This is a genomic window from Microbacterium sp. ABRD28 (assembly GCF_003850245.1).
Taxonomy (GTDB): Bacteria; Actinomycetota; Actinomycetes; order Actinomycetales; family Microbacteriaceae; genus Microbacterium.
Map to the genome: position 1 here is coordinate 1,526,318 of NZ_CP031015.1, position 115,343 is coordinate 1,641,660.

104 protein-coding genes, 1 tRNA gene and 1 other annotated feature (1 of these 106 cut by a window edge) are annotated in these 115,343 nt (G+C 69.1%); of the genes, 72 read left to right on the forward strand and 33 right to left on the reverse strand.

What is annotated here, in order from left to right; translation table 11 throughout:
* Positions 1-512 precede the first annotated feature (512 nt).
* Complete coding sequence (locus DT073_RS07390) at positions 513-1,190, forward strand: hypothetical protein (protein ID WP_124292807.1); 678 nt, start codon at positions 513-515, stop codon at positions 1,188-1,190.
* Here DT073_RS07390 and DT073_RS07395 read toward each other — a convergent pair.
* Positions 1,140-1,775 carry a hypothetical protein gene (locus tag DT073_RS07395; RefSeq protein ID WP_124292806.1) on the reverse strand — a complete coding sequence of 212 codons (636 nt, stop codon included), beginning with the start codon at positions 1,773-1,775 and terminating at the stop codon, positions 1,140-1,142. The two genes, DT073_RS07390 and DT073_RS07395, sit on opposite strands and share 51 nt — an antisense overlap.
* A gap of 567 nt (positions 1,776-2,342) precedes the next feature.
* On the opposite strand from DT073_RS07395, the gene DT073_RS07400 reads away from it, so the two are divergent.
* A complete protein-coding gene (locus DT073_RS07400; protein ID WP_124292807.1) occupies positions 2,343-3,020 on the forward strand; it encodes a hypothetical protein in 678 nt (225 codons plus the stop codon).
* Positions 3,021-3,036: 16 nt separating this feature from the next.
* Here the strand turns inward: DT073_RS07400 and DT073_RS07405 are convergent, their stop codons facing one another.
* Positions 3,037-3,606 carry a hypothetical protein gene (locus tag DT073_RS07405; RefSeq protein WP_124292808.1) on the reverse strand — a complete coding sequence of 190 codons (570 nt, stop codon included), beginning with the start codon at positions 3,604-3,606 and terminating at the stop codon, positions 3,037-3,039.
* Between the two features lie 292 nt (positions 3,607-3,898).
* Here DT073_RS07405 and DT073_RS07410 point away from each other — a divergent pair.
* The 5 genes from DT073_RS07410 to DT073_RS07430 all read left to right on the forward strand — a co-directional run bounded on the left by DT073_RS07410 (position 3,899) and on the right by DT073_RS07430 (position 8,353).
* A protein-coding gene (locus DT073_RS07410) for an IS3 family transposase (protein ID WP_240638678.1) occupies positions 3,899-5,163 on the forward strand; the annotation gives its coding sequence in 2 pieces (ribosomal slippage) (positions 3,899-4,190 and positions 4,190-5,163; 1,266 coding nt in all).
* Positions 4,183-4,311: a sequence feature (AL1L pseudoknot), on the forward strand. (Overlaps the previous gene by 129 nt.)
* Before the next feature lie 388 nt (positions 5,164-5,551).
* Positions 5,552-6,346: a class E sortase gene (locus tag DT073_RS07415; RefSeq protein WP_240638804.1), complete on the forward strand. Its 795-nt coding sequence runs from the start codon at positions 5,552-5,554 to the stop codon at positions 6,344-6,346.
* A 316-nt stretch (positions 6,347-6,662) separates the two neighbouring features.
* Entirely contained in the window at positions 6,663-7,016 is a 354-nt protein-coding gene (locus tag DT073_RS07420) for a hypothetical protein (protein ID WP_124292810.1), read from the forward strand.
* The gene (locus DT073_RS07425; protein WP_124292811.1) at positions 7,013-7,561 is read left to right on the forward strand and encodes an RNA polymerase sigma factor; all 549 of its coding nucleotides are present in this window, start codon (positions 7,013-7,015) and stop codon (positions 7,559-7,561) included. The genes DT073_RS07420 and DT073_RS07425 overlap by 4 nt, the downstream gene beginning before the upstream one ends.
* 333 nt (positions 7,562-7,894) lie before the next feature.
* A complete protein-coding gene (locus DT073_RS07430; RefSeq protein WP_124292812.1) occupies positions 7,895-8,353 on the forward strand; it encodes a hypothetical protein in 459 nt (152 codons plus the stop codon).
* A 148-nt stretch (positions 8,354-8,501) separates the two neighbouring features.
* Here the strand turns inward: DT073_RS07430 and DT073_RS07435 are convergent, their stop codons facing one another.
* The 6 genes from DT073_RS07435 to DT073_RS07460 form a co-directional block, all read right to left on the reverse strand.
* Complete coding sequence (locus DT073_RS07435) at positions 8,502-8,759, reverse strand: type II toxin-antitoxin system RelE family toxin (RefSeq protein WP_124292813.1); 258 nt, start codon at positions 8,757-8,759, stop codon at positions 8,502-8,504.
* On the reverse strand, positions 8,756-9,004 hold the full coding sequence (locus DT073_RS07440; RefSeq protein ID WP_124292814.1) for a type II toxin-antitoxin system Phd/YefM family antitoxin: 249 nt from the start codon (positions 9,002-9,004) through the stop codon (positions 8,756-8,758). The genes DT073_RS07435 and DT073_RS07440 overlap by 4 nt, the downstream gene beginning before the upstream one ends.
* A 300-nt stretch (positions 9,005-9,304) precedes the next feature.
* Entirely contained in the window at positions 9,305-9,793 is a 489-nt protein-coding gene (locus DT073_RS07445) for a PH domain-containing protein (RefSeq protein ID WP_124292815.1), read from the reverse strand.
* An 860-nt stretch (positions 9,794-10,653) separates the two neighbouring features.
* Positions 10,654-11,394: a hypothetical protein gene (locus DT073_RS07450; RefSeq protein ID WP_124292816.1), complete on the reverse strand. Its 741-nt coding sequence runs from the start codon at positions 11,392-11,394 to the stop codon at positions 10,654-10,656.
* A 190-nt stretch (positions 11,395-11,584) separates the two neighbouring features.
* The gene (locus DT073_RS07455; RefSeq protein WP_124292817.1) at positions 11,585-11,941 is read right to left on the reverse strand and encodes a GntR family transcriptional regulator; all 357 of its coding nucleotides are present in this window, start codon (positions 11,939-11,941) and stop codon (positions 11,585-11,587) included.
* Positions 11,931-12,854 (reverse strand): hypothetical protein, encoded by a 924-nt coding sequence (locus DT073_RS07460; protein WP_124292818.1) that lies wholly within the window; start codon positions 12,852-12,854, stop codon positions 11,931-11,933. The genes DT073_RS07455 and DT073_RS07460 overlap by 11 nt, the downstream gene beginning before the upstream one ends.
* 535 nt (positions 12,855-13,389) lie before the next feature.
* On the opposite strand from DT073_RS07460, the gene DT073_RS07465 reads away from it, so the two are divergent.
* Complete coding sequence (locus tag DT073_RS07465) at positions 13,390-14,202, forward strand: TspO-related membrane protein (protein WP_124292819.1); 813 nt, start codon at positions 13,390-13,392, stop codon at positions 14,200-14,202.
* Between the two features lie 192 nt (positions 14,203-14,394).
* Here DT073_RS07465 and DT073_RS07470 read toward each other — a convergent pair.
* Both DT073_RS07470 and DT073_RS07475 read right to left on the reverse strand, forming a co-directional pair.
* Positions 14,395-14,467: transfer RNA gene (locus tag DT073_RS07470), tRNA-Arg, on the reverse strand.
* 43 nt (positions 14,468-14,510) lie between these two features.
* The gene (locus tag DT073_RS07475) at positions 14,511-15,332 is read right to left on the reverse strand and encodes an SGNH/GDSL hydrolase family protein (RefSeq protein ID WP_164478166.1); all 822 of its coding nucleotides are present in this window, start codon (positions 15,330-15,332) and stop codon (positions 14,511-14,513) included.
* A 69-nt stretch (positions 15,333-15,401) separates the two neighbouring features.
* On the opposite strand from DT073_RS07475, the gene DT073_RS07480 reads away from it, so the two are divergent.
* From DT073_RS07480 to prfA, 9 genes are all read left to right on the forward strand, one after another.
* Positions 15,402-16,223, forward strand: coding sequence for a transglutaminase-like domain-containing protein (locus DT073_RS07480; protein ID WP_124292820.1), 822 nt, complete (start codon positions 15,402-15,404; stop codon positions 16,221-16,223).
* A gap of 48 nt (positions 16,224-16,271) precedes the next feature.
* Positions 16,272-17,936 carry an arginine--tRNA ligase gene (gene argS, locus DT073_RS07485; RefSeq protein WP_124292821.1) on the forward strand — a complete coding sequence of 555 codons (1,665 nt, stop codon included), beginning with the start codon at positions 16,272-16,274 and terminating at the stop codon, positions 17,934-17,936.
* A gap of 4 nt (positions 17,937-17,940) precedes the next feature.
* Positions 17,941-18,768: an LmeA family phospholipid-binding protein gene (locus DT073_RS07490; RefSeq protein ID WP_205783057.1), complete on the forward strand. Its 828-nt coding sequence runs from the start codon at positions 17,941-17,943 to the stop codon at positions 18,766-18,768.
* 204 nt (positions 18,769-18,972) lie between these two features.
* Positions 18,973-20,373 (forward strand): diaminopimelate decarboxylase, encoded by a 1,401-nt coding sequence (lysA, locus tag DT073_RS07495; protein WP_240638805.1) that lies wholly within the window; start codon positions 18,973-18,975, stop codon positions 20,371-20,373.
* Positions 20,366-21,706, forward strand: coding sequence for a homoserine dehydrogenase (locus DT073_RS07500; protein WP_124292823.1), 1,341 nt, complete (start codon positions 20,366-20,368; stop codon positions 21,704-21,706). The genes lysA and DT073_RS07500 overlap by 8 nt, the downstream gene beginning before the upstream one ends.
* A 1-nt stretch (position 21,707) precedes the next feature.
* Positions 21,708-22,796 carry a threonine synthase gene (gene thrC, locus DT073_RS07505; RefSeq protein ID WP_124292824.1) on the forward strand — a complete coding sequence of 363 codons (1,089 nt, stop codon included), beginning with the start codon at positions 21,708-21,710 and terminating at the stop codon, positions 22,794-22,796.
* On the forward strand, positions 22,793-23,731 hold the full coding sequence (thrB, locus tag DT073_RS07510; protein ID WP_124292825.1) for a homoserine kinase: 939 nt from the start codon (positions 22,793-22,795) through the stop codon (positions 23,729-23,731). The genes thrC and thrB overlap by 4 nt, the downstream gene beginning before the upstream one ends.
* Positions 23,732-23,909: 178 nt before the next feature.
* Positions 23,910-26,096: a transcription termination factor Rho gene (gene rho / locus DT073_RS07515; protein WP_124292826.1), complete on the forward strand. Its 2,187-nt coding sequence runs from the start codon at positions 23,910-23,912 to the stop codon at positions 26,094-26,096.
* A gap of 26 nt (positions 26,097-26,122) precedes the next feature.
* Positions 26,123-27,202 carry a peptide chain release factor 1 gene (gene prfA / locus DT073_RS07520; protein WP_124294411.1) on the forward strand — a complete coding sequence of 360 codons (1,080 nt, stop codon included), beginning with the start codon at positions 26,123-26,125 and terminating at the stop codon, positions 27,200-27,202.
* 42 nt (positions 27,203-27,244) lie between these two features.
* Here prfA and DT073_RS07525 read toward each other — a convergent pair whose 3' ends face one another.
* Positions 27,245-28,642: an amidase gene (locus tag DT073_RS07525; RefSeq protein ID WP_124292827.1), complete on the reverse strand. Its 1,398-nt coding sequence runs from the start codon at positions 28,640-28,642 to the stop codon at positions 27,245-27,247.
* 94 nt (positions 28,643-28,736) lie between these two features.
* On the opposite strand from DT073_RS07525, the gene DT073_RS07530 reads away from it, so the two are divergent.
* Entirely contained in the window at positions 28,737-29,168 is a 432-nt protein-coding gene (locus tag DT073_RS07530; protein ID WP_124292828.1) for a hypothetical protein, read from the forward strand.
* Between the two features lie 6 nt (positions 29,169-29,174).
* On the opposite strand, the gene epsC is transcribed toward DT073_RS07530, so the two are convergent.
* Genes epsC through cysK (DT073_RS07545) form a run of 3 tightly spaced genes read right to left on the reverse strand, consistent with a single transcriptional unit; the run spans position 29,175 to position 31,674 of the window.
* The gene (gene epsC / locus DT073_RS07535; RefSeq protein ID WP_124292829.1) at positions 29,175-29,753 is read right to left on the reverse strand and encodes a serine O-acetyltransferase EpsC; all 579 of its coding nucleotides are present in this window, start codon (positions 29,751-29,753) and stop codon (positions 29,175-29,177) included.
* Entirely contained in the window at positions 29,750-30,703 is a 954-nt protein-coding gene (gene cysK / locus DT073_RS07540; RefSeq protein ID WP_124292830.1) for a cysteine synthase A, read from the reverse strand. Before cysK (DT073_RS07540) ends, epsC begins: the two co-directional genes overlap by 4 nt.
* Before the next feature lie 32 nt (positions 30,704-30,735).
* Complete coding sequence (gene cysK, locus DT073_RS07545; RefSeq protein WP_124292831.1) at positions 30,736-31,674, reverse strand: cysteine synthase A; 939 nt, start codon at positions 31,672-31,674, stop codon at positions 30,736-30,738.
* An 87-nt stretch (positions 31,675-31,761) separates the two neighbouring features.
* Here cysK (DT073_RS07545) and prmC point away from each other — a divergent pair, with 87 nt between their 5' ends.
* The 13 genes from prmC (at position 31,762) to DT073_RS07610 (ending at position 42,964) form a co-directional block, all read left to right on the forward strand.
* Entirely contained in the window at positions 31,762-32,640 is an 879-nt protein-coding gene (gene prmC, locus DT073_RS07550) for a peptide chain release factor N(5)-glutamine methyltransferase (RefSeq protein ID WP_124292832.1), read from the forward strand.
* A gap of 71 nt (positions 32,641-32,711) precedes the next feature.
* Positions 32,712-33,407, forward strand: coding sequence for an L-threonylcarbamoyladenylate synthase (locus tag DT073_RS07555; protein WP_124292833.1), 696 nt, complete (start codon positions 32,712-32,714; stop codon positions 33,405-33,407).
* A gap of 16 nt (positions 33,408-33,423) precedes the next feature.
* Positions 33,424-34,584 (forward strand): MraY family glycosyltransferase, encoded by a 1,161-nt coding sequence (locus tag DT073_RS07560; RefSeq protein ID WP_124292834.1) that lies wholly within the window; start codon positions 33,424-33,426, stop codon positions 34,582-34,584.
* Positions 34,581-35,096, forward strand: coding sequence for a Cg1360 family ATP-synthase-associated protein (locus DT073_RS07565; protein WP_235014696.1), 516 nt, complete (start codon positions 34,581-34,583; stop codon positions 35,094-35,096). The genes DT073_RS07560 and DT073_RS07565 overlap by 4 nt, the downstream gene beginning before the upstream one ends.
* Before the next feature lie 135 nt (positions 35,097-35,231).
* Entirely contained in the window at positions 35,232-36,026 is a 795-nt protein-coding gene (atpB, locus tag DT073_RS07570) for a F0F1 ATP synthase subunit A (RefSeq protein ID WP_179559124.1), read from the forward strand.
* 46 nt (positions 36,027-36,072) lie between these two features.
* On the forward strand, positions 36,073-36,309 hold the full coding sequence (atpE, locus tag DT073_RS07575; RefSeq protein ID WP_124292836.1) for an ATP synthase F0 subunit C: 237 nt from the start codon (positions 36,073-36,075) through the stop codon (positions 36,307-36,309).
* 28 nt (positions 36,310-36,337) lie between these two features.
* Positions 36,338-36,916, forward strand: a complete 579-nt coding sequence (locus DT073_RS07580) for a F0F1 ATP synthase subunit B (RefSeq protein WP_124292837.1) — start codon at positions 36,338-36,340, stop codon at positions 36,914-36,916.
* On the forward strand, positions 36,916-37,707 hold the full coding sequence (locus tag DT073_RS07585) for a F0F1 ATP synthase subunit delta (protein ID WP_124292838.1): 792 nt from the start codon (positions 36,916-36,918) through the stop codon (positions 37,705-37,707). Before DT073_RS07580 ends, DT073_RS07585 begins: the two co-directional genes overlap by 1 nt.
* Before the next feature lie 84 nt (positions 37,708-37,791).
* Positions 37,792-39,429: a F0F1 ATP synthase subunit alpha gene (atpA, locus tag DT073_RS07590; protein ID WP_124292839.1), complete on the forward strand. Its 1,638-nt coding sequence runs from the start codon at positions 37,792-37,794 to the stop codon at positions 39,427-39,429.
* A gap of 19 nt (positions 39,430-39,448) precedes the next feature.
* Positions 39,449-40,345 carry a F0F1 ATP synthase subunit gamma gene (locus tag DT073_RS07595; RefSeq protein WP_124292840.1) on the forward strand — a complete coding sequence of 299 codons (897 nt, stop codon included), beginning with the start codon at positions 39,449-39,451 and terminating at the stop codon, positions 40,343-40,345.
* A gap of 23 nt (positions 40,346-40,368) precedes the next feature.
* A complete protein-coding gene (gene atpD / locus DT073_RS07600; protein ID WP_124292841.1) occupies positions 40,369-41,832 on the forward strand; it encodes a F0F1 ATP synthase subunit beta in 1,464 nt (487 codons plus the stop codon).
* Positions 41,833-41,834: 2 nt separating this feature from the next.
* Positions 41,835-42,095, forward strand: a complete 261-nt coding sequence (locus tag DT073_RS07605; protein ID WP_124292842.1) for a F0F1 ATP synthase subunit epsilon — start codon at positions 41,835-41,837, stop codon at positions 42,093-42,095.
* A 116-nt stretch (positions 42,096-42,211) separates the two neighbouring features.
* Entirely contained in the window at positions 42,212-42,964 is a 753-nt protein-coding gene (locus DT073_RS07610; RefSeq protein ID WP_124292843.1) for a YaaA family protein, read from the forward strand.
* Between the two features lie 6 nt (positions 42,965-42,970).
* Here the strand turns inward: DT073_RS07610 and DT073_RS07615 are convergent, their stop codons facing one another.
* Positions 42,971-43,435: a DUF4282 domain-containing protein gene (locus DT073_RS07615; RefSeq protein WP_124292844.1), complete on the reverse strand. Its 465-nt coding sequence runs from the start codon at positions 43,433-43,435 to the stop codon at positions 42,971-42,973.
* A 166-nt stretch (positions 43,436-43,601) separates the two neighbouring features.
* Between DT073_RS07615 and DT073_RS15835 the strand changes: the two genes are divergently transcribed.
* The 7 genes from DT073_RS15835 (at position 43,602) to DT073_RS07650 (ending at position 54,701) form a co-directional block, all read left to right on the forward strand.
* A complete protein-coding gene (locus tag DT073_RS15835; protein WP_164478167.1) occupies positions 43,602-44,360 on the forward strand; it encodes a large exoprotein in 759 nt (252 codons plus the stop codon).
* A gap of 68 nt (positions 44,361-44,428) precedes the next feature.
* A complete protein-coding gene (locus DT073_RS07625) occupies positions 44,429-45,412 on the forward strand; it encodes an aldo/keto reductase (RefSeq protein WP_124292845.1) in 984 nt (327 codons plus the stop codon).
* Between the two features lie 117 nt (positions 45,413-45,529).
* Positions 45,530-47,260: an ABC transporter ATP-binding protein gene (locus DT073_RS07630; RefSeq protein ID WP_124294412.1), complete on the forward strand. Its 1,731-nt coding sequence runs from the start codon at positions 45,530-45,532 to the stop codon at positions 47,258-47,260.
* Positions 47,257-49,242, forward strand: a complete 1,986-nt coding sequence (locus DT073_RS07635; RefSeq protein WP_124292846.1) for an ABC transporter ATP-binding protein — start codon at positions 47,257-47,259, stop codon at positions 49,240-49,242. Before DT073_RS07630 ends, DT073_RS07635 begins: the two co-directional genes overlap by 4 nt.
* A 68-nt stretch (positions 49,243-49,310) precedes the next feature.
* Positions 49,311-50,129, forward strand: a complete 819-nt coding sequence (locus DT073_RS07640) for a PP2C family protein-serine/threonine phosphatase (RefSeq protein ID WP_124292847.1) — start codon at positions 49,311-49,313, stop codon at positions 50,127-50,129.
* 67 nt (positions 50,130-50,196) lie between these two features.
* A complete protein-coding gene (locus tag DT073_RS07645; protein WP_124292848.1) occupies positions 50,197-53,127 on the forward strand; it encodes an FtsK/SpoIIIE domain-containing protein in 2,931 nt (976 codons plus the stop codon).
* Between the two features lie 32 nt (positions 53,128-53,159).
* Positions 53,160-54,701 carry an APC family permease gene (locus tag DT073_RS07650; RefSeq protein WP_124292849.1) on the forward strand — a complete coding sequence of 514 codons (1,542 nt, stop codon included), beginning with the start codon at positions 53,160-53,162 and terminating at the stop codon, positions 54,699-54,701.
* 9 nt (positions 54,702-54,710) lie between these two features.
* On the opposite strand, the gene ald is transcribed toward DT073_RS07650, so the two are convergent.
* Together ald and DT073_RS07660 are read right to left on the reverse strand one after the other, a co-directional pair.
* Complete coding sequence (gene ald, locus DT073_RS07655) at positions 54,711-55,826, reverse strand: alanine dehydrogenase (protein ID WP_124292850.1); 1,116 nt, start codon at positions 55,824-55,826, stop codon at positions 54,711-54,713.
* Positions 55,827-55,858: 32 nt separating this feature from the next.
* The gene (locus tag DT073_RS07660; RefSeq protein WP_124292851.1) at positions 55,859-56,848 is read right to left on the reverse strand and encodes an asparaginase; all 990 of its coding nucleotides are present in this window, start codon (positions 56,846-56,848) and stop codon (positions 55,859-55,861) included.
* Between the two features lie 59 nt (positions 56,849-56,907).
* Here DT073_RS07660 and DT073_RS07665 point away from each other — a divergent pair, with 59 nt between their 5' ends.
* Positions 56,908-57,423, forward strand: a complete 516-nt coding sequence (locus DT073_RS07665) for an OsmC family protein (protein WP_124292852.1) — start codon at positions 56,908-56,910, stop codon at positions 57,421-57,423.
* On the opposite strand, the gene DT073_RS07670 is transcribed toward DT073_RS07665, so the two are convergent.
* On the reverse strand, positions 57,392-58,102 hold the full coding sequence (locus DT073_RS07670) for a lysophospholipid acyltransferase family protein (protein WP_124294413.1): 711 nt from the start codon (positions 58,100-58,102) through the stop codon (positions 57,392-57,394). The genes DT073_RS07665 and DT073_RS07670 overlap by 32 nt on opposite strands.
* A gap of 216 nt (positions 58,103-58,318) precedes the next feature.
* On the opposite strand from DT073_RS07670, the gene DT073_RS07675 reads away from it, so the two are divergent.
* Positions 58,319-59,269 carry an FKBP-type peptidyl-prolyl cis-trans isomerase gene (locus tag DT073_RS07675; RefSeq protein ID WP_124292853.1) on the forward strand — a complete coding sequence of 317 codons (951 nt, stop codon included), beginning with the start codon at positions 58,319-58,321 and terminating at the stop codon, positions 59,267-59,269.
* A 37-nt stretch (positions 59,270-59,306) separates the two neighbouring features.
* Positions 59,307-60,395 carry a 1-deoxy-D-xylulose-5-phosphate reductoisomerase gene (dxr, locus tag DT073_RS07680; protein ID WP_124292854.1) on the forward strand — a complete coding sequence of 363 codons (1,089 nt, stop codon included), beginning with the start codon at positions 59,307-59,309 and terminating at the stop codon, positions 60,393-60,395.
* A gap of 20 nt (positions 60,396-60,415) precedes the next feature.
* On the opposite strand, the gene DT073_RS07685 is transcribed toward dxr, so the two are convergent.
* The 3 genes from DT073_RS07685 to DT073_RS07695 all read right to left on the reverse strand — a co-directional run bounded on the left by DT073_RS07685 (position 60,416) and on the right by DT073_RS07695 (position 63,505).
* A complete protein-coding gene (locus DT073_RS07685; RefSeq protein WP_205783066.1) occupies positions 60,416-62,071 on the reverse strand; it encodes a Mur ligase family protein in 1,656 nt (551 codons plus the stop codon).
* A 51-nt stretch (positions 62,072-62,122) separates the two neighbouring features.
* Positions 62,123-62,815 (reverse strand): DUF1775 domain-containing protein, encoded by a 693-nt coding sequence (locus tag DT073_RS07690; RefSeq protein ID WP_124292855.1) that lies wholly within the window; start codon positions 62,813-62,815, stop codon positions 62,123-62,125.
* A 102-nt stretch (positions 62,816-62,917) separates the two neighbouring features.
* A complete protein-coding gene (locus tag DT073_RS07695) occupies positions 62,918-63,505 on the reverse strand; it encodes a hypothetical protein (RefSeq protein WP_240638806.1) in 588 nt (195 codons plus the stop codon).
* A gap of 180 nt (positions 63,506-63,685) precedes the next feature.
* On the opposite strand from DT073_RS07695, the gene DT073_RS07700 reads away from it, so the two are divergent.
* Together DT073_RS07700 and DT073_RS07705 are read left to right on the forward strand one after the other, a co-directional pair.
* Positions 63,686-65,038: an HNH endonuclease signature motif containing protein gene (locus tag DT073_RS07700; RefSeq protein WP_164478168.1), complete on the forward strand. Its 1,353-nt coding sequence runs from the start codon at positions 63,686-63,688 to the stop codon at positions 65,036-65,038.
* A gap of 108 nt (positions 65,039-65,146) precedes the next feature.
* Positions 65,147-66,475, forward strand: coding sequence for a M50 family metallopeptidase (locus tag DT073_RS07705; protein ID WP_124292857.1), 1,329 nt, complete (start codon positions 65,147-65,149; stop codon positions 66,473-66,475).
* A 108-nt stretch (positions 66,476-66,583) separates the two neighbouring features.
* Here the strand turns inward: DT073_RS07705 and DT073_RS07710 are convergent, their stop codons facing one another.
* Entirely contained in the window at positions 66,584-68,554 is a 1,971-nt protein-coding gene (locus tag DT073_RS07710) for an anthranilate synthase family protein (protein WP_124292858.1), read from the reverse strand.
* A gap of 196 nt (positions 68,555-68,750) precedes the next feature.
* Here DT073_RS07710 and ispG point away from each other — a divergent pair, with 196 nt between their 5' ends.
* Positions 68,751-69,902, forward strand: a complete 1,152-nt coding sequence (ispG, locus tag DT073_RS07715) for a flavodoxin-dependent (E)-4-hydroxy-3-methylbut-2-enyl-diphosphate synthase (RefSeq protein WP_200829956.1) — start codon at positions 68,751-68,753, stop codon at positions 69,900-69,902.
* A 141-nt stretch (positions 69,903-70,043) separates the two neighbouring features.
* On the opposite strand, the gene DT073_RS07720 is transcribed toward ispG, so the two are convergent.
* On the reverse strand, positions 70,044-71,063 hold the full coding sequence (locus tag DT073_RS07720) for a 1-aminocyclopropane-1-carboxylate deaminase (protein WP_124292859.1): 1,020 nt from the start codon (positions 71,061-71,063) through the stop codon (positions 70,044-70,046).
* Positions 71,064-71,163: 100 nt separating this feature from the next.
* On the opposite strand from DT073_RS07720, the gene DT073_RS07725 reads away from it, so the two are divergent.
* The gene (locus DT073_RS07725) at positions 71,164-72,963 is read left to right on the forward strand and encodes a proline--tRNA ligase (RefSeq protein ID WP_124292860.1); all 1,800 of its coding nucleotides are present in this window, start codon (positions 71,164-71,166) and stop codon (positions 72,961-72,963) included.
* Here DT073_RS07725 and DT073_RS07730 read toward each other — a convergent pair.
* Complete coding sequence (locus DT073_RS07730) at positions 72,950-73,777, reverse strand: DUF1206 domain-containing protein (RefSeq protein ID WP_124292861.1); 828 nt, start codon at positions 73,775-73,777, stop codon at positions 72,950-72,952. The two genes, DT073_RS07725 and DT073_RS07730, sit on opposite strands and share 14 nt — an antisense overlap.
* A gap of 132 nt (positions 73,778-73,909) precedes the next feature.
* Between DT073_RS07730 and DT073_RS07735 the strand changes: the two genes are divergently transcribed.
* The gene (locus DT073_RS07735) at positions 73,910-75,982 is read left to right on the forward strand and encodes a PhoX family protein (protein WP_124292862.1); all 2,073 of its coding nucleotides are present in this window, start codon (positions 73,910-73,912) and stop codon (positions 75,980-75,982) included.
* A gap of 41 nt (positions 75,983-76,023) precedes the next feature.
* On the opposite strand, the gene DT073_RS07740 is transcribed toward DT073_RS07735, so the two are convergent.
* Positions 76,024-77,526, reverse strand: a complete 1,503-nt coding sequence (locus DT073_RS07740; RefSeq protein WP_124292863.1) for an alanine/glycine:cation symporter family protein — start codon at positions 77,524-77,526, stop codon at positions 76,024-76,026.
* 99 nt (positions 77,527-77,625) lie between these two features.
* Here DT073_RS07740 and DT073_RS07745 point away from each other — a divergent pair, with 99 nt between their 5' ends.
* From DT073_RS07745 to rbfA, 5 genes are all read left to right on the forward strand, one after another.
* The gene (locus DT073_RS07745) at positions 77,626-79,455 is read left to right on the forward strand and encodes a lipase family protein (protein WP_240638807.1); all 1,830 of its coding nucleotides are present in this window, start codon (positions 77,626-77,628) and stop codon (positions 79,453-79,455) included.
* 93 nt (positions 79,456-79,548) lie between these two features.
* Positions 79,549-80,538, forward strand: coding sequence for a transcription termination factor NusA (gene nusA / locus DT073_RS07750; protein ID WP_124292865.1), 990 nt, complete (start codon positions 79,549-79,551; stop codon positions 80,536-80,538).
* Positions 80,539-80,587: 49 nt separating this feature from the next.
* A complete protein-coding gene (locus DT073_RS07755) occupies positions 80,588-80,845 on the forward strand; it encodes a YlxR family protein (protein ID WP_257021357.1) in 258 nt (85 codons plus the stop codon).
* Positions 80,846-80,901: 56 nt separating this feature from the next.
* Positions 80,902-83,685, forward strand: coding sequence for a translation initiation factor IF-2 (infB, locus tag DT073_RS07760; protein WP_240638808.1), 2,784 nt, complete (start codon positions 80,902-80,904; stop codon positions 83,683-83,685).
* 129 nt (positions 83,686-83,814) lie between these two features.
* A complete protein-coding gene (rbfA, locus tag DT073_RS07765) occupies positions 83,815-84,246 on the forward strand; it encodes a 30S ribosome-binding factor RbfA (protein ID WP_124292867.1) in 432 nt (143 codons plus the stop codon).
* On the opposite strand, the gene DT073_RS07770 is transcribed toward rbfA, so the two are convergent.
* A complete protein-coding gene (locus DT073_RS07770) occupies positions 84,218-85,111 on the reverse strand; it encodes an HhH-GPD family protein (RefSeq protein WP_124292868.1) in 894 nt (297 codons plus the stop codon). The two genes, rbfA and DT073_RS07770, sit on opposite strands and share 29 nt — an antisense overlap.
* A 60-nt stretch (positions 85,112-85,171) precedes the next feature.
* Here DT073_RS07770 and DT073_RS07775 point away from each other — a divergent pair, with 60 nt between their 5' ends.
* The 8 genes from DT073_RS07775 to DT073_RS07810 are packed head-to-tail and all read left to right on the forward strand — an operon-like array spanning position 85,172 to position 91,980.
* Positions 85,172-85,858, forward strand: a complete 687-nt coding sequence (locus DT073_RS07775) for a nucleoside/nucleotide kinase family protein (RefSeq protein WP_124292869.1) — start codon at positions 85,172-85,174, stop codon at positions 85,856-85,858.
* On the forward strand, positions 85,858-86,739 hold the full coding sequence (gene truB, locus DT073_RS07780) for a tRNA pseudouridine(55) synthase TruB (RefSeq protein ID WP_124292870.1): 882 nt from the start codon (positions 85,858-85,860) through the stop codon (positions 86,737-86,739). Before DT073_RS07775 ends, truB begins: the two co-directional genes overlap by 1 nt.
* Positions 86,736-87,104, forward strand: coding sequence for a hypothetical protein (locus DT073_RS07785; protein ID WP_124292871.1), 369 nt, complete (start codon positions 86,736-86,738; stop codon positions 87,102-87,104). The genes truB and DT073_RS07785 overlap by 4 nt, the downstream gene beginning before the upstream one ends.
* Before the next feature lie 37 nt (positions 87,105-87,141).
* Complete coding sequence (locus DT073_RS07790; RefSeq protein ID WP_205783067.1) at positions 87,142-87,588, forward strand: phage tail family protein; 447 nt, start codon at positions 87,142-87,144, stop codon at positions 87,586-87,588.
* Positions 87,585-88,562: a bifunctional riboflavin kinase/FAD synthetase gene (locus tag DT073_RS07795; protein WP_124292873.1), complete on the forward strand. Its 978-nt coding sequence runs from the start codon at positions 87,585-87,587 to the stop codon at positions 88,560-88,562. Before DT073_RS07790 ends, DT073_RS07795 begins: the two co-directional genes overlap by 4 nt.
* A gap of 46 nt (positions 88,563-88,608) precedes the next feature.
* Complete coding sequence (gene deoC, locus DT073_RS07800) at positions 88,609-89,616, forward strand: deoxyribose-phosphate aldolase (RefSeq protein ID WP_124292874.1); 1,008 nt, start codon at positions 88,609-88,611, stop codon at positions 89,614-89,616.
* 43 nt (positions 89,617-89,659) lie between these two features.
* Positions 89,660-91,105, forward strand: coding sequence for an aldehyde dehydrogenase family protein (locus DT073_RS07805; RefSeq protein WP_205783109.1), 1,446 nt, complete (start codon positions 89,660-89,662; stop codon positions 91,103-91,105).
* Positions 91,106-91,116: 11 nt separating this feature from the next.
* Positions 91,117-91,980 carry an aldehyde dehydrogenase family protein gene (locus DT073_RS07810; protein WP_124292876.1) on the forward strand — a complete coding sequence of 288 codons (864 nt, stop codon included), beginning with the start codon at positions 91,117-91,119 and terminating at the stop codon, positions 91,978-91,980.
* Here DT073_RS07810 and DT073_RS07815 read toward each other — a convergent pair.
* Positions 91,973-93,355 (reverse strand): MFS transporter, encoded by a 1,383-nt coding sequence (locus tag DT073_RS07815; protein ID WP_240638809.1) that lies wholly within the window; start codon positions 93,353-93,355, stop codon positions 91,973-91,975. The genes DT073_RS07810 and DT073_RS07815 overlap by 8 nt on opposite strands.
* Before the next feature lie 70 nt (positions 93,356-93,425).
* Here DT073_RS07815 and DT073_RS07820 point away from each other — a divergent pair, with 70 nt between their 5' ends.
* From DT073_RS07820 to DT073_RS07830, 3 genes are all read left to right on the forward strand, one after another.
* Positions 93,426-94,067 carry a hypothetical protein gene (locus DT073_RS07820; RefSeq protein ID WP_124292877.1) on the forward strand — a complete coding sequence of 214 codons (642 nt, stop codon included), beginning with the start codon at positions 93,426-93,428 and terminating at the stop codon, positions 94,065-94,067.
* 232 nt (positions 94,068-94,299) lie between these two features.
* Entirely contained in the window at positions 94,300-96,483 is a 2,184-nt protein-coding gene (locus DT073_RS07825) for a DEAD/DEAH box helicase (RefSeq protein ID WP_124292878.1), read from the forward strand.
* A gap of 104 nt (positions 96,484-96,587) precedes the next feature.
* Positions 96,588-97,616: an ATP-dependent 6-phosphofructokinase gene (locus DT073_RS07830; RefSeq protein WP_124292879.1), complete on the forward strand. Its 1,029-nt coding sequence runs from the start codon at positions 96,588-96,590 to the stop codon at positions 97,614-97,616.
* A gap of 41 nt (positions 97,617-97,657) precedes the next feature.
* Here the strand turns inward: DT073_RS07830 and DT073_RS07835 are convergent, their stop codons facing one another.
* The gene (locus tag DT073_RS07835; protein WP_124292880.1) at positions 97,658-99,772 is read right to left on the reverse strand and encodes a S9 family peptidase; all 2,115 of its coding nucleotides are present in this window, start codon (positions 99,770-99,772) and stop codon (positions 97,658-97,660) included.
* Positions 99,773-99,813: 41 nt separating this feature from the next.
* On the reverse strand, positions 99,814-101,439 hold the full coding sequence (locus tag DT073_RS07840; RefSeq protein WP_124292881.1) for an MFS transporter: 1,626 nt from the start codon (positions 101,437-101,439) through the stop codon (positions 99,814-99,816).
* A 271-nt stretch (positions 101,440-101,710) separates the two neighbouring features.
* Here DT073_RS07840 and DT073_RS07845 point away from each other — a divergent pair, with 271 nt between their 5' ends.
* The 5 genes from DT073_RS07845 (at position 101,711) to DT073_RS07865 (ending at position 106,375) form a co-directional block, all read left to right on the forward strand.
* Positions 101,711-102,973 (forward strand): inorganic phosphate transporter, encoded by a 1,263-nt coding sequence (locus DT073_RS07845; protein WP_124292882.1) that lies wholly within the window; start codon positions 101,711-101,713, stop codon positions 102,971-102,973.
* Positions 102,970-103,302 (forward strand): peptidase, encoded by a 333-nt coding sequence (locus DT073_RS07850; protein WP_124292883.1) that lies wholly within the window; start codon positions 102,970-102,972, stop codon positions 103,300-103,302. The genes DT073_RS07845 and DT073_RS07850 overlap by 4 nt, the downstream gene beginning before the upstream one ends.
* Before the next feature lie 69 nt (positions 103,303-103,371).
* Positions 103,372-104,280, forward strand: a complete 909-nt coding sequence (locus DT073_RS07855) for a phosphodiesterase (RefSeq protein WP_124292884.1) — start codon at positions 103,372-103,374, stop codon at positions 104,278-104,280.
* Between the two features lie 124 nt (positions 104,281-104,404).
* Positions 104,405-105,877 carry an aspartate ammonia-lyase gene (locus DT073_RS07860; protein ID WP_124292885.1) on the forward strand — a complete coding sequence of 491 codons (1,473 nt, stop codon included), beginning with the start codon at positions 104,405-104,407 and terminating at the stop codon, positions 105,875-105,877.
* Positions 105,878-105,976: 99 nt separating this feature from the next.
* On the forward strand, positions 105,977-106,375 hold the full coding sequence (locus DT073_RS07865; protein WP_124292886.1) for a DUF4190 domain-containing protein: 399 nt from the start codon (positions 105,977-105,979) through the stop codon (positions 106,373-106,375).
* Between the two features lie 60 nt (positions 106,376-106,435).
* On the opposite strand, the gene DT073_RS07870 is transcribed toward DT073_RS07865, so the two are convergent.
* Positions 106,436-107,302 (reverse strand): fumarylacetoacetate hydrolase family protein, encoded by an 867-nt coding sequence (locus DT073_RS07870; RefSeq protein ID WP_124292887.1) that lies wholly within the window; start codon positions 107,300-107,302, stop codon positions 106,436-106,438.
* A 68-nt stretch (positions 107,303-107,370) separates the two neighbouring features.
* On the opposite strand from DT073_RS07870, the gene DT073_RS07875 reads away from it, so the two are divergent.
* Complete coding sequence (locus DT073_RS07875) at positions 107,371-108,606, forward strand: PrsW family intramembrane metalloprotease (RefSeq protein ID WP_124292888.1); 1,236 nt, start codon at positions 107,371-107,373, stop codon at positions 108,604-108,606.
* Between the two features lie 184 nt (positions 108,607-108,790).
* A complete protein-coding gene (locus DT073_RS07880) occupies positions 108,791-109,159 on the forward strand; it encodes an FKBP-type peptidyl-prolyl cis-trans isomerase (protein ID WP_124292889.1) in 369 nt (122 codons plus the stop codon).
* Here the strand turns inward: DT073_RS07880 and DT073_RS07885 are convergent.
* Positions 109,143-110,099 carry a DMT family transporter gene (locus DT073_RS07885; protein WP_240638396.1) on the reverse strand — a complete coding sequence of 319 codons (957 nt, stop codon included), beginning with the start codon at positions 110,097-110,099 and terminating at the stop codon, positions 109,143-109,145. The two genes, DT073_RS07880 and DT073_RS07885, sit on opposite strands and share 17 nt — an antisense overlap.
* A gap of 210 nt (positions 110,100-110,309) precedes the next feature.
* On the opposite strand from DT073_RS07885, the gene rpsO reads away from it, so the two are divergent.
* Both rpsO and DT073_RS07895 read left to right on the forward strand, forming a co-directional pair.
* Positions 110,310-110,579 (forward strand): 30S ribosomal protein S15, encoded by a 270-nt coding sequence (rpsO, locus tag DT073_RS07890; protein WP_017830938.1) that lies wholly within the window; start codon positions 110,310-110,312, stop codon positions 110,577-110,579.
* Positions 110,580-110,894: 315 nt separating this feature from the next.
* The gene (locus DT073_RS07895; RefSeq protein ID WP_240638405.1) at positions 110,895-112,409 is read left to right on the forward strand and encodes an asparaginase; all 1,515 of its coding nucleotides are present in this window, start codon (positions 110,895-110,897) and stop codon (positions 112,407-112,409) included.
* 140 nt (positions 112,410-112,549) lie between these two features.
* Here the strand turns inward: DT073_RS07895 and DT073_RS07900 are convergent, their stop codons facing one another.
* Both DT073_RS07900 and DT073_RS07905 read right to left on the reverse strand, forming a co-directional pair.
* Positions 112,550-113,566, reverse strand: a complete 1,017-nt coding sequence (locus DT073_RS07900) for an isopenicillin N synthase family dioxygenase (protein WP_124292890.1) — start codon at positions 113,564-113,566, stop codon at positions 112,550-112,552.
* A gap of 88 nt (positions 113,567-113,654) precedes the next feature.
* Positions 113,655-114,842, reverse strand: a complete 1,188-nt coding sequence (locus DT073_RS07905; RefSeq protein ID WP_124292891.1) for an acyltransferase family protein — start codon at positions 114,840-114,842, stop codon at positions 113,655-113,657.
* 209 nt (positions 114,843-115,051) lie between these two features.
* Here DT073_RS07905 and DT073_RS07910 point away from each other — a divergent pair, with 209 nt between their 5' ends.
* On the forward strand, positions 115,052-115,343 hold the 5' end (the start) of the coding sequence (locus DT073_RS07910) for an LLM class flavin-dependent oxidoreductase (RefSeq protein ID WP_124294420.1). It continues 896 nt past the right edge of the window; only the first 292 of its 1,188 coding nucleotides appear in the window; it begins with the start codon at positions 115,052-115,054; its stop codon lies beyond the right edge, outside the window.

Genomic DNA, 115,343 nt, shown 5'->3' on the forward strand with positions numbered 1-115,343 from the left:
GGCTTTGCGCACGCCAGCAAGTGCGCGGGGCACTGACGGTAAGGCCGGCGGGCGACTCAAGAAGCGCCAAGAACAGCGTTTGCGCGACAGCGGTGCCCCGATTGGCCCTGACCGATGAGACACAAGAACGATCGGTGGATGTCGAATCGGTTGAGGGGTTGAGCGATTCCGTCGCGCTGCCTTCCGCTCGCACGCGAGTGTGCTGGAAGCCGACTCCGAATCGGCCGCCGCGCTACTCCTATTCGAGCCGTGCGGCGAGATCTTTGTCAGCATCCTCAAACGAGCGCGTTTCGACGCCGCCGACGCGCTCCGAAACCGGCCAGCGCAGTCGATCGGAAGCGTTACGAGACAGGTGGCTCCGCCAGCGGCCCGCGCAAGGGGCGCTTTCCTGTCGGTGGAGGTTGGGGCGCTTTGGACTCAGGTTCCCGTTACTGACGGTCCAGGTGTGCCCATTGCTATGGTCGATGGTCACATCAGATGGACCCTTAGTCGTCCGAGGAAGGTGGCCGCAGGTGCCTGAGCCAATGACACGGACGGGTGCGAGGCGTCGGCTACTGTCTTGGGTTCCGATCTCGATCGTCGCGCTGATCTGTCTCGGTTTCGTCGTGGCGGTGGTTTCGATGGAGAACTCGTGGTGGGTCGACGAGGATCGACCGGCAACTGCGGATCAGGAGGCGTCGGACGGCATGTCCGTGTTCACCGAAGCAGGAGTGGACTACCTCACGCGCGAGGGCAGACTCCTTATGCGTGTGGGGTCGGGGTCACTGCCCAGCTCGGAGCTGGGACTCCAAGCAAATGAGACCCAAAGCTTTGAACCGATCGTTCCTATCGAGGCGGTCATTGTCGCGCCCGATGGTTCGTTCTACGTTGACCTGCTTCGATCCTTCACCATCACCACATCTCGGGGTGAGGTCGAGTCCGTACAGCTGGTGCGGGAGGCCAACGGCGCCTGGCTGACGGTATTTCCAAACTTGCAGCGCACGGCGAGGTTCTGGGGGTGGACAGACTCCGACCTTGAACAGCTGCAGCGCGATCTCACCGCCGCGTCTCACGAGGGGAACGGCAACCAGTACTCGGCTGAGCTTCCTGCGGTCGAGCACAATGGCGCACTGGTGTCCGCTCACGTCGATGTCGATCTGTCACAGTCGGAGATCACTGCAACCTTCCTCATCAGCCCGCTCGCTCAGTAAGCGTGAACTTGCCTTGTCAGAGCAAGGTCGACGAACGGCCCAGGCGATGAGTGTAAGGGTGAACGCGATCCCGGGCGCGTTCCATCGCTCGATGTAGTTGACGGGAACATTGCCGGCCCGAGCGCAGATGCTACTCAAGCGCGTCGCAGCACGATCAGAATCGGCGGCAAAGCCAGGCGCGAGCGTCTCCATCCGCACCACATTGACCCCACGGACGACACCCTGTCCGGCTTGCATCGTATTCACCACGCCGCCCGGTGAGATCAGCATGACCACCGGCCGCACTGAGCGAGACCCATACCGGACGCGAGGAACACCACTCCCGGAAACGCTGATCTGCGACGACGCGGTAAAGGACACCGAGCGAAGCGGGTTACGAATAACGAACTCACCGTTGCGATAGCTCATGCTTGGATACGCCCATAGGACCCAAATCACCCACAAGAGCAGCGCCGCCGGCGCAAGCACGGCACCGGGAGCCACGCGCGCCGGAAGCACAGCCGTCAACGCCGCGAGAAACCCAAAGCCCAACGGCAGCACAACGGCGAGTGACTCAGCGGCCGGAAGACGAAGCTCCCACTTCACTCATCTCTCCCATCCGTGCGCTGGCAATAGGTCGACCCTATGCGACCAACGCTTGAAGGGGCTTTGCGCACGCCAGCAAGTGCGCGGGGCACTGACGGTAAGGCCGGCGGGCGACTCAAGAAGCGCCAAGAACAGCGTTTGCGCGACAGCGGTGCCCCGATTGGCCCTGACCGATGAGACACAAGAACGATCGGTGGATGTCGAATCGGTTGAGGGGTTGAGCGATTCCGTCGCGCTGCCTTCCGCTCGCACGCGAGTGTGCTGGAAGCCGACTCCGAATCGGCCGCCGCGCTACTCCTATTCGAGCCGTGCGGCGAGATCTTTGTCAGCATCCTCAAACGAGCGCGTTTCGACGCCGCCGACGCGCTCCGAAACCGGCCAGCGCAGTCGATCGGAAGCGTTACGAGACAGGTGGCTCCGCCAGCGGCCCGCGCAAGGGGCGCTTTCCTGTCGGTGGAGGTTGGGGCGCTTTGGACTCAGGTTCCAGTGACGGCCCAGGTGTGCCCATTGCTATGGTCGATGGTCACATCAGATGGACCCTTAGTCGTCCGAGGAAGGTGGCCGCAGGTGCCTGAGCCAATGACACGGACGGGTGCGAGGCGTCGGCTACTGTCTTGGGTTCCGATCTCGATCGTCGCGCTGATCTGTCTCGGTTTCGTCGTGGCGGTGGTTTCGATGGAGAACTCGTGGTGGGTCGACGAGGATCGACCGGCAACTGCGGATCAGGAGGCGTCGGACGGCATGTCCGTGTTCACCGAAGCAGGAGTGGACTACCTCACGCGCGAGGGCAGACTCCTTATGCGTGTGGGGTCGGGGTCACTGCCCAGCTCGGAGCTGGGACTCCAAGCAAATGAGACCCAAAGCTTTGAACCGATCGTTCCTATCGAGGCGGTCATTGTCGCGCCCGATGGTTCGTTCTACGTTGACCTGCTTCGATCCTTCACCATCACCACATCTCGGGGTGAGGTCGAGTCCGTACAGCTGGTGCGGGAGGCCAACGGCGCCTGGCTGACGGTATTTCCAAACTTGCAGCGCACGGCGAGGTTCTGGGGGTGGACAGACTCCGACCTTGAACAGCTGCAGCGCGATCTCACCGCCGCGTCTCACGAGGGGAACGGCAACCAGTACTCGGCTGAGCTTCCTGCGGTCGAGCACAATGGCGCACTGGTGTCCGCTCACGTCGATGTCGATCTGTCACAGTCGGAGATCACTGCAACCTTCCTCATCAGCCCGCTCGCTCAGTAAGCGTGAACTTGCCTTGTCAGAGCAAGGTCGACGAAACGGCCCAGGCGATGAGTGTAAGGGTGAACGCGATCCCGGGCGCGTTCCATCGCTCGATGTAGTTGACGGGAACATTGCCGGCCCGAGCGCAGATGCTACTCAAGCGCGTCGCAGCACGATCAGAATCGGCGGCAAAGCCAGGCGCGAGCGTCTCCATCCGCACCACATTGACCCCACGGACGACACCCTGTCCGGCTTGCATCGTATTCACCACGCCGCCCGGTGAGATCAGCATGACCACCGGCCGCACTGAGCGAGACCCATACCGGACGCGAGGAACACCACTCCCGGAAACGCTGATCTGCGACGACGCGGTAAAGGACACCGAGCGAAGCGGGTTACGAATAACGAACTCACCGTTGCGATAGCTCATGCTTGGATACGCCCATAGGACCCAAATCACCCACAAGAGCAGCGCCGCCGGCGCAAGCACGGCACCGGGAGCCACGCGCGCCGGAAGCACAGCCGTCAACGCCGCGAGAAACCCAAAGCCCAACGGCAGCACAACGGCGAGTGACTCAGCGGCCGGAAGACGAAGCTCCCACTTCACTCATCTCTCCCATCCGTGCGCTGGCAATAGGTCGACCCTATGCGACCAACGCTTGAAGGGGCTTTGCGCACGCCAGCAAGTGCGCGGGGCACTGACGGTAAGGCCGGCGGGCGACTCAAGAAGCGCCAAGAACAGCGTTTGCGCGACAGCGGTGCCCCGATTGGCCCTGACCGATGAGACACAAGAACGATCGGTGGATGTCGAATCGGTTGAGGGGTTGAGCGATTCCGTCGCGCTGCCTGAATCGCCCCGGGTCTCGTGGAGGGTCTGATTCCCCGAGAGGATGATGACTATGCCAGCGCAGAGGAAGTATCCGCCGGAGCTTCGTGAGCGTGCGATGCGGCTTGTGGCTGAGGCCCGGAAGGAGGATCCGGAGCTGTCGCTGAATCAGGCAGTGGTCCGGATCGGGCAGCGTGTCGGGGTCAATTCCGACACGCTGCGGGGTTGGTGCAAGCAGGCCGCGATTGACGCGGGCGAGCGTCCCGGGACGACGACGAGTGATGCGGCTCGGATCAAGCAGCTCGAGGCGGAGAACCGGGAGTTGAAGAGGGCGAACGAGATTCTGTTGGCGGCCTCGTCGTTCTTCGCGCGGGAGCTCGACCCGCGACTGCCGTGGTAGTTCAGTTCATCGACGATCATCGTGACCGGTTCGGGGTCGAGCCGATCTGCCGGGTGCTCAGCGAGCATGCCGTGCCGATCGCTCCGTCCGGTTACTACGCGTTCAAAAAGCGGCCGCCGTCGGCGCGGGCGATCAGCGACGCGGAGATGATCGTGCAGATCGAGAAGGTGTTCTGGGACCGAAAGCTCGGCCGCGGGATCAGCGGCGCCCGGAAGGTCTGGCACCTGCTGCGACGGCAGGGCACCGTCGTGGCCCGTTGCACGGTCGAACGGCTCATGCGGCAGCAGGGGCTGCGCGGGATCCGCCGCGGCAAGCAGTTCATCACCACCAAAGCGGACGGGGCGGCATTCCGGCCGCCGGATCACGTGCAGCGCTGCTTCCGCGCGAACCGGCCGAACGAGCTCTGGGTGGTCGACTTCACCTATGTTCCGACGTGGTCGGGGATGGCGTTCACCGCGTTCGTCACCGACGTGTTCTCCCGCAGGATCGTGGGCTGGCGGACCATGAACCGGATGCCCACCGACCTCCCGTTGGATGCGCTCGAGATGGCTCTCTGGATCAGAGACCGCGCGGGCCAGGACGTCACCGGCGTCATCCAGCACTCGGATGCCGGATCGCAATACACCGCGATCCGCTACGCCGAGCGCCTCGCCGACGTCGGCGCGATCGCATCGATCGGAACGGTCGGCGACTCCTACGACAACGCCCTCGCCGAGACAGTTGTGGGTCTCTACAAGACCGAGTGCGTGAAGATCGACGGCCCGTTCCGCACAGCCGACGAACTCGAGCTCGCCACGCTGTCCTGGGTGCACTGGTTCAACGAGAATCGGCTGCACTCATCGATCGGATACCTCACACCGATCGAGAAGGAGAACCAGTACTACCGTGAGGTCAACCCCCAGAGCCAGCCGGCGCTGGGAGAACTCGCCCTCCACTAAACCCGGGGCGATTCAGCCTTCCGCTCGCACGCGAGTGTGCTGGAAGCCGACTCCGAATCGGCCGCCGCGCTACTCCTATTCGAGCCGTGCGGCGAGATCTTTGTCAGCATCCTCAAACGAGCGCGTTTCGACGCCGCCGACGCGCTCCGAAACCGGCCAGCGCAGTCGATCGGAAGGGATACGAGACAAACCGCGATCCGCAAGGTGCGGGCGCGTGACCCTTGCCGTGCGAATATCATCGGACGGGTCCTGCTCTGGAGTCGGATGGCGCGACGAGCTACCCACGGCCATGGACCACGTGAGCTACGGGCTTCGCGGCCCGATTCATCGCATTTTGATCGCCGTCGAAATCTAGCCCTGCGTGTGTACCTCTGTGAGTATCGAAAAGGTGAGCATTGCTGACAACCACCTGACGAGACGTCCTGGGCGGGTCTCGGTTGTTGGTGTGGTCGGGGAGATTCTCATCACGCTGGGTGTGGTTGCGCTGTTGTATGTGGCCTGGCAGACGTGGATCGGGGATGTCATCTACAGCGCCCAGGCTCGCGAGAAAGGTCAGGCTCTTTCCGAGCAGTGGGCACAGGAGTACACCGATTCGACGCTGATGCCGTCAGACGCCTCAAGCTCTCCAAGCTCTCCAAGCTCTGATGGATCGTCCGCGCCGGCGCCGGCGGTGGATCCGCCCGTCCTCGCGCAGCCCGCGGACGCGCAAACTTTCGCCACGATACGTATCCCTCGGTTTGGTCCCGACTACGTCCATGAAGTCGCCGGGGGCACGTCCCGCGAAACCACTCTCGATACCGCCCGTGTGGGTCACTATGACGACTCAGAAATGCCCGGGCAGGTCGGCAACTTCGCCCTCGCCGCGCACCGCACCACGTTCGGCGCCCTCTTCAACCGGATTCCATCCCTGAAAGTGGGAGACGCCATCGTCATCGAGACGGCTGACGGCTGGTACACGTATCGATTCCGTAATCACCAGTACGTCGTCCCCACCCAGGTCGACATCCTTCTTGACGTCCCACAGAAACCAGAGGTCGCCGCGAACGGCCGCTATCTCACAATGACAAGCTGCAGCCCTATCGGCTCCCTCGCCGAACGCATCGTCGGCTACAGCGTCTTCGAAAGCTACACACCCCGGTCCGAGGGTGAACCAGCCTCCCTCACCCCACCCACGGATTCGTAACCCGACAGCCGAGACCAGACGCAAAAGCGGGGGCTCGGACAATCACGCGTCGACTGGACATGTTTAGGTAAACGGACATGTGAGGCGGCGCGGGATGGACGATGTGCAATTCGACGTGATGCTGCGGGGAAGCGCGCCCGCAACCCGTCCGAGAGACGAGATAGCGGCGCACAGCAATCGCATGTTGAGTGAGGCCCGCGCCGGCCGACGTCGACGTCTCCAAACCTGGACCGCAGGAATTGGGCTGTCTGCCGTACTCATCGGTGGAGGGTCGGCCGCACTCGCGGGTAGCGGCGTGGAAACCCCATGGGGGTGGATGGCCGACAACGTCTTCTCCATCCCCCAGAACAACGGAGAGATCTGCTTCCAAGGGATGCGCATTTCGTTCGCAGGCGCCGACCAGGACGCACCGATCGTTGCCGACGCGCGAGAGATCCTCAGCGGGATCGACGTCGACGCGTTGGACACCACTCAAACCGAGGAAGACCTCGCATGGGAGGCCACCCGCTCGAAGAACAACCCGGACCCGCTCAATCCCGACGAACTCAAGCAAAGTGCTATCGGAACGATGGTCGCCCAGATCGTCTTCGATGAGCTCGCTGCCCGAGGCTATGACCTCAACCCCAGCCCAATCTCAGTCGAGACGCAAACCACGGACTGCTCGCAATGACCACTGACCAGAGCGGCGGCTCCTTCTTCGAGTCAGTGGTCAGCGCGAATGGGGCCGATGTCATGCGATACCTCGAAGGGCGCGTACACGACGGCGGTGACGCCGCGGAAGCGTACGGCGAGACGTTGCTGACGGCGTGGCGCGCGCGACGACGAATGCCGACCGATCCGGCGGAAGCCCGATTGTGGCTATTCGGAGTGGCACGCAAAGTGCTGCTGAACAACACACGTTCTCTCGCACGGCGGTCTGCGGCCACCCAGCGCCTGCGAGAGCGCATCACCGCTGCACCGCCGCCGCCGGCTTCAACCGACGCGGTGGAAGTTCGCGACGCCATCAAAGCCTTGCCGACTGAACTCGCAGACGTGATCCGCCTCACCTACTGGGACGGGTTCACATCACACGAGATCGCTGACTTCCTAGGCATACCTGCGTCGACAGTGAGGACACGAATCAGCACCGCACGCGAACTCCTCCGCACCGCCCTCGACCCCGCAGCCACGGCCAGGGATCAATCCACCGCACAGTCGCTATCATCCGAACCTTGACGCCTTCTACCAGCGCCCGCAAGCAGATCCCGAGTGCGACAGGGGTGTAACGCAAGGCAAGGGATACGAGACATATCGCCTTGGAAGATTGCGAGCAGGGGCGCGCTTCGTCGCGGCGCCTCCGCGGTCGCGTCCTCTGGAGATGCCGAATCGCGGTAGCACCGCGGCGATCGATGACGCGCGACGCGCCTTCCGCTCCGGTCCTTCAATCTCCACACGGAGCAACGCTCCGAGCGATGTAGTTGACTGACGAGGAATGGTGCACCGCCAGGGACCACGCCGGCATCAATTCGTGCAGTTGTTGAACCAACGGGAAGACCAGAACGGGCAGAGATGACATCGACACACGAGGACCGGGCCGAACGGGCCGCGCGTGAATTCGCTGACGCAGTGGTGGATTTGGTGGGAGCCGACGGTGAGTCGACGATCTCGACACCTGAGGCGGAGTTCGACGTTGTTGTGAAGATTTCCCCGCGAAGAGCGGACGCCGTTGCACTCGAGGTCATGATCTTCGGCACGGAGCAAGTCGTGGTCTATGCCCGCCGGCCGGCATTGGGTTGGTGGACGTTCGGCGGTACGACCGCCACGGCCGACGCTTGGGCTGTCATACAGCAGATAGTCGATCGGGGCGGACAGGTGATCGTGGAGAAGCGGGGGAACTTCCTTCGTCATGGCATCGTTCGACTCCATGACACAGACGGCGCGCTGATTCAGTCAATGGAAGACGGCGGGGCCGGGCCCTGGAAACGGATCACCACGTTTCCTCCTTACCGAGTGCCGTCGTCAGCGTAAGACGCTTCGATCCCCCGCACGGTGGCAGTCAAAGGTGGCGGAACCGACGAACCGAGTTGAGCCAGCTGACGTTTACGGCTGAAGCGTGCGCTCCCGATGGGATCCGCCAGAGGGACGCCGAGCAGCACCGCAAGGCAAGGGATACGAGTCAGCGGTCGTAGATGTCGCGGCGGTGTCCTAGGGTGACGACGACCACCACGAGGATGTCGTCCTGGACGGTGTAGATGATGCGGTAGTTTCCGACGCGCACCCTGAGGCCGTCCCGGCCCTGTAGTGCCTTGGCTCCGGGCGGCCGCGGATCCTGACCGAGCAGCGCGATGGCGCCGCGGATGCGGTCGCAGTCCTGGTGATCGATGCGCTTGAGCGCTCGAATAGCTGCCGGTCGGATTTCGATCCGGTAGCTCACTCCCAGCCCAGGTCCTTCTTGACCTGGTTCCAGGGGATGTTCTCGCCTTCTTCAGCCATCGCTTCATCGAAGGCAGCCGCGTCCTCGGCGTCCTCGAGAGCCTCGAGCATGCGCTCATACTGCTCCGGACTCACCACCACTGCTGCGCGCTGACCGCGCCGTTCGATGAAGACCGCTTCCTTCTGGGAACGAGCGATCACGTCCGACAGATGGCTGCGGGCGTCTGCGACGCTGACACTCGACATACCGCAAGTGTACATCTATAGCGCAGTGATGTACATCAGGTGCCTCACCCACATCACTCCCATTAGCACGCGGACCGATGCCGAGTGCGACAGCGGGCGTAGCGCGCGTGAAGGGATACGAGACACATCGTGCTGTTGTGGCCGGTGACGCGACCGGTGCCACGTGCTGGCCGGTCAGGTGCCATGGTTGAGGTTCAGGAGCCGTCGAGGGCGTAGCTCGCCGAGCGCGAAGCCGATCTGGTCCACCGGCTAGCGGTGCCGTCACCGCAAGGACAGCAAGCACCTCGCTGGCCCTGCCGATCACTCCCGGTCAGCGGCGGCGCCCTCGGCGAAGGAATCAAGGGCATCCTCTAAGCCTTCTACGTCAGCGACGTCGTAGAAGGCGATGGGTGATCCTGGCCCAATGGCGGCAAAGAAATCGAGCCCGGTATTCGCGTATGTCCGCAGGCTTGCCATCCCCGGCAGTCCAGCAGTCGGTCCGACTTCCGCTCCGAAGACGACGTCAATATGAGTCCGGTTCGGATGTATATAGGCAGTCCTCTCCGAGAGCGGTAGATCTATCTGTTGCACACCTGAGGGACCAACGATGATTGCTCGTCGGTCGGTTAGGAGGTAACGGGTCCGGCGCTTGCGTGCGGCCTTAACGAAGAATCGTCCGATGACGCCGTAGACGCCGAACGCGACGAACAGAAGGCCGAACAGCCACATCAGGCGAGGAGCGGTCGACGAACTTGCAACAGCCACTGTCCAGAGGATGCTTACGGCCAACCACACGACGCTGAATGGCACGAAGAATCCATCCGCCCGGGTGAAATGCACCTGGGCGTCCGGCTGTCCTCGCCAGCGAACTACTTCGCCTTTGAGCATTCGAGGTTCGTTCGTCACACTGCAACCGTGCCACACCCGCACCTGACGACCTCACCTATCCACACTGGAATTGCGATCCTTCGAGACCCTGCGATCTTCGAGTTGTCGAAAGGAATGTGCGATCGAGGACTGGCTTTGGTACGGCGGCAACACGGCTGTCTACAGCGTCGCGAAATGGAGTGGCGGGTGTGCGTCCCCAACCTAGGATTGCGACGTGCGACGAAGGAGCACGACTCAGCGGTGCCGAGGTGCGTGCCCTCGCAGGTATTCAGACCAGCGCAGCTTCTCGCCGACGGCTTGGCGTGGCGCCACGCGGAATGGGGAAATAGACACCATGACGGATGCGTCCTTGCCAGTTGATCCGAGCGCCGGACGGCACCACCGCCTCCCAATCTCTTGCCTCACCACAGGACGCCCTCCGGTGGCAGGAAGAGAACGCCGGCACCGTCCGCTACATCCCCGTCTACGAAGCAGACGGAACCACTCAGATTGGTCAATTCCGAGTCGGCGACAACTAGAGCGCACGCGGATGGTGAGACGGTGCCGATCCCCGGAGCAACATCCAGCTGCAGCAAAGGAAGGGATACGGGACAGGTCTAGCCCCGAATCGGGCCACATGTCGCTTCCGCGCTACGACTTCACCTGACGGCCCTACGAGAAACCCGATGACGGGGAGGCGCGGCCTGCTAACGAATTCCCGCATCGTTGGGCAGCGCGCGGTCCGCGACCCCGATGCGATCGTGTCCGAGAGGGTCACGCCTTAGCTCGTTGCTCAAATGGGCTTAGCCCAGCACTGTGTCTGCGTATACGTCCACGCTCGACCCGTTCTGAACGAACTGAAGCACTGTTCCGATGCGGTAGAAGTTCAGAACGGATGACGGGCTCGCTTCGTCGACGATGACGGTTGTAGCGGGCGGAAACGCCGCCGCTCCGCAGTTAGTAACAACGGCGCCGCGGCCTGGGTCGCGCTCGGCATTGTCTGGCGTGAGAACGCTGAGACAGTCCGTCCCGGCGGCTGTGTCGGTGGAGGTCGATTCGCGGAAGATGACTGTGTAGCCAAGGAAATCGGCGTATCGCTTGTCTGCGGGCTGCGGTTCGCCGAGCGAGGAGGGCCAGGTACTGCTGTCTTGGGCCGGCAGGCTGGTGACGTGTTGCACGTCCGCGTAGGGCGACTCCGCTCGAACGAGTGCAGCGGTGGTGGCTGATGTGATGGCGGCGAAGACCACCGCGGCGGCCAGCGTGAGAGCAACAACGATCGGTGCGGGTGTGCGAATCGCCCTCCGTGACTCGGCGGCGTTCATCGATGATGTGGACCGTTCGGTGTCGGTAGCTCTCGGACTGCGATCTGCTCCCAGATCGATCACGGGATGTATTCCGTCGCCCTGAAGCTCTTCGACCGTCGCGGCGTGACCTTCAAGTTGGCGAAGGCGTTGCTGCGCGGACGGATCGTTGCCGATGTCCGCGTGTGGTCCGTAGGCGCGCTCTCGTAGAAGCTTGAGCTCCTCGTCAGTGCGATCACTCATCGGGCCGGTCCCCCAGTGCCGTGGTCATGCAGAAGTTGTAGCGTCGCATCGTCGTCTCCATCACTGATCTGGATGTGCCGGTCGAACGCTGAGTTCACGCGGAATGCCACGCTGCAGTGAAAGGTGGTGGAGCCGTGACCGAAAACGCACAGCGGACGTACACCAGTTGTCCGTGCCGCCACGATGTCCATTAGGTCTGGGGGTCCCAGGTTGCGCGGAGAAGGCGGATGGCGTCGTCCAGTCCGACGTTGGCTGTTGCGCACTGGTGCGCGAGGGCTCTGGCGGCATCGAGGACGGCACGGTTCGTGGTCGAGGCTGATGGGCTGACGCGGGTGCTTCCGCCGGCCTTTGCGCGAAGGATGCCCTCGGACTCGAGTGCGCGGTATGCCTTCGCGACGGTTCCGGGGGCGACGGAAAGGTCGCGGGCGAGTTGGCGGACAGAGGGCAGCCGATCGTCCGCGGCGAGTTGGCCGGATGCGATCAGTCCGCGTAGTTGGTCGGCGATCTGATCCGAGGGCGGAGTAGATCCGGCCAGTTCAATGCGCATGAGACGCCGTCCGGGTTCGCGTGGCCGCCAGCTGCTCGATAAGTACTCGGAACCAGAAGACGAACCCAGTTGTGATCGCGCAGGCGCCGAGTATGAGAAGTGCGGGGGCGAGGAACGCGAAGGGTGGGAAGACTGGCACGAGCGCGCCGTCCAGCGGAATCCCGGTGTTGAGGGCTGCGGTGTAGGCGAAGAAGATCAGCACAGCACCTAAATGGATGAGGCCGGCGCCAGACGCTGTCATGAGGATCGTCCGACTTCGGAACCGCCGGATCTCGAGGTCGTCGGCGGATTCTTCGGCGACTGGTGGCCGTGCAATCACCGCGAGCCCCAGCACCGCTGTTGCTGCAAGCACGGCTATCAGGAGGAGGCTCGGGCCGGAGAATGCCCATCCGTAGATCAGGCGGCCGACGGTACCGACTCCGGCATCCTGCATCCACATCGAGTACGCACCGTCCTCGTCTGGTTGCGATGCCACACCACCCACCACAGCGAGCGCCACAGCACTGACGGCGATGACGATCGCGAACGCTAACCACCCCCGCGGCGCGAACGTGGCCGGCGTCCGGCGAGCAAGATCCGCCACTGCTCGTCTCGGTCGCGGTGTGGCCGGAATGCATTGCAGCCCCGTGGCGATGATGCCGCCGACCAGCGAAGCTGTGAACTGCCACTCGCCAGGAATCATCGACAACCACCCGAACGGGCTAGGGAGGGTGACGACCTGGAACGGCCAGTTACCGCTGCCCAGAACCACAACCGCAAGCGTCACCGCGATCGCGAGCCCAACCACGGCCCACACGCGAGCGCGCGCCGGCAGATCAGCCACCACCCGGGGCCAGAGCCTGGTCAGCAGCATCGCCAGCACCAACCCGATCACCGCCGGCGCGATCATCAACGCGGCATACGTCGCATACATCCGACACCACCATCCGTACCAAGTTATAAGTACGGTGAGTGTGTCACTGGCTTGATACAGAGTCAACGCCTGATCTCAACATTCACACGCGAATCCCGCTCACGCGATGACTCCAAGCGTTGCGCAAGGCCTTAGACGCAGGAACGATCGGCGGACGTCGAACCGGTTGAGGCATTGAGCGATTCAGCCGCGCTGCCTTCCGCTCGCACGCGGGTGTGCTGGACGTCGACTCCGAATCGGCCGCTGCGCTACTCCTATTTGAGCCGTGCGGCGAGATCTTTGTCAGCATCCTCAACGAGCGCGTTTCGACGCCCGCGACGCGCTCCAAAACTGGTCAGTGCAAACGAACGGAAAAGATACGAGACGGGTCGCGGTCGAAGATGTGCGGGAAGGGCAAAACCTGGCTCGCAAGCGATCACGCGCAGCCTTGTTCGCGTTTCCGTTCACGCGCACAAACCAGGGCTCCTCTACGCCCTGTTCTTCGTCCCGAGTCCCTCACGCGGGCGTAGCGTGGAACTCGTCGGAAGGGATCACGATGTCCGCTCTCACCGAAACCGGCCGCACCGCGGCATCCGTCGACCGGGTTCTCCTCGGGCGCGCGATCGTTCTCGTGCTCGCGCTCGGGCAGATCGTGTCGAACGTGGTGTTCGAGGTGTTCTCGCCGAACGACCTGCAGTCGGGCGTGGAGTTCTCGCCGATCGTGCCGCCGGGCCCGATGTTCGCGATCTGGGGAGTCATCATCACCGCGAGCATCCTGTGGTCGGTGCTGCAGGTGCGCCCCTCGGTGCGGGACTCTGCGGTGCGCGACCGGCTCGTCGTGCCACTCAGCTTCGTCTACGCGGGATTCGCGCTGTGGCTGGCCGCCGCGTCCCTGGGTCAGCAGTCGCCGCTCACACTCCTGGTGTTCGTGCTCATCGTCGGGGCCCACGCCGTCGCGTGGCGGCGGATCACCCAGGGGCGCGCCGAGATCGCCGGTTGGAAGCCCGTGGACCGCATCACGCTGTACGTCTCGCAAGGGATCTACGCGGGATGGACTTCGATGGCGTTCTTCGTCAACGTCGCCACGGTCGCCCAGGGGGCCGGCGCCCCGAATGACGGGGTGTGGGGCACGACGTGGCAGCTGTTCGTCATCGCCGCCGCGGCCGGCGTCGCTGTGGTGTTCGTGGTGCTGAGCGGCGGAAGTGCGTTCTACGCGCTCGCCGCGTCGTACGCGCTCGTGGGCGCGGGGATCTCGTCGAGCCTAGGCGGCTTCACCGTCCTCGCGGTCGCGCTGGGCGTGGGCGTGGCGATCGTCGTCGGCTCGACGGTGGTGGTGCGTGCGCTTCGCGCCCGCCGCGGCGTGGGCTGACGCTCGGAGCGGAGTAACGGGGTCTGCGGGCCGAGACCAGTGTGGGCCCCGCGGCGCCGGCTTCGGAGGTGGCGCGTGTGGCGGGATTGCGCATTGGAAGATCGCCGTTCGCGACCATCGATCGCGGTGGGCTCACCGAGCGCCGACATCGCGAATGCGCGCCGGGACGCCATTCACGCGATGAAGAAGGAGTGCCCCCGACAGGAATCGAACCTGCGACCTTTGGTACCGGAAACCAACGCTCTATCCCCTGAGCTACGGAGGCGTACCGGTCGAGATTACCACCCGGAAGGGGGCCTTCCCGACGGTCAGGGAGCGACGATGTCCTCGTTCAGCGGCGCGTCGGCGACGACATCCGCTCCCTCGCCGAGAGTGCGCACGGCCTCGGCGACGCGGTCGGCGAGGTAGGCATGACCGTCGGTTGACGGGTGGTCGCGGCCGATCCCGGTGTCGATCACCGCGTCGTAGTTGGTCTCGGTGATCCACTCCTCGTCGATCGGGGAGATGTACCACCAGCCGCGGCCGGCCGCGAGAGCAGCGAGGTCATCGTCGATCTGCGCGGTCGCCGCCTCCACCGGCAGCACCTGCGGCGCGGGGCCGAGGATCACGACCGAGGCCTCGGGGTAGGTCGCCGCGACCGCGTCCCAGACCGCCGTCACGGCCTCGGAGTACCCTGCGGGGTAGAGGCGGCGGTCGTTGATCGAGCCCTGCAGGATCACCAGGTCGGGATCCAGCGAAGGGTCCAGCGCCGCCACGCGCTCACCGAACGAACCGCCGTCCAAACCCGGCTTGAGGTAGCCGCTGCCACGAACACCGTTCACCGTGACCTCGGCGCCGAGGCGATCGGCCAAGAGGTACGCATAGCCGAGGGACGGGTCGCTGGCGGCCGAGCCGAAGGTCCACGAGTCGCCGAACACCAGGATGCGGGGGGTCTCGGGGAGCACGAGCGGTGCGGGCTGGATGACCGCGTCCTCCGGCGCCGCGACAGCCACCGGCGGGGCCGGGGGAGGCGTGAGCCAGTCCCGGATGACCGCCACGGCGGTCACCGCGCCGACGGCGACGGCGAGCGCCAGCACTGCCGCAATCAGGCGGCCACGCCACGACGGCCGGGGGGCGAGGGCACGGGTCACACGGGAAGGGTAAATCACTCTCGGCCCTGCACCGAATCCGACGCTCTCGGAGCGTGCGAGGATACTCCGGTGCCGCGTGTCGTGACCGCTGAAATGGACCTGGAGATCTGGTCTCCCGTCGACCTGATCCTCCAGGTCGCGGCGACCCGTCACACCCCCCTCGCCGAGGAGTCTCTGACGCTCCGTCAGGGCGATCGCGAGTACACGCCGACCGAGATCGTCGACCAGAACGGCAGCCGCCTGCACCGCATCACGGGCGAGGCGGGGGTGCTCGAGGTCCGCTACCGCGCGGTCGTCACCGGCCCCGCCGCGGCGACCGAACCCCGCGACCTCGAGACGATCACCTACCTCCGGCCGAGCCGGTACTGCCAGTCCGACGAGGTGTTCGCCCAGGCCCGCCGTCAGTTCCGGGGCTTGGAGGGTGCCGAGCTGCTGGCGGCGGTCGAGGACTTCGTCGCATCCAGCACGACCTACGCCCCCGGCCTCAGTCAGGGCACCGACAGCGCGGTCACGACGCTCATGACCGGGCAGGGCGTCTGTCGCGACTACGCGCACGTGGTCATCGCGCTGCTGCGGGCGATGGATGTGCCGGCGCGCTACACCGCCTGCTACGCCCCGGGGCTCACGCCCATGGACTTCCACGCCGTCGCCGAGGCCTACCTCGACGGAGCCTGGTACGTCATCGACGCGACACGGCTGGCCGACCGGCGCTCGCTCGTGCGCATCGCCACCGGGCGCGATGCCGCGGACTGCGCGTTCCTCAGCTACCACGGGGGTGCGGTCGGCCTGCAGCACCTCCGGGTCGACGCCGAATGGACGGCGGGGGAGGGCGTCGATCCGGATCTCCCGGGCGGCGCCGACGACCACCGCGCCCTCGTGCGGATCGGCTGACCCACGGCATCCGGCGGGTATACCCGCCACATCTAGACTGGTCGGGCTATGAATCCCGACACGCTCTCCGCCGCCCTGCTCGACGTCATCGCCCCGCTTGCCGAGGCCCGACGTCCGGGGGCGAGCGAGGGGCTGACGGCGGCCGACCTGGTGCTGGAACGGCCGAAGAACCGCGACCACGGCGACTGGGCCTCCAACGCCGCACTGAAGCTGTCGAAGGCGGTCGGGGCGAACCCGCGCGAGTTCGCGGGTGAGATCGCCGAGCGCCTCCGCGCCGTCGACGGCGTCGCCGAGGTCGAGGTGGCGGGACCCGGCTTCATCAACATCCGACTGGATGCCGCCGCTGCCGGCGCCCTGGCGAAGCAGATCGTCGATGCGGGGGAGGCCTACGGCACCGGCGACGCGCTGGCCGCCGAGGTGATCAATCTCGAGTTCGTCTCAGCCAACCCGACCGGCCCGATCCATCTGGGCGGCACCCGGTGGGCGGCGGTCGGCGACGCGCTAGCGCGCCTGCTGTCGTCGCAGGGCGCTCGGGTGACCCGGGAGTACTACTTCAACGACCACGGCGCGCAGATCGACCGATTCGCCCGCAGCCTGGTCGCCGCACACGAAGGGCGGCCGACCCCCGAGGACGGCTACGGCGGAGCGTACATCGGCGACATCGCCCGTCGCGTCGCTGTCGCCTACGAAGGCGACATCGATGCCCTCGACGCCGAGGCGAAGCAAGAGGCGTTCCGCGAACTCGGCGTCTCATTCATGTTCGATGAGATCAAGGCCAGCCTCCACGAGTTCGGTGTCGACTTCGACGTCTACTTCCACGAGAACGACCTCCACGACTCGGGCGCCGTCGAGCGCGCCGTCGCCCGGCTTCGCGAGCTCGGACACATCTACGAGGCCGACGGTGCGACGTGGCTGGAGACCACTCGGTTCGGGGACGACAAAGACCGGGTCGTCATCAAGTCCGACGGGCAGCCGGCGTACATCTCCGGCGATCTCGCCTACTACCTCGACAAGCGCGAGCGGGGCTTCACCCAGTGCATCATCATGCTCGGCGCCGACCACCACGGCTACGTGCGACGCATGATGGCGATGTGCGCCGCATTCGGTGACACGCCGAACGTGAACCTGCAGATCCTCATCGGCCAGCTGGTCAATCTCGTGAAGGACGGTCAGCCCGTCCGGATGTCCAAGCGGGCCGGGACAGTCGTGACCATGGAGGATCTCGTCGAGATCGTGGGAACGGACGCGGCGCGGTACGCCCTCACGCGCAGCTCGACCGACTCCAATCTCGACGTCGACCTCGACGTCCTTCAGAAGCGCACGAACGACAACCCCGTCTTCTACGTCCAGTACGCCCACGCCCGCACCCACAACGTCTCGCGCAACGCTGCGGACTCCGGGGTGGACCGGTCGGAGTTCGCACCCGAGCTGCTCACCCACGAGACGGAGTCGGCGCTGCTCGGAGCCCTGCAGGAGTTCCCCCGGATCGTGGCGTTCGCCGCCGAGGTGCGCGAGCCGCACCGGGTCGCACGCTACCTCGAGGAGCTCGCCGGGCTCTACCACCGCTGGTACGACAACTGCCGCGTCATCCCGCTGGGGGACCAGCCCATCGAACCGGTGCACCGCACCCGCCTGTGGCTGAACGATGCCACCGGCCAGGTGCTCCGTAACGGCCTGACGCTCCTCGGCGTCTCGGCACCTGAGCGGATGTAGCACGGTGAACCCGGGGGACACCCAGCCGACGCAGCCGCTCCCCGAGTGGGCGATCGCCACCGCGCCGCCCCCGCGCCGGCGTCGCCGGGTCTGGCCGTGGCTGCTGGCCTTCTTCATGGTGGCGGGCCTGGCGGTCGTGGCGTGGTTCGTCGGTGAGGCCGTCGCGCGAGACCTCGTCATCCGCACCGTCCGCGAGCAGGTGATCACCAATCTCGCGCTCCCGGCCGATCAGCAGATCGACGTCGAGGTTTCCGGTGCCGTCCTCCCGCAGCTGATCCGCGGGAGCCTCGACGACCTCGCGATCTCATCGGACGATGTCACGATCGGGCCGCTGACCGGCGACATCGATGTCCGCGTCCAGGGGGTTCCGATCAGAGGGGATGCCGACCTGGAGGCCGGGTCGGGATCTGTCACCCTCGACACGGCGCAACTGCAGGCCCTCCTCGGCAGCCTCGAGGGCTTTCCGGACGGTGCCGAGGTCGCGCTCGACGCTCCGGACGTGCGCCTCTCCACCGCTTTCCCGGTGTTCGGGGTCGAGGTGCCGGTGACGATCGCGGTCGTCCCCCAGGCGGTGGAGGGCGACCTCGCCCTCACCCCCTCCGCGGTGTCGGTGGCGGGGGCGGAGCTCACCGCCGATGGCGTGCGCGACCAGTTCGGCGGGCTCGCCGACGGCGTGCTCCAGACCTGGACCGTCTGCATCGCCGGCGACCTGCCGGCGGGGGTCACCCTGACCGACCTCGTCGTCGAGGGCGACCGGCTGACCGGATCGTTCGATGTCGACCCCGCCATCGTCCGCGATGTCTCGCTGCAGGAGAACGGCACGTGTGCATGACGGGTCGGACGAGGCCGGACGTCACGCGACCGGTGGGCAGTGGGGCTCTGCCCTAGACTGCAAGGACTGCCCGACGCGTGAGTCCTCCGGTCGAGGCAGCCCGTCACACCGGCGATCCCGGTCGACGTCGCGCCGAAGCATCCACTGATTGGTCTCCCACCCGTGTCCGCCGCCCCATCGCCCGGCTCGTCTCCCGCTCGAGACGTGCCCGCCGATCCCAACGCCCTCGTCGCTGCCGTGTGGCCCGCGCGTGCGCATCGAGACGACGGCGGAGAGCTCGTGCTCGGGGGAGTCGCGGCGACGGCGCTGGCCGCCCGATTCGGCACCCCGCTGTACGTGATGGACGAGTCCGAGGTGCGCGAGCACGCCCGGCGCGTGCGCGACGCCTTCGAGGGCGCCGCCGCCGCGCACGGCACCACGGCCCGCGTCTACTACGCGGGGAAGGCGTTCCTGTCCACCGAGATCGTGCGGTGGGTGACCGCGGAGGGCCTGGGCGTCGACGTCGCCAGCGGCGGGGAACTCGCCATCGCGATCGCGGGTGGAGCGGATGCCGCGGCTGTGGGATTCCACGGCAACAACAAGAGCGTCGCCGAGCTCGAGCGAGCGATCGACGTGGGCGTCGGCTCCATCGTCGTCGACAGCCACATCGAGATCGAGCGTCTGGCTGCTCTGACAGCGCGCGCCGACGCGCCGCGCACCGGCCCTCAGACCGTCTTCGTCCGTGTCAACAGCGGCGTGCACGCCGAGACCCACTCGTTCCTCGCCACCGCTCACGAGGACCAGAAGTTCGGCTTCGCCCTGCACGATGCTCCCGCCGCGGTGGCGCGCATCCGCGAGATCCCCGGTCTCCGGCTCGGCGGGCTGCACTCTCACATCGGCTCGCAGATCTTCGGAGTCGCGGGGTTCCGAGAGGCCGCGTCGCGTCTGATCGATCTGCACGCCGCGCTGCTCGAGGGGGGCGAGGTCCCCGCCCTGAACCTCGGCGGAGGGTTCGGTATCGCCTACACCGAGACCGATGAACCCACCGACATCGCAGACCTCGCCGCGGCCATCGTCGGTGCGGTCGCCGAGGAGTGCGCGGCCCGCGGCATCCCCGTTCCCCGCCTCGCGTTCGAGCCCGGACGCTCCATCGTGGGCCAGGCGGGGGTGACCCTGTACGAAGTCGGCACGGTCAAGCCCGTGCACCTCGAGTCGGGCGTGGACCGCCTCTATGTCAGCGTCGACGGCGGGATGAGCGACAACGCCCGCACCGCCCTCTACGGTGCGCAGTACTCCGCCCGGATCGCCTCGCGCACCAGCACCGCCGACCCCGCGCTCAGCCGGGTCGTGGGCAAGCACTGCGAAGCCGGCGACATCGTGGTCGACCTCGAGTACCTGCCCGGCGATGTGGCTCCCGGTGACCTGCTCGCCGTCCCCGCGACCGGCGCCTACTGCTACTCGCTCGCCAGCAACTACAACGCCGTACCCCGGCCCCCGGTCGTCGCCGTCCGCGACGGCGAGGCCCGGCTCATCGTCCGCGGCGAGAACGTGGACGACCTCCTCGCCCGAGACGTCGGCGCCGCGGCGCGGCCGGCCGACGCATCATCGAAGGGACCTCATGCCTGACTACCGTCGCCTGCGCGTGGCGCTCCTGGGAGCCGGCGCCGTCGGCTCCCAGGTCGCCGCACTGCTGCGCCTCCACAGCGCCGAGCTCGCCGACAGGGCCGGTGCCAGCCTCGAGCTCGCCGGCATCGCGGTGCGCAATCTCGACGCCCCGCGCGAGACCGACCTGCCCAAGGAGCTGTTCACCACCGACGCCGAGAGCCTCATCGTCGGCGCCGACATCGTGATCGAGCTCATGGGCGGGATCGAGCCGGCCCGCACCTATCTGCTGCAGGCGATCAACTCCGGCGCCGACGTCGTCACGGCCAACAAGGCGCTCCTGGCCACCCACGGCCCCGAGATCTTCGACGCCGCCGACCAGGTCGGAGCGCAGGTGTACTACGAAGCGGCCGCGGCGGGTGCGATCCCGATCATCCGGCCGCTGCGCGACTCGCTGGCAGGCGACCGCGTGCAGCGCATCATGGGCATCGTCAACGGCACGACCAACTACATCCTCGACCGCATGGACACCGAGGGGGCCGAGTTCGCCGACGTGCTCGCCGACGCGCAGCGTCTCGGGTACGCCGAGGCCGACCCGACAGCGGATGTGGAGGGCTACGACGCCGCCCAGAAGGCCGCGATCCTGGCGAGCCTGGCCTTCCACACCTCGGTGCCCCTGGAGTCGGTTCACCGCGAGGGGATCACCGGCATCGACAAGGCGATGATGGATGCCGCACGGCACGCCGGCCTCGTGATCAAGCTGCTCGCCGTCTGCGAGCGTCTGCGCGACGCCGGCGACGCCGAGTCGATCTCGGTTCGGGTCTACCCCGCTCTCATCGACCGCACCCACCCCCTCGCCAGCGTCCACGGCGCCAACAACGCCGTGTTCGTCCAGGCCGAGGCCGCGGGCAACCTCATGTTCTACGGCGCGGGTGCCGGCGGCGTGCAGACCGCCTCGGCCGTGCTCGGCGACGTGGTGTCGGCTGCTCGGCGTCACATCGCCGGCGGCGTCGGCGTGGGGGAGTCCACGCGGGCCAACCTCGCCGTCGTGCCGATCGGCAGGGTCACCACGCGCTACCAGATCACCCTCGAGGTCGACGACCAGCCGGGGGTGCTCGCCACGGTGGCCGGGATCCTGTCGGAGGGGCGTGTGTCGATCGCGACCGTCGAGCAGACGGTCGCCGGTGAACCGGTCCCCGGTGGCGGCACCGCGCCCCAGACCCCTGAGAACACCGCGCGCCTGGTCATCGGCACGCACAAAGCCAAGGAGCAGGACCTGAGCGAGACCGTGGCACGACTGGCCGGCAGCGGCGTCGTCGAGCGGGTCGTCTCGGTGCTGCGAGTGGAAGGAGAGTGACATGGCGCACGTCTGGCGGGGAGTCCTCCGCGAATACGCCGATCGACTGGGAGTGACCGACGACTCCACCGTGGTCACCCTGGGGGAGGGCGGCACGCCCCTTCTTCCGGCCCCGGCGCTGTCGCGGCGCACGGGTGCCGACGTCTGGGTGAAGTACGAGGGGATGAACCCGACCGGATCGTTCAAGGACCGCGGTATGACGGTCGCGCTCTCGCGCGCCGTCGAGCACGGCGCGAAGGCGGTCATCTGCGCTTCGACGGGCAACACCTCCGCCTCGGCGGCGGCCTACGCCGCGCACGCCGGCATCACCGCGGCCGTCCTCGTACCCGAGGGCAAGATCGCGATGGGCAAGCTCAGCCAGGCCGTCGCCCATCAGGGGCGTCTCATTCAGATCCGCGGCAACTTCGACGACTGCCTCGAGATCGCGCGCGAGCTCGCCGACAACTACCCGGTGCACCTGGTGAACTCCGTCAACCCCGACCGCATCGAGGGTCAGAAGACGGCGGCCTACGAGGTCGTCGAGGTGCTCGGCGACGCACCGGACTTCCACTTCATCCCGGTCGGCAACGCCGGCAACTACACCGCCTACTCGCGCGGTTACCGGGAAGAGGTCGAACGCGGCGTGGCCACCCGGGTGCCCCGCATGTTCGGTTTCCAGGCGGCCGGCAGCGCGCCGCTGGTGACCGGCGCGGTCGTGCGTCACCCCGAGACGATCGCCAGCGCCATCCGGATCGGAAACCCCGCGTCGTGGCAGTTCGCCCTCGAGGAGCGCGAGGCCACCGACGGCTACTTCGGCGCCATCGACGACGAGCGCATCCTCGCCGCGCAGAAGCTTCTCTCGGGCGAGGTCGGCATCTTCGTCGAGCCCGCTTCGGCGATCAGCGTCGCGGGGCTTCTCGACCGCGCCGAGGCCGGGGTCATCCCCGCGGGGTCGCGCGTGGTGCTCACCGTGACCGGGCATGGGCTGAAGGACCCGCAGTGGGCGCTGCGCAACGCCGACGGCTCGCAGGTGCAGCCGACGGTCGTCGACGCCGCGACCACCGAGGTCGCCTCGGTGCTCGAGCTCGCCCCTGTCGCGGCACCGGCGTGAGCGGGGTGCCCGTGGGGCGAGAAGTCGTCGTGCGGGTGCCGGCGACGAGCGCGAATCTCGGTCCGGGATTCGACACTCTCGGCCTCGCCCTGAGCGTCTACGACGAGCTGACGGTCACCGCCCTCGAACCCGGCCGCCTCGAGATCGAGGTCGAGGGACAGGGTGCCGACGGTGTTCCGCGCGACGCCTCGCACCTCGTGGTGACCGCGATCCGCTACGCGTTCGACGCGGTCGGACGTGAGGTGCCGGGGCTGCGTCTTCGCGCCGTGAACGTCATTCCGCACGGGCGTGGACTCGGTTCCTCGGGGGCGGCGGTCGTGTCGGGCCTCCTCGCGGCCAAGGGGCTCCTCGCCGGCGACGTCGACCTCGACGACGACACCCTGCTGCGCCTGGCCACCGAGATGGAGGGTCACCCCGACAACGTCGCGCCGGCCCTCTTCGGCGGACTCACGATCGCCTGGGTCGACGACGGGCGTCCGCAGCACAAGAAGCTGCTCGTGCACCGCGGTGTCGCGCCGCTGGTGTTCGTCCCCGAGTTCACGATGTCGACCTCGGTCGCGCGGAGCCTGCAGCCGCTTCAGGTGCCGCGCGAAGACGCCGTGTTCAACGTCTCGCGGTCGGCGCTGCTGATCGCGGCACTGACCCAGAGCCCCGAGCTGCTCCTGGCGGCCACCGAGGACAAGCTGCACCAGAACTATCGCGCGCAGGCCATGCCCGACACCGACAGGCTGGTGCGGGCGCTGCGCGCGGTGGGGTTCGCCGCGGTCGTCTCCGGGGCCGGGCCCAGCGTCCTCGTTCTCGCCGACGGGCCGGGTCGGCGCCTCGAGGCGGTGGCCGTCGCCGAACGCGCCACCGACACCCCGTGGGAGGCCCTCATGCTGGCCGTCGACGTCAAGGGTGGTACAGTGAGGGAGTACGCGGAGGGTTCCACGTGATACGTGAATCTGGCCTCCGTCGCAATTCTGCGAAACCACCGCACACCTCTCGTCCTGACGAAGCGCTCTAGCCACGCCAGGTCGCCGGTATCCGGACGAGATTCTGCTTTGCCGCGCGTGCGGTCGTCGTGCACCGTCTGACATTCATCTGCCTGCAATCTGCTGACAAGGAGAACTCGTGGAGTCCATCTCCGAGGTCCACACCCCTGACGACACCACCGACGAGCGCGCGGACGCGCCCGAGGCGGTCGCCACGGACCCGAACACCACCCCCGACAACCAGCCCGAGGCCGAGGCCACTGCTGCGGCGGACGCCGAGAAGAGCACGGATGCCGTCGCCCAAGCGACGCCCGCCGACGCCCCCGCTGCGGAATCCGCCGATGCCGCTGGCGAGGCACCGGCCGCCGATGCCGCCGCCGTCGTGGAGGCGCCCGCCGACGCTCCTGCCGAGGAGGCCCCCGCCGAGGCCGCGCCGCGCAAGCGTGCGCCCCGCCGTGCCAAGACCGAGGGCGCCACGGCGACCACCCGCCCCAAGCGCACCCGCGCCACCAAGGCCGAGAAGACCGCCGCGGCGGACGAGGCGCCTGCCGCGGACCAGCCGGCCGCCGACCAGTCCGCCGTCGACGAGGCCCCTGCCCCGGCGCCCGAGACGGCGGCTGCCGTCGACGACACGGCCGCCGACGCCGCGTCCAGCCAGAGCGAGGCCGACGCCGACGCCGCGTCCAGTGAGAGCGTCGCCGGCGCCACGACCTCCCCGGCGGAGGCGCCCGCCACCGACAGCACGTCCGAGGGTGATACGGCAGCGCCTGCCGGCGAGCAGTCCGACGACGCGTCGTCCTCTTCCGAGGGTGACGCCGACGCGGGCAGCCGCGACGACGCCGACGAGGCCCCGTCGCGTGGCCGGAGTCGGAGCCGCAACCGCAACCGCAACCGCGGCGGCCAGAACGGAGCCGCGCAGGAGGCCGGCAACGGCCAGGGCGGCCAGAACCAGGGCGGTCAGAACCAGGGTGGCAACGGTCGCGGCGCGCAGAACCAGAACGCCGCCGCCGCCGCGAACGCCGGCCCCGACGCATCCGATGAAGACAATTCTTCGACCGGCGGACGCGGTCGCCAGCGCAACAAGCGCCGGGGCCAGGGCCCGGTCGACGAGTTCGAGACCGAGATCAATGAGGATGACGTCCTCATCCCGATCGCGGGCATCCTCGACGTGCTCGACAACTACGCCTTCGTGCGCACCACCGGCTACCTCCCCGGACCGCAGGACGTCTACGTCTCGCTCGGTCAGGTGAAGAAGTACAACCTGCGCAAGGGCGACGCCGTCGTCGGCTCGATCAAGCAGCCGCGCGAGGGCGAGCAGTCCAGCCGCCAGAAGTACAACGCGCTCGTGAAGGTCGACGCCGTCAACGGCCTGTCGGTCGACGACGCCGCCGAGCGCGTCGAGTTCGGCAAGCTCACGCCGCTGTACCCGCAGGAGCGCCTGCGCCTGGAAACGGCGCCCGAGAAGCTCACGCAGCGCATCATCGACCTCGTGGCGCCCATCGGCAAGGGCCAGCGCGGCTTGATCGTCGCGCCGCCGAAGGCCGGGAAGACGATCGTGCTGCAGCAGATCGCCAATGCCATCGCGATCAACAACCCCGAGGTGCACCTGATGGTCGTGCTCGTCGACGAGCGCCCCGAAGAAGTGACCGACATGCAGCGGACGGTCCGCGGCGAGGTCATCGCCTCGACCTTCGACCGGCCGGCCGAGGACCACACCACGGTCGCCGAGCTCGCCATCGAGCGGGCCAAGCGCCTGGTGGAGCTCGGTCGCGACGTCGTCGTGCTGCTGGACTCGATCACGCGCCTGGGTCGTGCCTACAACATCTCCGCGCCCACCTCGGGTCGCGTGCTCACCGGCGGGGTCGACGCCTCGGCCCTGTACCCGCCCAAGCGGTTCTTCGGCGCAGCGCGCAACATCGAGAACGGCGGCTCGCTGACGATCCTCGCCACCGCGCTGGTCGAGACCGGCTCGAAGATGGACGAGGTGATCTTCGAGGAGTTCAAGGGCACCGGCAACAGCGAGCTGCGCCTGAACCGTCAGCTCGCCGACAAGCGCATCTTCCCCGCCGTCGACGTCAATGCGTCGTCGACGCGTCGCGAAGAGATGCTGATGTCGGCCGACGAGGTCAAGATCACCTGGAAGCTCCGGCGGGCCCTCGCGGGTCTGGACCCCCAGCAGGCGCTGGAGGTCGTGCTCGGCAAGCTCAAGGAGACCGGCTCGAACGTCGAGTTCCTCGTACAGATGCAGAAGTCGATGCCGGCACCGGCCCAGGGCGGTCACGGCGGCCACGGCAGCAGCCACGGTCACGACAACAGCATCCGCTGAGCGGATCGCCCGTGGCTGAGCCCGCGATGTGGGAGTCCGTCCGCGCGCTGATCGACGAGCACGCAGCGGTGCAGCACGAGCTGTCCGATCCGGCCGTGCACGCCGACGCGGCGCGCGCGAAGCGGGTCAACCGGCGGTACGCCGAGCTGTCGCGCATCGTCGCGGCCCACGAGGCCGTGCTCGCGGCATCCGAGGATCTGGATGCCGCGCGCGATCTCGCACGGGAGGACGCGTCGTTCGCCGAGGAGGTCCCGGCGCTCGAGGCTCGGCTCACCGAGGCGCAGGAGAAGCTGCGGCGCCTGCTGATCCCCCGGGATCCGGACGACGCCCGCGACGTGATCATGGAGATCAAGGCCGGCGAGGGCGGCGCCGAAAGCGCGTTGTTCGCCGCGGACCTGCTGCGGATGTACGTGCAGTACGCCGCCGCGAAGGGCTGGAAGACCGAGCTGCTCGAGCGCACGGAGTCCGACCTCGGCGGCTTCAAAGACGTCCAGGTGGCGATCAAGGGATCGTCGACCGACCCCGCGCAGGGCGTGTGGGCGCACCTGAAGTACGAGGGCGGCGTTCATCGCGTACAGCGCGTTCCCGCCACGGAGTCTCAGGGGCGGATCCACACCTCGACTACCGGTGTGCTCGTCTTCCCCGAGGTCGACGAGCCCGAAGAGGTGCAGATCGACCCGAACGACCTCAAGGTCGATGTCTTCCGCTCCTCGGGGCCGGGCGGTCAGTCGGTGAACACCACCGACTCGGCGGTGCGCATCACCCACCTCCCGACCGGCATCGTCGTGTCGATGCAAAACGAGAAGTCGCAGCTGCAGAACCGTGAGGCCGGTATGCGGGTGCTGCGTGCCAGACTCCTCGCGCGTCAGCAGGAGGAACGGGATGCCGCGGCATCCGATGCCCGGAAGTCGCAGATCCGGGGGATGGACCGCTCCGAACGGATCCGCACGTACAACTTCCCCGAGAACCGCATCGCCGACCACCGCACCGGTTACAAGGCCTACAACCTCGACCAGGTGATGGACGGCGCTTTGGAGCCCCTCATCGCGTCGTGCATCGCCGCCGACGAGGAGGAGCGGCTCGCCGCCCTCGGCGGCGACTCCTGACGGCGACGCCGCCAGACAGAGGCTCTCCGCCGGCGCGACGGCTCAGGGCGCCGGGGGACGGGGGAGCGCCCCGCGAAGACGCTCGAGCTGCGCGGCGGCGGCGAGGATCGTCCGCTCGCCGCCCGGGCGGCCGATGAGCTGCACGCTGACCGGGTGCCCGGCGGCCATCACCAGGGGGAGCACGAGTGCCGGAAGGCCGGCGACGTTGACGAAGCTGCTGAAGGGCGCGTACTCCACCTGCTGGGCGAAGCCCCGCTCGGGGTCGTCGCGGTCGTACCAGCCGATGGGACGCGGCGTCTGCGCGAGCGCCGGGGTGAGGACGACGTCGTAGGGCGCGAACGCGGCGATCGTCTCCCGCTCGAAGACGCGTGCCTCGGCGAGGGCGCCGAGCAGACCCCGGGCGTCGAGGGCGCGTCCCTCGCGCACGAGCCAGGCGGTGAGCGGTTCGACCATCCGCAGGTCGTCATCGGTGAGAGGGATGCGGGCAGCGCTTGCGCGCCACAGCACCCGGAAGAGCGGTCCGTAGCCGTGCGGTCGCCACGCGGCATCCTCCACCACGTGTCCTTCGGACGCGAGGCTTCTCGCGGCCTCATCGAGCGCGCCGATCGCCGCGGGATCCACCGCGATCTCGAGGTCGTCATCCCACGGCGACACCGTCGTGACACCCACGCGGAGGCGAGGCGGGTCCGCGGCCGTCGCCGGGAGGAACGGCGGCGAATCGGCGGCACGCACCGAGAAGTCGTAGGGGGCGAGTCCGCACAGCGCGTCGAAGAAGAACGCCGCATCCTCGACCGTCCCCGCGATGGGCCCGGCGACCGCGAGTCCGTCGGGTGCGTCCAGGCCCGACCCGAGGGGAAGGCGGCCCCGCGACGGCTTCAGCCCCACCACGCCCACGGTGGCCGCCGGGATCCGGATCGATCCGCCGCCGTCCGACCCCGGCGCGATCGCCAGCACGCCCGCCGCCACCGCCACCGCTGCTCCGCCGCTCGAACCGCCCGCTCCGTGGGCGGGGTTCCACGGGTCGCGCGCCCAGGCTCCGCCCTCGAGCGGCTCGGTGTACCCCGTCAGGCCGAACTCCGAGGTGCTGGTCTTCCCGATGCTCACGGCGCCCACCCGATCCAGGGCCGCGGCGAGCGGGTCTGATGCGGTCGGGACGAAGTCGACGCGGGTGCGGGATCCATAACGGGTGGGGACTCCGGCGCGCGCCACCAGATCCTTGTCGGCGATCGGGACGCCCCAGAGCGGCCCCGCCGGCGCGGCGGCGTCTCGGCGCGCCGCCTGCTCGAGGGCCCGTTCGGCGGTCACGTCGACGAAGGCCCCCAGCTCGCTCGTCGCCGCGGCCCGCGCGAGGGCGGCCTGAACGACCTCGACAGCGCTGAGCTCGCGACGCCGCAGCGCCGCGGCGAGGTCGACCGCCGACATCCCGAGGAGATCACTCACCCTCCGACCCTAGCCAGCCCGGCCGCCTGCGCCCTGCGGCGTGGCGGAGCCGGACCGGCCCGCCTCGACCAGTCGCGAGGCGTACCCTGAGCGCGTGATCATCTTCCTCATCCGCGCGCTCATCTTCCTCGTCTCCGCCGCGCTCGGGCTGATCGTGGCAGATCTCCTCCTGTCCGGATTCCGCATCGACTGGGCCAACTGGTGGGGATTCGCCCTGGCCATCGTCATCTTCGCGGTGCTGCAGAGCATCCTCACCCCGTGGATCGCGAGCGTCGCCCGCAGGAACGCCCCCGCCCTCCTCGGTGGCATCGGCATCATCTCCACGCTGGTCGCCCTGATCGTCGTGGTGCTCATCCCCGGAGCCGGCCTCACGATCGGCCAGCCGTTCGTGCTCACGTGGATCCTGGCGCCGGTGATCGTCTGGCTCGTCACGGCGCTCGCGACGCTGTTCCTGCCGATGATCTTCCTCAAGCGCAGAATCGATGAGCGACGTGACGGCGCCAACGGGCGCGAGAAGCGGGCCTGAACCGGCTCAGATCACGTATTCCGGCGCGGTCAGAACGGCGCGGGTGTCCATCCCCTCGCGCCGCGGCCGGGGCTTGGCGGGCACCCCCACCAGCACGCTGTCGGCGGGGGCGTCCTTGGTCACCACGGCATTCGCGCCGACGACGCAGCGGGCGCCGATCGTGATCGGCCCGAGGATCTTCGCGCCCGCACCGACAGCCACGCCGTCGAGCAGCGTGGGGTGACGCTTCCCCCCCTCGCGCTGTCGCCCGCCGAGGGTGACCCCGTGATACAGCATCACGTCGTCGCCGACCTCGGCGGTCTCGCCGATGACGATCCCCATGCCGTGGTCGATGAAGAAGCGGCGTCCGATGACGGCGCCCGGGTGGATCTCGATTCCCGTGACCCAGCGGGTCACCTGCGAGCCGAGCCGTGCGACGAACCGCAGGCGTCGCTGCCAGAGCGCGTGCCAGACGCGGTGCGCCCAGATCGCGTGGAGGCCCGGGTAGAGCAGAGCGATCTCCAGCGCCCCGCGCGCGGCGGGGTCGCGCAGCTTCGCGGCGGCGAGGTCTTCGCGCACCCGCGCGAGGGCTCGCGTGAGGATCATGCCGGTACCGCCTGTTCTTCGCGGAGGTCCGCGTACATCGCGGTCGAGAGGTAGCGTTCGCCCGAGTCCGGCACGATGACGACGATGCGCTTCCCGGATGCTTCGGGGCGACGGGCGATCTGCAGGGCCGCACTCACGGCGGCGCCCGCCGACATCCCGGCGAGGATGCCTTCGCGTTCAGCCAGGTCACGGGCGACCCGGATCGCGTCGTCGAAGTCGGCGTCGACGATCTCGTCCACGACGCTGCGATCGAGCACGTCGGGGACGAAGTTGGGGCCGATGCCCTGGATGCGGTGCCCGCCCGCTCGTCCCTCGGTGAGAACGGGGGAGTCCTTCGGCTGCACGAGGACGACCCTGACGTCGGGGTTCCGCTCCTTCAGCACGCGACCGACGCCGGTGACGGTGCCGCCGGTGCCCGATCCCGCGACGAAGTAGTCCACGCGACCGTCGGTGTCGCGCCAGATCTCCTCCGCGGTCGTCCGACGGTGGATCTCCGGATTGGCCGGGTGCTCGAACTGCCGGGCGAGGACGGCGCCAGGGGTGTCGGCGGCGATCTGCTTCGCCGTGCGGACGGCCTCCGTCATCCCCTTGTACGGATCGGTGAGGACGAGTTCGGCGCCGTAGGCCTTCAGCAGCGTCCGACGCTCCTTCGACATCGATGCCGGCATCGTGAGGATGACGCGGTAGCCGCGTGCGGCTCCGACGAGCGCGAGGGCGATGCCGGTGTTCCCACTCGTGGACTCCACGATCGTGCCGCCGGGCCGGAGTTCGCCCGAGGCCTCTGCGGCGTCGACGAGGGCGATGCCGAGGCGGCATTTGACGCTCGCGCCGGGGTTGTAGAACTCGAGCTTGGTGACGACCTCGGCGTGGAGGCCCTCGGTCAGGGCGTTCAGCCGTACGAGCGGCGTGCCGCCGAACGCGGTGGTGATGTCGGAATGGATGGCGGACACGGGAGCGCTCTTCGCCGCCGGGAGGACCCGGCTCAGTCCTCGCGGAGGTCGGCGTACAGCGGCGTGGAGAGGTAGCGCTCGCCGAAGGACGGGATGATGACGACGATGTTCTTTCCCGCCGCCTCGGGGCGGGCCGCGAGCTGCAGCGCAGCCCACACCGCGGCGCCCGACGAGATCCCGACGAGGATGCCCTCGCGGGCGCCCACGTCACGCGCCGTGGCGACGGCGTCATCGAACTCGACGTCGAACACCTCGTCGATGACGCCCCGGTCGAGGATGGCGGGGATGAAGTTCGGGCCGATCCCCTGGATCTTGTGGGGCCCGGGGGTGCCGGTGGTCAGCAGGGGCGAATCCGCCGGCTCGACCGCGACGATCTTCACTCCCGGCACGCGCTCCTTCAGCACCTGCCCGACGCCGGTGATGGTGCCGCCGGTGCCGATGCCCGCGACGAGGTAGTCGACGGCGCCGTCGGTGTCGCGGAGGATCTCCTCCGCCGTGGTCTTGCGATGGATGGCCGGGTTGGCCTCGTTCTCGAACTGACGGGCGAGAACCGCTCCCGGGGTCTCGGCCACGATCTCCTGCGCCTTCGCAACGGCGCCCTTCATGCCGCCGGCAGGATCGGTCAGGACGACCTCGGCGCCGTATGCGCGCAGCAGAATACGGCGCTCGATAGACATCGACGACGGCATCGCCAGGATCACCCGGTAGCCGCGGGCGGCCCCGACCATCGCCAGCGCGATGCCGGTGTTGCCGCTGGTGGCCTCGACGATCGTGCCGCCGGGCGTGAGCTCACCCGACGCCTCCGCCGCGTCCACGATCGCGATCCCGAGGCGGTCCTTGACGCTGGACGCGGGGTTGTAGAACTCCAGCTTCGCGATGACCGTGCCGGGGAGCCCCTCGGTGACCCGGTTCAGTCGGACGAGCGGCGTGTCGCCGAAGGCGGACGTGATGTCGGGGTGGATGCCGGGCATGGCGGACCTTTCGGGCGGTGGGGTGACCCTGAAAGCCTACGGGAGGCAGGGGGAGACGGCCCGAATGTGACAGTCTGGACGGCGGTCATGAACAGCTCCTCCGCCGCGATCCCCCTCGCCGACGCGCTTCGCGATGCCCGGGCACGGCTCGAACGCGCCGGTGTCGGCGGCGCCGACGTCGATGCCGAACTGCTCGCGGGACACGTTCTGGGACTCGGTCGGGGAGAGGTGCAGGCGTCCGCCATCCGCGGTGCACGCCTCGACGCCGCCCAGCGCTCCCGGTTCGACGCCCTCGTCGATCAACGGGCGACGCGTGTGCCGCTGCAGCATCTGACCGGACGCGCCCCCTTCCGTCATCTGGAGCTGCGCGTGGGCCCGGGGGTCTTCGTCCCACGCCCCGAGACCGAGATGGTCGCTCAGCTGGCGATCGACGCCCTTCGCGCGGCTGCGTCACCCGAGCCGATCGCCGTCGATCTCGGCACGGGCAGCGGCGCGATCGCCCTCGCGCTGGCGACGGAGGTTCCCCACGCCCGGGTGCACGCTGCCGAGAACGACGTCGAGGCGTTCCTCTGGGCGAAGGAGAACTTCGCCGCCGTGGGCGCTCCGAATGCGCGTGTCGCGTTCGTCGATCTCGCCGCCGCGTTCGGTGAGCTCGACGGAACCGTCTCCGTGCTGGTCTCCAACCCGCCCTACGTTCCCGACGACGCGGTGCCCCGCGACCCGGAGGTGCGGTTCTTCGATCCACCCGCCGCGCTCTACGGCGGTCCCGACGGACTCGACGTCGTCCGCGTGCTCAGCGGCGTCGGACGCCGACTGCTGCATCCGGGCGGGGTGCTCATCATCGAGCACGGGGAATGGCAGGGTGCCGAGATCCGCGCACTGCTGACGACGGACGGATGGCGCGCTGCAGCGACCCACCGGGATCTCACCCTCCGGGATCGCGCGACCACCGCGCTGCGTCCCTGAACCGGGCCGCGGGCCCGCGACGGAGGGGAGCCCGGGGCACGCGGAGGTCGGGGCCGTAGACTCGTCGCGTCATGTCTACCCTCTTCGACTGCCGTGACGACGAGCAGCTCCTTCCCGGTATGCGGCAGGCCCGACAGGCCATCAGCCGCGGCGACCTCGTCGTGATGCCCACCGACACCGTCTACGGCGTGGCCGCCGATGCGTTCAACGCCCGCGCCGTGCAACGGCTGCTCGACGCCAAGGGACGGGGCCGCCAGTCACCGCCGCCGGTGCTCGTGGCGGGACAGGCGACGCTGCGGGCACTGGTGGCGGAAGTCCCCGAGCCGGTCGAACGCCTGGTCGCGGAGTTCTGGCCGGGCGGTCTGACCATCGTTCTGCCCTCTCAGCCGTCACTGTCGTGGGACCTCGGCGAGACCCACGGCACCGTCGCGGTGCGCATGCCCGCCCACCGCATCGCGCTGGAACTGCTGGAGGAGACCGGCCCCCTGGCCGTCTCCAGCGCCAATCTCACCGGACAGCCGGCGGCCGTGCGGATCGACGAGGCCCAGGCCATGCTCGGCGACAGCATCGCGGTCTACCTCGACGGCGGACCCGCCGACGTCGGGGTCGCCTCGACCATCGTCGATGCCACGCCCCTGGTGGTGCGCGGCGCCGAGCCTCGGGTGCGGATCCTCCGCGACGGCGCGATCGGTCGGGATCGGCTCCGCGAGGTGCTGGGCGAGCTGCTGGAGGATCCGCAGCCGGCACCGGCGGGCGACGCCGAGTGAGAGCGGACGGCAGAGGGTGAAGCAGTACGTCTTCACGGTCCTCTTCACCGCCACGGTCACCTTCGTGCTGACCTGGGTGGTCTGGCGACTGAGTCTGCGCTTCAAGCTGTATCCCGGCATCCGCGAGCGCGATGTGCACAAGACCCCCACCCCGCGCCTCGGGGGAGTGGCGATGTTCCTGGGGGTGGTCGCCGCCTTCCTGGTGTCGTCGCAGAACCCCTTCTTCTCCATCGTCTGGCTCGAGCCGCGCACCGTCATCGCGATCCTCGTCGCGACCGCTCTCATCGTCATCGTCGGGGTCGCGGACGACCTGTTCGATCTGGATTGGATGGTCAAGCTCGGTGCGCAGTTCGTCGCGGCGGGCATCATCGCGTGGTTCGGCGGGCTGCAGATCTACACACTGCCGATCGGCGACCTCATCATCGGCTCCGGCTGGCAGAGCTTCCTCCTCACCGTCCTGTCGATCGTGATCGTCATGAACGCGGTCAACTTCATCGACGGTCTGGACGGTCTGGTCGCCGGAGTCTGCCTCATCGCGAATGTCGTGTTCTTCGCGTACTCCTACCTGCTCGCCCGCGACACGGGGCAGAACACCTACTTCAACCTCGCCACCCTGATCGCGGCCGTGCTGATCGGAGCGTGCATCGGCTTCCTGCCGCTGAACTGGAGCCCGGCGAAGCTGTTCATGGGCGATTCCGGAGCCCTGATGCTCGGTCTCCTCATGGCCTGCTCGGCGATCTCGATCACCGGGCAGCTCTCGCCCGAGCTGCTCGACCCCGAGCGCTTCGGCCGCTCCCAGCTGCTGGGTGCCTTCATCCCGATCATCCTGCCCATCGTGGTCGTGCTGCTGCCGCTGCTCGATTTCGGCCTGGCCGTCATCCGGCGCATGCGTGCCGGAAAATCGCCGTTCTCGCCCGACCGAAAGCACCTGCACCACCGCATGCTCGACATGGGGCACAGCGATCGCGACGCGGTGCTCATCTTCTATTCGTGGACCGCCGTGGTCAGTCTCGCGGTGCTGCTGATGTACGTCGGCACCCAGGAGGAATGGCCGGGAGACTATCTCCTGGGCGTCGCCCTGGGTGCTGTCGGCGTCGTCGCCTGCCTCGTGGTCACCCTTCTCCCCGCTCGCCAGCGCGGCCGCAGCGCCGCCGACGTCCCCCAGGAAGCCTCATGACCTCCGATGTGTCCAGCAACCCGATCCTTCGCACGACCCTCCTGTGGTCGGGGGTGGTCACCGTGGTGCTCGCCGTCGCCGCGGCCATCATCGGCGGCCTCGTGGCGGGCACGGACGGGGTGTGGAGCGCCCTGTCCGGCGTCATCCTGGCCGCAGTCTTCCTCGGCATCACCGGCGCCAGCATCCTCATCGCCAACCGCTGGTTCGGCGACCCGCTCTATGTGCCGGTGTTCTTCGGGATCGTCATGGGCGGCTGGATCCTCAAGCTCATCGTCTTCATCGTCGCCCTGATCATCCTGCGCGGGCAGCCGTGGCTGAACGGCCCGGTCTTCTTCGTCGCCGTGGTGGTGAGCGTTCTGGCATCGCTCGCGATCGACGTGGTCGTGCTCACCCGGATGCGCATGCCCCACGTCAGCGACGTGTCGCTCCCTACCACGGACCCGGAGGAGGACCGCAACCGGCCTCTCGACGACGAGAAGGACCCGGACACCCGGAAAAACGACGCTCCCTGAGTTTGATAGGGTGGTCACTGCGCCCGCCCGCCGCTCTGCGCGCGTCTGCGGAACGACTCTCACCGACCATCGTCGCAACGGTCCTCGACCGGTGCCCCGAAGCTGGAGCCCGCGCTGTCTACTCAAGCTGCGACCCTGATCGCGAATGCCTCGTCGTCCGACGGTGAGTTCCACCCGCCCTCGATCTCGGACTTCTTCCCGCCGAACATCCTCGAGGGCCTCGGGCTTCCGATCGAGTTCACGCGCATCAACCTCGTGCAGGTGCTCGCGACGATCGTGCTCATCCTCGTCTTCGTCATCGGCACGCGCCGCATGCGGATCGTCCCGACCCGCTTCCAGAGCGTGGTCGAGATGGGCCTGGACTTCGTCCGGGTCAACATCGCGCACGACCTGCTCGGGCGCAAGGACGGCGACCGCTTCCTGCCGCTGCTGACCACGATGTTCTTCATGATCCTGTTCATGAACATCACCGGGATCATCCCGGGGCTGAACATCGCAGGAACGAGCGTCATCGCGGTACCGCTGCTGCTGGCGATCGTGTCGTACGTGACCTTCATCTACGCGGGGCTCCGCAAGAGCCCGAAGAACTTCATCAAGAACTCGCTCTTCCCCTCGGGCGTCCCGCCGTTCCTCTACATCATCGTCACGCCGCTGGAGTTCCTCTCCACCTTCATCATCCGGCCGGTGACGCTCACGCTGCGACTGCTGATGAACATGATCGTCGGGCACCTCATGCTCGTGCTGTTCTTCTCGGCGACGCAGTTCTTCCTCTTCACCGCCGACGGCCTGTGGAAGGCCTTCGGCGTCGGCACCCTCGCCTTCGGGCTGGCCTTCACTCTCTTCGAGATGCTGGTCGCCTTCCTGCAGGCCTACGTCTTCACGATCCTCACCGCGGTCTACATCCAGCTCGCGGTCGCGGAAGAGCACTGAGCGGGCAGGCTCCGGCCTACCCACCCAACCGAAAGGAAACACACCCGTGGATGCAACTACGGTTCTCGCCCAGGTCACCGGTTCGATCGCGACCGTCGGCTACGGCCTCGCCGCCATCGGCCCCGCCATCGGCGTGGGCATCGTCGTCGGCAAGACCATCGAGGGCGTCGCTCGTCAGCCCGAGCTGGCCGGTCGCCTCCAGGTCCTGATGTGGATCGGTATCGCGTTCACCGAGGCGCTCGCGTTCATCGGCATCGCGACCGGCTTCATCTTCGGCGCCTGATCCCCTTCCTCACGTTTAAGGAGACGAGATGCTGAACGCTCTTGTCACTCTCGCTGCGGAAGAGGGTGAGTCGCAGAACCCGCTGCTGCCGGCGTACTACGACATCATCTGGTCCGCGGTGTGCTTCATCGTCATCCTGGCGGTGTTCTGGCGCATCGTTCTGCCGCGCATGCAGAAGCTGCTCGACGAGCGCGCTGCCGCGATCGAGGGCAACATCGCCAAGGCCGACGAGGCCCAGCGCAAGGCCGAGGCCGCGCTCGAGGAGTACACCGCACAGCTCGCCGACGCCCGGCGTGAAGCCGGCGAGATCCGCGATGCCGCCCGCGAGGACGGCAAGAAGATCCTCGCCGAGGCGAAGGACGCCGCAGCCTCCGAGGCCGCGCGCATCACCGCCACCGCGCACGCTCAGATCGAGGCGGAGCGGCAGTCGGCTCTGGTGTCGCTGCGGAGCGAGGTGGGCACGCTCGCCCTCGACCTCGCCGGTGGTGTGATCGGTGAGACCCTCTCCGACGACGCCAAGGCGCAGGCGGTCGTGGACCGCTTCCTCGCCGAGCTCGAGGCCGACGAGGCCGCCAAGGCCGCAACCGGTCAGAAGCAGGGCCTCTGATGGGAAGCGCGACCACGCAGGCCCGGGTGTCGGGCATCGCTGCACTGGATGCCGCGGCGATCACCGACCTCGCCGTGGCGCGTGAGCTCTTCGGGGTCGCTCGTGCCGTGGGTCAGACCCCGCAGCTGGCATCGGCCCTCGCCGACGCGGCGGCGCCTGCGCCGGCCCGACAGAAGGTCGTCGACGACGTCTTCGGGCGTCAGGTGTCGGCCATCACGCGCACCCTGCTGGGCGCCGTGGTCGCGGAGCGCTGGTCGTCGGCCGCCGACCTCGTGGAGGGCATCGAGGAGCTGGCGGTGCGTGCCGCCGCCGTGGCGGAACCGCAGGCCGACGTCGAGGCCGACCTGTTCGCTTTCTCCCGCGTCGTCGCCGACAACGGCGAGCTCGAGCTCGCGCTCGGCAGCCGTCTGGGCGACCCGGCGGCGAAGGGCCGGCTCGTGTCCTCCCTGCTCGCAGGCCGCGCAAGCGCATCGGCGATCGTCATCGCCGACGCCCTCGTGCAGCAGCCCCGCGAGCGCCGCGTGCGTCAGCTCCTGACCTGGGCGATGCGCATCGTCGCCGACCAGCGCGGCCGCAAGGTCGCCACGGTCGTCACCGCCGTCGCTCTCAGCGACGCGCAGATCGAGCGTCTGGCACGGACGCTCTCGGCCCGCTACGGCACCGAGGTATCGATCAACACCGTCGTCGACCCGACCGTGGTCGGCGGGCTGCGCGTGCAGATCGCCGACGACGTGATCGACGCCAGTGTGTCGTCGCGCCTCGCCGACCTCCGCCAGCGGCTGGCCGGCTAACAGACTTCCCGTGCGCTTCCCAGGAAGCGCCGGAGCATTCGGGGTCACACTCGACGGTGAGGCCCCACCGAACGAAGGAAGATCATGACAGACCTCTCTATCAGCCCCGACGTCATCCGTGACGCGCTGAAGGACTTCGTCGCGGCCTACGAACCCACCGGCGCTGCCGCGACCGAGGTCGGCACGGTCATCGACGCCGCCGACGGCATCGCCCACGTCGAGGGCCTGCCCGGCGTCATGGCGAACGAACTGGTGATGTTCGCCGACGGCACCCAGGGACTCGCGCTGAACCTCGACGAGCACGAGATCGGTGTCGTCGTCCTCGGTGAGTTCTCCGGCATCGAGGCCGGCATGCAGGTGACCCGCACCGGCGAGGTGCTCTCGGTCGCCGTCGGCGACGGGTACCTCGGTCGCGTGGTCGACCCGCTCGGCAACCCGATCGACGGACTCGGCGAGGTCGCCACCACCGGCCGCCGCGCCCTCGAGCTCCAGGCGCCCGGCGTCATGCAGCGCAAGTCCGTGCACGAGCCCATGCAGACCGGCATCAAGGCCATCGACGCGATGATCCCGATCGGTCGCGGTCAGCGTCAGCTGATCATCGGCGACCGTCAGACCGGCAAGACCGCCATCGCGATCGACACGATCATCAACCAGAAGGCGAACTGGGAGTCGGGCGACCCGACCAAGCAGGTGCGCTGCATCTACGTCGCGATCGGTCAGAAGGGCTCCACCATCGCCGCGGTGAAGGGTGCGCTCGAGGACGCCGGCGCGATGGAGTACACCACCATCGTCGCCGCTCCCGCCTCCGACCCGGCCGGCTTCAAGTACCTTGCGCCCTACACCGGCTCGGCCATCGGTCAGCACTGGATGTACGACGGCAAGCACGTGCTGATCGTCTTCGACGACCTCACCAAGCAGGCCGAGGCCTACCGTGCCGTGTCGCTCCTGCTGCGTCGTCCCCCGGGCCGCGAGGCCTACCCCGGCGACGTCTTCTACCTGCACTCGCGTCTGCTGGAGCGTTGTGCGAAGCTCTCCGACGAGCTCGGCGCCGGGTCGATGACGGGGCTGCCCCTCATCGAGACCAAGGCCAACGACGTCTCGGCGTACATCCCGACCAACGTGATCTCGATCACCGACGGTCAGATCTTCCTGCAGTCCGACCTCTTCAACGCCAACCAGCGTCCGGCGGTCGATGTGGGTATCTCGGTGTCCCGCGTCGGCGGTGACGCCCAGGTGAAGTCGATCAAGAAGGTCTCGGGCACGCTGAAGCTCGAGCTCGCGCAGTACCGCTCGCTCGAGGCGTTCGCGATGTTCGCCTCCGACCTCGACGCCGCTTCCCGCCGCCAGCTGGCGCGCGGCGCGCGCCTGACCGAGCTTCTGAAGCAGCCGCAGTACTCGCCCTACCCGGTCGAGGAACAGGTCGTGTCGATCTGGGCGGGCACCAACGGCAAGCTCGACTCGATCGACGTCGAGGACGTGCTGCCGTTCGAGCGCGAGCTGCTGGACTACCTGCGTCGCAACACGACGATCCTCGACCGCCTCCGCGACTCCAACGTCCTCGACGACGACACCGTCGCCGAGCTGGACAAGAAGGTCGACGAGTTCATCCTGGAGTTCCGCTCCGGCAAGGGACAGTCGATCAACCGTCCCGGCAGCGACGAGGTCGCGGCCGCCGAGGCTGAGGACGTCAACCAGGAGAAGATCGTCAAGGGCCGTCGCTGAGCGGAACCGGTAAAGGATCATGGGCGCACAACTGAGGGTCTACAAGCAGAAGATCAATTCTGCTCAGACCACGAAGAAGATCACGAAGGCGATGGAGCTCATCGCTGCTTCGCGGATCCAGAAGGCGATGGCGCGCGTGCGCGCGTCCTCACCCTTCGCCCGCGCGGTGACCCGCGCGGTGTCCGCGGTGGCGACGCACTCCAACGTCGATCACCCCCTGACGCAGGAACGGTCGACCATCCGCCGTTCGGCCGTGGTCATCTTCGCGTCGGACCGGGGGCTGGCGGGTGCGTTCAACTCCCAGATCCTCCGCGAGGGCATGGAGCTGGCGGCACTGCTGCGGTCGGAGGGCCGCGAGCCGGTGTTCTACCTGATCGGTCGCAAGGCCGTCGCGTACTTCCAGTTCCGACGCATGGAGGCCGCCGCGGAGTGGACGGGTGACACCGACACCCCGCAGTTCCACACCGCCGAGGAGATCTCGGCCACGCTGCTCGACGCGTACAACCGCGGGGGAGAGCAGGGCGGGGTGGATGAGATCCACCTGGTGTACAACCGCTTCGTCAGCATGATGACGCAGAGCCCCGAGACCGTGCGTCTCCTTCCCCTGGAGGTCGTCGAGGCCGAGGAGGAAGCGTCGGCCCAGGTCTACCCGCTCTACGAATTCGAGCCGGACGCCGAGACGGTCCTCGACGCGCTCCTGCCCGTCTACATCCAGAGCCGCGTCTTCAATGCGCTCCTTCAGTCGTCGGCGGCCAAGCACGCCGCGACCCAGAAGGCCATGAAGTCGGCCAGCGACAACGCAGACAAGCTCATCACCGACTACACCCGGCTGCGCAACAACGCGCGTCAGGCCGAGATCACGCAGCAGATCGCCGAGATCGTCGGCGGCGCCGACGCTCTCGCGTCGGGCAAATAGACCCACACGAAAGAGAAGAAGCCATGAGCCTCACCGCTGAGAAGACGGATGCCACGACGGCCGCAGCGCCCGCCGTCGGCCGGGTCGCCCGCGTCACCGGTCCGGTCGTCGACATCGAGTTCCCCCACGATGCGATTCCCGACATCTACAACGCGCTGAAGACGACCATCGTCATCGGCGATTCGTCGTCCGAGATCACCCTCGAGGTCGCCCAGCACCTCGGTGACGACCTCGTGCGCGCCATCGCCCTCAAGCCCACCGACGGCATCGTCCGCGGCCAGGAGGTGCGCGACACCGGCGAGCAGATCACCGTGCCCGTCGGCGACGTCACCAAGGGCCGCGTGTTCAACGTCACCGGCGAGGTGCTCAACGGCGCCCCGGGCGAGACCATCGAGATCACCGAGCGCTGGCCGATCCACCGTCAGGCGCCGAACTTCGACCAGCTGGAGTCCAAGACCCAGATGTTCGAGACCGGCATCAAGGTCATCGACCTCCTCACCCCGTACGTGCTCGGTGGGAAGATCGGTCTCTTCGGTGGTGCGGGCGTCGGCAAGACCGTCCTCATCCAGGAGATGATCCAGCGTGTCGCGCAAGACCACGGTGGTGTGTCGGTGTTCGCCGGCGTGGGTGAGCGCACCCGCGAGGGCAATGACCTCATCGGCGAGATGGAGGAGGCGGGTGTCTTCGACAAGACCGCCCTCGTCTTCGGCCAGATGGACGAGCCGCCGGGCACGCGACTTCGTGTGGCCCTGTCGGCGCTGACGATGGCGGAGTACTTCCGCGATGTGCAGAAGCAGGACGTGCTGCTGTTCATCGACAACATCTTCCGCTTCACGCAGGCCGGCTCCGAGGTCTCGACGCTGCTCGGCCGCATGCCGTCCGCGGTGGGGTACCAGCCGAACCTGGCCGACGAGATGGGTGTGCTCCAGGAGCGCATCACCTCGACGCGTGGTCACTCGATCACCTCCCTCCAGGCGATCTACGTCCCCGCCGACGACTACACCGACCCGGCGCCGGCGACCACCTTCGCCCACCTCGACGCCACCACCGAGCTCTCGCGCGAGATCGCGTCGAAGGGTCTGTACCCCGCGGTCGACCCGCTGACCTCGACCAGCCGCATCCTCGACCCGCGTTACATCGGTGAGGACCACTACCGCGTCGCGACCGCCGTGAAGCAGATCCTGCAGAAGAACAAGGAACTGCAGGAGATCATCGCGATCCTCGGTGTCGACGAGCTCTCCGAAGAGGACAAGGTCGTCGTCGCCCGCGCGCGTCGCATCCAGCAGTTCCTCTCGCAGAACACGTACATGGCGAAGAAGTTCACCGGTGTCGAGGGCTCCACGGTCCCGATCAAGGAGACCATCGAGTCGTTCGACGCCATCGTCAAGGGTGACTTCGACCACGTCGCCGAGCAGGCGTTCTTCAACGTCGGCGGCATCTCCGACGTCGAAGAGGCATGGGCGCGCATCCAGAAGGAGAACGGCTGATCATGCCTCTCAAAGTCAGCCTGGTTTCCGCCGATGCGGAGGTCTGGTCCGGCGAGGCCTCGCTGGTGGTCGCCAAGACGGTCGAAGGAGAGATCGGCTTCATGGCCGGCCACGAGCCGGTGCTGGCCATCCTCGCCGAAGGCCAGGTGCGCATCACCCGCACCGACGGGTCGAAGATCGTCGCCAACGCCCAGGACGGCTTCCTGTCGATGGAACGCGACGAGGTCACGGTCGTGGCAGGAAACGCCGCACTGATCTCCTGAGCGCCTGATCCCGCCTCCGCTTTCCCGCGAGAGTGCAACTGGCCGCCGAGAGCACGGGTGAACCCCGTGCCCTCGGCGGCCAGTGTCATCCTCACCGTCCTCCATCGTGGTGCCGCATGCTGATCCTCCTCCCACCCTCCGAGACGAAGCAGACCGGCGGGCGCCGTCGGGCGCTCGACCTCGACAGCCTGGCGCTGCCCTCCCTCGGGCCGCAGCGCGAGGCGGTTCTCGCGGCGCTGATCACGCTGTCGGACGATGCGGACGAGGCCGCCCGGGTGCTGAAGCTCGGACCGCGCCAGCGTGACGAGGTCGCGGTCAACGCGCTCCTGCGCACCGCCCCGACGCTTCCCGCGGCCGACCGCTACACCGGGGTGCTCTTCGACGCCCTCGATGCTCCGAGCCTCGATGCGCCGGCGCGACGCTGGCTGAAGACGCACGTGCTCATCCACTCCGCCCCGTTCGGCCCCGTGGGGGCGCTCGATCCCATCCCCAACTACCGATTGGGCGCCGGTGTGCGCCTCCCCGGGCTCGCGGCACCCGCCCGGCACTGGGCGGATCCTGTCGCCGCCGCCCTCGCGACCGTGGCACCGCCGTTCATCCTCGACCTCCGCTCCCACGCCTACGTCGCTCTCGGACCGGTGCCCGGCTCCGTCCCCGCTGTCTCGCTGCGGATCGTCACCGACGCCCCGGGCGGCACGGTGCGCGCTCTGAACCACTTCAACAAGCACGCCAAGGGCGAGCTCGTCCGGCTGCTCGCCATGGAGCGACCGCGCATCCGCAGCGTCGCGGGGTTCCGGCAATGGGCGGATGACGCGGGGCTGCGGGTGGTCGGAGAGTCCGACTCCGCAGAGCTCGACCTGATCGTCTGACGCCGGCTACCGCCGCGTGTGCGCTGCAGTGCGCTCGGTGTTCTCCGCGATCGCGATGAGAGCGACGACCGCTTCGATGACGAACCGGAGAGCGATCACCGCCAGGAACGAGAAGAGCGGGACCAGGATGACGGTGGCCACGATCAGCGAGATGCCTGCGCCCGGGTTGAACCAGAGAGCGCCGATGCCCTCGACGATCCCGGTCACGAGATAGACGACGAAGGCGATGCCGATCGCCATCAGACCCACGACGTAGAACACGGCAGCCAACCGTCGTGTGATGAAAGTGCGGAACGACAGATCGAACAGCGCGCGGAAGAAGCCCCGCCCGATGTCGGCCGTGTCGCTGTCGCCGACGGACGGGACGCCGGTGTCGTCGACGCCGGCGATGCCGGGCGCCGCGGGCTCGGTGGCGCGGGCGGCCTCGGCGGCGGGCTGACGGGGCAGCGGGGGAGGGGTGTCGGTGCTCATGGATCCTCGTCCTTCGGTGGCCTCTCCCGGCCACGTTACCGATCGCGACGCGCCCGACCCCGTGTTTCTGGGAATTTCCTCACAATGGCGGCTCGGCGTCGATACCATGACCACGCGGGCAGACCATCCCGCCGTGCTTGCACGCTGGGGACACTCTGGAGGTCTCATGGATTCCACGTACGACGGATACGGCGCGATGCTGGCGTTCCTGCTGATCCTGCTGCCGCTCCTGCTCATCTTCGCGCTCGCGGGGTATCTGATCAGCGCCTTCTTCCTCATGAAGATCTTCGAGAAGGCCGGCGTCGAAGGGAAGTGGCGAGCGTGGGTGCCGGTGTACAACACCCTGGTCCTGGCAAAACTCGGTGACCTCTCTCCCTGGGTCATGCTGGGCGCCGTCGTGGGTTCGGCCATCCTCAGCCAGATACCGGTCATCGGCTGGATCCTGTCCCTGGTGGCCATCGCGGTCGGCGTCATCGTCGGCTGGCGGGTCGGGCTGAAGCTCGGAAAGGACTGGCCCTACCTGCTCCTCTGGCTCATTCCCGGCGTCGGAACCCTGATCTGGCTGGGCATCCTCGCCTTCTCCTCCGACCGTTGGAACCCCAACATCCCGCCGGCGCCGTGGGCGAACTCGTTCCTCAAGGACACCACGGTGTGGCCCGGCATCCCGCAGCAGCAGAGTGCCGTCGCGGCGCCCGGCTACGGCTACCCGACGGCCGCGTCCGGCGGCCCGGCCGCGCCGCCCGCCGGGTACGAACCCGCGCCGGGCTACCAGGCTCCGCCCGCGCCGGCTGCCGCGCCGCCCGCAACGCCCCCGGCACCTCCTGCCACGCCGCCGGCGGCCGCGCCCCCGGCGAACCCGACCCCGCCGCCCGCGGCGCCGCCGGCGAACGAGCCGCCCGCGGGACCGGACGCTCCGCGTCCGTAACCCTCCACGACAGCCCCCGGCCTCGCCGCCGGGGGCTGTCGTCGCTCGTGCGCCGGTAGCGTGGAGCCATGAATGCTGTGCCGCTTCGTCGTATCGGATCATCCGGTCTGCTCGTCTCCGCCGTCGGGCTCGGCTGCAACAACTTCGGCCGGCCGGGCACCCGCACCGAGACCATAGAGGGCACCCGCGCCGTCCTCGACGCCGCGATCGATGCGGGGGTGACCTTCCTCGACACCGCCGACATGTACGGGGGCGACCCCGGTCAGTCCGAGAGCCTCATGGGCGAGGCTCTCGCGGGGCGCCGCGACCAGGTCGTGCTCGCAACGAAATTCGGTCATTCCGGCCGCGACATGGGATACGGGCTGGCGGGCGCCAAGGCCTCTCGCGCCTACATCCGTCGTGCGGTCGACGCCTCCCTGACCCGGCTGCAGACCGACTGGATCGACCTCTACCAGCTGCACACTCCCGACCCCGGAACGCCGATGGAAGAGACCCTCGACGCGCTGAACGACCTGGTGAGGGAGGGGAAGGTGCGCTACATCGGGCATTCCAACCTCAGCGGGTGGCAGATCGCCGAGGCGCACTTCGTCGCCGAGCACCGCGGAACCGTCCCCTTCGTGTCGTCGCAGGACCACTACAGCCTGCTCGCGCGGGGTGTCGAGCGGGAGCGCCTCCCCGCCGCCGAGCACTTCGGTCTGGGCTTCCTGCCCTACTTCCCCCTCCACAACGGCCTTCTCACGGGGAAGTTCTCCCGTACCGAGGCGCCCTCCGACACCCGCATCATGCGTCAGCGTCCGCACCTGTGGGAGAACGCACCGTGGGACGCGCTCGAGGCCTACGCCTCGTTCTGCCGCGATCAGGGGATCACCATGCTCGAGGCGACCTTCGGATGGCTGCTGGCACGGTCGTCGATCTCCTCCGTCATCGCCGGTGCGACGAGCCCCGAACAGGTGCGCGCCAACGCCGCCGCCGCGACGGCGTGGACACCCACCGTCGCCGATGTCGCCGAGATCGACGCGATCTTCCCCCTGCCGGACGACCCGGCAGCCTGAGCCCGGCACCGGGTTCGCTGAGAGCGCACCGGAGAAGGTGGTTGACCTGACGCAACGGCTGTAGCGTTCACGAAGGTGCGGGCGCCCCGCTGGGCCCGCGTCGTGGAAGGGACACCCGTGCTCGGCAAGCTCCTCGCCCGTTACCTCCGGCCCGGCTGGCCGCTGATCGTCGCCGTGGTGGTGTTCCAGCTGGCGCAGTCGATCGCGTCGCTGCTCCTGCCCACGCTCAACGCCGACATCATCGACAACGGCGTCATCACCGGCGACATCCCCTACATCTGGTCCACGGGCCTCGTCATGCTCGGGATCAGCCTGGTGCAGATCGTCTGCGCGATCATCGCCGTGTACTTCGGATCCCGCCTGGCGATGGGAGTGGGGCGGCAGCTGCGCGCCGACCTCTTCCACCGCGTCGTCGCCTTCTCGCAGCGCGAGGTCGGTCACTTCGGAGCCGCATCGCTCATCACCCGCAACACCAATGACGTCCAGCAGGTGCAGATGCTGGTTCAGGTGTCGGCGACCCTCATGGTGTCGGCGCCGATCCTCGCCGTCGGCGGCGTCGTCCTCGCCATCAGCCAGGACGTGGGTCTGTCATGGCTGATGGCGGTGTCGATCCCGGCCCTTCTCATCATCGTCGGGTTGATCGTGTGGCGCATGGTGCCCGCCTTCACCGTCATGCAGAAGCGGATCGACCGGGTGAACCAGATCCTGCGCGAGCAGCTCAGCGGAATCCGCGTCATCCGCGCTTTCGTCCGCGAGCCCCAAGAACGCGCGCGATTCTCGGTCGCGAGCGCGGAGGTGATGGCCACCGGCCTTCGCGCGGGCAACCTCATGGCCCTGATGTTCCCGGCGGTGATGCTGGTGCTGAACGTCTCGAGCGTCGCCGTGATCTGGTTCGGCGCGTTCCAGGTGCAGCAGAACGACGTGCAGATCGGCACGCTCTTCGCCTTCCTGACGTACATCATGCAGATCCTCATGGGCGTCATGATGGCGACCTTCATGTTCGTGATGATCCCCCGGGCCGCGGTCTGCGCCGATCGCATCGGCGAGGTGCTTGACACCGACCCCTCGGTGGCGCCCCCTGCCGTGCCGGCCATCCCGCCGGCGGCCCGAGGTGCCGTGCGCTTCGACGGGGTGGCCTTCGCCTACCCCGGCGCCGCCGATCCCGTGCTCAGCGACATCTCGTTCGAGGTGGCGCCCGGGACCACGACCGCCGTCATCGGGTCGACCGGGTCGGGCAAGACCACCCTGATCGGCCTGGTGCCGCGGCTCTTCGACGCCACAGCGGGATCGGTGCGGGTGGACGGGACGGATGTCCGCGACGTCGACCCCGATGAGCTGTGGCGCCGGGTGGGACTGATCCCGCAGCGCGCGTTCCTGTTCTCGGGAACGGTGGCCTCGAACCTGCGCTACGGCGATCCGGACGCCGGGGACGCCGAGCTGTGGCGCGCGCTCGAACTCGCCCAGGCGGCCGACTTCGTCCGCGCCATGCCGGAGCAACTCGACGCACCGATCGCCCAGGGCGGCACCAACGTCTCGGGTGGGCAGCGTCAGCGACTCGCGATCGCGCGGGCGCTGGTGAAGAAACCCGAGATCTATCTCTTCGATGACGCCTTCTCGGCCCTGGACCTCGCCACCGATGCCGCGCTCCGACAGGCGCTGGACACGCATCTTCCGCACGCGACGCGGATCGTCGTGGCCCAACGGGTCTCGACCGTCCAGAGCGCCGATCAGATCGTCGTCCTCGACCACGGCCGCGTCGTCGGCATCGGCACCCACGATGAGCTGGTGGAATCCAGCCAGACGTACCGCGAGATCGTCGAGTCGCAGCTCTCGGTGGAGGCGGCATGAGCGGGCCGGGGCACGGGCGCATGCAGACCGCGCCGGTGGTGAAGGCGAAGAGCTTCGGTCCGAGCGCGCGACGTCTGCTGGGCACCCTGAGTTCGGACAGACCTCGGCTGGTGGTCGTGCTCGTCCTCGGCGTCCTGAGCGTGGGGCTGTCGGTGCTGGGACCGAAACTGCTCGGTGACGCCACGAACATCGTGTTCGCCGGGTTCCTCTCCCTCCAGGCGCCGGCGGGCGCGACCAAGCAGCAGGTCGTCGATGAGCTCGTCGCCTCCGGGCAGCAGCAGCAGGCCGACCTCGTCCGCGCCGTCGACTTCACCCCCGGCGCCGGCATCGCGTTCGACGCGCTCGGCGCGGTCATCCTCGCCGTGCTCGCCGTCTACGTGTTCTCCAGCATCTTCGGCTGGCTCCAGGCGCGGCTGCTCAACGGCATCGTGCAGCGGGCGATGAACCGGCTGCGCATGCAGGTGGAGGATAAGATCCACCGCCTGCCGCTGTCGTACTTCGACCGGGTGCAGCGGGGCGAGCTGCTCAGCCGGGTCACCAACGACGTCGACAACATCGGTCAGTCGATGCAGCAGACGCTGTCGCAGGTGATCATCTCGCTCCTCACCGTGATCGGGGTGATCGTGATGATGTTCCTCATCTCCCCGCTCCTCGCGGTGATCGCCCTCGTCACCGTGCCGCTCACTCTCGTCATCACCGCCGTCGTCGCAGGCCGCTCGCAGAAGCTCTTCGTCGCGCAGTGGAAGGCGACGGGCGTTCTCAACGCACGGGTCGAGGAGACCTTCTCCGGCCATGCGATCGTGAAGGTGTTCGGCCACCAGCGCGAAGTGGAGGCCGACTTCCTGGCCGAGAACGAAGCGGTCTATCGCGCGAGCTTCGGCGCGCAGTTCCTCTCGGGGATCATCCAGCCCGCGATGATGTTCGTCGGCAACCTCGTGTACGTCGCCATCGCCGTCGTGGGCGGTATCCAGGTGGCATCCGGTCTTCTGTCCATCGGCAGCGTGCAGGCCTTCATCCAGTACTCGCGGCAGTTCACCCAGCCCCTCGCGCAACTCGGCTCGATGGCCAATCTGCTGCAGTCCGGTGTCGCCAGCGCCGAGCGCGTGTTCGAGCTGCTCGACGAGGCCGAGCAGACGCCCGACCCCCAGCCGGCCGAGACCGCGCCGGCATCGGCCAAGCGCCTGGCATTTGAAGACGTGTCGTTCCGGTACAGCGCCGACACCCCGCTCATCGACGATCTGGACCTCACCGTGGAACCGGGCAGCACGATCGCGATCGTCGGTCCGACGGGGGCGGGCAAGACCACGCTGGTGAACCTGATCATGCGCTTCTACGACGTCGACTCGGGTCGGATCACCCTCGACGGGGTCGACATCCGCCGGATGACCCGCGACGACCTCCGGTCCCGCACGGGCATGGTGCTCCAGGACACCTGGCTCTTCGCCGGCAGCATCCGCGAGAACATCGCCTACGGGCGGCCGGACGCCGACGAGGGCGCCATCCTCGCCGCGGCGCGCGCCGCATACGTCGACCGGTTCGTCCACGCCCTGCCGGACGGCTACGACACCGTCCTCGACGATGAGGCGGGGAACCTCAGCGTGGGCGAGCGCCAGCTCGTCACCATCGCCCGCGCGTTCCTCGCCGACCCGCGGATCCTCATCCTCGACGAAGCGACCTCGTCGGTCGACACCCGCACCGAGCTCCTGATCCAGAGGGCGATGTCGCAGTTGCGGCAGGATCGCACCGCGTTCGTCATCGCCCACCGGCTTTCGACGATCCGCGATGCGGACCTGATCCTGGTGATGGAGGACGGCCGGATCGTGGAGCGCGGGACGCACGACGAGTTGCTCGCGGCCGGCGGCGCCTATCGTCGTCTGTCGGATGCGCAGTTCCGCGCGGCCGTGACCGATGAGGACGAACCGGATGCTGCGGACGCGGCGGGGGAGTCCGCGGGGTCGTCGCGGGTGTCTACTAGGATGTGAGGACGCCACCGCCGGCGGTCGTACCGATCCGGTGGCGAATGCGAGTCGACGTGAGGAGAGGAGAGCAGGTGCCTGACATCTCCTCCGGAGACCGCGTGATCGAGCTCCCGGATGCCACGTTGGCGCTCCGCTGGGCTGCCACGACGCACACCGGCCGCCGACGCGAGGTGAATCAGGATGCCGTGCTCGCCTCGTTCCCGCTGTTCGCCGTTGCCGACGGCATGGGAGGGCACATCGGCGGCGAGATCGCCAGCGCCAGCACCGTCGATCGGCTCCGCGCCGTCGTGGAGACGGGCCCGGTGAGCGCGAAGACGATCGAGAAGGCGCTCGGCCGCGCGGTGAAGGACATCGCTTCCCACCCGGAGACGACCGACGACGGCACGGGTACGACCCTGACGGGCGTCTACCTGGATCCGACGACCGAGCCGGCGACATGGGTCACGCTGAACATCGGAGATTCGCGGGTCTACGTGCTTCGCGACGACGACGTCGTGCAGGTCACGACCGATCACTCGGTCGTGCAGGAACTCGTCGCCTCGGGGCGTCTCAGCCCCGAAGAGGCCGAGAATCACCCCTACGGCAACGTCATCACCCGCGCGGTCGGACCGAGCGAGAGCGTGACACCCGACTACGTGCGTCTCGACATCGTCGACGGTGACCGCTTCGTGGTGTGCTCCGACGGGCTCACCAAAGAGCTGACCGATTTCGGCATCCGTCACTTCCTCGCGCAGCACGATGATCCCGCCGGAGCGGTGAGTGCGATGCTCGATGCGGCGCTCGAGAACGGCGGTCGCGACAACATCACGATCATCGTCGTGAACGTGTCCCTCCGCGAGAAGACCGCCGGTGCCGCGGCTGGCGTCGATTCCTCCACAGCCTCGGCCTGAGAGCGAGTTCTCCACCGATCGATCGTGACGAAGATCCTCACGGTCGCCCGGCCTCCAGGGTGGGTGGGTGTCGTCGTTCACTCCGCTTCCCCCGGCCTTTCCCCCGACGTCGCCACCGCGGGCGCGGTCGTCCGGCCGCGTCGGGGTGGCCCAGGCCGATCCTGCGCTCGCATCGCCCGTGCCCGACGACCCGGCACCGGACGAACTGCTCCGCCTCGAGGACGGGTGGGAGCGTCCGCCCCGGCCTCCGCTGCCGATCGTCGCCTCGACGGTCCCGATCCTCGGCGCCGGTGCGCTGTGGCTGGTCACCGGGTCGATCCTCGCGCTGTGGCTCGCCGCCCTCGGGCCCCTCATCGCCATCGCGTCGATCGCCGACGCCGCCCGCACCGCACGACGGGACCGTCGCGAGGCCGAGCGCGTGGGCGCGAGGACGCGCGCCGATGTGATGCGTGCGGTGGCGTCGCGCCACCGGGCGGAGCGCGAACGGTGGTGGGGTGTGCACCCCGACGTCGCGCGGCTCGTGGAATCCGACGTCGAGGTCTGGCGGACCCATCACGATCGCGGCGACACCGTCGTCGTCGGCCGTGGGCGCATCCCCAGCGCCGTGCGGGTCACCGGCGGGCGTGGCGACCCGCGTGCCGGTGAACTGCGCCGTCGCGCCGCAGTCCTCGAGGATGCGCCGATCGCGGTGCCGCTCGAGGCCGGAATCGCCGTCATCGGGCCGCCGGTCGTCGGTGCGGCGGTGGCTCGCGCACTCGTCCTACAGGCCTGCCTGGCGCATCCGCCCGGGGCGTTCTCGCTGCTCCCGTCGGACTCCGACGATGAGGTCTGGTTCGCCCGGCTGCCGCATCGCCGAGTCGCCGCCGGGCGCACGCTCGCACTCCAGGTGGGGGGAGCGGATGCCACGGACGCCGCCGACATCCGGATCGTCCGCGTCGGTCCCGGAGAACCACCGCCGCCCGGTTGCGCGGTCGTGCTGCGGGTCGACGGTCCCGACCGTGCGCTGGCCGACATCGGTGGGGAGACGTACGAGATCCGACCCGAAGCGGTCGGGCGGGCGCAGGCGGCATCGATCGCCGATGATCTCGCCCTCCGCGCCGCGCGATCGCTCGGAGACCTGGGCGGGGACGACCGCCCTGTCCTCCTGGCCGACCTCTGGGCAGATGACGGCCGACCGCCCGTCGCAGGCGCCGGACTCGCGGTGACGATCGGACGCGATCGCGCTCCGGTGTCGGTGGACCTCGTGGAGGACGGTCCTCATGCCGTCGTCACCGGGATGACAGGGTCGGGCAAGAGCGAACTCCTCGTCACCTGGGTGCTGGCCCTGTGCGCCCGCTACTCCACCCGCGAGGTCACCTTCCTCCTCGCCGACTTCAAGGGCGGCACGGCGTTCCAGCGCCTCGCGGGCCTTCCGCACGTCACCGGCGTCATCACCGATCTCGATCCCGGAGGAGCGCGCCGGGCGATCGAGAGCCTCCGGGCCGAGATCCGCTGGCGGGAATCAGAGCTCGCGCGCACGGGGGCCCGTGACATCCGTGATGACGGAGCCGGGCTGCCGCGGCTCGTCGTGGTCGTCGACGAATTCGCGGCCCTCCTGGCTGATCATCCCGAACTCCAGGCGCTGTTCTCCGACCTCGCAGCGCGAGGAAGGGCGCTCGGCATGCACCTCATCCTCGGCACGCAGCGCACGACGGGGGTCATCCGGGAGGGACTGTGGGCGAACCTGCCGCTGCGGCTGAGCCTGCGGGTCGCCGACGCCGCCGACAGTCGGGCGGTGCTCGGGACCGATGCCGCGGCAGGTCCGGTGTCAGCGGGAACCGAGCGCGGCACCGCCTGGTTGCGAAGGAGCATCGATGCCGCGCCACGACGGTTCCGGGTGGCCCTCGCCCGAGCCGAGGACGTCGCCGCCGTCCGTCACTCCGCCCAGGGGCCGACGCCGCGACGCTCCTGGCTGCCCGCTCTGCCGGCGCGCGTCGACCTCGCCGACCTACCGGTGCCGGCCGACGGGGGCGGGTCGGCGGCGCCCCTGGTCCTGGGGCTTCTCGATGAGCCCGACGAGCAGCGGCAGCGGCCGGCGCTGCTCGAGCGCGGCGCGCCTGGCGTGGTCTTCCTGGGGCGAAGCGGCAGCGGCCGGACGACCGCGTTGCAGACGCTCAGCGCTCAGCGTCCTGATTCGGCGACCTGGGTGCCGGCCGATCCGGAGGCGGCGTGGGATCTCGTCGCGGATCTCGTCCGGGCGCCGCGTCCGGCGCCGGCCTCGCCGAGGCTCATCCTGATCGACGACGTCGATGCGCTGGTGGGGCGCTACCCGATGGACTATGCCGGGGAGTTCCTTCAGCGGCTCGAGGATCTTCTCCGTGGCGCCGGCGGCGAGGGCGCCGTCGTCGCGCTCACCGCGCAGCGGCTGACCGGTGGCGTGGCGCGACTGGTCGATCTGGCCCCTCGGCGCGTCCTCCTCGCCACCGCTTCGCGTGCCGATCACGTCGCACTCGGCGGTGATCCGGCGGGGTACGAGGCCCGTGCCGTGCCGGGTCGAGGAACGATGGACGGCATCGCCCTTCAGGTGGCGACCGCCTGGGATGCAGCGGTTCCGGGTCCGGCCGGTCCGCCCGAGACCTGGCACCCCCGAGCGCTCACGGGGTTCGTGACGCGGCGCTCGCCGCAGGCGCGGGCGGCGCTGCGCGCCTGGGAGGGAGCAGGGGCCGCGCTCATCGATCTCGAGGCCTTCGACGCCGGAGTGGAGCGCGGCAGCCGAACCGGCCGCGTCGTGGTCGTCGGCGAACCCGACGAGTGGCAACGGCACTGGCGGACACTCGCGCTCATCCGGTCGGACCACGACCTGGTCATCGACGCGTCCTGCGGACCCGAGTATCGGATGCTGACGGCCGACCGCGACCTGCCGCCCTACTGCCTGACCGGGCGCGGTCGGGCCTGGGTGCGCCATGCAGCAGGCGAGCCCCGTCGCATCCTTCTTCCCGACACTCCCGCGCATGCTTGACCGCTGTCGCCCGCTGGCCATAACGTCAGCGCATGGCAACCTCCCCTGTGACCCTGGGCCGACCCGAAGGCAAGGGACTCGCAGCGGGGACGCTGGGGCTGTGGGGCTCGACCGTCATCGGTCTGGCGTCGACGGCACCGGTGTACTCGCTGGTCGCGACCCTCGGGTTCGTGGTGCTCGCCGTCGGTGCGCAGGCGCCGATCGCGTTCATCATCGCCTTCGTGCCGATGCTGTTCATCGCCTTCGCGTATCGCGAGCTCAACAACGCCGTGCCCGACTGCGGCACGACGTTCACCTGGAGCACGAAGGCCTTCGGACCCTGGGTCGGCTGGCTCGGCGGGTGGGGTGTGGCCGTCGCCGGGACGATCGTGCTCGCGAACCTCGCGCAGATCGCCGGCATCTACTTCTGGTCCCTTTTCGGAGACGGCTCGCTGGCCGGCAACGTGCCGCTGGTCACCGCCACCGGTGTCTTCTTCATCGCGGCGATGACGTGGGTGAGCTGGCGGGGCGTGGAGATCGGCGAACGGATCCAGAACGTCCTCCTCGCCATCCAGTACCTCCTCCTGGCGGTCTTCATCGTCGCCGCGCTCTGGCAGTTCTTCACCGGCACGGCCCCCAACCCCACGCCGTTGGATCTGTCGTGGTTCAACCCGCTCGGGTTCACCGACTGGAGTGCGTTCACCGAGGCGATCCTCCTGGCGATCTTCATCTACTGGGGGTGGGACACCTGTCTCGCGCTGAACGAGGAGACGAAGGACCCCAAGCGCATCCCGGGCCGGGCCGCCCTCCTGACCACGCTCATCCTCGTCTTCACCTACGTCGGCGTGACCGTGGCGGCGATGATGTACGCCGGTCTCGGATCAACGGGTGTGGGCCTGGGCAATGAGGCCAACGCCGACGACATCTTCCTGGCGCTGAAGGACGACCTGCTCGGCCCGCTGGCCCCGCTCCTGCTGATCGCGGTCCTGATCTCGGCGGTGTCGTCGACGCAGACGACGATCCTCCCGACGGCGCGTGGCACCCTGTCGATGGCGGTGTACAAGGCGCTCCCGCAGCGATTCCGCACGGTGCACCCCGTGTACAAGACCCCCTCGTTCTCCACGATCGTCATGGGGATCGTCGCGAGCCTGTACTACATCGGGATGACACTGATCAGCGACAACATCCTGCAGGACTCGATCCTGTCGCTCGGCCTGGCGATCGCGTTCTACTACGCCCTCACGGGGTATGCCTGCGTCTGGTACTTCCGACGTGACCTGTTCACCTCGGCGCGGAACCTGGTGTACCGCGGCATCCTGCCCCTGCTCGGAGCCCTGATGCTGACCTACGCGTTCATCCAGTCCGCGATCGACATGTACGACGTCGACTACGGGTACACCGTGCTGCTCGGCATCGGCGGCACCTTCGTCGTGGGCGTCGGTTCGCTGGCGATCGGCGTGGTGCTGATGTTCATCTGGTACGCCTTCCCCACCTCCAAGCCCTTCTTCCGCGGGGAGCGGCTCAACCGCGACACGCCGGTGCTCGTGCCCGATGAGGGGGCCTACCAGCGATCGGTGGACGGCGGGCTCAGCTGACCCCGGTCCTCAGCCGAGGACATCGGCGACCGGTGTGTGCGTCAGACCGTGCGCGGCGGCGACGCCCGCGCTCGTGACGGCACCGCCGACGACATTGAGGCCTGCCGCCAGCGCGGCGTCCTGCGCGAGCGCCGACCGCCATCCTCGGCCGGCGATCTGGCGGATGTAGGGCAGGGTCGCGTTCGTCAGCGCGGAGGTCGAGGTGTTCGGCACGGCGCCGGGCATGTTCGCCACGCAGTAGAAGACGGTGTCGTGCACGGCGAACGTGGGATCGGCGTGGGTGGTCGGACTCGTGTCGGCGAAGCAGCCGCCCTGATCCACGGCGATGTCGACCAGGACGCTGCCCGGTCGCATCCGGGACACCATCTCGTTGCTGACGAGCTTGGGCGCCTTCGCCCCCGGGATCAGCACCGAACCGATGACGAGGTCGGAGTCCACCACGGCGCGATCGAGGTCGAGAGGATTCGACGACGCCGTCTTGACCCGTCCCTGGAAATGGTCGTCGAGGGCGCGCAGACGTTGGATGTTGGTGTCGAACACCGTGACATCCGCCCCGAGGCCGACGGCGATGACGGCGGCGTTCGCTCCGGCGACCCCGCCCCCGATCACGGTGACCCGCGCGGGGCGGGTGCCGGGCACACCCGACATGAGCAGGCCCCGTCCTCCCTCGGAGCGCAGCATCGTATGCGCGCCGACCATGGGGGCCAAGCGCCCCGCGACCTCGCTCATCGGGGCGAGGAGCGGCAGCCCGCCCCCGGGCAGCTGCACGGTCTCGTAGGCGATCGCGGTGACCCCTTCGGCGATGAGGCGCTCGGTCAGCGTGCGGTCTGCGGCGAGGTGCAGGTAGGTGAAGAGGACGAGGTCATCGCGGAAATACCGGTACTCCTCGGCGATCGGCTCCTTCACCTTCAGCAGGAGCTCCGCTCGCCCCCACACCTCGGCGGCGTCGTCGACCAGGACCGCCCCGGCGTCGTCGTATTCGCCGTCGGGCATCGACGATCCCGCGCCGGCACCTCGCTGCACGACGACCTCGTGTCCGGCGACGACGAGGTCGTGCACTCCGGACGGGGTCAGCGCGACCCGGTATTCGTTGTTCTTCACCTCGGTGGGAACTGAGATCCTCATCTTCGCGGTCCTCTCCGCTCCTGGTGGAAGCGTCACATGACGGGGCGGATCACCCCGACGTCTCGACCGCCGCCGGTGACCGACAGCGGAAGCTCGGCGAGGGTCGCGGCGACGTCGCCCGCCGGCAGCGCACCGTGGCGCTCGAGGAGGCGCAGGGCGACCGCGGTCGCCGCGCGCGACGACCCGTCGAGCATCTTCAGGGCCACGGTCGTGCCGCCCGGGGCGGTCATCACGAGCACACCCTCGGCGCCGGTCTTGGCGAAGACGCCCAGGCGCTCGATCGCGACGGTGTCGGGGCGACCGGGTCCTTCGATGGTCCAGGGGTGCTCGCGAACCGTGCGGACGAGTGTTCCGGCCTGGCGGTGCAGGGCGAACGGCGACCGCTCGGACGACACCCCGATGCGGTGGACAGCGCGGGCGAGGCCGAGCAGCGTGACGGCGTAGACGGGCGCCCCGCAGCCGTCGACGGCGGTCGCCGCGACGCGCTCGCCGATGAGGCGTTCGATCACCTCGCGGATGCGGGTCTGCAGCGGGTGCTCGGGCTCGAGGTAGGTCGCGGTGTCCCACCCGTTGACGGCTGCGGTCAGGAGCATCGCGGCGTGCTTGCCCGAGCAGTTCATCCGCTCGCGGGTGGGCTCGCCGCCGGCGCGGACGAGCGCGTCGCGGGTGGGCTGGTCGGACGGCCAGGCCGGAGGGCAGCCGAGCGTGCGTTCGTCGAGGCCGGCACGATCCAGGATGCCGCGGACGACCGCCACGTGCCGGTCGGTGCCGGTGTGGCTCGCGGTGGAAAGACCCAGCTCCTCGCCGGCGAGGTCGGCTCCCGCTGTGAGGAGGGCCAGCGCCTGAAGAGGCTTGAGGCTGGAGCGCGGGAGGATCAGCGCCTCGACGGCGCCGAGACGCTCCGAGACCACGCCGTCGGCGTCGAGCACCACGGCGACTCCGCTGTGACGGGACTCCACGAACCCACTGCGTTCGACGACGGCGAGCTCGACGGCCTCTGCGGCGGCGATGGTCTGCGGCACGCCCGTCAGCCTACCCTCGACCCCGGAGGCTCCCGGATCCCTCGTGCGAGACTGGGGCCATGTGGGGTGAGCATCGATACGCGCTGCGCGCGACGTGGACCGGCAACCGGGGGAGCGGAACCAGCGGATACCGGGATTACGACCGTTCGGTCACCATCGAGGTCGACGGCAAGCCCACGCTGCTGGCCTCGGCCGACAAGCCGTTCCGCGGAGATCCGGCGCGATGGAACCCCGAGGACCTCCTTCTCGCCGCGCTCAGCGAGTGCCATCTGCTGTCCTACCTGCACGCGTGCGTCATGGCCGGGGTCGTCGTGGTCGACTACGACGACGAGGCGACCGGTCTCATGGTCGAAGACGGTGCGGGCAGCGGAGCGTTTCGCGAGGTGGTGCTGCACCCGCGCGTCACCGTCGCGTCCGAGGAGATGAGGGATGCCGCGGTCGCGGCGCACGAGAAGGCGCATGCCCTGTGCTTCATCGCCAACTCGGTCAACTTCCCGGTGCGCCACGAGCCGACCATCCTGGTGGCCGACGCCACGGTGCGAGCTAGAGGCGCTCGTGCGGAAGAACCTGCTTGATGCGCTCGATCGGATTCTGAGCCGGAACCTCGTTGTAGACGCCGGCGAGCTCCTGCTCGCTGAGGGCGTGGATCGCCGCCATGATCTCGTCGGTCGCCCCTCGGCGCGCACGCCCCGAAGACGCCGCGCCGTGGTGCGACAGGTCCAGGGGTGCGCCGAACCGCACGGTGATGCGCTCGGAGAGCGAGGGACGCTTAGCCCCCACCGGCATCACGCGATCGGTGCCGATGAGACCCACCGGCACCACGGGAGCGCCGGTCTCCAACGCCAGGAAGGCGACACCGGTGCGACCCTTGTAGAGCCGTCCGTCGAGCGAACGCGTGCCCTCGGGGTACAGTGCGACCGCGCGCCCCTCCGCGAGCAGCATGCGCTGCTGCTCGAGGGCGTCGAGCGCCGCCTGGCCCGCCCCGCGCTGGACGGGGATGGCGCCGATCGCCCGGAAGAACTCCCGCGACATCCAGCCCTTCATCCCCGAGCCCTCGAAGTAGCTGGCCTTGGCCAGGAAGTGCACCGGGCGGGGAGCGGCGACCGGGATGGCGATCGAGTCGATGAACGACAGGTGATTGCTGGCGAAGATGACCGGTCCCTGGCGGGGGACGTTGCCTTTGCCCTCGACCTTCGGGCGGTAGATCAGCCTCCCCAGCGGAGCGATCACCATCCGCCCCAGTGCATAGGTCATGCCGATGGAGTGCGAAGAGGCGTCGGGGGCCCCTGGGGGGAGATCGCTGGCTGCCTCGGACGTCACCAGACGAGGGTACTCTCGCTCTCATTCCGTCGTCGGCATCACCGCCGTCCGACCCCCTTGCACACCGGACCATCGCGACCTCTCAGCCCAGACAGAGGAAACGTAGGCCAGGATGGGGAGGTCCTTCCGTCCCTCGACCCTGAGGTTTTTGTGCGTATTCGTCCGCTCGCCGCTCTGTCCGTCGCCGCCGTATCGGTCCTGCTGTTGACGTCGTGCTCGGGTGGTGCGCCCGACGCGACCCAGTCGCCGTCGGCTCAGGTCGCCGATCTGTGCGACGCGGTCGCCCCGTCGGGCGACGCGTCCGAAGCGGTCACGGTCGAAGGTGAGCCCGGCGCCGCATCGCAGGCGGTCTTCACCGCGCCGCTGGAGATCTCCGAGCTGCAGAGCACCGTGGTCACGGAGGGCGAGGGCGACGCCGTCGAGGCCGGTGAGCTCGTCAACATCGCCTTCACCGCCTTCAGCGCCGAGACCGGCGAAGAGCTCGGGTCGCTCAACTACGAGCCCGGGCAGTTCCTGCCGCAGCAGATCTCCGCCGACAATCCCATCGGCCAGGTCCTCGGCTGCGCCACGCCCGGCACACGGGTGGTCGCCACCTTCCCCGCGACCGAGACCAACGGCGGCGAGGTCTACGTGTTCGACTTCCTCGAGACCGTCCCCGATGCCGCGTGGGGCACCGAGCAGCCGGCGCCGGAGGGGCTTCCCGAGGTCGAGCTGGCCGATGACGGTGAGCCGACCATCACGGTGCCCGACGCCGATGCTCCCACCGAGGTCGAGCTCGCGACCCTGAAGCAGGGTGACGGCGAGACCGTCGAGCCCGGCGACACCGTGCTCGTCCAGTACACCGGCGTCAAGTGGTCGGACAACGAGGTGTTCGACTCCAGCTGGGAGGCCGGGACGCCGACGTCGTTCCAGACCACCGGCGTGGTCGACGGGTTCCGCCAGGCGCTGGAAGGTCAGACCGTCGGTTCGCAGGTGCTCGTGGTGATCCCGCCGGAGTTCGGATACGGTGCCGTCGAGGGCAATGAGCTCCAGGAGGAGACCCTGGTCTTCGTCGTCGACATCCTCGGTGTCCAGCACGTCGCGCCCACGACCGCGCCCTGACCCCGCTGCGCGGCAGGACCGCGGATAGGCTGACCGGATGCGACGCATCCTCGTCCTCGGCTCCACCGGCTCCATCGGCACGCAGGCCCTCGAGGTCATCGCAGCCAATCCCGACCGCTTCGAGGTGGCCGGTCTCGCGGCGGGGACCCGCCGCGACCAGCTGACTGCGCAAGCGGCGCAGTTCGGGGTCTCCGAGAGCGCGTGCGCTCTCGGAGCCGTCGAGGCGGAGCAGCTCGTCCGCGACGTGGAAGCTGATGTCGTGCTCAACGGCATCACCGGGTCGGTGGGGCTCGGGCCGACTCTCGCCGCGCTCGAGACCGGTCGCACCCTCGCGCTGGCGAACAAGGAATCGCTGATCGTGGGCGGTGAGCTCGTCACCGCCCTCGCTGCGCCCGGGCAGATCGTCCCCGTGGACTCCGAGCACTCCGCGATCGCGCAGGCGCTTCGCGCCGGCACCCACGAGGAGGTGCGCCGACTGGTGCTCACCGCTTCGGGTGGACCCTTCCGCGGGCGCTCACGATCGGAGCTCGCCGACGTGACTCCCGCACAGGCCCTGGCCCATCCCACGTGGGACATGGGCCGGGTCGTCACGACGAATTCGGCCACCCTGGTGAACAAGGGGCTCGAGGTCATCGAGGCGCACCTGCTGTTCGATGTGCCCTACGACGCGATCGACGTCGTCGTCCACCCGCAGTCGGTGGTGCACTCCATGGTCGAGTTCGTCGACGGGTCGACCATCGCGCAGGCGTCACCCCCCGACATGCGGCTTCCGATCTCGCTGGGCCTGGACTGGCCGCAGCGCGTGGCCGGTGTCGGCGTGCCGATCGACTGGACCCGGGCGACACAGTGGACCTTCGAGCCGCTCGACGAGGAGGCCTTTCCTGCGGTGCGTCTGGCCAAGCGGGTGGGAAAGGCTGGGGCCACCTACCCCGCGGTGTTCAACGCGGCGAACGAGCAGGCGGTCGACGCCTTCCACGAGGGGCGACTCCGGTTCCTCGACATCGTCGACCTCGTCGCCGATGTCGTCGACCGTCATGAGGCTCCCGCCGCTCTCACGCGGGCGTCGCTCGCCGACGCCGAGAGCTGGGCACGGCGCATCGCCGACGAGCTGATCGCCGCGCGCTGAGGGTCTCTCCCCGGCCTGTCTCAGGCCGGGCGAAGGGGATCGGATGACGGTGTGCTGTCCTCCGGGTAGGGAACCGGCCAGCGGGGCTCGGGAACGGGCCAGCCGCGGGCGGCGAGGGCCCGCCGGGCGAGTTCCCGCGCGGAATAGGGAGTGCGAACGCCGCGGATGTCGCGGTAATCCTGGTGGCCGGGGCCGGCCCACAGGATGGCGTCACCCTCCCCGACCAGCGCGACGGCCTCGCGGATGGCCCGCTCCGGCGGGGAGTACTCGTGGATCTCGGCGTCGGGTTTCGCCCGGCGCGCTCCCTCGATGAGGGTGGCCCGGATCGAGTCGGGATCCTCGTGCCGCGGATGGTGGTCGGTGATGATCAGGATGTCGCTGCCTTCGGCAGCAGTGCGCCCCATGTCGAGCCGCTTGGTGGCGTCGCGGTCGCCGTCCGCGCCGACGAGCATCAGCACCCGGCCGGGGGTGACGTGCCGCACCGCGGCGAGGGTCTTCTCGAAGGCGTCGGGGGAGTGGCCGAAGTCGACGAAGACCGCCGGGCCGCTCTCACCCGAGACGATCTCGGTGCGTCCGGGCAGATACGCCCGTATTCCACCGTCGCGGGTGAACGCCGAGACGAGGTCGTCCCACGCGTAGCCACCCTCGAGGAGCATCACGATGGCGAGACCGGCGTTGGCGGCCATGTGCTGGCCGATGACCGGGACGACGGTCTCCAGCATCCGTCCGTCTTTCGACGACAGCCTGAATCGGGTGCCCTGCTGGCGCTCCTCGACGATCTCGACGACCCAGTCGGCCTGCGCCGCAGCCTCGGGGTCGACGGCGATCGCCGGCGTCCCGACGGTGAGGGTCGGCACCTCCGATCGCGCGACGGCGTCCGCGCCGGCGGATGAATCGAGGGAGATCACGGCGCGGCGGGCGCGCTCGGCGGTGAAGAGCGGCAGCTTCGCCTCGAGGTACTCGGCCATGTCGGCGTAGTCGTCGAGGTGGTCGTGGCTGAGGTTGGTGAACCCGGCCACGTCGAAGACGATGCCGTCGACGCGGCGCCGGCTGAGCGCCTGCGCGCTCACCTCGACCGCCACGGCCTGCACGCCCCGTTCCCGCATGAGCGCCAGCAGCGCGTGCATCTCGTAGGCCTCGGGGGTGGTCAGGCGGGAAACCACCACCTGCCCCGCGATGTGGCGCTCCGCCGTCGAGGACAGCCCCGTGACGACGCCGAGCTGATCGAGAATGCCCTCCAGCAGGTGCGACACGCTCGTCTTGCCGTTCGTGCCGGTGGTGCCGAACAGCAGGGGCAGGTCGTCGTCACGCCCGGTGCCGTAGACCCACGCCGAGATGGCGCCGAGCAGGGCGCGCGGGTCGTCGACGACGAGGACGGGGAGACCGGATGCCGCGGCGAGTGCTTCACCGGCCTCGTCGGTCACGACCGCCACCGCGCCGCGTTCTGCGGCATCGCCGGCGAACTCTGCGCCGTGACGATTCACCCCGCGGACGGCGACGAAGACGTCGCCGGGTCGCAGATCTGCGGTGGCGAGGGTCACCCCCGTGAGGGTCGTCTCGCCGGGGTCGCCGCTCACGCGGCGAGCGAAGCGTTCGGCGAGATCGCCCACGCGGTGCACGGGCGGGTGGTCCGGCCGAAGCACGGGGGGCAGGTGGGGAGCGTCATCCGTCGGCATGGCGCATCCATCCTCTCACCGGCTCCGGCCGAGACCGTGATCCGGCGGGGATCAGCTCCGCGCGCGTCGGCGCCACAGCGCCACGACGAGGGCGCCGACGCCGGCGGCGAGGCTCGCTGCGGCCAACCCGCGGGCGACCGGATCATCCGTGCCGGTCTGCTCGGTCGCCGCTGATGCGGCGGGATCCTCCGACGCGACGCTCGCGTGCGACCCGCCATGCTCCGAGGCTGCGCCCTCCTCCGGAGCGGAGACCAGCACGACGGGGGCCGGATGCGCCGGCTCCTCCTCTCCGGTTTCGGCCACGTCGTTCCATGCGGTCGAGCCGGTGACGCAGCTCTGCTCGACCGGGAACGCAACGGTGGCGCCGGCCGATGCCTCCGCGAAGGTGACATCCAGCGCGACCGAGGCGCGCAGGCCCGACTCGATGGGCTCGTCGGCAGTGAACGTCACCCGGGTCGGCACGCCGTCGGCGCCCACGTCCCGGGTGATCGTCCAGTCTCCGCCGACCACCGGGGTCGCGGTGACGACCTCATCGGGGATGTCGACGGCGAGGGTCGTCGTGGGTGAGTCCTCGCACCCGTGGGAGAACGAGAACTGCAGCGTCGTCCGGGCGCCGGCGGGAGCGACCTCGGGCGAGACGCCGACATGCGCCGATGCGGCGAGGGGCGCCGCGAGCACGAGGGCGAGGCCGACGAGGGAGCCGGCCGCGAGGAGGGACGTACGGGGGGAAGCAGAAGCGGTCATGCGAATTCTTTCCTTTTCACGCAGGGTCGATGACGCACCGCCGGGTCGGCGGGCGCACAGATCACCGGCGCGGACCGCGCCGGTGTGCGGGGCGTCGCGGCCTCAGACGGCCGCGACGCGAACCGGGGGACCCCGGGAGGAACAGCCCGATGGCGGTCGGGTGCGAAGACTCCACGCGGGCCGGTCGATCCCGAGGCGGGGGAGCGCGACGCGAGGGGAAGGAAGCACCGCACGGGGGCCGGTGAGGAGGGTGCGGATGCCGCGCCCGAGGGCCCGCAGCATCCGTTCGCCGTGGTGGAGGAGAAGAGCCGTCAGGATCGCGGCGAGGCCGTGGGCGAAGAGCATCGGGGCGTCGGGGACGGTGGCGACGGCACCCGAGGTCAGGGGAAGCGCGACGTGGTGGAGATGCCCCGCAGGGGCGGCGGCGTCGGACGACGAGCCGGTGCCCGCGAGCGCGAACGCCACGTGATAGACGGCCTGAGCCGCGGTCACCGTGGCGAGTGTGCGAACGAGGCTCGGCCGACGGCCGATGAGGATCAGCGCGACCGGGGTGACGAGCACCGCCGCGACCAGCAGCAGGATGACCGGGGGAGGGCCTTCGGCGGCGAGGGTGTGCGAGGTCCCGGCGATCACCGTGGCCGCGGTGGCGGCTGCGACGGCTCGGCCGGCGCGCAGGTGTCGGGGGCTCATGGTCTCCTCGGGGCTTCGCCATGTCGGCGGTAACAGGCTACGCGGCGGTGCGGCCGGAACTCGACTCGAGGAAAGGTCGCCTGGTGATCGTACAAAGCTTCGATGACCGGTCGAGAGTTGGTTCGGCGATGTCGGAGCCCTCTGCGATGATTCTGGTAGGTCATCGAGACGGGGTTTCCAGTGGACGCGGACGAGAAGCGGCGGCGGGCGGAGGAGAGGCGCGCCGGGGTGTTCGCGGATGAGCTGGCGAAGCTGCGGAGGCGTCGGGCAGCGCTCGAAGCGAAGGAGACCCGGTTGCTCGCCGACGCGTATGCGTTGACGCTGGAGCAGCGGTCGCGGGTGGGTTCGGTGTCGTCCAGGGAGCGGGACATGCCGCTGCGGTCGATGGCGCTCGAGCTCGGGATGGCGGTCAGGGTGAACGACCGGTCGATGCAGACCCAGATGCACGACGCGCACGAGCTGATCGAGCTGTTCCCGCAGACGATGGAAGCCCTGGTCGAGGGGCGGGTCACGCGGGCGCACGCGCAGGTGATCCAGGACGCCGGGCGGGTGATCGAGGATGCCGCCGACCGGGCGGCGTGCGAACGCATCGTCCTCGTCGAAGCCGAACGGCAGACCGTACCGAGGACGAAGAAGTACGCCCTCCAACGTGCCGCGGTCCTCGACCCGAGGCCGTTGCAGGAACGGCACGACACCGCGATCCGGGAACGCCGGGTGTGGGTCACCGACCTGGACGACACCCTGTCGACGTTGACGATCCTGGGCGGGAACGTGTACATCCACGGCGCCTTCAACCGGCTCACCGGGCAGGGCACCACGATCAAGGACGTCGACCGCGCGAAGCGGCGCGAGTACGCCGCGACGCAGGGTGAAGGGGGTGCGCCGGAGGAGGAAACGACGGAGCCGTGGTTCGACGACCGCTCACTGGATGAGATCCGCTGCGACCTCGCCCTGGACATGCTCGTCGCCGCGTCCCCCGTCATCGACCCCACCGACGGGGCGCAGGGCGGGCTCGGCGCCATCCGGGCCGAAGTGCAGGTCACCATCCCGATCACCACCCTCACCGGCGTCACCGGGTCAGGGGCGGAGTTGAACGGGGTCACCCCGGTCGACCCCGATACCGCGAGACGGATGGCGGGAACCGCGAGGGTGTGGGACCGGGTGATGACCGACCCGATCAGCGGGGTGGTGACCGCGGTGGACAGGTACACCCCTCATCCATCCCAAACCCGGTTCCTCAACGCCCGCGACGTCACCTGCCGAACACCCGGATGCCGAAGGCCCGCGAAACTGTGCGACAAGGATCATTCGAGGGACTTCGCGTTAGGCGGACCAACGTCCAACGACAACCTCTGCAACGAATGCGCCCGGCATCACACGTTGAAACACGCCACGAACTGGCACGTCGAACAACTCCCCGGCGGGGTACTGAAATTCACCAGCCCCGGCGGGAAGACCTACGACAGCCATCCACCCTCACGCGTCGCGTTCGTCCCCACCGACGACGGCGAACTCGCCGTCGCCCCCTTCTGAATGAGCAGGAAGCTGGATGAGCATCGTGCTGAGTGAGCATCGTGGCGACGAAAGCCTCCGCCGTGGACCCACGGCGGACTCAAAGAACCCGGGTATAGCGTGAGTGGCGTGGAGGTCCTTGCATTCGTCATCGGCATCGCCCTGATGGTCGTCGGGCTGGCTGTCTCGATCGCCCTCCATGAGCTCGGGCACCTGTGGCCGGCCAAGCGGTTCGGAGTGCGCGTCGGCCAGTACATGATCGGCTTCGGACCGACGCTGTGGTCGCGTCGCATCGGAGAGACCGAGTACGGCGTCAAGGCCATCCCCCTCGGCGGCTACATCTCGATGGCGGGCATGTACCCGCCCTCGCCCAAGAGCGCCGAGCGAGGCGGACGGGCCGGTGGTGGCTTCTTCGCCACGATGGTCCAAGATGCGCGGGCGGCGAACGACGAGACCCTCGACGGCGACGACGACCTCCGGGTGTTCTACAAGCTGCCGGTCTGGAAGCGGATCGTCATCATGCTCGGCGGACCGATCATGAATTTCCTGTTCGCGATCGTGCTCTTCGCGATTCTGCTCTCGGGCATCGGCGTGCAGACCTCGACCACGACGGTCCAGACCGTCAACGAATGCGTGATCCCCGCGTCGGCGGAGCGCACGGCGTGCGAACCCTCCGATCCGGCGGCACCGGCTGCGGCAGCGGGTTTCGAGCCCGGCGACGAGATCGTCTCGATCGATGGAACGCCCATCGAGACCTTTGCCGAAGCATCCGAGATCATCCGCTCGTCCCCGGGAGACACACTGTCGGTCGTGGTGCTCAGGGATGGCGAGGAGCGGACGCTCCAGCTCGTCCCCACCACCGCCGAGCGGGAGGTCTACGACGACACCGGAAGGCCGGTCACCGACGCCGCAGGCAACCCGGTCACCGAGGAGGTGGGCTTCGCCGGCATCGGGCCGTCATCGGCCTACGTCCAGCAGCCGATCTGGGCCGGCCCGCAGTTCGCATTCGAGAACGTCGGCGCCGTCGCCACGGTGATCTGGCAGCTTCCGGTGCGCATCTTCGACACCGCGACGACGCTCTTCACCGGCGAGGAGCGCGATCCCAATGGGCCCCTCAGCGTCGTCGGCGTCGGCGTACTGGCGGGAGAGGTCGCCGCCGCCGAAGCGCCCATCCTCAATCGGGTGGCGGGGTTCCTGTCGCTGCTGGCGTCGCTGAACGTCGCGCTGTTCGCCTTCAACCTGCTGCCGCTGCTCCCTCTCGACGGCGGCCACGTGGTGGTGGCCCTGTGGGATGGCATCAAGCGGGCGTGGGCGAAGCTGTTCCGCCGTCCGCCTCCGAAGCCGGTCGACGCCACCAAGCTCGTCCCGGTCACCTTCGTGGTGTTCATCGCGCTCCTGGTCATGGGCGGCACGCTGATCCTCGCCGACATCCTGAACCCGATCTCGCTGTTCGGCTGACCGGGGTCGGGTGCCGGGCGATCAGGCGGTGGATCGGTGAGGCTCAGGCGGTGACCGGTGAGGCTCAGGCGGTGGATCGGTGAGACTCAGGCGGTGGATCGGTGAGACTCAGGCGGTGACCGGCGACAGCGCGGCGGCGACCAGGCGCTCGAGCGTCAGCATCCCGTCTCTGGACAGGATCGATTCCAGGTGCCCCTGGATGGAGGCGAACGCGGGACCCCGGAGCGCGAAGACGTCGCCGGTGACGGGGTCGGCGGCGACCTCGACCTCCGGCGCCTCCGCCGCGTCGATCCGTGTCGTGCCGGCGGGGACCCGCGCGGTGAAGGTGTTGTAGAAGCCGATGGATGCGGGCTCGCCGAACACGTCCACCGTCTTCTGCAGCCCCTGATGGGGCTGATCGAGCGGGACGAGGTCGATGCCCAGGCCGTCGGCGAGGATCTGGTGGCTCAGGCACACCGCCACAAGAGGGCGGCCCTGGGTGCGTCGTCGGGCGACCACCTCGCGCATGCGCCGCATCCGCGGCGTCGACGGGTCGCGCGGGTCGCCCGGACCCGGGCCTGAGATGACCAGCTCGGCGGCATCGACCTGCGCGTCCGAGACCCGGTCCCACGGCACGATCTCGACGTCGAGACCGAGGTGGCGCAGCTGGTGGGCCAGCATCGTGGTGAACCGATCCTCGGCGTCGACGACGATCGCCGATCGGCCCGCGAAAGGCCCCCCGCCCTCGGGAGCAGCCTGCGGGTTCAGCCAGAAGGCGGCCAGGCGGGCATTGCGCGAGGACAGGAGCGAGGCGATCTCCGGGTCGGATCCGAGCGGCCGCGCAGCGGCCGCGGGGGCATCCTCATCGATCGTCTCCTCGATCGCGGCGGCGACCGGCAGCACGGCCGGGGCCGGGCGATCGCGCGGGATCGCCCCGATCGCGCCGAGAACCCCGGCGGCCTTGCCGTGGGTCTCGCCCACCTCGCCGTACGGATCGGAGTGACGCACCAGCGTCGCGCCGACCGGGACGCGCAGGCGCCCGTCGGAGAGGTACGCCGTGCGGATGAGGATCGGCGCGTCGAGGTCGTGCGTCGACTCACCCTCGAGGATGACGTCTGTGCGCGGCGTGAAGAGGGCCGCGACTCCGGAGTAGTAGCCGCGGGGCGAGGTCTCGTGGCGGGTGATGACCGTGCAGGCGTTCTGCATGGGGGAGCCGGTCACCGTCGGGGCGAACATCGTCTCGCGAAGGATCTCGCGCGGATCCAGGCGGCTGCGCCCGCGCAGCACGTACTCGGTGTGGGTAAGGCGCGACATCTCCTTCAGGTGCGGGCCCGTGATGCGCCCGCCGTCGGAGCACACCGCGCTCATCATCTTCAGCTCCTCGTCGACGACCATGAAGAGCTCCTCGGTCTCCTTGGTCGATCTCAGGAACTCGGTGAGCGTCTCCACGGTCGCACCGCCGTCGGGATGGCGGAACGTCCCGGAGATGGGATTCATCGTGACCACGCCGTCGCGGGCGCTGACATGGGCCTCGGGGCTCGCACCGACGGCGATGTGGCCGGGGGTCACCACGGCGAAGGTCCAATAGGCGCCGCGCTCGTGTTCGAGGAGCGCCCGGAACCACGTCAGCGCGGCGGTGATCGGGTCGGCGTCGACGGCGGCGGTGAAATCGCGCCGGATGACGAAGTTCGCTCCCTCGCCGCGGCCGATCTCATCGGCGATCACGCGTCGAACGATGTCGGCATACGCCTCGTCGTCGATGTCGAAGCCGGCGTCCCGCAGAGCGACGGGCGCGCTCGGCAGCTCGGCGAGCGCCTCGGCTCGGGAGATCACGGTGCGGTCCGAGACGATGAGGCACCGCAGCGGGGCGCCGTCGTCGTGGCACGCGAAGCCGCGCTCACGAACCTGGCGGAAGGGCACGAGGGCGAGGACCTCGTGAGGGGCACCTGAAGCGTCGGTCAGCGGAATGTCGGCGAGGAGGTCGACGTCGACGACGTCGCCGGTCAGCAGCTCCACGTTCTCGGCGTCGCGGGCGATGAGGGCGAAGGGCAGGGCGCCCTGGGCGAGCTCGGCGAACAGGTCGTGGGGGAAGCCGGTCATCTCGGTCTTTCGTCAGGGGGCGGTCACCCTACGAAGAAGACCGCCCGGAGGCGGTCGGATGTCGCGCGAACACCACCGCCTACGCGGTGAGCCACCAGTGCGCCAACATGCGGCGAACCTACCACACCGGCATCCCGACACCGCGGGAGGGCGGCATTTCCCGCCCGGGCGCACGCGCGCGGCGTAGGCTGAAACCGTGCCTGCTGTGAACATCGGTATGCCTCGTGTGCCCGAGGTCCTCGCCCCCCGCCGCAAGACCCGGCAGATCCGCGTCGGAAAAGTCCTGGTCGGCGGGGATGCCCCCGTGAGCGTCCAGTCCATGACCACGACGCCGACGACCAATATCAACGCCACACTCCAGCAGATCGCCGAACTGACGGCATCCGGCTGCGAGATCGTGCGCGTGGCGGTGCCGTCTCAGGACGACGCCGACGTGCTGCACATCATCGCCAAGAAGAGCCAGATCCCTGTCATCGCCGACATCCACTTCCAGCCGAAGTACGTCTTCCAGGCGATCGACGCGGGCTGCGGCGCCGTTCGGGTGAACCCGGGCAACATCCGGAAGTTCGACGACCAGGTCGGCGCGATCGCCAAGGCGGCGAAAGACGCCGGGGTGTCGCTGCGCATCGGCGTCAACGCGGGCTCGCTCGATCCGCGGCTGCTGGAGAAGTACGGCAAGGCGACGCCTGAGGCGCTCGTGGAGAGCGCCGTCTGGGAGGCGTCGCTGTTCGAGGAGCACGACTTCCACGACTTCAAGATCTCGGTCAAGCACAACGACCCCGTGGTCATGGTCAAGGCCTACCGCCTGCTCGCCGAGCGCGGCGACTGGCCCCTGCACCTCGGTGTGACCGAGGCCGGCCCCGCCTTCCAGGGCACGATCAAGAGCGCGACGGCGTTCGGCATCCTGCTGGGGGAGGGGATCGGCGACACGATCCGCGTCTCGCTCTCGGCGCCCCCGGCTGAAGAGGTCAAGGTGGGGCACCAGATCCTGCAGTCGCTCAACCTCCGTGAGCGCAAGCTCGAGATCGTCTCCTGCCCGTCGTGCGGACGCGCCCAGGTCGACGTCTATTCCCTCGCCGACAACGTCACCGAGGGACTGAAGGACATGACCGTTCCGCTGCGCGTCGCCGTCATGGGCTGCGTCGTGAACGGTCCCGGCGAGGCGCGCGAGGCCGACCTCGGCGTCGCATCCGGCAACGGAAAGGGTCAGATCTTCGTCAAGGGTCAGGTCATCAAGACCGTGCCCGAGTCCGAGATCGTCGCCACCCTCATCGAGGAGGCCAACCGCATCGCCGACGAGATGGGGCCCGACGCCCCGCTCGGGACCGCGCAGGTCGTCACCAGCTGACGCGGGCGGGGTGCGCGGCGGTGCCGCGGGCGCCCGGCATCCCGAGCTCGGAGAATCGCGCGAGATTCGGAGGATGTGGCGGCGACGATCCGAAGTTCGTCGTCTCCTCCGAATTCCGCGGGCGGGAGCAGGCCGGCAGGCTCAGCTCCAGAGCTTGTGGTAGGCGTTGATCGCCGGCTGGCCGCCGAGGTGGGCGTACAGAACGGTGGATGACGCGGGGATGTCGCCGCCCTTCACGAGATCGATGAGCCCCGCGAGGGACTTCCCCTCGTAGACCGGGTCGGTGATCATCGCTTCGAGCTGGGCCCCGAGAGACATGGCCTCCATGGTCGAGTCGACCGGGATGCCGTACAGGTCGCCGGCCCAGCCCTCGAGCACCTGGATCTCGTCGTCGCGGAGGTCGCGGCCGAGTTCGATCAGTTCTGCGGTGTTCCGAGCGATCCGCGTCACCTGGTCGCGCGTCTTCTCGATCGTCGCGGAGGCGTCGATGCCGATGACCCGTCGGCGGACGCCGGTCAGCTCTTCCAGAGCCGCGAACCCGGCGATCATCCCCGCGTGGGTCGACCCCGTGACCGTGCAGACGATGATCGTGTCGAAGAACACCCCGAGCGCCCTCTCCTGCTCGGCGACCTCGAAGGCCCAGTTCGCGAAACCGAGCCCGCCGAGTCGATGCTCGGACGCGCCCGCCGGGATCGGGTAAGGGGTGCCGCCGCCGGCCTCCACCTCGGCCAGGGCCTGCTTCCACGAGTCGCGGATGCCGATGTCGAACCCCGCGTCGTCCAGGCGCGAGTCCGCGCCCATCATCCGAGAGAGCAGGATGTTGCCGACCTTGTCGTTCACCGGGTCATCCCAGGGGACCCACTTCTCCTGGACGAGGCGTGCCTTCAGTCCGAGGTGCGCGGCGACCGCGGCGACCTGCCGGGTGTGATTGGACTGGTACCCGCCGATCGAGACGAGGGTGTCGGCGCCCGAGGACAGCACGTCGGGGACGATGTACTCGAGCTTGCGGATCTTGTTGCCGCCGTACGCCAAGCCGCTCGAGACGTCTTCGCGCTTGGCCCAGACCTCCGCGCCGCCGAGATGCTTCGTCAGCCGGTTCAGCGGTTGGAGGGGGCTCGGTCCGAAGGTGAGCGGATGCCGGGGGAACTCGTGCAGCTTCACGATGCGCCTTTCGTCGGGATGTGCGCAGGGGCTGCTTGCAATATATTGCATTCTGCGATCCGACTCGGACGGCCCGCCTCCCGCCCTAGACTTGTCGCTCGTGGTCACCCGTCTCTCGCACTTCTTCCTCCGCACCCTTCGCGAAGACCCCGCCGACGCCGAGGTGACCAGTCACCGCCTCCTCGTCCGCGCCGGGTACATCCGCCGCCAGGCGCCCGGGATCTTCGCCTGGCTGCCCCTGGGGCTGCGCGTGAAGGCCCGCATCGAGAACATCATCCGCGAGGAGATGACCGCGATCGGGGCGTACGAGGTGCACTTCCCCGCCCTGGTCCCCGCCGATCCGTACCGGGAGTCCGGTCGCTGGGAGGCGTACGGCGACGGGATCTTCCGACTGAAGGACCGGAAGGACGCCGACTACCTGCTGGCGCCCACGCACGAGGAACTCTTCACCCTGCTGGTGAAGGACCTCTACTCCTCGTACAAGGATCTCCCGCTGTCGATCTACCAGATCCAGGACAAGTACCGCGACGAGGCCCGCCCCCGCGCGGGGCTCCTCCGCGGACGCGAGTTCACCATGAAGGACGCCTACTCCTTCGACTACACCGACGCCGGTCTCGACGTCTCGTATCAGGCGCAGCGCGACGCCTACGAGCGGATCTTCCAGCGCCTCGGGCTGGAGTACGTGATCGTGCAGGCCGACAACGGCCTGATGGGCGGCGCCCGCAGCGAGGAGTTCCTGCACCCCACCTCGGTAGGCGAAGACACCTTCGTCCGCTCGGAAGGGGGCTACGCCGCCAACGTCGAGGCATTCGAGACGATAGCGCCCGAGCCGCTCCCGATCGATGGGCTCCCCGCGCCGGTGATCTTCGACTCGCCCGACACCCCGACGATCCAGACCCTGGTGGATCACGCCAACGCGCACCTCGGCGCGCCCGCGCCGGGAATCGCGGGGCCTGCGACCGCCGATGCCACGCAGTGGACGGCAGCGCACACGCTGAAGAACGTGGTGCTCGCCCTCACCCACCTCGACGGCACGCGCGAGCTCGTCGTGGTGGGCATTCCCGGCGATCGCGATGTCGACGACAAGCGCGTCGAGGTCGCTTTCGCGCCCGCCGAGGTCGAGGCCGCCACCGACGCCGACTTCGAGCGGAACCCGCAGCTCGTCCGGGGCTACATCGGACCCTGGTCCGAGACCGGGCCGATCCTGGGCGAGGAGTCGGCCAGTGGCATCCGATACCTGCTGGATCCCCGCGTCGTGGACGGCACCAGCTGGATCACCGGAGCCAACATCCACGAGAAGCACGTCCACTCGCTGGTCGCGGGTCGCGATTTCGTCGGCGACGGCGTGGTGGATGTCGCCTCGGTGCGTGCCGGTGACCCGGCCCCCGACGGGTCGGGCCCGGTGTCGCTGGCACGGGGCATGGAGATCGGCCACGTCTTCCAGCTCGGCCGGTTCTTCGCCGAGACCCTCGGACTGAAAGTGCTCGACGAGAACGGCAAGCTCGTCACCGTCACGATGGGCTCGTACGGCATCGGCGTCACGCGGATCCTGGCCATCCTCGCCGAGCTGAACAACGACGACAGGGGCCTGATCTGGCCCGCGTCGGTCTCGCCGTTCGACGTGCACGTGGTGGCGACGGGGAAGGATGCCGCGGCGTACGCGCTCGCCGAGGACATCGCCGCTCGCCTGGAGGCGACGGGTCGCGACGTGCTCTACGACGATCGGCCGAAGGTCTCTCCCGGGGTGAAGTTCGCCGATGCTGAGCTCGTCGGCGTGCCCAGAATCGTCATCGCGGGACGCGACGCCGCTTCCGGCGATGTCGAGCTGTGGGATCGTGCAACGGGCGAGCGTCAGGTCATGGACGTCGAGGCCGCGATCGCGCAGCTCACCGCCAGGTGAGTCGCGCGTACCGTGCCCGGAGCATGCTGAACACGCCGTAGCAGAGCAGCCCGACACCGACGGCCGCCACGAGGGACGGACCGAGGGCGAGGCGGAAGAGCGCCTGCACCGCGCCGTCGAGACCGCCCGCGACATCCGCGTCGGCGGTCACGGTCGCGACGAGCAGCAGGATCCCGACGGTCGTGAGCGCGACCCCCTTGGCGACGAACCCGACGACCCCGAGCACCCGGATCATCGTGCCGAGGCGGCCGTCCGGCAGTGTCATCCGATTCTCGAAGCTCCGTCGCACGCCCATCACGATGAAGGCGAGGCCGCCGATCCCGACTCCGAGGCCCGTGAGTCCGAGCACCACTGCGCCGCCCCAGATGTCCAGGAGCACCGAGCTGAGGTCCTCGGTGGCCTCCTCGGCGTCGGGGCGTGCGCCGAGCGCGACAGCCGCGGCGATGAGTCCCAGAGCGAGGAAGATCACGGCCTGTCCGCACGCGCCGAGGCGGCGGCCCCAGACGGCCACACGCATCTCCTCGCCGCGGCGCCGCATGAGGACGCTCTGCACGAGCTGCCAGAAACCCAGTGCGGAGAAACCGATGGTGAGAGCCCACAGCGCGGCGAATCCCCACGGGGCGGCGGCGATGGCTTTGAAGACCATCGTCTGGTCGCTCGCTCCGTCCGAGCCGACCGCGATCGCCAGCGTCAGGACGCCCAGGATGAGGTGGACCACCCCATTGGCGACGTACCCCGACCGTGCGAGAATCCGGAACCACCCGGCATCCTCGGCGGCGCGTGCTGCGGTCCGGGCTTCGGTCACCGCACCCATCGCCCCAGCGTAGCGGCCGGCGCCGGGGCTTCATGAAAAGAGTCTCACGGGTTGGTCCCCGGCCGTTCATCTCCACGACGCGGGCGGTTCGCCGCCCAGGGCGATGCTCGTCCCCTCACCGAGGAGGATGCGATGTCACTGATCGAGAACCGCCGCACGCTGCCCATGGCGGACCATGCGCGGGGGAAGCGCTCCGCCGTCACCTGTCAGTTCAAGTGCGCCAACGCGTGCCTGGGCCCCGAGTGCAACACGTCGAGCAACGACCACTTCCGCGACATCGCGTCAGCGGCCCTCTCGCGCCGAGCGGTCCTGGGTCTCGGTGCCGCGGCGGCGATCACGCTCGCCGTCAGCAGCCTTCGCGACGCACCCGTCTCCGCGCCGTCCGCCGCAGGACAGAGCGCTGGGGCGCTCCCCGGCGCGTCCTTCGCCCGCGCCGATCGCGGCGGACTGCCCTTCACACCCATCGCGCCCGTCGACGCCTCCGTCGACGCGTTCACGGTGCCGGACGGCTACGGCTGGCGACCCGTCATCCGGTGGGGCGACCCCCTGTTCTCGTCGGCACCTGTCTTCGACATCCACGCCCAGACCCCTGAGGCGCAAGCCGGCCAGTTCGGCTACAACTGCGACTACCTCGACATCATCGCCGAACCGAACCGCCGTCGGGGCGTGCTCGTGTGCAACCACGAGTACGTCAACCCCACCATCATGTTCCCGCCGTCGACCGATCCGGCAGAGCTGCGCCGTCGCGGTGACATCTACAAGGCGGCCCAGGGGATGTCGGTCGTCGAGCTCGAGCGGCGCCGTGCCGGCGAGCCCTGGGGATACCGGGTGGACGGCCGCCGCAACCGTCGCATCACCGTCGAGACGGTGTTCGAACTGACGGGCCCCGCCGCCGGATCGCCCCTGCTGAAGACCGCCGGCGACGCGGAGGGGCGATGGGTCCGCGGGACGCTCGGCAACTGCGCGGGCGGAACGACACCGTGGGGCACGGTGCTCTCGGGCGAGGAGAACTTCAACGGCTACTTCGCGTGGAACGCGAGCACCGCCGAGCAGCGTCGTTACCAGGCGAGCGCCAGCACGTCGACCTCCACCGGCTGGGAGACCTACGACCCGCGGTTCAATGCCAACGATCCCGGCTATGTCAACGAACCGAACCGGTTCGGCTGGATCGTCGAGATCGATCCGGACGACCCGCGATCCACGCCCGTCAAGCACACCGCGATGGGGCGGTTCAAGCACGAGGGCGCGAACGTGATCCTCGCCCCCGACAAGCGGGTCGTGGCGTACATGGGCGACGACGAGCGGAACGACTACCTCTACAAGTACGTCTCCCGCAATCGGATGACGGCGTCCCGCCGGAAGAACCGTCAGCTGCTCTCGGATGGGGATCTGTACGTGGCCCGTTTCCGGGGAGATTCGCCGGCCACCGAGATCGACGGGTCCGGCGCCGCGCCCGCCGACGGCGCGTTCGACGGCACAGGGGAGTGGATCCCGCTCACCCGGAACGGGCAGAGCGCGGTCCCGGGAATGAGCATCGACGAGGTCCTCGTGTACACGCGGCTCGCAGCGGACCGCGTCGGGGCGACGAAGATGGATCGGCCCGAGGACGTCGAGCCGAATCCGAAGACGGGCAAGGTCTACGTCGCACTGACGAACAACTCCCAGCGCGGCGGCCCGGCCGCGCCCGTCGACGAGGCGAACCCCCTCACCGGCAACCGCTTCGGACACGTCATCGAGCTGACCGAGACGGGTGGTCAGGCGGGGACCACGTTCGGCTGGAGCATCCTGATCGTCTGCGGCGATCCGACCACCTTCGCCCCCGCCTACTTCGCCGGCTACCCGAAGGATCAGGTCTCGCCGATCTCCTGTCCCGACAACCTCGCCTTCGACTCCGAGGGCAACCTCTGGATCTCCACGGATGGGGCGCCGAGCACGATCGGCCGCAACGACGGCCTCTTCAAGGTCCCCCTGGAAGGCCCCGAGCGCGGTCGCGTCCAGCAGTTCCTCTCCGTGCCGCGCGACGCCGAGACGTGCGGCCCGGTGATCCGGGACGAGGAGGGCATGGTGTTCGTGGCGGTTCAGCACCCCGGCGAGGACGGCACCTTCGATGCGCCGAACTCGCGGTTCCCCGACTACGGTTCGACCGCGCCGGGAGATGTCCCCGACGCACCGCGTCCGTCGGTGGTGCAGGTCACGCGCGCCTGACGCTCGAGCTCGCGATCAGCCCCTGTCGACTGCGCCCGCGTTCAGGAACGGGCATGCAGGTGGTCGCGATGCTTCCTGCTTTGGCGCTCCCGAGTGGGCAGGTCCACGGGACCTGTGACGGAGAGCTCGTCCTCCCATACCGAGATGCCGGTGATCTCGGGGAGGCGGTCGCGGGTGAAGACGGGGTCACGGCCTTCCCGGCGCTGCCGGGTGTAGTCCTTCAGGAGTTTGAAGGCGATGCCTGACAGGAGGCCGATGGCGATGAGGTTGGTGAGGGCCATGAGACCCATGACACCGTCGGCGAAGTTCCACACGAGATCCGCCCCGACGACCGATCCCACCAGGACGGCGACGACGACGAGGGTGCGATAGCAGGCGAGCAGCCACGGCGCCGGGTTGATGAACTCGATGTTCGATTCGCCGTAGTAGTAGTTGCCGAGGATCGACGAGAACGCCAGTAGGAAGATGACCACGCTCAGCACCACGCTCGACCAGGAGCCCAGGGTGGACACCAGCGCGCCCTGCGTGAGATCGATGCCGCGCTGGGCGCCGGCGAGATCGGGGACGGACACGAGGATGATGAACGCCGTGATCGAGCACACCAGGAAGGTGTCGAAGTACACGCCCAGGGTCTGCACGAGTCCCTGCTTGACGGGGTGCGTCACCGCGGCGCTCGCGCCGGCGTTGGGGGCCGACCCGAGGCCCGCCTCGTTGGAGAACATGCCCCGCTTCACCCCGGTCAGCACGATGTAGCCGAAGGCGGCGCCGACGACCTCGTTGAATCCGAAGGCCTGGGTGAAGATCTGCGCGAACACCTCCGGCACCCGCTCGATGTTGACCGCCACGACGATGAGGCCGAGCAGGAGGTAGGTCAGCGCCATGATGGGCACGAGAAGCTGGGTCACCGAGGCGATTCGGCGGACGCCGCCGAACACCACCAGTCCGGTCAGCACCGCGACCACGCCGCCGACGAGCCAGGGGAGCCAACCGGGGGAACCGTCACCGAGGGTGGCGACGAGGGTGGCGGAGATGGTGTTGGCCTGCAGGGAGCTGAAGGCGAAGGGGAAGCAGACGATGAGGATGACCGCGAACCAGATGCCCAGCCATCGCGCCTTGAGGCCGCGCTCCATGTAGTAGGCGGGCCCGCCGCGGAACCCGTCCTTGTCGCGCACCTTGAACAGCTGCGCGAGCGAGGACTCGATGAAGCTCGACGCTCCGCCCACGAACGCCATGAGCCACATCCAGAACACCGCACCCGGTCCACCGACCGCGATCGCCGTGCCGACGCCGGCGATGTTGCCCACTCCCACGCGCGACGCGGCCGAGATCGTGAACGCCTGGAAAGCAGACACCGACTGCGGGGCGCCGCTCTCGGTGCGAGGCGTGCGATCGGTGAGAGTGCGGAACATCTCGGGGATGAGGCGGAACTGCACCACCCCCGACCGGAGCGTGAAGTAGAGCCCGAGCAGCACCACGACGGGCAGGACGACCCAGGTCCACAGGTTGTCGCCCCAGGTGAGGAGCCAGGCGTTGACGTCATCCATCCGCAAAGTATGGCGGGCGAGGTGGTGCTCGTGCGACCACGTACGCTCCGCCGCCGATGTGCGCGGCTCCTCCCACGGGAGGCGAATAGGCTGGCCCGGGTGAGCGCACACCCGAACCCGCGCCGCGTCCGGTGGCGAACGCTCGCGCACTTCGCCACCCACGCGCCGCCGTGGGTGTCGGTGGTGGTCGGGGCGGGTGCCCTGCTGCTGGGCCTCCTCGTCGTCACGCGGCCGCTCACCTCCCTCGTGCTCCTGGCGATCTACATCGCGCTCAGCGCCGTCGCCACCGGCATCGCCGAGGTCGTCCGCCCGCGGGAACCGCGGTGGCTGTCGCGCGTGCTGGCGATCGTCTGGGTGGCGCTCGGGCTCGGCATCCTTCTCGGCCTTCGCGGCGCCCTGCAGATCCTTCCTGCGGCGATCGCCGTGCTGCTGTTCGTGGGGGGCCTGACGTCCCTCGCCGACGCCGTGATGCGCGGCCGCGCGAGCGAGCGTGTGCTCTCAGCGACGTGGGGTGCGAGCCAGATCGTCTTCGCCATCCTCTCCGTCACGTGGCCCGACGTCACCGTCCTCGTCGTCGCCGTGGTCTTCGGTGTCCGCACCATCGTCTTCGGGGCGACCCAGCTCGTGCGGGTCGTCCGCCAGGCGGCGCTGTCCTCCCGGGCGCGCGCGTCCGCCGACGGCTCGGCGCGGGAGTCGCGACGGCTGCGCGGGTGGCAGGCGGTCGGTCGGTACGCCCTCTCTGTGCTTCTGGTGGCGGTGAGCGCCGGCGGATGGTGGGTGAATGAGTGGCTGCAGGACGGCGCGCCCGTCGTCGACGCGTTCTACACCCCACCCGAGGTCGTCCCCTACGAACACGGGCGGCTGATCCGTGCGGACGACTACTCCGGTCGTGCCCCCGCAGGCGGGGAGGTCACGCGAATCCTGTACACCACGAGGGATGCCGCGGGGCAGCCGGCCGTCGCGAGCGGCCTCGTCATCTCGCCGGTGGACCCGCCGCGGGGTGCCCGACCGGTCGTGATGTGGCATCACGGCACGACCGGCGTCGCGCGCGGGTGCGCACCCAGCCTCCGCGACGACGCCGCCACGCGGTGGGCGATCCCGGCTCTGGAGGACGCCCTGGCGAAAGGCTGGGTGGTGGTCTCCACCGATTACTCCGGGCAGGGCGCCCCCGGCGTCTTCCCGTACCTCATCGGCACCGGGGAGGCGAGGTCGTCGCTGGACGCGGTTCTCGCTGCGCGCGAGATCGACGGGCTGATCCTGTCCAAGCGGACGATGGCCTGGGGGCATTCCCAGGGCGGCCACGCGGCTCTCTGGGCGGCTCAGATCGCCGACGACTACGCCCCCGACGTCGACGTCCTGGGCGTGGCGGCGCTCGCCCCGGCGGCGGAGCCGGCCGAGCTGGCCGAAGAGCTCATCTCCGGCGAGCCGAACGCCCTTCTGGCGATCCTCATCTCGTGGGTCCTCGTGCCCTACTCCGACACCTACGACGACGTCGAACTGTCGCGGTACCTCGCCCCCGGCGCCGCCCCCATCGTCCGCGAGATGACGCAGCGCTGCCCGAGCGAGCCCGGGGTGGTCGTCTCGGTCGCCACCGCTCTCGGGGTCTCCGCCGACAACCCGCTGTACGCCAGCGACCTCACCGAGGGTCCGCTCGGCGAGCGCCTCGAGGCCAATGCCGCATCCGGCCCGTGGGAGGTGCCGGTGCTCCTGGCGTGGGGGAGCGCCGACGAGGTGATCCCCCCCTCCCTCCAGGAAGACTTCGTCGCCCGTTCCTGCGCCGCCGACAACCGCATGCGCACACTGGTGTACGACGACTACGAGCACCTGCAGATCCTGCTGCCCGGCTCGCGGTTCCTGCCGGTCCTCGTGCGGTGGAGCGATGAGCGGTTCCAGCTGCGCGAGCTCGATCGCGACGACTGCGCGCGATGACCGGCCGACACCCGCGGGCGGCCCATCGGGTACCGTAGGAAGGATTCCGGAGCGGCTGGATGCCGGAGAGAGCTGAATAGAGGAGAGGGCATCGTGGACATCGATCTCGGATTGCTGCGCACCATCGAGCGGGAGAAGGAGATTCCCTTCGACGAGCTCCTGCGCATCATCGAGCAGGCGATTCTGACCGCCTACGCCAAGCACTCCTCGGCCACCGGCGAGCTGCCGCCCGGCGCTCGCGCGCAGATCGACCGCAAGACCGGTCACGTGGCGATCTACCTTCCGCTCACCGACGATGAGGGCGCCGTCATCGGCGAGGAGGAGACCACTCCCGACGACTTCGGCCGCATCGCGGCCTTCGCCGCGAAGCAGGTCATCAGCCAGCGCCTGCGCGACATCGCCGATGATGCGGTGCTGGGGGAATTCCGCGGCAAGGAGGGCGACATCGTCGCGGGCATCGTGCAGCAGGGGCCGAATCCGCGCATGGTCCACGTCGACCTCGGCACCGTCGAGGCGATCCTCCCTCCCGAAGAGCAGGTTCCCGGCGAGGACTACGCCCACGGCGCGCGTCTTCGCGTCTACGTCACCTCGGTGTCGAAGGGCACGAAGGGCCCCTCCATCACGGTGTCGCGGACGCACCCGGGTCTGGTCCGCAAGCTCTTCGCCCTCGAGGTGCCCGAGATCGCCGACGGACTGGTCGAGATCGTCTCCCTCGCGCGGGAGGCGGGACACCGCACGAAGATCGCGGTCAAGGCCATCGACCCGACGGTCAACGCCAAGGGCGCCTGCATCGGCGAACTCGGTCGACGTGTCCGGGCCGTCACCGAGGAACTCGGCGGGGAGAAGATCGACATCGTCGATTGGGACGGCGAACTGGCGAAGTTCGTCGCGAACGCCCTCTCTCCGGCGAAGGTGACCTCCAGCTTCATCCTCGATTCCAACAGCAAGGCCGTCCGCGCGCTCGTTCCCGACTACCAGCTGTCGCTGGCCATCGGCAAGGAGGGGCAGAACGCGCGTCTCGCGGCGAAGCTGACGGGTGCGAAGATCGACATCCAGCCGGACTCGATCCTGGAAGAGGGCTGATCCCGCACCGGGCCGAGGCCCGGCGAGGTGTACCATGGAACCCGTACGAATGTGCGTCGGATGCCGCGCGCGTGCTCCCCGGGCCACCCTTTTGAGAGTGGTGGCGGTCGATTCCGTTCTCGTCTTCGATGAGCGCGCGTCGATGCCGGGGCGGGGCGCGTGGGTTCACGACACACAGGAGTGCGTGGATGCCGCGGTGCGGCGCCGCGCATTCATTCGCGCATTGCGGGTGTCAGGTGCGCCTGACACGAAAGCCCTCGAGAAACGGCTGAACGGCTATGGAAAAAAAGTGAACGGCTCGAAATGAGACCCGTCCGCGACTAACGGCCTGCCCTGTCTGGGTGGGCCCAGACAGGAGAATTTGTGGCTGCCAAACCACGCGTGCACGAGATCGCTTCCGAACTCGGCGTCGACAGCAAGGTCGCTCTGGCCAAGCTGAAGGAACTCGGCGAGTTCGTCAAGAGCCCCTCGTCGACCATCGAGCCCCCCGTGGCTCGCAAGCTCCGCGCTGCTCTGCAGGCGGACGGTGCGCCGACCCCCGCGGCCGGCGACACCAAGACCGCGCCCGCCCGCCCGGCGGGCCGCCCCGGCCCCGCACGTCCCGCGACCTCGGCCAAGCCGTCAGCTCCCGCGCCCGCCGCTCCGGCGCCCGCGGCCCCGGCTGCTCCGCAGTCGTCGCCGCGCCCTGCGGCCCCCGGCGCCCCGGCCCCCGCGGCCGAGCGTCCCGCCGCTGCCGCGCCGGAAGCTCCGGCCCCTTCCGCTCCCGCGCCTTCCCCGGCGGCACCGACCCCGCCCGCGCCTCGGCCGGGCGGCAGCGCCCCGCGTCCGGGTGCGCCGCGTCCGGGCAACAACCCCTTCTCCTCGCAGCAGGGGATGGGGCAACGGCCCGCCGGCCCGCGTCCGGGCAACAACCCCTTCTCCTCGCAGCAGGGGATGGGTCAGCGCCCGACCCCCGGTAACATTCCGCGGCCGCAGGCTCCGCGTCCGAGTGCGCCGCGCCCCGGTGCGCCGCGCCCCGGTGGTGCCGGTCGTCCGGGTGGCGGCGGCCGTCCCGGTGCGCCCTTCCAGCAGCGTCCCGGCGGCGCCGGTCGTCCCGGCGGTGCCGGTGGCGGCGGGTTCCGTCCCGGTGCTCCGGCCGGCGGCGGATTCGCCGGTCGGCCCGGTGGCGGCGGTGGTCGCGGTCGTGGCCCCGGTGGTGGCACCGCCGGCGCCTTCGGCAAGGGCGGCGGGAAGTCCAAGCAGCGCAAGTCGCGTCGGGCGAAGCGGCAGGAATTCGAGATGCGGTCGGCGCCGGTCGTCGGCGGCATCAACGTCCAGAAGGGCAACGGCGAGATCATCCGCCTGCGCCGCGGCGCATCGATCGCCGACTTCGCGGACAAGCTCGAGGCCCTGCGCGGTTACACCGTCCAGCCTGGAACGCTCGTGACGATCCTGTTCAACCTCGGCGAGATGGCCACGGCCACCGAGTCTCTCGACGAAGCCACCTTCGAGGTGCTCGGCGAGGAGCTGGGCTACAAGATCCAGATGGTCTCGCCCGAGGACGAGGACAAGGAGCTCCTGGAGGGCTTCGGTCTCGACCTCGATGCAGAACTCGAGGCCGAGAGCGAAGAGGACCTGGAGATCCGTCCCCCGGTCGTGACCGTCATGGGTCACGTCGACCACGGTAAGACGCGACTGCTCGACGCCATCCGTCAGACCAACGTGGTCGCCGGTGAGGCCGGTGGCATCACCCAGCACATCGGTGCCTATCAGGTGTGGACCGAGCACGACGGCATCGAGCGCGCGGTCACCTTCATCGACACGCCGGGTCACGAGGCGTTCACCGCCATGCGTGCCCGTGGTGCGCAGGTGACCGACCTCGCGATCCTCGTGGTCGCCGCCGACGACGGCATCATGCCGCAGACGGTCGAGGCGCTGAACCACGCGCAGGCGGCGAACGTGCCGATCGTGGTCGCGGTGAACAAGATCGACAAGCCCGAGGCGAACCCGGCCAAGGTCCGTCAGCAGCTCACCGAGTACGGTCTGGTGGCCGAGGAGTACGGCGGCGACGTGATGTTCGTCGACGTGTCGGCGCGCAACAACATCGGCATCCAGGACCTCCTGGACGCGGTGCTGCTGACCGCCGATGCGGGGCTGGACCTCACGGCCAACCCCAACAAGGCCGCCCGCGGTGTCGCCATCGAAGCCAAGCTCGACAAGGGCCGCGGTTCGGTTGCGACGGTGCTGATCCAGTCCGGAACCCTCCGGGTCGGCGACGCGATTGTGGCGGGCACCGCCTACGGCCGTGTCCGCGCGATGATCGACGAGAACGGTGAGCCGGTCGAGGAGGCGTACCCCTCGCGACCCGTTCAGGTTCAGGGACTCAACTCCGTGCCCCGGGCCGGCGACGTCTTCATCGTCACCGAGGAAGACCGGACCGCCCGTCAGATCGCCGAGAAGCGTGAAGCTGCGGAGCGTAACGCCGCCCTGGCCAAGGCCCGCAAGCGCATCTCGCTCGAGGACTTCACCCGTGCTCTGGAAGAGGGCAAGGTCGAGTCGCTCAACCTCATCATCAAGGGTGACGTCTCCGGTGCCGTCGAGGCGCTGGAAGAGTCGCTGCTGAAGATCGAGGTCGACGACAGCGTCCAGCTGCGCATCATCCACCGCGGTGTCGGCGCGATCACCGAGTCGGACATCAACCTGGCCACGATCGACAACGCGATCGTGATCGGCTTCAACGTCCGTCCCGACACCAAGGCGCGCGAGCGCGCTGCGCGTGAGGGTGTGGACGTGCGGTTCTACTCGGTCATCTACAACGCCATCGACGACGTCGAGCAGTCGCTGAAGGGCATGCTCAAGCCGGAGTACGAAGAGGTCCAGTCGGGTGTGGCCGAGATCCGCGAGGTGTTCCGCTCCTCGAAGTTCGGCAACATCGCCGGTGTGATCGTCCGCTCCGGCACGATCACGCGCAACGCCAAGGCGCGGGTCATCCGCGACGGCGTCGTGATCGCCGACGGCCTGGCGATCGAGTCGCTGCGCCGGTTCAAGGACGACGTCACCGAGGTCCGCACGGACTTCGAGGCCGGTATCGGACTGGGCAAGTACAACGACATCCAGATCGGCGACGAGATCGAGACCACGGAGATGGTGGAGAAGCCGCGCGGCTGATCCGCGACACTGCGGCGAGGGATGCCTCGTCGGCACCGGGAACCCCTGAGGCCCCGACTGTCGACAAGGCATCCCTCGGCTTCGCTCCCACGATCATCGTGGGGGCGTGGGAAGAGAAAGAGGAACGGAATGGCTGGGGAACGACAGGCTCGACTGGCGGACCGCATCAAGGTGCTGATCGCCGAGCGTCTGGAGAAGGGTCTGCGCGATCCGCGGTTGGGATTCGTCACCATCACCGATGTGAAGGTGACCGGCGATCTCCAGCACGCCTCGGTCTTCTACACCGTCCTCGGCGACGAGGAGGCGCGTCTGGCTTCGGGTGAGGCCCTGCGTCGGGCAACCGGCATGCTGCGCAGCGAAGTCGGCCGGGGCCTGGGCGTGCGTCTCACCCCGACGTTGGAGTTCATCCCCGACGCCCTCCCCGAGAACGCCGGTCACATCGAAGATCTCCTCCGTCAGGCGCGCGAGCGCGATCAGGCGGTCGCGGGGCTCGCGTCCTCCGCGACCTACGCCGGCGATGCCGACCCGTACGTCAAGCCCCGCGACGAGGACGAGGACTGACCCAGCCCGGGAGACGCAGCACGCCCTCGGAGGCCTCGACGAGGCCATCCGACACGAGCGAGTCGATCGCGCGGTCGCGCTGCAGCGCGTCGGGCCAGCCCGCGAGCACCGATTCCTGAGGGAGGTCGTGGGCGGCATCCCTCAGCTCCCTGAGCACCGCTCCCCGCGCCTGCCGGTCGCTGCCCTCGTAGCGCGCCTGGCGGCGACGCGCATCACCCGTGTCGGGGTACCCCGCCGCCCGCCACGCGCACGTCGCCGACAGCGGGCAGGCCGCGCACCGGGGAGTCCGCGCAGTGCACACCGTCGCGCCGAGCTCCATCGCCGCGGCGTTGACGATCCCGGCCGCGTCGTCATCGGGCGGGAGGATCGCCTCCATCGCCGAGAGATCACGGCGCGCAGGCGTTCCCGGCTGCGAACGTCCCTCCACGGCCCGGGCCAACACCCGACGCGTGTTGGTGTCCACCACCGGGTGCCGCCGACCGTACGCGAACACCGCCACCGCGCGCGCGGTGTAGTCCCCGATCCCGGTCAGCGCGAGGAGCGCGTCGACGTCGTGCGGGACGACCCCGCCATGCCGGTCGCGGATCTCGGTGGCAGCGCGATGCAGCCAGAGCGCCCGCCGCGGGTACCCGAGATTCGCCCACTGCCGCACCGCCTCTGCGGGAGGATCGGCAGCGAGGTCCACCGGGGCGGGCCAGCGCGCGAGCCATGCTTCCAGATGCGGGATGACGCGGTTCACCGGCGTCTGCTGGAGCATGAACTCCGACACCAGCGTGCCCCAGGCCGGGAAGCCGGGGCGTCGCCACGGCAGGTCGCGCGCGTTGTCGCGGTACCACGCGATCAGCGGCGTGGCGAGGTCGGGCATGGCGATCAGCCTAGACAGTCCCGCGCGGTGCGCAGGCCGCGCGGTCGTAGGCTGAGAGGCATGCAGTTGCCCGTCACACCGGCCACCACACTGTGGCGGTCGCTTCGCGATGAGGTGCGTCAGCATTATCGTGCGGGGCGCATCATCCTCGCCGTCGACGGCATCGACGGCGCCGGCAAGACCATGTTCGCCGACCACCTCGCCACCGTCTTCGCCGAGGACGGCTCCGCGGTCTTCCGGGCCTCGATCGACGGCTTCCACCGTCCCCGCAGCGAGCGATACGCCCGCGGACGCACGTCGCCGGAGGGCTTCTACCGCGACTCCTTCGACTACGCCACCTTCCGGCGGGTGCTCATCGAGCCGTTCCGTGACGGCGCGCAGACGGGCGGCGCGACAGGATTCCAGCTGGCGGCGTTCGACCACCGCCGTGACGCACCGCTCGAGGCCGAGTGGGTCACGGCGCCGCGCGACGCCGTGCTCATCGTCGACGGGGTGTTCCTCCTGCGCCCCGAGCTTCGAGGCATCTGGCACTGGTCGGTGTGGCTCGATGTGCCGATCGACGTCGCCGCTGCCCGGGTCTCCGAGCGGGACGGCACCGATCCCGATCCGTGGGCGCCTTCGAATGCCCGCTACCGCGAGGGGCAGGAGCTGTACCTGCAGGACGCCGATCCGCGCGCCGAGGCCTCGGCGATCGTCGACAACACCGATCCCGGGCATCCCCGACGTGTCTGGGCGGATTCCTGCTGATGGCGGGCATCCTCCTGGTCGACAAGCCCAGCGGCATCACCAGCCACGACGTCGTCGCCCGTGCGCGACGCGCGCGGGGAACGCGCAAGATCGGCCATGCCGGGACGCTCGATCCCCTGGCGACGGGACTGCTCGTGCTGGGGGTCGACGCCGCCACGCGCCTGCTCACCTTCGTGGTCGGGCTCGACAAGACGTACGAAGCGACGATCCGGCTCGGGCAGACGACCACGACCGACGACGCCGACGGTCAGATCACGCAGGTGGCGGATGCCTCAGGGGTGACCGCCGACGCGGTCGAGTCGCACCTCGCGACGCTCCGAGGCACGATCTCCCAGATCCCGAGCACCTACTCCGCCATCAAGGTCGACGGGCGGCGGGCCTACGACCTGGCCCGAGCCGGGCACGAGGTGCAGCTGGCGGCGCGGGAGGTGACGGTGACCCGTCTCGAGGTCACCGACGAGCGCCGCACCGGCACCGTGATCGATCTCGATGTGACGGTGGACTGCTCCAGCGGCACCTACATCCGCTCCCTCGCCCGCGACCTCGGTGCGGCCCTGGGCGTGGGTGGGCACCTCACGGCACTGCGCCGCACCCGCATCGGTCCCTTCCACATCGCCGACGCCGTCGGCATCGATGACCTGGTGGAGGCCTCACCGTGGCCTCCTGCAGAGGCCGCTGCGGCGGTGCTCGGCGCTCTCGGCGTCACCGCCGCGCAAGCCCGAGACCTGCGTCACGGCAAGCGGCTGGCCGGGATCGCCTCGGCCCTTCCCGGCCCCCGGGCAGCGGCGATCGACCCCGACGGCGCCCTCGTGGGCATCGTCGAGCGCCGAGGAGACGACATCAAGAGCGTCGTCAACATGCCCGAGGAGGTCGCGGGATGATCCTGTGGTTCACTCTGATCCAGGTCGCCGTCGCCGTGGCGGCGGGGCTGCTCGGCGTCATCCTGGGTCTTGCCGGACGCCGCCCGAGCGACCTCACCGTCGGGGCGATGGCCCTGGTCGAGGTGCTGCTGATCGTGCAGATCGTCGTCGCGGTCATCGCACCCTTCGCCGGCAACCCGCCCAGCGGCAGCCTGCTGGAGTTCTGGGTCTACCTCGTCTCGGCGGCCCTCCTTCCGCCCGCGGGGGTCGCGTGGGCTCTGGTGGAACGCAGCCGGTGGAGCACGGTGATCATGGGCGTCGCAGCTCTCGCCGTCGCCGTCATGGTGTGGCGGATGCAGGTGATCTGGACCGTTCAGCTCGCCTGAGCGTCCGGGAGACGGCGAACGTAGGATGGGGTACGCAATGATCTCGACCCCCCGCCCCCGCATGACCGGCATCGGCCGCGTCCTCGTCGTCGTCTACGGCATCATGGCGCTGGCCGCGACCGGTCGCTCCTTCGTCCAGATCGTCCGGGAGTTCGACGAGGCCCCGCTCGCCTACTCGCTCTCGGCGCTCGCGGCGGTCGTCTACATCCTCGCCACGCTCGCGCTGATCTTCTCCGGGTCGCGCACCTGGTACCGCGTGGCGTGGATCGCGATCTGCTTCGAGCTCGCGGGGGTCCTCATCATCGGGACGCTCAGCTTCCTCCTGCCCGACCTCTTCGCTCACCCCACCGTGTGGTCGTGGTTCGGAGCGGGCTATCTGCTGATCCCTCTGGTGCTTCCCTTCCTCGGGCTCTGGTGGCTGATCCTGCATCGCCCCGCGGTACGCCCGGCTGCGCCGGCTCCTGCCGACGCGGTGGCGCGATGATCGTCTTCCGCAGCCCGGAGGACATCCCCACCGGCTTCGGTCCCTCCGTCGTCGCGATCGGGAAGTTCGACGGCGTGCACGCCGGTCACCGCGCACTCATCGAGCGGGCCAGAGTCAACGCCGCAACGATGGGCACTCCGGTCGTCGCGGTGACTTTCGACCGCAACCCGCTCGCGCTCCTGCGCCCTGATCTCTGCCCGGAGAGCCTCGTCGGTCCCGACCAGAAGCTGAGGCTGCTGGCGGAGGCGGGCGTGGACGCCACGCTCATGTTGACCTTCGACCGCACGCTCGCCGACCTCGAGCCGCGGCAGTTCGTCCGCACGCTCCTGGTCGACGCCCTCGGGGTGGCGATGCTGCTGGTCGGTCGCGACTTCCGGTTCGGCCGGGGCGGCGCAGGAGATGTGGCGCTCCTCGAGGAGCTCGCCGCCGAGTACGGCTTCTCCCTGCAGGTCGTCGATGACGTCCGAGCCGTCGAGGGCGAGCGCCGCGTGTCGTCGACGTGGATCCGCGAACTCCTCGAAGTCGGCGACGTCGACACCGCAGCGAAGCTTCTCGGACGAGCCCCGTCGGTGCGGGGAGAGGTCGTGCACGGACTCAAGCGGGGGAGGGAGCTCGGCTACCCCACCGCCAACCTGTCCGCGGATCGCGAAGGATACGTCCCCGCCGACGGCGTCTACGCCGGCTGGCTCGTGGACGAGGGGCCGATGGCGGAGAGTCCGACCGAGGGCCCGCGCAGCAGCATCCGCTATCCGGCCGCCGTCAGCATCGGAACCAACCCCACCTTCGACGATGTCACCGGCCGGCAGGTGGAGGCGTACGTCCTCGACGAGACCGACCTCGACCTCTACGGTCATCGCGTCGAGGTGCAGTTCCGTCATCGCATCCGGGCCATGGGGGCTTTCGAGGGGATTCCGCAGCTGATCGCGCAGATGGCCGACGACGTCGACCGTGTGCGCGCGGCGCTGACCGTCTAGGCTTGAGGTTTGCCCGACCGCAGGCAAACCGGGAAAGGGAAGGGCCATGAGCCGCACCGAACTGCAGACGCTCGCCGAGCGCGCCGTCGATCTCCTCGGCGGGGAGCCTGATGACACGACCCTCCGGCGCTACCTCCACGGACTTCCCGGCGTCGACGCCGTCGGACTCGAACAGCGCGCCGCAGCCCTCGGGACCCGTTCGATCAAGACGACCTCCAAGGCCTGGGCGCTTGACCGCATCATCGAGCTCATCGACCTCACGACCCTCGAGGGTGCCGACACCCCGGGCAAGGTCCGCTCCCTCGTCGCCAAGGCTCTCACTCCCGATCCGTCCGATCCCACCTGTCCGCGCGTGGCGGCCGTCTGCGTGTACGGCGACATGGTTCCCGATGCCGTCGCCGCTCTCGGCGGCGCGCACGGCGATCCCGACGACGGCCTCATCAGCGTCGCCGCCGTGGCCACCGCGTTCCCCAGCGGCCGTTCGTCGCTGGCGATCAAGCTCGCCGACACCGCAGAGGCGGTGGCAGCCGGGGCCGACGAGATCGACATGGTGATCGATCGCGGGGCCTTCCTGTCGGGCCGCTACGGGTTGGTGTTCGACCAGATCGTCCAGGTCAAACAGGCGTGCCGCCGCGCGGACGGCTCCTTCGCGTCGCTGAAGGTCATCCTCGAGACCGGCGAGTTGAACACCTACGACAACATCAAGCGCGCCTCGTGGCTGGCGATCCTCGCCGGAGCCGACTTCATCAAGACCTCCACCGGCAAGGTGCAGCCCGCCGCCACGCGCCCGACGACCCTCCTCATGCTCGAGGTGGTGCGCGACTGGTATCGCGCCACGGGGCAGCGGGTCGGGGTCAAGCCCGCCGGCGGCATCCGCACCGCCAAGGACGCCATCGCCTACCTGGTGCTCGTGGCCGAGACGGTGGGGGAGGAGTGGCTCCAGCCGCACCTGTTCCGCTACGGCGCGTCGTCCCTGCTGAACGACGTCCTCCGCCAGCGGCAGAAGCTGCGCACCGGCCACTACACCGGCGCCGACTACGTCACGATCGACTGAGGAGACCCGGATGACCCGCGAGCTCGACACCACGAAAGAATCCATGTCCTTCCTCGACTACGCCCCGGCACCCGAGTCCCGGTCGATCCTCACTCTGCAGGACGAGTACGGCCTCTTCGTCGACGGTGAGTTCCGTCCCGGATCAGGGGCCCCGTTCGACACCGTGTCGCCGGCCGATGAGAAGCGCATCGCCACGGTCGCCCACGCCGACGACGCCGACGTCGACGCCGCCGTCGCCGCCGCGCGTCGGGCGTTCGACAAGACCTGGTCGACCATGTCGGGACGCGACCGCGGAAAGTACCTCTTCCGGATCGCCCGCCTCGTCCAGGAGCGCGCCCGCGAGCTGGCGGTCGCGGAGAGTCTCGACAACGGCAAGCCCATCAAGGAGAGCCGCGACGTCGACATCCCCCAGGTCGCCGCATGGTTCTTCTACTACGCGGGATGGGCCGACAAGCTCGACTACGCCGGCGCCGGCGCGAACCCCCGCCCGCTCGGGGTGGCCGCCCAGGTGATCCCGTGGAACTTCCCGCTGCTGATGCTCGCGTGGAAGGTCGCTCCGGCCCTGGCCGCAGGGAACACGGTGGTGCTCAAGCCCGCCGAGACCACGCCGCTCTCGGCGCTCCTGTTCGCCGAGATCCTGCAGCAGGCCGACCTTCCGCCGGGCGTGGTCAACATCATCACCGGTGCGGGCGCCACGGGCGCGGCGCTCGTGCGTCATCCCGATGTCGACAAGGTGGCCTTCACCGGTTCGACCGCCGTCGGACGCGAGATCGCCCGCGCCGTCGCCGGCACCCCCAAGAAGCTCACCCTCGAACTCGGCGGCAAGGCGGCGAACATCGTCTTCGAGGACGCGCCGATCGACCAGGCCATCGAGGGGATCGTCAACGGGATCTTCTTCAACCAGGGCCACGTCTGCTGCGCGGGCAGCCGGCTGCTCGTGCAGGAGTCGATCCACGACGAGGTCGTCGAGCGGCTGAAGGCGCGCCTGTCCACCCTCCGTCTGGGTGACCCGCTCGACAAGAACACCGACATCGGCGCGATCAACTCCCGGGAGCAGCTGGACCGCATCCGCGAACTCAGCCGCATCGGCGAGGAGGAGGGCGCGGAGCGCTGGAGCGCGGACTGCGTCATCCCCGACAACGGCTTCTGGTTCCCGCCGACGATCTTCACCGGTGTGCAGACCAGCCACCGCATCGCGCGCGATGAGATCTTCGGGCCGGTGCTGTCGGTGCTGACCTTCCGCACCCCCGCGGAGGCCATCGAGAAGGCGAACAACACCCCTTACGGTCTCTCGGCCGGCATCTGGAGCGACAAGGGGTCGCGCATCCTCGCGGTCGCCGATCGCCTGCGGGCCGGAGTGGTGTGGGCCAACACCTTCAACCGCTTCGACCCGTCGAGTCCGTTCGGCGGCTACAAGGAATCCGGCTACGGACGCGAAGGCGGTCGTCACGGACTGCTGGCGTACCTCAAGAGCACCGCGAACAGCTGAGGACCGAGGACATGACACAGCGTTTGACCGTTCCCAAGACCTACAAGCTCTTCATCGGCGGTGCGTTCCCCCGCAGCGAATCGGGTCGCACCTTCGAGGTTCGCGCGCCCAAGGGCGCCTTCCTCGCCAATGCCGCGCAGGCGTCGCGCAAGGACGCCCGCGATGCCGTCGGCGCGGCCGTCGGCGCCGTGAAGACCTGGTCCGGCGCGACCGCGTACAACCGGGGCCAGGTGCTCTACCGCGTCGCCGAGGTGCTCGAGGGCCGCCGCGGCCAGTTCATCGACGAGATCATCGCGCAGACGGGGCTGTCGCAGTCCACGGCGGCCGCGGAGGTCGACGAGGCCATCGATCGGTGGGTCTGGTACGCCGGCTGGTGCGACAAGTTCGCGCAGGTCACCGGCAACGCCAACCCGGTGGCGGGGCCGTACTTCAACCTCTCGGTGCCCGAACCCACGGGCGTGGTGGCGATCATCGCGCCGCAGGACACCGCCCTCGTCGGGCTGGTCTCCGCGGTCGCGCCGGCCCTCGTCGCGGGCAACACCGTGGTCGTCGTCGCCTCGGAGGCCTTCCCCCTCTCGGCCATCAGCCTCGCCGAGGTGCTCGCCACCTCCGACGTCCCGCGCGGCGTGGTCAACATCCTCACCGGGTCACCTGCCGAGATCGCGCCGTGGCTGGCGGGTCACCCCGACGTGCACGCGCTCGACCTCGTCGGCGCCGGAGGCATCGACTGGGTCGACCTGCAGGTGAAGGCGGCCGAGACGCTCACGCGCGTGCTGCCGCCCGAGCAGGGCCCCGACGCCGCGACGCCGAGCCTTCAGCGCATCAGCGCGTTCACCGAGGTGAAGACGGTCTGGCACACCAAGAGCCTCATCTGATCTCGGAGGGCTGAGCCAGCGGCGCGGGATTGCGGATCCCCAGCCACGACACGAGTCCGCCGATCGCGAGGAACACCGCGGTCACGATCGCGGCCCGGTGGAAGCCGTCGAGATCCAGGGAACCGCCGACGATCGTGCCGAGGGCGGCGATCACCAGCAGACCCGCCACACGGGCGACGGCGTTGTTCACTGCTGAGGCGATTCCCGAGCGTGAGCTGTCGATCGCGCCGAGGATCGCCGAGGTGAGGGGCGACACGGTCACCGCAAGCCCCAGACCGAAGATCACGACGCTCGGAAACACCTGCCACCAGTAATCGAAACTCTCCGACACGGTCAGCAGCAGCAGGGCGCCCGCGGCCATGAGCAGCGGTCCGACCGTCATGAACAGGCGCGGGCCGATCCTGCCGGCCAGCGTGCCGACACGCGAGCTGAGCAGGATGAGCAGCACGGTGCTGGGGAGCATCGCCAGCCCCGCGAGCGTCGCGGGGAGCCCGGCACCCTGCTGCAGGTACACACCGACCACGAACCCGTTCAACGACAGCGCGCCGTAGATGAAGGCGGTGGCGATGTTGCCGGTCCAGAAGTTGCGGACGCGGAAGAGTCCGAGCGGCATCATGGGGCTGCGAGCCGAACGCTGGCGGAGGAGGAAGCCGGCGAAGGAGAGGATGCCGACGACCAGCGTCGCCCAGATGAGGGGGGAGGACCACCCGAGGTTGGGCTGTTCGATGAGGGCGAAGACCACCCCGCCGAGCCCGACGGCGCACATCACCGCGCCCGCCCAATCCACGCTGCGGGTGGGATCGCGCTTCTCGGCCAGGCCCATCTTCGGAAGGAGGAAGAGCGTCACCGCGATGGGGACGACGTTGATCAGGAAGGCCAGGCGCCAGGACAGCAGGTCGACGAAGACACCGCCGAGGAGGGGGCCGACGAGCATCGCCGCCGTCGTCGCGCCGGTCCACGTGCCGATGGCCCGCGCCTGCGCGGGACCGCGGAAGGTCGCGGTGATGAGGGCGAGCGAGCTCGGCACGAGCAGGGCGCCGGCGACCCCCTGGAGCCCGCGGGCGACGATGAGGAACTCCGCTGTGGGGGCCGCGGCGATCGCGACGGAGGTCGCTCCGAACCCGATGAGGCCCCACACCAGCACCACCACACGGCCGAACACGTCGCTGAGAGAACCCGCGACCAGGATGAGCGCACCCAGCGTGATGAGGTAGGCGTCGACCACCCACTGCTGGGTGGCGAGTCCTCCGCCGAGCTCCTCGGCGATGGCCGGGAGGGCGACGGTGACGACGGTGCTGTCGAGGAAGGCGACGAACGATGCCAGAATCGCCACAAGAAGGACGACACGCTCACGCACCGCGGGCCGATCGGTCACGCGCTCACCCTACTCCCGCGGGTAGGGTCGAGAGCCGGATGCCGCGGACGCCGGCCGGGGAGGAGCAGCCATGACGAACATCCGACGAGCCGTCGCTGCCGGGGCGGGCGTGGTCGTGGTCCTCGCCGTGGCCGCCGGCTGCGTGCCCGAGCCGGGCGGAAGCCCCTCTCCCACGGCGTCGACGACGTCGCCGTCGCCGAGCGCCACGCCGGTCACGCCCGTGCCGACTCCGTCGCCCATCGAGACGATGCTGCCGGACACCCTGCAGCTGCCCGAACGCTGCGAGGACATCTACTCCGCCGACATGCTGGCGTCGTTGAACGGGCAGAACCCGCCGCTGAACGATCCGGGCGTCACGATGTACTCCACGGAGAACGCCGTCGGGCTCGAGATCCTCGCCGCCGGGCCCCCGTCGATCCGCTGCTCGTGGGGCACTCCGAGCGAATCCGGCCTCGCCACCACCGTCACGGTGATCGATGCAGCGCAGGCGGCGGCGCTGCGCACCGCCCTGGTCGAGGCGGGATTCGGGTGCGAGGAGGCGTTGGGCGGGACCGTCTGCCGGATCGAGCAGCGCGGTGTCTCGCTCGACGACGTGCCGTATCTCCGGGGCGAGACCCACGTCGTCCGTGACAACGGATGGGTGGCCACCGCCTACATCAATTTCACCCCCGAGGGATACAGCGAGGACATCGTCCGAACGCTGTGGGGGTGACCCGACGCGTGGCACGGCGCGCCCGGAGTGGGCGCGCGGGCCGGCGGCGCGCTAGAATCGATGCCGGAGATCTCATCGGCGTCGCCGCAGCTCGCTGAAGCGAGTGCCCGCAGCCGCCCGGCCGAGACCTCCGACCCGCGTCGTGACGGACCGCCGCCCGCGGACCCCGTCGCTCTCACCGGCCTCGCCGGACACCCGCCGGTCCTCACCGGCACTCACGCTCAGGAGGAGCATGCCGACCACGGCACCCGCCCAGGATTCGCGCTCACGTTCGGCGTCGGGCCGCAGAAGGTCATCGTCCCGCCGTGACGACGACGCCCCCGTCATCCCGATCCTCGCCCGCAAGGTTCGCGAGGTCGAGGCCAAAGCCCAGCGCGGCAAGCTCGGCCCCACCAATCGCGTCAAGTTCCAGGTGATCGCGTTCCTCGTCCGCGAGGAGCGGGCGCGGGTCAAAGCCGACACCGAGATCACCGACGCCACCCGCTCGGAGCTGCTGAAGCGGCTCGACGGTGTCGCGACGATCCTCGCCAAGACCGCGGCACGCGACACCTCGCTGATCCAGCTGCTCGAAGTCGACCAGGCCACCTCGCCGGTCGCCCGCCGCATGCGGCGCGACTGGCTGCTGGAGTCCGGGGCCGAGCTGCCGCCGGACGAGCTGATCATCACCGACAGCGCCCCGGCACCCGCGCAGGTCGTGCCCGCGGCGCTCGCCGAGCGCCAGGTCGTGCCCGCCACCGTCGAAGCCCGCCAGATGGCGAACCCGTTCCTCGCCCCGGACCTATCGCGCCTGGCGCCCAAGGACAACATCCGCCGTCGCCTCGACGGCTGGGAGCTCATGGGCCCGCTGTACAAGGCCTTCGAGACCGGGGCCGGCGGCGGAGCGGCATCCATGGATCTTCCCCCCGTCCCCGAGTTCGACCGTCTCTCGCCCAAGGGCCTGGAGGTCATGCCGCACCAGTCGCGTTTCCTCGAGGCGGTGCGTCAGGGTCACCGATCCTTCCTCCTGGCCGACGAGCCGGGTCTGGGCAAGACCGCCGAGTCGGTGCTCGCCGCCTCGGTCGCCGACGCCTATCCGCTGCTGGCTGTCGTCCCGAATGTGGTGAAGATGAACTGGGCGCGCGAGGTCGCGCGCTGGACACCGCAGCGTCGCGCCACCGTCATCCACGGCGACGGCGAAGCGATGGACGCCTTCGCCGACGTGTTCATCGTCAACTACGAGATCCTCGACCGGCACCTGTCGTGGCTGAGCTCCATCGGCCTGAAGGGCATGGTCGTCGACGAGGCCCACTTCATCAAGAACCTCACCTCGCTCCGCTCGCAGAACGTCCTCGCCCTGGCGGGTCGCATCCGTCAGCAGGTGCGCGATCCCCTCATGCTCGCCCTCACCGGAACGCCGCTGATCAACGACGTCGAGGACTTCGACGCCATCTGGCGCTTCCTCGGCTGGACCAACGGCGAGAAGCCGGGGCCGGAGCTGATGGAGAAGCTCGACGAGTCGGGGCTCACTCCGGCCGACAAGGCGTTCTACCCCGCTGCCCGTGAGGCGGTCATCTCGATGGGGATCGTCCGGCGTCTGAAGACGGATGTCGCGGCCGACCTGCCTGACAAGCTCATCGCCGATCTTCCCGTCGAGCTCGATGACGAGTTCGGTCGATCGATCCGCCAGGCAGAGCGCGAGCTCGGCGAACGTCTCGCCGCGCGCTACCGCCGGATCATCGAGGCCCGCGGCACCGCTCGCCAGGGGCAGGCGACCCTGCACCTGCCCGGAGAGCTCGACGACGACATCGTGCGCCTGGTCGCGCAGAACGAGCTCGACGAATCCAAGGCGCAGGGGACAGGGTCCGAGAACGTCTTCACCATGGTGCGTCGCATCGGTCAGGCGAAGGCCCATCTCGCGGCCGATTACGCGGTGCAGCTGCAGCGCTCGGTGGGCAAGGTGGTGTTCTTCGCCAAGCACATCGACGTCATGGATGCCGCCGAGGCGCATTTCCGCGCGTCGGGTCTGCGGTCGGTGTCGCTTCGCGGAGATCAGACCTCCGCCGCACGCCAGGAGGCCATCGACGCCTTCAACAACGACCCCGAGGTCGGCGTCGCGGTGTGTTCGCTGACGGCTGCGGGCGTCGGTGTCAACATGCAGGCGGCCTCCAACGTCGTGCTGGCAGAGCTGTCGTGGACGGCCGCGGAGCAGACGCAGGCCATCGATCGTGTGCACCGCATCGGCCAGGCCGAGCCGGTCACGGCGTGGCGCATCATCGCCGCGCACACGATCGACACCAAGATCGCCGAATTGATCGACTCCAAGCAGGGGCTGGCTCAGCGCGCTCTCGACGGCATCGCCGTCGACCCCGAGTCCAGCGACTCGGTGCAGCTGTCGGCGCTCATGCATCTCACGCGGCGGGCGCTGGGCGAGGTCTGAACAGCACCGGGCGCACCGGGTTGGTGCGCCCCGGGCATCCGGCAGTACTCTCGGGGTGAGGCAGCGTCGCCGATAGCCCCACCCCGAGAGCACCAAGGACACACATGAAGATCGGCATCCTGACCAGCGGCGGCGACTGCCCCGGCCTGAACGCCGTCATCCGCGGCGTCGTGCTGAAGGGCACGACCACCTACAACCTCGAGTTCGTCGGCATCCGCGACGGCTGGCGCGGTGTGGTGGACGCGGACTTCTTCCCCCTCACCCGCCACGAGGTGAAGGGTCTGTCCAAGGTCGGGGGAACGATCCTCGGCACCAGCCGCACGAATCCCTACGAGGGGTCGCGCGGCGGAGCGGAGAACATCGCCAAGACGCTCTACGGTCATCGCATCGACGGGATCATCGCGATCGGCGGCGAGGGGACCCTCGCCGCCGCCGACCGCCTGTCGAAGGACGGCATCAACGTCATCGGCGTCCCGAAGACCATCGACAACGACCTGCGGGCCACCGATTATTCGTTCGGCTTCGACACCGCCGTCAACATCGCCTCGGAGGCGATGGACCGCCTCCGCACCACGGGCGACTCGCATCAGCGCTGCATGGTCGCCGAGGTCATGGGGCGCCACGTGGGCTGGATCGCGCTGCACGCCGGCATCGCCGCAGGCGCGCACGCGATCCTCATCCCCGAGGTACCGCTGACGATCGACGACATCTGCGAGCTGGTGACCAAGGCGCACGATCGTGGTCGCGCCCCGCTGGTGGTCGTCTCGGAGGGCTTCAAGCTCAAGGGCATGGACGAGGCGTTCAGCGACAAGGGTCTCGACGCGTTCAACCGCCCGCGCCTGGGCGGCATCAGCGAGGTGCTCGCCCCCGAGATCGAGCGCATCACCGGGATCGAGACCCGCGCCACGGTGCTCGGCCACATCCAGCGGGGCGGATCTCCCTCGGGATTCGACCGGGTGCTCGCCACCCGGCTGGGGCTTCACACCGCCGACGCGGTGATGGACGCGGAGTGGGGCAAGATGGTGGCGCTCCGCGGCACCGACATCGTGCGCGTGCCCTTCGCCGAGGCCCTGGGCGAGCTCAACACCGTGCCGCGCTACCGCTACGACGAAGCCGCCGCGCTCTTCGGCTGAGCCGCGCCGCGCGCGCCGCGCCGGCATGTCCCAGCGATGCGTCAGTCCGCGACGCCCAGCACGTCCAGCAGCCACGCCAGCTCGAAAGCCCGCTCCCGCCACGCGTTGTACCGACCCGACACGCCCCCGTGACCGGCGACCATCTCGCACTTCAGCAGCGCGTCGGCGCCGACCTCCCTCAGCCGCGCGACCCACTTCGCCGGCTCGACGTAGAGCACGCGGGTGTCATTGAGCGAGGTCACCGCGAGCACGCGGGGATACCGCACCCCCTCACGAACATTCTCGTAGGGCGTGTACGACTTCATGTAGGCATAGACGTCGGCGTCGTGGAGCGGGTCACCCCACTCGTCCCACTCGATGACGGTCAGGGGCAGCGACGGGTCGAGGATCGTCGTCAGCGCATCGACGAAGGGCACGTCGGCGAGGATTCCCGCGAAGCTTTCGGGTGCGAGATTGGCCACCGCGCCCATGAGCAGTCCGCCGGCGCTTCCGCCCTCAGCGACCATCCGGTCGGGGGTGGTGTATCCGCCGCCGATGAGGTGCTGCGCGGCGGCGACGAAGTCGGTGAAGGTGTTGCGCTTGGCCAGGAGCTTGCCGTCCTCGTACCACTGCCGACCCATCTCTCCGCCCCCGCGCACGTGGGCGACGGCGAAGACCACCCCGCGATCGAGCTCCGACAGGCGCGGCACCGAGAACCCCGGCTCGATGGAGTGCTCGTACGAGCCGTAGCCGTAGAGGTGCACGGGGCGTGGCGCTGCACCGGGCTCGCCGAATGACCGCTTCCACACCAGCGACACCGGCACCTGCGTGCCGTCGTCGGCGCGGGCCCAGACGCGCGCCTGTCCGTACTCAGCGGGATCGTAGCCGCCGAGCACCGGCTGCCGCTTGCGCAGCAGCAGGTCGCCGGTGGCGATCTCGTAGTCGAACACGGTGCCGGGGGTGACGAAAGAGCCGTACGACAGCCGAAGCATCGGCGGAGCCCACTCGGGGTTCCCGCCGGTGCCCACCGAGTACAACGGCTCGTCGAATTCGATCTCCGACACCGTCGATGCGGCGTAATCGAGCATCCCGAGTCGTGCCAGGCCTTCGCGGCGGTAGCCGATCACCCCCCAGTCGCGGAAGGTCGAAAGACCGAGCAGACGGATGCCGGGGCGATGGGGGATGACGCTGTGGCGGGCGCCCTGCGGGTCGGCCGCCGACACGCGGACGAGTTCGAAGTCGAGCGCGCCGTCGTTGTGGAGGATGTACAGCACGTCCTCCCCGTCGACGACGGCGTGCGAGACGTCGTACTCCACGCCCTCGCGGCGCGGCCAGATCACCCGCGGCTCGGACGTCAGGTCGGTCGCGTCGACGAGCCATTCCTCGGAGGTGATGGACGAGCCCAGGCTGATGACGAGGTAGCGCTCGCTGCGCGTGAATCCAGCGCCCACCCAGTACCGCTCGTCGGGCTCGTGGAAGAGCTTGGCGTCATCGGAGACGGGCGTGCCGATCTCGTGGAGCCAGACGGTGTCGGGGCGCCAGGCGTCGTCGACCGTGGTGTAGACGATGAACCGGCCGTCGGGCGAGAAGCTCGCCCCGGCGAAGGTATCGGGGATCTCGTCGGGGAGCTGACGGCCGGTCGCGAGGTCTCGGACACGGATCGTGTACCGCTCATCGCCGGTGACATCGACACCGAACAGCATGCGCGAGCCGTCTGTCGAGACGTCGAAGCTGCCCAGGGAGAAGAATTCCCGACCCTCGGCCTCGACGTTGCTGTCGAGCAGGATCTCCTCGCCGGCGACCTCGGCATCCGGCGAGAGCACGGGCGGGGTCCAGTCGTCCGAAGACGCGAGGGGAGCGCGGCACTGGATGCCGTACTGCTTGCCTGCGACGGTTCGGCCGTAGTACCACCAGTCGCCGTGACGGCTGGGGACGGAGAGGTCGGTTTCCAGGGTGCGGGACCTGATCTCCTCGAACACCCGCTCCCGCAGGCCCGCCAGGTGAGCGGTGCGTGCGGCGGTGTAGGCGTTCTCGGCCTCCAGATGTGCGATGACGGCCGGATCCTCCTTCGCCCGGAGCCACTCGTAGGGGTCTTCGACATCGTCGCCATGGTGACTGCGCACGATCGGCGTGCGGGCGGCGACGGGCGGTGTGGGTGATGCGGCGGCGGTGGTCACTTTCCCACGCTAGTCGACTCCTCCGGCCGTGATCGGGTTCGCTAGGAGGTCGCGTCGCGTGCCGTGACGCGTGTGCGCCGGGGCGGAGGGACGTCGTCCGGGATGCCGCGCGAGAGGAGCAGCGATGCCAGCGCGAGCAGGATGAGACCGAACAGGGCGGTGCGCAGCGACGCGAGCTGGGATTGGACGTACACCGTCTGCAGTTCGGTCGCTTCCTGGTCGCTGAGGCCTGCGTCGGTCGCGATCTGCGGCACGCTGTCGGCCGGGACGATCTGCACTCCGCCCGCCGTGCGTTCGGCGACGACCGTCTGCGTTTCGGCCGGCAGCGTGCTCTGTGCGACGCCGCTCGCGAAGGAGGTGGCGAGGGTGCTGATCAGGATCGATCCGATGAGGGCGGTGCCGAGGGATGAGCCCAGGTTCTGGAAGACGCCCTGCAGGCCCCCGACTTCGCTCGTCTCCTTCTCGGTGACCGACGACATGTTCACATTGCCCAGCTGCGAGGCCAGGAGTCCGAGGCCGGCGCCCGCGCAGAACATCCCCAGCCCGAATGCGGGGCTGGACAGCTCGGGGTCGACGGCGGAGAGCAGCACGAGGCAGCTCGCCGCGAGGGTCCATTGACCGACGCGCACGATGCGCTTGGGCGACCAGCGCGTGGACAGGCGGGTGCCGAAGATCGAGAACAGGATCAGCGAGACCGAGAGGGGGAAGATGCGGATGCCGGTCTCGAGGGCGTCGAAGCCGAGCGTCATCTGGAGGTAGACCGGGACCATGAAGAACAGTCCCGCCGTGATCGCGTACTGACCGCCGAGCACGCCCAAGCCGCTGCGCAGCCGGCGGATGGAGAGCAGCTCTGCGTGCAGCAACGGGTCGCGTCCTCGGGCGACCAAGCGGCGCTGCCGCGCGAAGAAGAGGGTCAGGAGCACGCCTCCGGCGACGATCAGCCACGCCGTGAGCGAGATGCCCAGCGGTGCGATCGCCACGCCGCCGATCTCGGGGGAGTGCAGCGGGATGATCCATCCCCAGACCTTGCTCTGCAGCATCCCGTACACGACCGCGACGAGGCCGGACGCCGACAGCAGCACGCTCAGGGCATCGATTCCGACGCGCTGGCGCGCAGCCTTCTCACCGATACGCCCGGCGAAGAGCACGACCACCGCCATGATGACGACCTCGCCCGCGAACACATAGCGCCAGCTCAGATAGGTGGTCATGAATCCGCCGATGAGCGGGCCCGCGGCGACGGCGGCACCGGAGACGGCGCCGATGGTGGCGAAGGCCGTCACCCGATCGCTTCCGTCGTAGTTGTCGGCGATCAGGGCGGCGATGGCGGGGATGACGAGTACCGCACCGAGACCTTCGATGACGGACCATCCGAGGAAGAGCGTCAGCATGTTCGGGCTCAGGGCTGTCAGCAGCGACCCCGCGGCGTACACGATCGATCCGATGACGAGCGCGCGGCGCCGGCCCCAGATGTCGCCGAGCTTCGCGCCGAGCAGCATCGTGGCGGCCATCGTCAGCGTGTAGAACGTGATCGCGGACTGCATCGCGGTCACGCTGCTGTCGAGGTCGGCCACCACGGTGGAGATCGAGACGTTCATGACGGTGCTGTCGAGCACCATCACGAACTGTGCCGCGCCCAGGATCAGCACGACGGACCACTTCTTCATCCGGCCACCTGCCTTCGCCCCGAAGCCGATCCGGGCCTCTGCGGCAACATCCAACACCTTTGTCGCGTCCTCCGCATCACCCGATGCGGAGGACGCCGGGTGCGCCGGACATCATCCGGTCGCGTCGGCTCGCTGAGTTGACCGAGCGTGGGGCCGGTGCGAGGATTCTGTCTGGCCGGTTGCCGGTTCCTTAACTCCCGGTGAACTCTTCGTTCGCACACGCCGATCCCGTCGGCACCCTCCCTTCTTTCACACTCTCGGAAAGCGAACGGTGGAGACCGCAACCCTGATCATCGTGCTCGTCATCGTGCTGGCACTGTTCTTCGACTTCACGAACGGGTTCCACGACACGGCCAACGCCATGGCGACGCCGATCGCGACCGGCGCGCTCAAGCCCAAGGTCGCCGTCCTGCTCGCGGCCGTCCTGAACCTCGTCGGGGCCTTCCTGTCCACGGAAGTGGCCAAGACGATTTCGGGAGGGATGATCCGGGAAGACGAGCTGTCGGCGGCGATCTTCCCCGCCATCATCTTCGCGGGCCTCATCGGCGCCATCTCGTGGAACATGCTCACGTGGCTCCTCGGATTGCCCTCGAGCTCCTCGCACGCCCTGTTCGGGGGGCTGATCGGGGCCACGATCGTGGGTGCCGGCTTCGCGGCGATCGACCTCGGCGTCGTGATGTCCAAGGTCATCCTGCCGGCGCTGATCGCGCCGGTCACCGCAGGGCTGATCGCGTTCGCGACCACCAAGATCGCCTATGCCGTCACGCGGCGACACGACGGCAGGCCCGATGGACGTGACGGGTTCCGGTGGGGACAGATCTTCACGTCGTCTCTGGTCGCGCTGGCACACGGCACGAACGACGCGCAGAAGACGATGGGCGTCATCACCCTCGCCCTCATCACCGTGGGATGGCAGTCCAGCTCGAATCCCGACCCGCAGCTCTGGGTGATCGTCGCGTGCGCCGTCACGATCGCGCTGGGGACCTACATGGGCGGGTGGCGCATCATCCGCACACTCGGCAAGGGACTCACCGACGTCAAGCCCGCGCAGGGGTTCGCCGCCGAGTCGTCCACGGCCTCGACGATCCTCGCGTCCAGCGCCCTCGGATTCGCCCTGTCCACGACGCAGGTCGCGTCGGGTTCGGTGATCGGCTCGGGTCTGGGCCGTCGGGGCTCGATCGTGCGCTGGCGCACCGTCGGCCGGATCATGGTCGGCTGGCTCCTCACTCTTCCCGCCGCCGGTGCCGTGGGCGCCGTCGCGGCGTCTGTGGTCGTGCTGCTGGGGACGTGGGGGATTCTGATCGATGCGGTCGCCGCCGGCGTGGTGGTGCTGGCGATCTATCTGCGTTCGCGTCGCAACGCGGTCACTGCGGCGAATGCGATGAGCGAGGTCGCCGACTCGGGTGCGGCGATCGCCGTTGCGCGCATCCCGCCCCCCACTCGTCGGCAGCGGGCCCTCCGCCGCCAACAGGAGGAGCGTGCGTCGGCGGATGCCGAGCGCGAGCGTACCGGGACGAAGGGAGAGCGGTCGTGATCTCGATCGACTGGTTCGCCTTCGTCCAGGTCTTCCTCGCCGCGTTGATCGCGGCAGCCACGGTCGTGCTGTTCTACGCCCTCGGGCTCCGACTCCTCGTCCGCAGCGGGCGTTCCCCCGTCGTGACGCCTGCTGAGTTCACCGACGCGATCACGGTGATCTCCGCGAAAGAGGCGCGCCGCGCGGCGAAGGCCGCAGACAAGGCCGCCCGCAAGAGCCCCCTGACGGAGCGCCAGAAGCAGGTGGCCTACCTCGGTGCGTACGGATGCTTCGCCGTCTGCGCCTCCGCGGTGATCGGCGGCATCCTGCTCATCGTCGTCAACCACTGAGTTCTCGAGCGCACGTTTCCCGCATCGAGGTCGGGGGACCGCGGGGGTGGGGCTGATTAGGCTCAGGGCATGGATGCGGCATCCCTCCGATTCGGACAGTACCCTCCGCCCGAACGTACGCTCCTGCACCTGAGCGACACCCACCTGCTGGCCGGGGGAGCGCTGCACGGTCCGGGGATCGACACCGAGGAGCATCTGGCGGTGACGCTCCGGCTGATCGAGCGGATGCGCCCGCGACCCGACGCCCTCGTCGTCACCGGCGACCTGACCGACCTCGGGGAGCCGGACGCGTACCGCCGCCTCCGGGAACTGGTCGAACCGGTCGCGGCGGCCCTGGGGGCCCCCGTCGTCTGGGTGGCGGGAAATCACGACGAGCGGCCGGCGATGCGCCGCCACCTGCTCGACGAGGAGCCCAGCGAGGCGCCCCTCGACCGGGTGTGGGACCTCGACGGCCTCCGCGTCGTCGCCATCGACACCACGGTGCCCGGCTGGCACCACGGCGACCTGGACGATGCGCAGCTGGCCTGGTTGTCCGACGTCCTCGTGGAGGCGGCGCCCCTCGGCACCATCCTCGCCATGCACCATCCCCCGATCCCATCGCCGCTCCCGCTCTTCGACATCCTCGAACTGCGCGATCAGAGCCGCCTCGCCCGCGTGCTCGAGGGAACGGATGTTCGCGCGATCCTCGCGGGCCACCTGCACTACTCCACAAGCGCGACGTTCGCGGGGATCCCCGTCTCGGTCGCGTCGTCGACGTGCTACGGCATGAACCTCGGTCTGCCTGCGCTGGAGGTCAACGGCTTCGACGCCGGGCAGTCGTTCCACGTCGTCCGCGTCTACCCGACCACGATCACGCACGACGTCGTCCCCGTCGTGGACGCACCGACGGGGGACTACTTCACGCCGGAGTGGGCCGAGCGGATGGCGCGTCTGAGCCCGCAGGAGAGACTCGAGGCCTTCTCGCGCAAGCGGCGCTGATCCATCGGAGGCGACGCTGCGGACAGTGGGCCCGCTCCACCTGTACGCCAGGGCCACCGGGGAGACCGTGACCGGTGACTAGGCTCGGGGGATCACCGACCGCCGCGACCCAAAAGGACTATCGATGGCTCCGGACGCAACGACGCGCACCCGCACCGAATCCGATTCGCTGGGATCCCTGGAGATCCCCGCCGACGCCTACTGGGGCATCCACACCGCTCGGGCGCTGGAGAACTTCCCCGTCAGCAAGCGCCCCATCTCGGTCTACCGCGACCTGGTGCGCGCGCTGGCGATGGTCAAACAGGCCTCCGCGCGGGCGAACCGCGACATCGGCGTCCTCGACCCGATGAAGGCCGACCTCATCGATCGCGCGGCCCAGCTCGTCATCGACGGCCAGTACCACGACCAGTTCGTCGTCGGGGTGGTCCAGGGTGGTGCCGGCACCTCGACGAACATGAACGCCAACGAGGTCATCACCAACGTCGCCCTCGAGCTCGCCGGCCGGCAGAAGGGCGACTACGCCTTCCTGTCGCCGATCGACGACACCAACCGCAGCCAGTCCACGAACGACGTCTATCCGACGGCGGTCAAGGTGGGCCTCAGCCTCGACCTGAAGACGCTCCTGGACGAGCTCGATCTGCTCCGCCACTCCTTCCTGGCGAAGGCGCGGGAGTTCCACGACATCCTCAAAGTCGGTCGCACGCAGCTGCAGGATGCCGTGCCGATGACCCTCGGGCAGGAGTTCCACGGGTTCGCCACCACTCTCGGCGAGGACTACAACCGGCTCACCGAGAACGCCTACCTCCTCTACGAGATCAACATGGGTGCCACGGCCATCGGCACGGGCATCACCGCGTCGCCCGGTTACAGCACCGCGGTGCTCTCCCACCTGCGGGCGATCACGGGTCTGGACCTGGAGCTGGCCACCGACCTCGTCGAGTCCACGAGCGACACCGGCGCCTTCATGTCGTTCTCGGCATCCCTGAAGCGCAACGCGATCAAGCTGTCGAAGATCTGCAACGACCTCCGGCTTCTCTCCTCCGGCCCGCAGGCGGGCTTCGGCGAGATCAACCTCCCCCCGCGCCAGGCGGGCTCCAGCATCATGCCGGGGAAGGTGAACCCCGTCATCCCCGAGGTGGTCAACCAGGTGGCCTTCGCCGTGGCGGGCGCCGATCTCACCGTCACGATGGCGGTCGAGGCCGGTCAGCTGCAGCTGAACGCCTTCGAGCCGATCATCGCGCACTCGATCTTCCAGTCGATCACCTGGATGCGTCGCGGAATGCACACCCTGCGCGTCAACTGCATCGACGGCATCACCGCCAATCGAGAGCGACTGGGCGCCATGGTCGGCACCTCCGTCGGCGTCGTGACGGCTCTCACGCCCTTCATCGGCTATGCAGCCGCCGCCGCGCTGGCCAAGACCGCCCTGTTGACCGGTCACAACATCGCCGACCTCGTCGTGGAGGCGGGGCTGATGTCGCGCGAGGAGGTCACCAAGCAGCTCTCACCCGCGCGGCTCTCGGGACTGGAGGCGACCACCGCCGCGATCCCGCTCGTCCTGCCGGCTGAGAACTTCGTCTCGGAGTCGGCGGACTGACCCCTTCGCGGTGCGGCGCGTCAGGCTGGCGCTCCTGGGCGCGGACCGATAGCGTTCGTTCGCAACCCTGAACCGCTTTCCCTCCACCAAGGAGCCATCGTGACCGACCCGCAGAACCCGAGCGCCGTTCCGCCGAGCGCTCCCCAGACCCCGCCCGCCTACAGCTCGGCACCTCCGCCGGCCTACAATGCCCAGCCCGCTCCGGGCGCGCCCGTCCCCGGCAAGACGCTGGGCATCGTCGCGTTCGTGCTGTCGTTCTTCGCACAGCTGATCGCCCTGATCCTCGGCATCGTCGCTCTCGTGCAGAGCCGCAAGGCCGGGGTCAAGAACGGCTGGGCGCTGGCGGCCATCATCATCAGCGCCGTGCTGATGGTCATCGGCATCATCGTGATCATCCTCGTGGCCGTCGCCGTCGGCGGAGGCCTCGCCGCCGCCTGTGCCGAACTCGGCCCGGGCGTCCACAACCTCGAAGGCGGCGGCACCATCACCTGCAGCTGATCGTCGGTCGAAAGCCTCGACCTGGAAGCGCCGGTCCCCTCGGGGGCCGGCGCTTCGGCGTCAGTCGAGGATCCGGCAGTGCGTGGTGAGCTCGCCGATTCCGTCGATCCCGACGGTCACCGTCGAGCGGTCGCGAAGGAACACCTGCGGGTCGCGGGAATACCCCGCACCACCCGGGCTGCCGGTGGAGATCAGGGTGCCCGGCAGCAGGGTCGCCGACTGCGACAGCGAGGTGATGAGCGTGGCCACCGACCGCACCATCTGCCCCGTCGACGCGTCCTGCAGGATCCGACCGTCCAGCACGGTCCAGATGTGGAGGTCCTGAGGGTCGGGCACCTCATCGGCGGTCACGACGAACGGACCGGTCGGGGTGAAGCCGTCGAACGACTTGCAGCGTGACCACTGCGCTTCGGAGAACTGGATGTCGCGTGCGGTGATGTCGTTGACGACCGTGTAGCCCCACACGTGATCGAGCGCGTCTTCGACAGGGACGTCCTTCGCGGGCCGACCGATGATCACGCCGAGCTCGGCCTCGTAGTCGACCGATTCGCTGAGGCTCCGCGGCCAGGATGTGGTGGCCTCGTGACCGGTGAGGGAGTTCGGCCACAGCACGAACACCGTCGGCGTCGCATCCGTCTTCAGCCCCAGCTCACCCGAGTGGGCGGCGTAGTTCAGGCCCACGGCGAGGATGGCTGGGGGACGGAGGACGGCCGACGCGAATCCGAAGGCGGTGAGAGGATGCCGCGGGGCGTCGTCTGCGGCCTCCGCGACCGCCGACAGCAGATCGTCGCCACCCTCGACCAGTTCCTGCAGGGTGGCGGGCGCCCCGGTGAAGAGCTCATCGACGAAGACGGCCTCGTCATCGCGGGGGACGAGCACGAGCCGGGGCCGCGCGTGGTCCGACGAGGTCACGTGGGCGAAGCGCATCCTTCCACGGTATACGCAAACGGACGGGCTCCCCTCGGCGCGGTGCGCGCCCGCATAGGCTGTTCGCCATGACGAACTCTGCCGGTCCCGGGGGCGGACGCCCCTCGCTCCTTCCCCCGGCATTTCCCACGGTCTTCGCTCAGCCGCAGGTTGCCTACGGCGCCTCGATCCCGCAGGCGCGGGTCTCACCCGAACCGGTGCCGATCCCCACCTCGGGCGCGGCCCTGCCCCGCACCGGGCGCACTGCGCCGCTGTGGATCGCCGCGCTGCTGGTGCTGATCCTCATCGCGCTCGTCGGCTACTTCCTCAACGCCCTGGGCCCGGCGGCGTCCCTCATCGGCGGGGTCGCGGCACTGATCCCGCTCGTGGGCGTCCTGTTCGCCATCCGGCTGATCGACCGGTGGGAGCCCGAGCCCCGCGGCCTCATGGTGCTCGCGGTCGCATGGGGCGCGATCGCGTCGGTCGGGATCGCCCTGGGCGTCGACCTGCTGCTGGGCCTGGTGTTCGGGTTCGGCTCGACGCCGCTCGGCGACGTGCTGTCGACGGTGGTCCAGGCGCCGGTCGTCGAGGAGGTCGCCAAGGGCCTCGGGGTGCTGCTGATCTTCCTCACCGCCCGCCGGGCCTTCGACGGCCCTGTCGACGGCATCGTCTACGGCGCGCTCGTCGGTGCCGGATTCGCCTTCACCGAGAACATCCAGTACTTCGGCATCGGGTTCATCGAGGGGGGCGTCGCCGACGTTTCGCAGATCTTCTTCCTCCGCGGCATCCTCTCCCCGTTCGCGCACGTGATGTTCACCAGCGTCATCGGGTTCGCTCTGGGTCTGGCCGCGCGGCGGAGCGGCCGGGTGCGCGATGCGATGGGCCCCTTCCTCATCGGGCTCGCCGGCGCCATCCTGCTTCATGCGTTCTGGAACGGTTCGGCGGTCTTCGGCGACTTCTTCGGCCTGTACCTGACCCTCCAGGTGCCGCTGTTCATCCTCTTCATCGTGGGAATCCTGGGGCTCCGCCGGGAGGAGGCCCGCCTCACCCGGGAACGGCTGTCCGATTACGCCACGGCAGGATGGTTCACCTCCCAGGAGGTCGACATGCTCGCCACCGGTTCGGGTCGTCGCGCCGCACTGGCGTGGGCGGCGGGGCTTCGCGGCGATCGCACGGCGACGATGAAGGGCTTCATCCACGACGCCACCGCGCTCGCAGCCGCTCGCCAGCGTTCGATCACCGGCCGCGACCCGCGTGCCGCTGAGGATGAGCACGTCCTCCTCGCGCGGGTCACCGCCGCCCGCGCCGCGCTGTTCGCCCCCTGATCGGGGGAGCCGGGCGGCGGCCCCGGACAGAACTCAGCGCCCGGTGCCGCGGCGATGCCTGCGTGTCTACCGGGCGCTGAGTCGGCCTGCCATCAGGATGCCGAGCCGCGCCTGCGGCTGTCAAGACCCCGTCCGCCACGCCGGTCGCGTTGACCGGGAGCGGCGCCTGGGCTTGGATGGAGCAATGACGGATGACCGCACCAAGCCCGAGATCGACGCCCCCGCCGGACCCGCCCCCCGTGAGCTGGAGATCCGCGACCTGATCGTGGGGGAGGGCGCGGAGGCCCGCCCTGGCGACCAGGTGACCGTTCACTACGTCGGTGTCGAGTTCGACTCCGGTGAGGAGTTCGACTCGTCGTGGAACCGGGGCGAGAGCATCCAGTTCCCGCTTCGCGGTCTCATCCAGGGGTGGCAGGACGGCATTCCCGGCATGAGGGTCGGCGGACGTCGCGAGCTCGTCATCCCCCCGCGCCTGGCCTACGGCGAGGGTGGCGGACACTTCCTGGGGGGCAAGACCCTCATCTTCGTGATCGACCTCATCGCCGTCGGCTGAGCCGGTTCCGCGTGCCGCCCAGGCGCACGCGGCCCTGTGCGAGGAGGATGCCCGCGAACACGACGAGCGCGCCCACCGGTTCGTTCCAGCTCAGACGCTCGCCGAGGATCAGGATGCCGAGGGCGACGCCGATGACGGGGGTGATGTAGGTCACCGTCGACGCGCGCGTCGGGCCCCAGGCCCGGACGACGTTCTGGTTCCAGATGTACGCCAGGCCCGTCCCGAGGGCGCCGAGGAGGATCAGACTCAGGACGATCGCCGGCGTCAGCTGCACCGGAGCCCATGCGATCACCGGTGTGAGCACGATCATGATCGCCGCGGCGATGCCGATGTTGAGGAACGAGAACGTCAGCGCCGACATCCCGGTGTGGGCGACGAATCGCCGCATGTAGGCGAGGCTGAACCCGTAGCACGCGGTGGCCCCGAGGATCGCCAGCTGCGCCACGACGCTCTGCGAGAGATCGAGGCCCTGCCACGGTCCGATGATGACGACCACGCCCACGATGCCCGCCGCGATCCCGGTGACCTGCTCGCGGTTGAGTCGCTCGACGCGCAGGAGCAGTCCCGCCATGATCGCCGTCATGATGGGTGTCGTCGCGTTGTAGATGCTGGCCAGCCCCGAGGTGACGTGCTGCTGCGCCCACGAGAACAGCAGGAACGGGATGACGCAGAACGTCAGCGCCAGGACGCTCATGTGTCCCCAGATGCGAAGCGAACGAGGCAGCCGCTCGCGTCGGACCGCGACGAGCACTCCGAGCGCCAGCGCGCCGAGGACCAGGCGTGCCCACGCGACCTGGCCGGGTCCGACGCCCTCGAGGGCGACTTTCATGAAGAGGAAGCTCGAGCCCCAGACGATCCCGGCGAGCGTGAACTGCAGCACGATCATCCCCGGCAGTCGCGAGATCTTCGCGGATTCGGTCGCGAGCTCATCCGTGGTCATGTCGCGACCCTACGGCGCGCGTCGGCGCCGAGACAGCGCGGCCGAGCGCATCGTCCGTTTTCCGCCGGTAGCCGACCGTTCGGCTACGCGTCGTCACGGCGGGGGAGGACTGGTAGACTCGTGCAGTTGCCGTTGGATCGGCCGCGGATAAAGAGAGCTCACGCATCAGGCGTCGGGCACCGCGCAATGAGGAGAAAGGGGATCCCATCTATGGCACTCGAAGCAGACGTCAAGAAGGCGATCATCGAAGAGTACGCGACGCACCCCGGTGACACCGGATCCCCCGAGGTGCAGGTCGCGATGCTGACGCAGCGCATCAAGGACCTCACCGAGCACCTCAAGGAGCACAAGCACGACCACCACTCGCGTCGTGGGCTGTTCCTGCTCGTCGGCCAGCGCCGCCGTCTGCTCGGCTACCTCCAGGACATCGACATCGCGCGCTACCGCTCGCTGATCGAGCGCCTGGGGCTGCGCCGCTAATCGCGTCCAGCGTTCGATCGCGCAAAACGTTCTTGTGAGAGCCGCCCGAGGTGTCGGGCGGCTCTCTTTTCTCGTCTGCAGCAGCTCTTCCCGGCACACGTCATCGGGTCGTTCGTTTCCGGAAACATCCGTGACATTCGCCTGAATAGGCTGTGAAGCACCGGACACCCCCTCCGGCACGGCTCCACCCCTCACTGCTCCTGCGTCCCCCCACGCCGTCCCGGATGCGCCTTCCCGGGCTGCGCGTGAGCCTGCCTTCCGACGTCGTGGCGATGACGTCGTGGTGCCGTCAGGCACCCTGGAAGGAATGCTTCGTTGACCACCCTCGCCTCCCCCGCAGCATCCCGCTGGTGGCGCGCCCTCGCGCTCGCCGTCGCGGGTGTGCTCGCCGCCTCCGGAGCGGTCATCGCGACCGCTTCACCCACCCCCGCCCGTGCCGCGACGGCCGGCGATAAGCCCAAGGTCGTCGTCGTGGCGACCGGGGGGACGATCGCGGGTCGCGCCGACGGTCGCGACACGTACACCGACTACCGTGCGGGCACCTATCCGATGGCCGACCTCGTCGGCGTCATCCAGCCGGAGGTCTCGGCGTTCGCCGATGTGGAGGTCGTGCAGTTCGGCAACTCCGGATCCGGCGGGTACACCATCCCGCAGTACCGCGAGCTGAGCCTGACAGTGCAGAGCGCGCTCGCCGACGCAGACGCGGTGGTCGTCACGACCGGAACGGACACGATGGAGGAATTCGCGTACTGGCTCGATCTGACGGTGCAGAACAAGAAGCCCGTCGTGATCACCGGCGCGATGCGGCCGTGGGCCGCGGGCGCGACCGCGAGCGAGTCCATGGTCCTCGGGGCCGACGGTCCCGCCAACCTCCTGCAGGCGATCCGACTGGCTGCCAGCCAGGCCACGTTCTGCTTCGGCACCGTCCTGATGCTCAACGACGAGATCCACGCCGCCCGGGACGTCACCAAGGGCAACGCCACCCGCAACGACACCTTCGTCACGCGGATGTCGGGTGTTCTGGGGTGGATCGACGGGTCGTCGGTGATCGTCAACCGCGCCCCCGCCCGGGTGCTGGACTGCGGGAGCGAGGAATGGTTCACGCCGTTCGACCTCGAGACCGTCGCGGCGGAGGATCTTCCCCGTGTCGAGATCTTCTACAACTACCAGCAGGCAGGCGGCGAGGCGATCAGCGCCTTCGCCGCGGCCGGCGTGAAGGGCATCGTCACCGCGGGGACCGGAGCGGGCGGCATCGCGTCGGCTGCGGGGCAGGCTCGCACCGCGGCGGTCAACAACCAGGGAGTGTGGTTCGTCAGCACCACGCGCACCGGCAGCGGCACCGTCGACAGCGGTACGGGCAACATCATCCCCGGGGGCGATCTGCTGCCGCAGAAGGCACGTCTGCTCCTGCTGCTGAGCCGGACGTTCACCGAGGACGTCTCGGTCGCCCGTGAATGGTTCGCAACCCTCGGCGCGCCGTCGTTCGACTCCTCGGCGCTCGCCGCGTCGGTCGATCCGACCCCCGGCGGCGCCGAGCCCGAGCCGACCGAGGAACCCACGCCCGAACCGACCGGGGAACCGACGGGCGAGCCGAGCGGTGAACCGTCGGAGGAGCCGAGTGCAGAGCCCACGGCCGAGCCGACGCCGGATGCCACGGAGACGCCCGCAGCGGGCGCCGTCGCCGGTGCCGGAGGCGGCGACGGCCTGGCCAGTACGGGCCTCGCAGGGATCGGTGGCCTCTCGCTCGCAGCCCTCCTGCTCATCGCGGTCGGCGCGATCACCTACCTGCGGCGTCGGCGCCGGTTGGCGGAGCACATGCTGACGCACTGATCGCTTTCCCGAGAGCGCGACTGCGCGCCGAGAGTGCGGGGTGACCCCGTATTCTCGGCGCGCAGATGCACTCTCGCCGGCGGGTCGCGGCGGCGGGTCGCGGCGACGGGTCGCCGACGGAGATCGATGCGCGGAGTCGCTCAGGAGGAGGCGCGGGCCGCCAGCAGGTCGGCGTGCCACCGCTCGGCGACATCGGGATGCGCCCGCAGCCGCGACTTCAGCGCGTTCTCGCCGAACAGCGAGTGGATCGGGTTCGACGGGTCTTCGGTGACGCCCTTGGCCTGAGCGGCCAGTTCTGCCGGCAGCTCGACGAGCGGCAGCGCGGCGTCGAGAGCGGGGTTGAAGAAGAAGGGTACCGAGATGCGGTCGTCGGGGAAGCGCGGCGAGATCACCCGGTGATTGGTGGCGACGAGGTAGCCCTGCGTGGCGTACTCCATCATCTCGCCGATGTTCACCACGAATGCGCCCGGCACGGCCGGGGCGTCCACCCACACGCCCTCGCGCTCGACCTGCAGGCCACCCTTGCCGGGCTCGACCCACAGCAGCGTCAGCACGCCGGAGTCCTTGTGCGCGCCCACACCCTGCTGCGGCTCCGGCTCGGTGGTGCCGGGGTAGCGCACGATCTTGATCAGGCTCGCCGGCTCACCGAAGTGCCGCTCGAAGTGGTCGGCCTCGGCACCGAGAGCCAGTGCCCACTGCTGGAGCAGCACGCGAGCGATCTCGGTGAGCTTGTCGTGCCACTCGGTGACGACCTCGCGCAGCTCCGGCTGCGCCGCCGGCCAGAGATTGGGCCCCGTCAGACGGTGGAAGGCCGCCGCATCCGGGTCGGTGACGGGCTCCCGCTCGGGCCCGATGTCGATCTGCTCACGCCAGTCGACCTTGCCCTGCGTGCGCTCGCCGCCGATGCGGGTGTAGCCGCGGAAGTGCGGGCTGTTGAGATTCTCGATCGCCAGCTTGTCGGCCTCGGGGAGATCGAAGAACGCCCGCGCCGCGGTGTGCAGACGGTTCTCGAGCTCAGGACCGACCCCCGTGCCGGTGAGGTAGAAGAAACCGACGCGGTGGGTGGCCTCGCGCAGCTCGTCGCGGAAGGCGGCGGCTTCGTCGGGTCCGGCGTCGAGGCGGGAGAGGTCGAGGATCGGCAGCGACAGGTCGGTCATGGCGACAGGCTACGTCGGCGGAACAGGTGCCTCGCGCCGTGTTACGCCGTCGTCGTCACAGTGTTACAGTCCCACCGCCGCGGGGCGTTCAGAGCGGCCCGCGAGCATCGTGCGGCGGGGCGACGGGGCGCGACCGCGGTGGCTCCGGCGGTCGGCGCGACCCCGTGGGGTCGGACCGTCGTCCTTCCGACGCCGCGAGCGAGGGATCGGCGAAGAGCCAGCGCGGTCGCGGTTCGATCAGCGGGCGGAAGATCCGCCGCACCGGCTTGGTGGCAAGACCCAGCGCGATGCCGACCGACAGCAGGCACACCAGCGGCAGCCACAGCCAGGTCGGCTCGAGGCCACGCAGCACCCCCGACTCGCGGAACGGGTAGAGCACGAAGGAGTGGAGCAGGTAGACGTACATGGTGTACTGCCCGAAGTGGGTCCACCACTTCTGTCCGCGCGGAACGAGAACGAAAAGGGCCGTGGAGAGGATCAGGGCGACCGCCATCAGAGCGATGCGCACGCCCCCCGCCCACCATTGGGTTCCGCCGAGGTCGGCATAGGAGTCGTCGTAGAAGAACCAGGTCGCGAGGTTCATCTGCTTCCACTCGTCGACGAAGAACCAGGCCGCCCACCCGGCCAGGGCGAAGCTCGCGATGGCAGCCGGGAAGGTCCACCAGGGTCGACGGTCCAGCAGCTGCAGTCGTTCGATGACCCGGCGCTCACGGAGCCACCATCCGAGGGTGAAGAACGGCAGGAGTCCGAGCGTGCGGGACAGGGAGAAGGTCGAGTCGATGTTCGGCAGATAGCCCGCGCCGATCGAGATGAGGACGGTCCACGCCAACGGCCACTTCAGCAGTGCGAGGTAGGGGAGCACGAGGCGGAAGATGCCGAGGGCGAGGAGGAACCACAGCGTCCACGACGGACGGGTGAGGTTCGGGTCGGCCTGACCCTCCACGATCCACTTCGTGAGGACCCAGAGGCCCTCGAAGATCACGTAGGGCACGACGATGTCGGTGAGCACACGCGCCATCTGGCGTTTCCCCGGCGCATCCGACTTCGAGAAGTACCCCGAGATCAGCGCGAACGCCGGCATGTGGAAGGCGTAGATGAGCAGATACATCGACAGGGCGATGTCGGAGTCATAGGTGAGCCGCTGGATCGCGTGCCCGAGGACGACCAGGACGATGCAGACGAATCGCGCATTGTCGAAGAACGGTGTGCGGCGCTTCGTGCGCGTCGTACCGGTCGTCGGGGTGGCTGCCGTGGGTGGCGCGCTGTTGCCGGACATGGTCACCTCCCCGGGACGAGATCAGACTAGCCCGCGGGCCCGCGAACCGGCGCAGCTCCGCGCGGCTCGGTGACCCGGGGTGTGTCGGGAATAGCCTGGGACGGCCGGCGTTGCATCAGATACATTCACTTGCATGTACTTGGTCGAAGCGGATGACCCGCGCGGCGAGAGAGCGGAGAAGAGACGTGAACACCCCCACCTGGCCGGGAATGCAGTTCGGCATCTTCACGGTGAGCGACATCACCGAGGACCCGACGACCGGGCGCACCCCGAGCGAATCGGAGCGCATCCAGGCCACCGTGACGATCGCCCGCCACGCCGAGGAGGTCGGGCTGGATGTCTTCGCCCTCGGCGAGCACCACAATCCGCCGTTCTGGTCATCGTCGCCGACCACGACGCTGGCCTACATCGCCGCGCAGACCGAGCGGCTCATCCTCTCCACGGCGACCACGCTGATCACCACGAACGACCCCGTGAAGATCGCCGAGGACTACGCGATGC

Bases quoted from the DNA above. Each gene is read 5' to 3' on its own strand.
- DT073_RS07870 (WP_124292887.1), bottom strand. From the start codon at position 107,302: ATGCGCTTCGCCCACGTGACCTCGTCGGACCACGCGCGGCCCCGGCTC.
- rbfA (WP_124292867.1), top strand. From the start codon at position 83,815: ATGGCTGGGGAACGACAGGCTCGACTGGCGGACCGCATCAAGGTGCTG.
- DT073_RS07885 (WP_240638396.1), bottom strand. From the start codon at position 110,099: ATGACCACGGATGAGCTCGCGACCGAATCCGCGAAGATCTCGCGACTG.
- DT073_RS07820 (WP_124292877.1), top strand. From the start codon at position 93,426: ATGACGAACATCCGACGAGCCGTCGCTGCCGGGGCGGGCGTGGTCGTG.
- DT073_RS07450 (WP_124292816.1), bottom strand. From the start codon at position 11,394: ATGAGTGATCGCACTGACGAGGAGCTCAAGCTTCTACGAGAGCGCGCC.
- DT073_RS07785 (WP_124292871.1), top strand. From the start codon at position 86,736: ATGATCCTGTGGTTCACTCTGATCCAGGTCGCCGTCGCCGTGGCGGCG.
- DT073_RS07460 (WP_124292818.1), bottom strand. From the start codon at position 12,854: ATGTATGCGACGTATGCCGCGTTGATGATCGCGCCGGCGGTGATCGGG.
- DT073_RS07735 (WP_124292862.1), top strand. From the start codon at position 73,910: ATGTCACTGATCGAGAACCGCCGCACGCTGCCCATGGCGGACCATGCG.
- DT073_RS07635 (WP_124292846.1), top strand. From the start codon at position 47,257: ATGAGCGGGCCGGGGCACGGGCGCATGCAGACCGCGCCGGTGGTGAAG.
- DT073_RS07795 (WP_124292873.1), top strand. From the start codon at position 87,585: ATGATCGTCTTCCGCAGCCCGGAGGACATCCCCACCGGCTTCGGTCCC.
- DT073_RS07755 (WP_257021357.1), top strand. From the start codon at position 80,588: ATGTGCGTCGGATGCCGCGCGCGTGCTCCCCGGGCCACCCTTTTGAGA.
- DT073_RS07500 (WP_124292823.1), top strand. From the start codon at position 20,366: ATGCCTGACTACCGTCGCCTGCGCGTGGCGCTCCTGGGAGCCGGCGCC.
- DT073_RS07840 (WP_124292881.1), bottom strand. From the start codon at position 101,439: ATGAAGAAGTGGTCCGTCGTGCTGATCCTGGGCGCGGCACAGTTCGTG.
- DT073_RS07830 (WP_124292879.1), top strand. From the start codon at position 96,588: ATGAAGATCGGCATCCTGACCAGCGGCGGCGACTGCCCCGGCCTGAAC.
- DT073_RS07425 (WP_124292811.1), top strand. From the start codon at position 7,013: ATGACCACTGACCAGAGCGGCGGCTCCTTCTTCGAGTCAGTGGTCAGC.
- ald (WP_124292850.1), bottom strand. From the start codon at position 55,826: ATGAGGATCTCAGTTCCCACCGAGGTGAAGAACAACGAATACCGGGTC.
- DT073_RS07615 (WP_124292844.1), bottom strand. From the start codon at position 43,435: ATGAGCACCGACACCCCTCCCCCGCTGCCCCGTCAGCCCGCCGCCGAG.
- DT073_RS07685 (WP_205783066.1), bottom strand. From the start codon at position 62,071: ATGCCGACGGATGACGCTCCCCACCTGCCCCCCGTGCTTCGGCCGGAC.
- DT073_RS07610 (WP_124292843.1), top strand. From the start codon at position 42,212: ATGCTGATCCTCCTCCCACCCTCCGAGACGAAGCAGACCGGCGGGCGC.
- atpA (WP_124292839.1), top strand. From the start codon at position 37,792: ATGACAGACCTCTCTATCAGCCCCGACGTCATCCGTGACGCGCTGAAG.
- prmC (WP_124292832.1), top strand. From the start codon at position 31,762: ATGAACAGCTCCTCCGCCGCGATCCCCCTCGCCGACGCGCTTCGCGAT.
- DT073_RS07595 (WP_124292840.1), top strand. From the start codon at position 39,449: ATGGGCGCACAACTGAGGGTCTACAAGCAGAAGATCAATTCTGCTCAG.
- argS (WP_124292821.1), top strand. From the start codon at position 16,272: ATGAATCCCGACACGCTCTCCGCCGCCCTGCTCGACGTCATCGCCCCG.
- rpsO (WP_017830938.1), top strand. From the start codon at position 110,310: ATGGCACTCGAAGCAGACGTCAAGAAGGCGATCATCGAAGAGTACGCG.
- DT073_RS07670 (WP_124294413.1), bottom strand. From the start codon at position 58,102: ATGACCTATGCACTGGGGCGGATGGTGATCGCTCCGCTGGGGAGGCTG.
- DT073_RS07605 (WP_124292842.1), top strand. From the start codon at position 41,835: ATGCCTCTCAAAGTCAGCCTGGTTTCCGCCGATGCGGAGGTCTGGTCC.
- DT073_RS07555 (WP_124292833.1), top strand. From the start codon at position 32,712: ATGTCTACCCTCTTCGACTGCCGTGACGACGAGCAGCTCCTTCCCGGT.
- DT073_RS07805 (WP_205783109.1), top strand. From the start codon at position 89,660: ATGTCCTTCCTCGACTACGCCCCGGCACCCGAGTCCCGGTCGATCCTC.
- DT073_RS07585 (WP_124292838.1), top strand. From the start codon at position 36,916: ATGGGAAGCGCGACCACGCAGGCCCGGGTGTCGGGCATCGCTGCACTG.
- DT073_RS07825 (WP_124292878.1), top strand. From the start codon at position 94,300: ATGCCGACCACGGCACCCGCCCAGGATTCGCGCTCACGTTCGGCGTCG.
- DT073_RS07905 (WP_124292891.1), bottom strand. From the start codon at position 114,842: ATGTCCGGCAACAGCGCGCCACCCACGGCAGCCACCCCGACGACCGGT.
- DT073_RS07900 (WP_124292890.1), bottom strand. From the start codon at position 113,566: ATGACCGACCTGTCGCTGCCGATCCTCGACCTCTCCCGCCTCGACGCC.
- DT073_RS07440 (WP_124292814.1), bottom strand. From the start codon at position 9,004: ATGTCGAGTGTCAGCGTCGCAGACGCCCGCAGCCATCTGTCGGACGTG.
- DT073_RS07790 (WP_205783067.1), top strand. From the start codon at position 87,142: ATGATCTCGACCCCCCGCCCCCGCATGACCGGCATCGGCCGCGTCCTC.
- DT073_RS07770 (WP_124292868.1), bottom strand. From the start codon at position 85,111: ATGCCCGACCTCGCCACGCCGCTGATCGCGTGGTACCGCGACAACGCG.
- DT073_RS07855 (WP_124292884.1), top strand. From the start codon at position 103,372: ATGGATGCGGCATCCCTCCGATTCGGACAGTACCCTCCGCCCGAACGT.
- DT073_RS07465 (WP_124292819.1), top strand. From the start codon at position 13,390: ATGTCCGCTCTCACCGAAACCGGCCGCACCGCGGCATCCGTCGACCGG.
- dxr (WP_124292854.1), top strand. From the start codon at position 59,307: ATGCGACGCATCCTCGTCCTCGGCTCCACCGGCTCCATCGGCACGCAG.
- DT073_RS07455 (WP_124292817.1), bottom strand. From the start codon at position 11,941: ATGCGCATTGAACTGGCCGGATCTACTCCGCCCTCGGATCAGATCGCC.
- DT073_RS07710 (WP_124292858.1), bottom strand. From the start codon at position 68,554: ATGACCGGCTTCCCCCACGACCTGTTCGCCGAGCTCGCCCAGGGCGCC.
- DT073_RS07690 (WP_124292855.1), bottom strand. From the start codon at position 62,815: ATGACCGCTTCTGCTTCCCCCCGTACGTCCCTCCTCGCGGCCGGCTCC.
- DT073_RS07420 (WP_124292810.1), top strand. From the start codon at position 6,663: ATGGCCGACAACGTCTTCTCCATCCCCCAGAACAACGGAGAGATCTGC.
- DT073_RS07695 (WP_240638806.1), bottom strand. From the start codon at position 63,505: ATGAGCCCCCGACACCTGCGCGCCGGCCGAGCCGTCGCAGCCGCCACC.
- DT073_RS07580 (WP_124292837.1), top strand. From the start codon at position 36,338: ATGCTGAACGCTCTTGTCACTCTCGCTGCGGAAGAGGGTGAGTCGCAG.
- DT073_RS07740 (WP_124292863.1), bottom strand. From the start codon at position 77,526: ATGGATGACGTCAACGCCTGGCTCCTCACCTGGGGCGACAACCTGTGG.
- DT073_RS07565 (WP_235014696.1), top strand. From the start codon at position 34,581: ATGACCTCCGATGTGTCCAGCAACCCGATCCTTCGCACGACCCTCCTG.
- DT073_RS07875 (WP_124292888.1), top strand. From the start codon at position 107,371: ATGACGAACTCTGCCGGTCCCGGGGGCGGACGCCCCTCGCTCCTTCCC.
- prfA (WP_124294411.1), top strand. From the start codon at position 26,123: ATGTGGGAGTCCGTCCGCGCGCTGATCGACGAGCACGCAGCGGTGCAG.
- cysK (WP_124292831.1), bottom strand. From the start codon at position 31,674: ATGCCCGGCATCCACCCCGACATCACGTCCGCCTTCGGCGACACGCCG.
- DT073_RS07880 (WP_124292889.1), top strand. From the start codon at position 108,791: ATGACGGATGACCGCACCAAGCCCGAGATCGACGCCCCCGCCGGACCC.
- DT073_RS07625 (WP_124292845.1), top strand. From the start codon at position 44,429: ATGAATGCTGTGCCGCTTCGTCGTATCGGATCATCCGGTCTGCTCGTC.
- epsC (WP_124292829.1), bottom strand. From the start codon at position 29,753: ATGATCCTCACGCGAGCCCTCGCGCGGGTGCGCGAAGACCTCGCCGCC.
- deoC (WP_124292874.1), top strand. From the start codon at position 88,609: ATGAGCCGCACCGAACTGCAGACGCTCGCCGAGCGCGCCGTCGATCTC.
- DT073_RS07650 (WP_124292849.1), top strand. From the start codon at position 53,160: ATGGCAACCTCCCCTGTGACCCTGGGCCGACCCGAAGGCAAGGGACTC.
- DT073_RS07665 (WP_124292852.1), top strand. From the start codon at position 56,908: ATGTGGGGTGAGCATCGATACGCGCTGCGCGCGACGTGGACCGGCAAC.
- DT073_RS07730 (WP_124292861.1), bottom strand. From the start codon at position 73,777: ATGGGTGCGGTGACCGAAGCCCGGACCGCAGCACGCGCCGCCGAGGAT.
- DT073_RS07860 (WP_124292885.1), top strand. From the start codon at position 104,405: ATGGCTCCGGACGCAACGACGCGCACCCGCACCGAATCCGATTCGCTG.
- DT073_RS07810 (WP_124292876.1), top strand. From the start codon at position 91,117: ATGACACAGCGTTTGACCGTTCCCAAGACCTACAAGCTCTTCATCGGC.
- DT073_RS07430 (WP_124292812.1), top strand. From the start codon at position 7,895: ATGACATCGACACACGAGGACCGGGCCGAACGGGCCGCGCGTGAATTC.
- atpD (WP_124292841.1), top strand. From the start codon at position 40,369: ATGAGCCTCACCGCTGAGAAGACGGATGCCACGACGGCCGCAGCGCCC.
- DT073_RS15835 (WP_164478167.1), top strand. From the start codon at position 43,602: ATGGATTCCACGTACGACGGATACGGCGCGATGCTGGCGTTCCTGCTG.
- truB (WP_124292870.1), top strand. From the start codon at position 85,858: ATGGCGGGCATCCTCCTGGTCGACAAGCCCAGCGGCATCACCAGCCAC.
- DT073_RS07775 (WP_124292869.1), top strand. From the start codon at position 85,172: ATGCAGTTGCCCGTCACACCGGCCACCACACTGTGGCGGTCGCTTCGC.
- thrC (WP_124292824.1), top strand. From the start codon at position 21,708: ATGGCGCACGTCTGGCGGGGAGTCCTCCGCGAATACGCCGATCGACTG.